Source organism: Klebsiella sp. CN_Kp106, from assembly GCF_040064575.1.
Lineage (GTDB): Bacteria > Pseudomonadota > Gammaproteobacteria > Enterobacterales > Enterobacteriaceae > Klebsiella > Klebsiella michiganensis.
On record NZ_JBEAIG010000048.1, the window covers coordinates 1 to 114240 of the forward strand.

The 114240-nt window shown below is 58.3% G+C and carries 111 protein-coding genes, 1 tRNA gene, 1 pseudogene and 1 riboswitch (1 of these 114 only partly in view); of the genes and pseudogenes, 69 read left to right on the forward strand and 44 right to left on the reverse strand.

What is annotated here, in order from left to right; all coding sequences use genetic code 11:
- Window positions 1-80: 80 nt before the first annotated feature.
- From ABLU96_RS14275 to pduA, 21 genes are all read right to left on the reverse strand, one after another.
- Window positions 81-947 (reverse strand): L-threonine kinase, encoded by an 867-nt coding sequence (locus tag ABLU96_RS14275; RefSeq protein ID WP_032751078.1) that lies wholly within the window; start codon window positions 945-947, stop codon window positions 81-83.
- A gap of 281 nt (window positions 948-1228) precedes the next feature.
- Window positions 1229-2443: an acetate/propionate family kinase gene (locus ABLU96_RS14280; RefSeq protein ID WP_014839416.1), complete on the reverse strand. Its 1215-nt coding sequence runs from the start codon at window positions 2441-2443 to the stop codon at window positions 1229-1231.
- A complete protein-coding gene (gene pduV, locus ABLU96_RS14285) occupies window positions 2428-2880 on the reverse strand; it encodes a propanediol utilization protein PduV (protein WP_004853831.1) in 453 nt (150 codons plus the stop codon). The genes ABLU96_RS14280 and pduV overlap by 16 nt, the downstream gene beginning before the upstream one ends.
- Before the next feature lie 4 nt (window positions 2881-2884).
- Entirely contained in the window at window positions 2885-3235 is a 351-nt protein-coding gene (gene pduU, locus ABLU96_RS14290; RefSeq protein WP_000441103.1) for a propanediol utilization microcompartment protein PduU, read from the reverse strand.
- Window positions 3235-3789 carry a propanediol utilization microcompartment protein PduT gene (pduT, locus tag ABLU96_RS14295; protein ID WP_014839414.1) on the reverse strand — a complete coding sequence of 185 codons (555 nt, stop codon included), beginning with the start codon at window positions 3787-3789 and terminating at the stop codon, window positions 3235-3237. The genes pduU and pduT overlap by 1 nt, the downstream gene beginning before the upstream one ends.
- 2 nt (window positions 3790-3791) lie before the next feature.
- Window positions 3792-5147: a cobalamin reductase PduS gene (gene pduS, locus ABLU96_RS14300; RefSeq protein ID WP_025107423.1), complete on the reverse strand. Its 1356-nt coding sequence runs from the start codon at window positions 5145-5147 to the stop codon at window positions 3792-3794.
- Window positions 5144-6256, reverse strand: coding sequence for a 1-propanol dehydrogenase PduQ (pduQ, locus tag ABLU96_RS14305; RefSeq protein WP_025107424.1), 1113 nt, complete (start codon window positions 6254-6256; stop codon window positions 5144-5146). Before pduQ ends, pduS begins: the two co-directional genes overlap by 4 nt.
- 11 nt (window positions 6257-6267) lie before the next feature.
- Window positions 6268-7659, reverse strand: coding sequence for a CoA-acylating propionaldehyde dehydrogenase PduP (gene pduP / locus ABLU96_RS14310; RefSeq protein ID WP_025107425.1), 1392 nt, complete (start codon window positions 7657-7659; stop codon window positions 6268-6270).
- Window positions 7656-8666: a two-domain cob(I)yrinic acid a,c-diamide adenosyltransferase PduO gene (gene pduO, locus ABLU96_RS14315; protein ID WP_064404163.1), complete on the reverse strand. Its 1011-nt coding sequence runs from the start codon at window positions 8664-8666 to the stop codon at window positions 7656-7658. Before pduO ends, pduP begins: the two co-directional genes overlap by 4 nt.
- Window positions 8667-8675: 9 nt before the next feature.
- Window positions 8676-8951, reverse strand: coding sequence for a propanediol utilization microcompartment protein PduN (gene pduN / locus ABLU96_RS14320; RefSeq protein WP_004133641.1), 276 nt, complete (start codon window positions 8949-8951; stop codon window positions 8676-8678).
- Window positions 8952-8954: 3 nt separating this feature from the next.
- A complete protein-coding gene (gene pduM / locus ABLU96_RS14325) occupies window positions 8955-9446 on the reverse strand; it encodes a microcompartment protein PduM (RefSeq protein ID WP_064404161.1) in 492 nt (163 codons plus the stop codon).
- Window positions 9443-10075, reverse strand: a complete 633-nt coding sequence (locus ABLU96_RS14330; RefSeq protein ID WP_064404158.1) for a phosphate propanoyltransferase — start codon at window positions 10073-10075, stop codon at window positions 9443-9445. The genes pduM and ABLU96_RS14330 overlap by 4 nt, the downstream gene beginning before the upstream one ends.
- A complete protein-coding gene (locus ABLU96_RS14335; protein WP_086073861.1) occupies window positions 10075-10557 on the reverse strand; it encodes a BMC domain-containing protein in 483 nt (160 codons plus the stop codon). The genes ABLU96_RS14330 and ABLU96_RS14335 overlap by 1 nt, the downstream gene beginning before the upstream one ends.
- Before the next feature lie 3 nt (window positions 10558-10560).
- Window positions 10561-10836 carry a propanediol utilization microcompartment protein PduJ gene (gene pduJ / locus ABLU96_RS14340; protein ID WP_004853788.1) on the reverse strand — a complete coding sequence of 92 codons (276 nt, stop codon included), beginning with the start codon at window positions 10834-10836 and terminating at the stop codon, window positions 10561-10563.
- Window positions 10829-11206 carry a propanediol dehydratase reactivase beta subunit PduH gene (gene pduH / locus ABLU96_RS14345; RefSeq protein WP_049072005.1) on the reverse strand — a complete coding sequence of 126 codons (378 nt, stop codon included), beginning with the start codon at window positions 11204-11206 and terminating at the stop codon, window positions 10829-10831. The genes pduJ and pduH overlap by 8 nt, the downstream gene beginning before the upstream one ends.
- On the reverse strand, window positions 11196-13028 hold the full coding sequence (pduG, locus tag ABLU96_RS14350; protein ID WP_049103253.1) for a propanediol dehydratase reactivase alpha subunit PduG: 1833 nt from the start codon (window positions 13026-13028) through the stop codon (window positions 11196-11198). The genes pduH and pduG overlap by 11 nt, the downstream gene beginning before the upstream one ends.
- A gap of 205 nt (window positions 13029-13233) precedes the next feature.
- On the reverse strand, window positions 13234-13755 hold the full coding sequence (gene pduE, locus ABLU96_RS14355) for a propanediol dehydratase small subunit PduE (RefSeq protein ID WP_004133648.1): 522 nt from the start codon (window positions 13753-13755) through the stop codon (window positions 13234-13236).
- Window positions 13756-13769: 14 nt separating this feature from the next.
- Window positions 13770-14444: a propanediol dehydratase medium subunit PduD gene (gene pduD, locus ABLU96_RS14360; RefSeq protein ID WP_004853784.1), complete on the reverse strand. Its 675-nt coding sequence runs from the start codon at window positions 14442-14444 to the stop codon at window positions 13770-13772.
- 10 nt (window positions 14445-14454) lie between these two features.
- Window positions 14455-16119: a propanediol dehydratase large subunit PduC gene (pduC, locus tag ABLU96_RS14365; protein ID WP_004105132.1), complete on the reverse strand. Its 1665-nt coding sequence runs from the start codon at window positions 16117-16119 to the stop codon at window positions 14455-14457.
- Between the two features lie 18 nt (window positions 16120-16137).
- Window positions 16138-16950, reverse strand: a complete 813-nt coding sequence (gene pduB / locus ABLU96_RS14370; protein WP_004205485.1) for a propanediol utilization microcompartment protein PduB — start codon at window positions 16948-16950, stop codon at window positions 16138-16140.
- Entirely contained in the window at window positions 16947-17231 is a 285-nt protein-coding gene (gene pduA, locus ABLU96_RS14375; protein WP_001183618.1) for a propanediol utilization microcompartment protein PduA, read from the reverse strand. Before pduA ends, pduB begins: the two co-directional genes overlap by 4 nt.
- 523 nt (window positions 17232-17754) lie before the next feature.
- Here pduA and pduF point away from each other — a divergent pair.
- The 21 genes from pduF (at window position 17755) to cobT (ending at window position 36002) form a co-directional block, all read left to right on the forward strand.
- Window positions 17755-18555, forward strand: a complete 801-nt coding sequence (pduF, locus tag ABLU96_RS14380) for a propanediol diffusion facilitator PduF (protein ID WP_004105118.1) — start codon at window positions 17755-17757, stop codon at window positions 18553-18555.
- 188 nt (window positions 18556-18743) lie between these two features.
- Window positions 18744-19655 carry a regulatory protein PocR gene (pocR, locus tag ABLU96_RS14385; protein WP_025107430.1) on the forward strand — a complete coding sequence of 304 codons (912 nt, stop codon included), beginning with the start codon at window positions 18744-18746 and terminating at the stop codon, window positions 19653-19655.
- 300 nt (window positions 19656-19955) lie between these two features.
- A riboswitch (cobalamin riboswitch) is annotated at window positions 19956-20124 on the forward strand.
- Between the two features lie 87 nt (window positions 20125-20211).
- Entirely contained in the window at window positions 20212-21591 is a 1380-nt protein-coding gene (locus ABLU96_RS14390) for a cobyrinate a,c-diamide synthase (RefSeq protein WP_348862569.1), read from the forward strand.
- Window positions 21588-22547 carry an adenosylcobinamide-phosphate synthase CbiB gene (gene cbiB / locus ABLU96_RS14395; protein ID WP_025107432.1) on the forward strand — a complete coding sequence of 320 codons (960 nt, stop codon included), beginning with the start codon at window positions 21588-21590 and terminating at the stop codon, window positions 22545-22547. Before ABLU96_RS14390 ends, cbiB begins: the two co-directional genes overlap by 4 nt.
- Window positions 22548-22557: 10 nt before the next feature.
- Complete coding sequence (locus ABLU96_RS14400) at window positions 22558-23190, forward strand: cobalt-precorrin-8 methylmutase (RefSeq protein WP_046876761.1); 633 nt, start codon at window positions 22558-22560, stop codon at window positions 23188-23190.
- Complete coding sequence (gene cbiD, locus ABLU96_RS14405) at window positions 23187-24326, forward strand: cobalt-precorrin-5B (C(1))-methyltransferase CbiD (protein ID WP_064404156.1); 1140 nt, start codon at window positions 23187-23189, stop codon at window positions 24324-24326. The genes ABLU96_RS14400 and cbiD overlap by 4 nt, the downstream gene beginning before the upstream one ends.
- Window positions 24320-24925, forward strand: coding sequence for a cobalt-precorrin-7 (C(5))-methyltransferase (locus ABLU96_RS14410; protein WP_025107434.1), 606 nt, complete (start codon window positions 24320-24322; stop codon window positions 24923-24925). Before cbiD ends, ABLU96_RS14410 begins: the two co-directional genes overlap by 7 nt.
- On the forward strand, window positions 24915-25484 hold the full coding sequence (locus tag ABLU96_RS14415; protein ID WP_014839401.1) for a decarboxylating cobalt-precorrin-6B (C(15))-methyltransferase: 570 nt from the start codon (window positions 24915-24917) through the stop codon (window positions 25482-25484). Before ABLU96_RS14410 ends, ABLU96_RS14415 begins: the two co-directional genes overlap by 11 nt.
- Complete coding sequence (locus ABLU96_RS14420) at window positions 25477-26250, forward strand: cobalt-precorrin-4 methyltransferase (RefSeq protein ID WP_014226631.1); 774 nt, start codon at window positions 25477-25479, stop codon at window positions 26248-26250. The genes ABLU96_RS14415 and ABLU96_RS14420 overlap by 8 nt, the downstream gene beginning before the upstream one ends.
- Window positions 26231-27286: a cobalt-precorrin 5A hydrolase gene (gene cbiG / locus ABLU96_RS14425; protein ID WP_014226630.1), complete on the forward strand. Its 1056-nt coding sequence runs from the start codon at window positions 26231-26233 to the stop codon at window positions 27284-27286. Before ABLU96_RS14420 ends, cbiG begins: the two co-directional genes overlap by 20 nt.
- Entirely contained in the window at window positions 27286-28011 is a 726-nt protein-coding gene (locus ABLU96_RS14430; protein WP_004105101.1) for a precorrin-3B C(17)-methyltransferase, read from the forward strand. The genes cbiG and ABLU96_RS14430 overlap by 1 nt, the downstream gene beginning before the upstream one ends.
- The gene (locus ABLU96_RS14435; RefSeq protein ID WP_064404154.1) at window positions 28008-28793 is read left to right on the forward strand and encodes a cobalt-precorrin-6A reductase; all 786 of its coding nucleotides are present in this window, start codon (window positions 28008-28010) and stop codon (window positions 28791-28793) included. Before ABLU96_RS14430 ends, ABLU96_RS14435 begins: the two co-directional genes overlap by 4 nt.
- 10 nt (window positions 28794-28803) lie before the next feature.
- Complete coding sequence (locus ABLU96_RS14440; protein ID WP_064404152.1) at window positions 28804-29598, forward strand: sirohydrochlorin cobaltochelatase; 795 nt, start codon at window positions 28804-28806, stop codon at window positions 29596-29598.
- Window positions 29595-30308: a cobalt-factor II C(20)-methyltransferase gene (locus ABLU96_RS14445; RefSeq protein WP_032751062.1), complete on the forward strand. Its 714-nt coding sequence runs from the start codon at window positions 29595-29597 to the stop codon at window positions 30306-30308. The genes ABLU96_RS14440 and ABLU96_RS14445 overlap by 4 nt, the downstream gene beginning before the upstream one ends.
- On the forward strand, window positions 30305-31042 hold the full coding sequence (gene cbiM / locus ABLU96_RS14450) for a cobalt ECF transporter S component CbiM (protein ID WP_046876765.1): 738 nt from the start codon (window positions 30305-30307) through the stop codon (window positions 31040-31042). The genes ABLU96_RS14445 and cbiM overlap by 4 nt, the downstream gene beginning before the upstream one ends.
- Window position 31043: 1 nt before the next feature.
- Entirely contained in the window at window positions 31044-31325 is a 282-nt protein-coding gene (locus ABLU96_RS14455) for an energy-coupling factor ABC transporter substrate-binding protein (RefSeq protein ID WP_004105092.1), read from the forward strand.
- Window positions 31312-31989: an energy-coupling factor ABC transporter transmembrane protein gene (locus ABLU96_RS14460; protein WP_064404151.1), complete on the forward strand. Its 678-nt coding sequence runs from the start codon at window positions 31312-31314 to the stop codon at window positions 31987-31989. The genes ABLU96_RS14455 and ABLU96_RS14460 overlap by 14 nt, the downstream gene beginning before the upstream one ends.
- Before the next feature lie 8 nt (window positions 31990-31997).
- Window positions 31998-32813 carry an energy-coupling factor ABC transporter ATP-binding protein gene (locus tag ABLU96_RS14465; RefSeq protein WP_025107439.1) on the forward strand — a complete coding sequence of 272 codons (816 nt, stop codon included), beginning with the start codon at window positions 31998-32000 and terminating at the stop codon, window positions 32811-32813.
- Complete coding sequence (locus ABLU96_RS14470) at window positions 32810-34333, forward strand: cobyric acid synthase (RefSeq protein ID WP_046876766.1); 1524 nt, start codon at window positions 32810-32812, stop codon at window positions 34331-34333. The genes ABLU96_RS14465 and ABLU96_RS14470 overlap by 4 nt, the downstream gene beginning before the upstream one ends.
- A complete protein-coding gene (gene cobU / locus ABLU96_RS14475) occupies window positions 34327-34872 on the forward strand; it encodes a bifunctional adenosylcobinamide kinase/adenosylcobinamide-phosphate guanylyltransferase (RefSeq protein WP_004853703.1) in 546 nt (181 codons plus the stop codon). The genes ABLU96_RS14470 and cobU overlap by 7 nt, the downstream gene beginning before the upstream one ends.
- A 74-nt stretch (window positions 34873-34946) precedes the next feature.
- The gene (gene cobT, locus ABLU96_RS14480; RefSeq protein ID WP_004853701.1) at window positions 34947-36002 is read left to right on the forward strand and encodes a nicotinate-nucleotide--dimethylbenzimidazole phosphoribosyltransferase; all 1056 of its coding nucleotides are present in this window, start codon (window positions 34947-34949) and stop codon (window positions 36000-36002) included.
- A 99-nt stretch (window positions 36003-36101) separates the two neighbouring features.
- Here the strand turns inward: cobT and ABLU96_RS14485 are convergent.
- Window positions 36102-36178: transfer RNA gene (locus ABLU96_RS14485), tRNA-Met, on the reverse strand.
- 211 nt (window positions 36179-36389) lie between these two features.
- On the opposite strand from ABLU96_RS14485, the gene mltA reads away from it, so the two are divergent.
- Window positions 36390-37487: a murein transglycosylase A gene (mltA, locus tag ABLU96_RS14490; RefSeq protein ID WP_064404150.1), complete on the forward strand. Its 1098-nt coding sequence runs from the start codon at window positions 36390-36392 to the stop codon at window positions 37485-37487.
- A 114-nt stretch (window positions 37488-37601) separates the two neighbouring features.
- Window positions 37602-38411, forward strand: coding sequence for a tRNA cyclic N6-threonylcarbamoyladenosine(37) synthase TcdA (gene tcdA, locus ABLU96_RS14495; protein ID WP_009651598.1), 810 nt, complete (start codon window positions 37602-37604; stop codon window positions 38409-38411).
- Between the two features lie 122 nt (window positions 38412-38533).
- Here tcdA and csdE read toward each other — a convergent pair whose 3' ends face one another.
- Both csdE and csdA read right to left on the reverse strand, forming a co-directional pair.
- Window positions 38534-38965 carry a cysteine desulfurase sulfur acceptor subunit CsdE gene (gene csdE, locus ABLU96_RS14500; RefSeq protein ID WP_064404147.1) on the reverse strand — a complete coding sequence of 144 codons (432 nt, stop codon included), beginning with the start codon at window positions 38963-38965 and terminating at the stop codon, window positions 38534-38536.
- Entirely contained in the window at window positions 38965-40170 is a 1206-nt protein-coding gene (gene csdA / locus ABLU96_RS14505) for a cysteine desulfurase CsdA (RefSeq protein ID WP_049071123.1), read from the reverse strand. Before csdA ends, csdE begins: the two co-directional genes overlap by 1 nt.
- Window positions 40171-40368: 198 nt before the next feature.
- Here csdA and ABLU96_RS14510 point away from each other — a divergent pair, with 198 nt between their 5' ends.
- The 4 genes from ABLU96_RS14510 (at window position 40369) to rlmM (ending at window position 43372) form a co-directional block, all read left to right on the forward strand.
- Complete coding sequence (locus ABLU96_RS14510) at window positions 40369-40593, forward strand: YgdI/YgdR family lipoprotein (protein WP_014226620.1); 225 nt, start codon at window positions 40369-40371, stop codon at window positions 40591-40593.
- 353 nt (window positions 40594-40946) lie between these two features.
- Window positions 40947-41864 carry a glycine cleavage system transcriptional regulator GcvA gene (gene gcvA / locus ABLU96_RS14515; protein ID WP_004114967.1) on the forward strand — a complete coding sequence of 306 codons (918 nt, stop codon included), beginning with the start codon at window positions 40947-40949 and terminating at the stop codon, window positions 41862-41864.
- 19 nt (window positions 41865-41883) lie between these two features.
- Window positions 41884-42279 (forward strand): DUF423 domain-containing protein, encoded by a 396-nt coding sequence (locus ABLU96_RS14520; protein ID WP_004853688.1) that lies wholly within the window; start codon window positions 41884-41886, stop codon window positions 42277-42279.
- The gene (rlmM, locus tag ABLU96_RS14525; RefSeq protein ID WP_014226619.1) at window positions 42272-43372 is read left to right on the forward strand and encodes a 23S rRNA (cytidine(2498)-2'-O)-methyltransferase RlmM; all 1101 of its coding nucleotides are present in this window, start codon (window positions 42272-42274) and stop codon (window positions 43370-43372) included. Before ABLU96_RS14520 ends, rlmM begins: the two co-directional genes overlap by 8 nt.
- A gap of 208 nt (window positions 43373-43580) precedes the next feature.
- Here rlmM and fucR read toward each other — a convergent pair whose 3' ends face one another.
- The 5 genes from fucR to fucP form a co-directional block, all read right to left on the reverse strand.
- On the reverse strand, window positions 43581-44291 hold the full coding sequence (fucR, locus tag ABLU96_RS14530; protein WP_025108018.1) for an L-fucose operon activator: 711 nt from the start codon (window positions 44289-44291) through the stop codon (window positions 43581-43583).
- 57 nt (window positions 44292-44348) lie between these two features.
- Window positions 44349-44771 (reverse strand): L-fucose mutarotase, encoded by a 423-nt coding sequence (fucU, locus tag ABLU96_RS14535; protein WP_046876658.1) that lies wholly within the window; start codon window positions 44769-44771, stop codon window positions 44349-44351.
- 1 nt (window position 44772) lies between these two features.
- Window positions 44773-46191: an L-fuculokinase gene (gene fucK / locus ABLU96_RS14540; protein WP_014839390.1), complete on the reverse strand. Its 1419-nt coding sequence runs from the start codon at window positions 46189-46191 to the stop codon at window positions 44773-44775.
- A 102-nt stretch (window positions 46192-46293) separates the two neighbouring features.
- Window positions 46294-48069: an L-fucose isomerase gene (gene fucI, locus ABLU96_RS14545; RefSeq protein WP_046876656.1), complete on the reverse strand. Its 1776-nt coding sequence runs from the start codon at window positions 48067-48069 to the stop codon at window positions 46294-46296.
- 31 nt (window positions 48070-48100) lie between these two features.
- Complete coding sequence (fucP, locus tag ABLU96_RS14550) at window positions 48101-49411, reverse strand: L-fucose:H+ symporter permease (protein ID WP_025108015.1); 1311 nt, start codon at window positions 49409-49411, stop codon at window positions 48101-48103.
- A gap of 560 nt (window positions 49412-49971) precedes the next feature.
- Between fucP and fucA the strand changes: the two genes are divergently transcribed.
- Entirely contained in the window at window positions 49972-50619 is a 648-nt protein-coding gene (fucA, locus tag ABLU96_RS14555; protein ID WP_004853673.1) for an L-fuculose-phosphate aldolase, read from the forward strand.
- A 467-nt stretch (window positions 50620-51086) separates the two neighbouring features.
- Here the strand turns inward: fucA and xni are convergent, their stop codons facing one another.
- Window positions 51087-51842 carry a flap endonuclease Xni gene (gene xni / locus ABLU96_RS14560; RefSeq protein ID WP_014226613.1) on the reverse strand — a complete coding sequence of 252 codons (756 nt, stop codon included), beginning with the start codon at window positions 51840-51842 and terminating at the stop codon, window positions 51087-51089.
- A gap of 109 nt (window positions 51843-51951) precedes the next feature.
- Window positions 51952-53895, reverse strand: coding sequence for a sigma-54-dependent Fis family transcriptional regulator (locus ABLU96_RS14565; protein WP_064374718.1), 1944 nt, complete (start codon window positions 53893-53895; stop codon window positions 51952-51954).
- A gap of 270 nt (window positions 53896-54165) precedes the next feature.
- Here ABLU96_RS14565 and ssuD point away from each other — a divergent pair, with 270 nt between their 5' ends.
- The 3 genes from ssuD to ABLU96_RS14580 all read left to right on the forward strand — a co-directional run bounded on the left by ssuD (window position 54166) and on the right by ABLU96_RS14580 (window position 58257).
- The gene (gene ssuD / locus ABLU96_RS14570) at window positions 54166-55338 is read left to right on the forward strand and encodes an FMNH2-dependent alkanesulfonate monooxygenase (RefSeq protein WP_014226611.1); all 1173 of its coding nucleotides are present in this window, start codon (window positions 54166-54168) and stop codon (window positions 55336-55338) included.
- Window positions 55339-55379: 41 nt separating this feature from the next.
- Entirely contained in the window at window positions 55380-56777 is a 1398-nt protein-coding gene (locus ABLU96_RS14575; RefSeq protein WP_049084461.1) for an FAD-dependent oxidoreductase, read from the forward strand.
- Between the two features lie 73 nt (window positions 56778-56850).
- Window positions 56851-58257 carry an LLM class flavin-dependent oxidoreductase gene (locus ABLU96_RS14580; protein ID WP_014226609.1) on the forward strand — a complete coding sequence of 469 codons (1407 nt, stop codon included), beginning with the start codon at window positions 56851-56853 and terminating at the stop codon, window positions 58255-58257.
- A gap of 152 nt (window positions 58258-58409) precedes the next feature.
- Here the strand turns inward: ABLU96_RS14580 and ABLU96_RS14585 are convergent, their stop codons facing one another.
- From ABLU96_RS14585 to queF, 5 genes are all read right to left on the reverse strand, one after another.
- On the reverse strand, window positions 58410-59351 hold the full coding sequence (locus tag ABLU96_RS14585) for an aliphatic sulfonate ABC transporter substrate-binding protein (RefSeq protein WP_042945985.1): 942 nt from the start codon (window positions 59349-59351) through the stop codon (window positions 58410-58412).
- Window positions 59352-59499: 148 nt separating this feature from the next.
- Complete coding sequence (locus ABLU96_RS14590) at window positions 59500-60867, reverse strand: L-serine ammonia-lyase (RefSeq protein ID WP_032751051.1); 1368 nt, start codon at window positions 60865-60867, stop codon at window positions 59500-59502.
- 50 nt (window positions 60868-60917) lie between these two features.
- On the reverse strand, window positions 60918-62207 hold the full coding sequence (locus tag ABLU96_RS14595; protein WP_004124376.1) for an HAAAP family serine/threonine permease: 1290 nt from the start codon (window positions 62205-62207) through the stop codon (window positions 60918-60920).
- A 544-nt stretch (window positions 62208-62751) separates the two neighbouring features.
- Window positions 62752-64119, reverse strand: a complete 1368-nt coding sequence (gene ppnN / locus ABLU96_RS14600) for a nucleotide 5'-monophosphate nucleosidase PpnN (protein ID WP_004853652.1) — start codon at window positions 64117-64119, stop codon at window positions 62752-62754.
- A 111-nt stretch (window positions 64120-64230) separates the two neighbouring features.
- Window positions 64231-65076, reverse strand: coding sequence for an NADPH-dependent 7-cyano-7-deazaguanine reductase QueF (gene queF, locus ABLU96_RS14605; protein WP_004853651.1), 846 nt, complete (start codon window positions 65074-65076; stop codon window positions 64231-64233).
- 69 nt (window positions 65077-65145) lie between these two features.
- Here queF and syd point away from each other — a divergent pair, with 69 nt between their 5' ends.
- The 8 genes from syd (at window position 65146) to ABLU96_RS14645 (ending at window position 73657) form a co-directional block, all read left to right on the forward strand.
- Window positions 65146-65703, forward strand: a complete 558-nt coding sequence (gene syd / locus ABLU96_RS14610; RefSeq protein WP_014226606.1) for a SecY-interacting protein — start codon at window positions 65146-65148, stop codon at window positions 65701-65703.
- A gap of 633 nt (window positions 65704-66336) precedes the next feature.
- The gene (locus tag ABLU96_RS14615) at window positions 66337-66666 is read left to right on the forward strand and encodes a YqcC family protein (protein WP_014226604.1); all 330 of its coding nucleotides are present in this window, start codon (window positions 66337-66339) and stop codon (window positions 66664-66666) included.
- Window positions 66666-67460, forward strand: a complete 795-nt coding sequence (gene truC, locus ABLU96_RS14620; RefSeq protein WP_014226603.1) for a tRNA pseudouridine(65) synthase TruC — start codon at window positions 66666-66668, stop codon at window positions 67458-67460. Before ABLU96_RS14615 ends, truC begins: the two co-directional genes overlap by 1 nt.
- Before the next feature lie 2 nt (window positions 67461-67462).
- Entirely contained in the window at window positions 67463-67906 is a 444-nt protein-coding gene (locus ABLU96_RS14625) for a flavodoxin (RefSeq protein WP_014226602.1), read from the forward strand.
- A 484-nt stretch (window positions 67907-68390) separates the two neighbouring features.
- Window positions 68391-69749, forward strand: coding sequence for a galactarate/glucarate/glycerate transporter GudP (gene gudP, locus ABLU96_RS14630; RefSeq protein ID WP_004124361.1), 1359 nt, complete (start codon window positions 68391-68393; stop codon window positions 69747-69749).
- Window positions 69746-71086 carry an enolase C-terminal domain-like protein gene (locus ABLU96_RS14635; protein ID WP_064404139.1) on the forward strand — a complete coding sequence of 447 codons (1341 nt, stop codon included), beginning with the start codon at window positions 69746-69748 and terminating at the stop codon, window positions 71084-71086. The genes gudP and ABLU96_RS14635 overlap by 4 nt, the downstream gene beginning before the upstream one ends.
- Before the next feature lie 19 nt (window positions 71087-71105).
- Window positions 71106-72446, forward strand: coding sequence for a glucarate dehydratase (gudD, locus tag ABLU96_RS14640; protein ID WP_014226600.1), 1341 nt, complete (start codon window positions 71106-71108; stop codon window positions 72444-72446).
- Between the two features lie 71 nt (window positions 72447-72517).
- Entirely contained in the window at window positions 72518-73657 is a 1140-nt protein-coding gene (locus tag ABLU96_RS14645) for a glycerate kinase (RefSeq protein ID WP_014226599.1), read from the forward strand.
- A gap of 49 nt (window positions 73658-73706) precedes the next feature.
- Here the strand turns inward: ABLU96_RS14645 and barA are convergent, their stop codons facing one another.
- Window positions 73707-76460, reverse strand: a complete 2754-nt coding sequence (gene barA / locus ABLU96_RS14650; RefSeq protein ID WP_048260293.1) for a two-component sensor histidine kinase BarA — start codon at window positions 76458-76460, stop codon at window positions 73707-73709.
- Between the two features lie 122 nt (window positions 76461-76582).
- Between barA and rlmD the strand changes: the two genes are divergently transcribed.
- The 5 genes from rlmD (at window position 76583) to eno (ending at window position 84365) form a co-directional block, all read left to right on the forward strand.
- A complete protein-coding gene (rlmD, locus tag ABLU96_RS14655) occupies window positions 76583-77926 on the forward strand; it encodes a 23S rRNA (uracil(1939)-C(5))-methyltransferase RlmD (protein ID WP_064404137.1) in 1344 nt (447 codons plus the stop codon).
- Window positions 77927-78023: 97 nt separating this feature from the next.
- Entirely contained in the window at window positions 78024-80261 is a 2238-nt protein-coding gene (gene relA / locus ABLU96_RS14660) for a GTP diphosphokinase (RefSeq protein WP_004853643.1), read from the forward strand.
- Between the two features lie 68 nt (window positions 80262-80329).
- On the forward strand, window positions 80330-81121 hold the full coding sequence (mazG, locus tag ABLU96_RS14665) for a nucleoside triphosphate pyrophosphohydrolase (protein ID WP_048260291.1): 792 nt from the start codon (window positions 80330-80332) through the stop codon (window positions 81119-81121).
- Between the two features lie 227 nt (window positions 81122-81348).
- The gene (gene pyrG / locus ABLU96_RS14670; protein WP_004105009.1) at window positions 81349-82986 is read left to right on the forward strand and encodes a glutamine hydrolyzing CTP synthase; all 1638 of its coding nucleotides are present in this window, start codon (window positions 81349-81351) and stop codon (window positions 82984-82986) included.
- Window positions 82987-83066: 80 nt separating this feature from the next.
- The gene (eno, locus tag ABLU96_RS14675; protein ID WP_004124327.1) at window positions 83067-84365 is read left to right on the forward strand and encodes a phosphopyruvate hydratase; all 1299 of its coding nucleotides are present in this window, start codon (window positions 83067-83069) and stop codon (window positions 84363-84365) included.
- Between the two features lie 66 nt (window positions 84366-84431).
- On the opposite strand, the gene ABLU96_RS14680 is transcribed toward eno, so the two are convergent.
- A complete protein-coding gene (locus tag ABLU96_RS14680) occupies window positions 84432-85541 on the reverse strand; it encodes an SDR family oxidoreductase (RefSeq protein WP_025106430.1) in 1110 nt (369 codons plus the stop codon).
- Between the two features lie 460 nt (window positions 85542-86001).
- Here ABLU96_RS14680 and queE point away from each other — a divergent pair, with 460 nt between their 5' ends.
- Window positions 86002-86673 carry a 7-carboxy-7-deazaguanine synthase QueE gene (gene queE, locus ABLU96_RS14685; protein WP_004124321.1) on the forward strand — a complete coding sequence of 224 codons (672 nt, stop codon included), beginning with the start codon at window positions 86002-86004 and terminating at the stop codon, window positions 86671-86673.
- A gap of 56 nt (window positions 86674-86729) precedes the next feature.
- On the opposite strand, the gene queD is transcribed toward queE, so the two are convergent.
- Complete coding sequence (gene queD / locus ABLU96_RS14690; protein WP_004853637.1) at window positions 86730-87092, reverse strand: 6-carboxytetrahydropterin synthase QueD; 363 nt, start codon at window positions 87090-87092, stop codon at window positions 86730-86732.
- Window positions 87093-87522: 430 nt separating this feature from the next.
- On the opposite strand from queD, the gene cysJ reads away from it, so the two are divergent.
- From cysJ to ABLU96_RS14720, 6 genes are all read left to right on the forward strand, one after another.
- Window positions 87523-89322, forward strand: a complete 1800-nt coding sequence (gene cysJ / locus ABLU96_RS14695; RefSeq protein WP_025106432.1) for an NADPH-dependent assimilatory sulfite reductase flavoprotein subunit — start codon at window positions 87523-87525, stop codon at window positions 89320-89322.
- The gene (gene cysI / locus ABLU96_RS14700) at window positions 89322-91034 is read left to right on the forward strand and encodes an assimilatory sulfite reductase (NADPH) hemoprotein subunit (protein ID WP_004853633.1); all 1713 of its coding nucleotides are present in this window, start codon (window positions 89322-89324) and stop codon (window positions 91032-91034) included. The genes cysJ and cysI overlap by 1 nt, the downstream gene beginning before the upstream one ends.
- 98 nt (window positions 91035-91132) lie before the next feature.
- Complete coding sequence (gene cysH / locus ABLU96_RS14705; RefSeq protein ID WP_014226592.1) at window positions 91133-91867, forward strand: phosphoadenosine phosphosulfate reductase; 735 nt, start codon at window positions 91133-91135, stop codon at window positions 91865-91867.
- A 617-nt stretch (window positions 91868-92484) separates the two neighbouring features.
- On the forward strand, window positions 92485-93327 hold the full coding sequence (locus ABLU96_RS14710; RefSeq protein ID WP_224226582.1) for a hypothetical protein: 843 nt from the start codon (window positions 92485-92487) through the stop codon (window positions 93325-93327).
- 18 nt (window positions 93328-93345) lie between these two features.
- Window positions 93346-94494, forward strand: coding sequence for a cysteine desulfurase family protein (locus tag ABLU96_RS14715; protein ID WP_348862577.1), 1149 nt, complete (start codon window positions 93346-93348; stop codon window positions 94492-94494).
- Window positions 94491-95408 (forward strand): DMT family transporter, encoded by a 918-nt coding sequence (locus tag ABLU96_RS14720; RefSeq protein WP_048260287.1) that lies wholly within the window; start codon window positions 94491-94493, stop codon window positions 95406-95408. Before ABLU96_RS14715 ends, ABLU96_RS14720 begins: the two co-directional genes overlap by 4 nt.
- Window positions 95409-95660: 252 nt before the next feature.
- Here the strand turns inward: ABLU96_RS14720 and ABLU96_RS14725 are convergent, their stop codons facing one another.
- Entirely contained in the window at window positions 95661-96716 is a 1056-nt protein-coding gene (locus ABLU96_RS14725; protein WP_025106436.1) for an aminopeptidase, read from the reverse strand.
- 246 nt (window positions 96717-96962) lie between these two features.
- Between ABLU96_RS14725 and cysG the strand changes: the two genes are divergently transcribed.
- The 13 genes from cysG to rpoS all read left to right on the forward strand — a co-directional run bounded on the left by cysG (window position 96963) and on the right by rpoS (window position 108180).
- A complete protein-coding gene (gene cysG / locus ABLU96_RS14730) occupies window positions 96963-98369 on the forward strand; it encodes a siroheme synthase CysG (protein ID WP_163520894.1) in 1407 nt (468 codons plus the stop codon).
- Window positions 98370-98378: 9 nt separating this feature from the next.
- On the forward strand, window positions 98379-99287 hold the full coding sequence (gene cysD / locus ABLU96_RS14735) for a sulfate adenylyltransferase subunit CysD (protein WP_004104981.1): 909 nt from the start codon (window positions 98379-98381) through the stop codon (window positions 99285-99287).
- A 9-nt stretch (window positions 99288-99296) separates the two neighbouring features.
- Entirely contained in the window at window positions 99297-100724 is a 1428-nt protein-coding gene (gene cysN, locus ABLU96_RS14740) for a sulfate adenylyltransferase subunit CysN (protein ID WP_348862579.1), read from the forward strand.
- Window positions 100724-101329: an adenylyl-sulfate kinase gene (gene cysC, locus ABLU96_RS14745; RefSeq protein WP_048260280.1), complete on the forward strand. Its 606-nt coding sequence runs from the start codon at window positions 100724-100726 to the stop codon at window positions 101327-101329. Before cysN ends, cysC begins: the two co-directional genes overlap by 1 nt.
- A 53-nt stretch (window positions 101330-101382) precedes the next feature.
- Window positions 101383-101709 (forward strand): DUF3561 family protein, encoded by a 327-nt coding sequence (locus tag ABLU96_RS14750; RefSeq protein WP_014839365.1) that lies wholly within the window; start codon window positions 101383-101385, stop codon window positions 101707-101709.
- A 140-nt stretch (window positions 101710-101849) separates the two neighbouring features.
- On the forward strand, window positions 101850-102167 hold the full coding sequence (gene ftsB / locus ABLU96_RS14755) for a cell division protein FtsB (protein WP_004104977.1): 318 nt from the start codon (window positions 101850-101852) through the stop codon (window positions 102165-102167).
- A 19-nt stretch (window positions 102168-102186) separates the two neighbouring features.
- Window positions 102187-102897: a 2-C-methyl-D-erythritol 4-phosphate cytidylyltransferase gene (gene ispD / locus ABLU96_RS14760; protein WP_025106439.1), complete on the forward strand. Its 711-nt coding sequence runs from the start codon at window positions 102187-102189 to the stop codon at window positions 102895-102897.
- On the forward strand, window positions 102897-103376 hold the full coding sequence (ispF, locus tag ABLU96_RS14765; RefSeq protein WP_004853615.1) for a 2-C-methyl-D-erythritol 2,4-cyclodiphosphate synthase: 480 nt from the start codon (window positions 102897-102899) through the stop codon (window positions 103374-103376). Before ispD ends, ispF begins: the two co-directional genes overlap by 1 nt.
- Window positions 103373-104422 (forward strand): tRNA pseudouridine(13) synthase TruD, encoded by a 1050-nt coding sequence (gene truD / locus ABLU96_RS14770; protein WP_064404130.1) that lies wholly within the window; start codon window positions 103373-103375, stop codon window positions 104420-104422. Before ispF ends, truD begins: the two co-directional genes overlap by 4 nt.
- The gene (gene surE, locus ABLU96_RS14775) at window positions 104403-105164 is read left to right on the forward strand and encodes a 5'/3'-nucleotidase SurE (protein ID WP_004124266.1); all 762 of its coding nucleotides are present in this window, start codon (window positions 104403-104405) and stop codon (window positions 105162-105164) included. Before truD ends, surE begins: the two co-directional genes overlap by 20 nt.
- Window positions 105158-105784: a protein-L-isoaspartate(D-aspartate) O-methyltransferase gene (locus ABLU96_RS14780; protein WP_064404129.1), complete on the forward strand. Its 627-nt coding sequence runs from the start codon at window positions 105158-105160 to the stop codon at window positions 105782-105784. Before surE ends, ABLU96_RS14780 begins: the two co-directional genes overlap by 7 nt.
- Before the next feature lie 182 nt (window positions 105785-105966).
- The gene (gene nlpD / locus ABLU96_RS14785; RefSeq protein WP_223852525.1) at window positions 105967-107028 is read left to right on the forward strand and encodes a murein hydrolase activator NlpD; all 1062 of its coding nucleotides are present in this window, start codon (window positions 105967-105969) and stop codon (window positions 107026-107028) included.
- A 159-nt stretch (window positions 107029-107187) separates the two neighbouring features.
- Window positions 107188-108180 (forward strand): RNA polymerase sigma factor RpoS, encoded by a 993-nt coding sequence (gene rpoS, locus ABLU96_RS14790; RefSeq protein ID WP_004104962.1) that lies wholly within the window; start codon window positions 107188-107190, stop codon window positions 108178-108180.
- 65 nt (window positions 108181-108245) lie between these two features.
- On the opposite strand, the gene ABLU96_RS14795 is transcribed toward rpoS, so the two are convergent.
- Together ABLU96_RS14795 and ABLU96_RS14800 are read right to left on the reverse strand one after the other, a co-directional pair.
- Window positions 108246-108623 (reverse strand): DUF4440 domain-containing protein, encoded by a 378-nt coding sequence (locus ABLU96_RS14795; protein WP_064404126.1) that lies wholly within the window; start codon window positions 108621-108623, stop codon window positions 108246-108248.
- Window positions 108620-109758 (reverse strand): annotated as a pseudogene (locus ABLU96_RS14800) (MFS transporter). Before ABLU96_RS14800 ends, ABLU96_RS14795 begins: the two are co-directional and overlap by 4 nt.
- A gap of 107 nt (window positions 109759-109865) precedes the next feature.
- On the opposite strand from ABLU96_RS14800, the gene ABLU96_RS14805 reads away from it, so the two are divergent.
- Entirely contained in the window at window positions 109866-110753 is an 888-nt protein-coding gene (locus ABLU96_RS14805; protein WP_049083773.1) for a LysR family transcriptional regulator, read from the forward strand.
- Here ABLU96_RS14805 and ABLU96_RS14810 read toward each other — a convergent pair.
- A complete protein-coding gene (locus ABLU96_RS14810) occupies window positions 110750-111166 on the reverse strand; it encodes a MarR family transcriptional regulator (protein ID WP_049078698.1) in 417 nt (138 codons plus the stop codon). The two genes, ABLU96_RS14805 and ABLU96_RS14810, sit on opposite strands and share 4 nt — an antisense overlap.
- 169 nt (window positions 111167-111335) lie before the next feature.
- Here ABLU96_RS14810 and ABLU96_RS14815 point away from each other — a divergent pair, with 169 nt between their 5' ends.
- From ABLU96_RS14815 to ABLU96_RS14830, 4 genes are all read left to right on the forward strand, one after another.
- On the forward strand, window positions 111336-111929 hold the full coding sequence (locus ABLU96_RS14815) for a non-oxidative hydroxyarylic acid decarboxylases subunit B (RefSeq protein WP_004104955.1): 594 nt from the start codon (window positions 111336-111338) through the stop codon (window positions 111927-111929).
- Window positions 111929-113356 (forward strand): non-oxidative hydroxyarylic acid decarboxylases subunit C, encoded by a 1428-nt coding sequence (locus ABLU96_RS14820; RefSeq protein WP_004853598.1) that lies wholly within the window; start codon window positions 111929-111931, stop codon window positions 113354-113356. The genes ABLU96_RS14815 and ABLU96_RS14820 overlap by 1 nt, the downstream gene beginning before the upstream one ends.
- A gap of 10 nt (window positions 113357-113366) precedes the next feature.
- Complete coding sequence (locus tag ABLU96_RS14825) at window positions 113367-113603, forward strand: non-oxidative hydroxyarylic acid decarboxylases subunit D (protein WP_004853596.1); 237 nt, start codon at window positions 113367-113369, stop codon at window positions 113601-113603.
- 337 nt (window positions 113604-113940) lie between these two features.
- Window positions 113941-114093 carry a Hok/Gef family protein gene (locus ABLU96_RS14830; protein WP_009651623.1) on the forward strand — a complete coding sequence of 51 codons (153 nt, stop codon included), beginning with the start codon at window positions 113941-113943 and terminating at the stop codon, window positions 114091-114093.
- Window positions 114094-114212: 119 nt separating this feature from the next.
- On the opposite strand, the gene mutS is transcribed toward ABLU96_RS14830, so the two are convergent.
- Window positions 114213-114240, reverse strand: the final stretch of a protein-coding gene (gene mutS, locus ABLU96_RS14835; protein WP_064404337.1) for a DNA mismatch repair protein MutS. The gene runs 2540 nt beyond the window's last position; only the last 28 of its 2568 coding nucleotides appear in the window; its start codon lies off the right edge, out of view; it ends in the stop codon at window positions 114213-114215.

The window sequence follows — 114240 nt, forward strand, 5'->3', positions numbered from 1 at the left end:
TACGGATTCATAGCCGTCTGCGGGTCGGTAGCCCGGGTAAGGCGCGCAGCGCCGCAACCCGGGGCATGGCTGCGGAAGCGTTAGCGCAGCTCGACGCCGCCCTGCACCATGCGCAGCAGGTGCTGCCGGGGCCAGAGCTCGCTAAGCCGCGTCTCTCCCAGCCGTCGCTGCAAATACTCAATATCGTGACGCTGGCGGTCGAGCATCAGGCCGACCACGCTGCCGCTGTGCGCCACGTTAATACCGTATAAATCGCACTCTTCCACCAGCCCCCGCAGCGTATCAAACCCCGGCTTCGGCAGCAGATGCTGGCTGGCGACGGCGCTGAGCGTCGCGGCCTCTCCCATCCGCCGCGGATTATCCGTCTCGCAGGCCAGCTGAACTTTCTCCCAGGCTAGTTGCAGAGACGCGGAGTGGGCGTGCAGCTTTTCAAGCCGGGGAAGGCGGTGGTAATCGGTGGTCAGCAGCGTGGCGGGGCTTTCCAGCACCAGCAGATCGAGCTGCGGCTGGCTGCCGCAGGCAATCTGCGTGGCGGCGGTGTTGTGGTCGAACAGGGTCAGTTGGCGGAACAGGGTGCTGTCGGTGGGCTCCAGGGAGACGCAGAGTCGGGCGAGGGTGGGCTCGTCCAGCGGATGGCCGAGATGATGCGCGGTGGCCACCGCCGTCGCGGCGATATCCGCGGTGCTGCTGGCCATCCCCTTGGCGACCGGAATCGTGGAGCAAATATCGATCCGAATCTCTTTGCCGAGCTCCGCCGGATAGCGCCAGTAGCTCAGCAGCCGGTCGACCATCGCCCGCGCCAGCGGACGTTCATCCGCGCGAGGCGAACCGTAGTCCACCTCGACGGTGCTGTACCAGTCAACGGGGCAGGAGACCAGCTTCTCGCTGCCGAGGATCCAGCCCTGGATGAGTTCACCGCAGGAGGCGGGGCATTGTGCTACGGCCACGTATTCACCTTTTTACCCGTTATACTTCAAGCTACAGGGGCGTTGGCTGCTCTCATTCACCCCAGTCACTTACTTATGTAAGCTCCTGGGGACTCACTCGTTTGCCGCGTTACTCGGCCTGCGGCCTCGCCCCTACGGGGCCAGCGCAAGCGCTGTTCAAAGCACAAGTGCTTTGTCCTGTAACTTGAATTATTTAGGGTAAAGTTTCAGAATTTTAAGCGCATAGTGTCATGCCGATCCCGCTATTACCATGATTCACCGCAACTTGCCGGGCGGCGAGCTCAGGCTGAAACGGTTAATGTCTGCGCTTCGGGAAGCGCCAGGCGCATCACATCGCGGGCAATCATCAGCTCTTCATTGGTATTGATGACCGCCACTTTAACCATCGCATTCTCGGCCTGGATAAAAGTGGCGTTGTGCTGGTTTTTCTCTTCATCGACCGACAGCCCGAGGAAATTCAGGTTATGGCAGATGGCGCTCCTGGCGCGGGCGGAGTTTTCGCCGATGCCGCCGGTAAAGATCAGCGCGTCCAGGCCGCCCATCTGCATAATATAGCTGCCGATGGTGGCGCGGATGCGCTCGGCAAACAGCGAGAGCGCCAGGGCCGCCCGACGATTGCCGCTGTCCGCCGCCTGCTCGACATCGCGATAATCGTGCGACACGCCGGAAACCCCCAGCAGGCCGGACTCGTTATTCAGCAACTGATTAAGCTGCTCCGGCGTTTGCCCCTTATGCAGCGCCAGCCACGGTAGAATCGACGGATCGATATCGCCGCTGCGGGTGCCCATCATCACGCCGGACTGCGGCGTAAAGCCCATTGAGGTATTAACCGAGCGCCCGCCTTTGATTGCGCATACGCTGCTGCCGTTGCCGAGATGGCAGCTCACCACGCGCAGGGCGCTCAGCGGCACGCCCAGCTTTTCCGCCAGCGTCGCGCTGACGTACTTATGGCTGGTGCCGTGGAAGCCGTAGCGGCGAATGCCCAGCTCGCTGTAGTAGCGCCACGGCAGCGGATAGATAAAGGCGCGCTCGTCCAGCGTCTGGTGAAAAGCGGTATCAAATACCGCCACCGACGGCGTTTCGGGCAGCAGCTGGCGGAAAACGTTAATGCCCAGCGCGTTGACCGGGTTGTGCAGCGGGGCCAGCTCCGCCAGGCGCTCGATTTCCGCTAAGGTATCATCGGTGACCGGCGTCGAATCTTTAAAGCGCTCTCCGCCGTGCGCCACGCGGTGGCCGACGCCGTCAATATCCTGCAAACTCTGGATAATCCGGTGGTCGAGGAGCTTTTCCAGCAGCAGGGTGACCGCTTCGCGATGATCGGCAATCGGCGCCGTCTCCTGCCATTTCTGCGCCGGCGTTTTGAGGGTCACCTGGGCGTTTGCCATGCCGATACGTTCAATCAATCCCTGGCAGAGCATATCTCCCTGAGGCATCTCCAGCAGCTGGAATTTTAACGATGAGCTGCCGGCATTAATGGCCATTATTTTGTAAGACATAGAGGTTCCTTCGAATTCAGAAAATCCAGCACGGCATCAAGACCCAGATTATTCAGCGCGCTGGTGACAAAAATCTGCTGCGCCCCAGCCTGCCTGAGCCACTCCTCAATGAGCGATAACCGCTGCGGGTCGGCCAGGTCGGCTTTGGTGACCAGGCCAATCGTCGGGCGGTTCATCGGGGCGGTAAAACCCGGAGAAAACGGCGACCACTGGGCGTCGGCGTTCAGCACCAGAGCGATAACGTCGGCCTCGCAGGCGCTGGTCAGCAGAGCGCTATAAAGGCAGCGGTTCTCCAGATATTCGCCCGGCGTGTCGATGGCCATCGGCGACCATTCAATCGCCTGGGTTTTCTTGTAATGGAGCGCTTCGCCGCGCAGGCCCTGGGTCAGCGAGGTTTTGCCGCACTGGCTGGGGCCGATAAACATCAGACGTTTCATCGCGCTACGTCCGGGTTATTGAGCAGGTAGTAAACTGCATCATCTCGCCCAGGGTGCGCGTCACCTGCTTGAGGGCGTACTCGACGGCGGAAACGTCGCCGGTCAGCACCACGGCGCCGGTAAAGCGGTCAAGAAAACCGATCTCCACCGCGCCGGATTTGGTGGCGATATCGCAGGCGATAATCGACGCCTCGCTGGGCGTAATGGTGAGGATGCCGATGGCGGAAACCGCATCCTGCAGGCCGAGCTTCTTAAAGAGATCTTTCCCGGGGTTGGCAATCAGGTGCGCGAGGGTCACCTGTTTCCCGGGAACGTATTCCTGAATCATACGATCCGTGGTCGGCTGTCTTTCCATTATCCCTCCACCATCTGTCGCCACATGGCTTCATGCGGGCGCGGGATCACCGAACGGTAGACCAGCAGCCCTTTTTCGCCCGCGCTTTCGCTGGCTACCGTAACCGCGTTGTTGACGTCGGAAACGTCGCCCGCCACCACCATGTAGCATTTACCGCCGATGCCGAAGGCCATATGCACCCGCACCAGCGTGACGTTGGAGGCTTTCACCGCCCGATCGGCGGCGCTGATGCAGGCCGCAACGCTCCAGGTTTCAACGATGCCGACCGCCTGGCGCTTGTCCACGCTGTTCAGGCCGCTGATGGCCGGAAGGACGCTGGGGTGAATATTCGCCAGCACCAGGCTGTCGACGAGCATTTCGCCGGCCTGCGAGGCACCGGTTTCAATAGCCTGCTGGATAGCGCCGATATCCCCGCCGAGCATCAGTAAAAACTTACCCGGGCAGATAGTCTTGCTGACCAGCAGATTGACGTTGGCGCTTTTCAGCATTGCATCGCCGAGTTCCATTCCTTTGGCAATGCTGGTGAGTTCTAAAATTCCTATAGCCTGAGACATGGTTAACCTCTTACCACCGTGATGGCCTGTTCGCTGATGGCCGCAACCACGCCGTCGATGCTGGCGTGAATCGGCGCGCCTAATGCGCCTGCCGGGATATCGGCAACGCATTGCCCGCGCGTAACGCGCTCTCCCACCGCAACGTTCGCTACCGCGCTGGCGCCGATATGCTGGCGCAGCGGCAACGTCACGGTTTCTACTGCCGGTTCGTCCTCCACCAGCGGCGCCTCCTGATACCAGGGGCTCAGCCCCAGTTTGGCGATCAGCCGCTTCACCGGCACGAGGCGATATTTCGCCATTTCGTCGGCCGGATAGAGCGGCCCTTCATAGCGCTGGTTTTGCGCCCGCAGCTCGCGTTTGAGCATGCGGTTGATGCGCATCGGCGAGATCCCCACCGGGCAGGCCACGCTTTCGCAGACGTTGCACTCCGAGCAGGTGAGGGCGCTCAGCAGCAGCTGCGGCGTAGCGGCCTGATGAAAGTTCACCGCCCGCACCAGCAGGTGCGGAGAGAGTTCGTGGCCGATCAGATGCCGCGGGCAGAGATCGGTACACAGTCGGCACTGCTCGCAGACGGTACGGGCCACGGAAAGCACCGTGCGCTCGTCCTGCATCCGCCGCTGGATAAGCGGATGGCTTTTCGGCAGCACCAGCAGGCCGCCGGTGGTTTTGGTTACCGGGCTATCGAGGGAGGTAATCAGGCCGCCCATCATCGGGCCGCCGTTAATAAAACCGGGGTCGTCGACCGTCGCGCCGCCCGCCAGCGCCAGCACTTCGCGCAGCGACATGCCGATGGGGACGGTGACGGTCAGCGGTCGTGCGACCGCGCCGTTAACGGTCAGCGTACGGCGGGTCACCGCAAACTGCTGCTCAACCGCGCGGGCAATATTGAGCACCGTTTGCACGTTATTCACCACGACCCCGACGCTGGCCGGCAGCGCGGCGGGCGCGACCCGGCGACCGGTAGCCAGCCAGATAGTCAGCACCTCATCGCCTGCGGGATAGACATCCGGCAGAATATGCAGGCGAATACCGGCAGGCAGCAGCGGGGTGAGCGCATCGATAGCCCGGCGGTACTTCTCTTTCAGGGCAATCACCCCTTCGCGCGCGCCGGTTGCCGTCATCGCGTACTGCACGCCGCGGACAAGACGCGCAGCCTGCTGCCACATCAGCTGCTGGTCGACCTTGAGCATCGGTTCGCACTCGGCGGCGTTCACCAGAAAAATCTCTACCTGCGCCTGCAGCTTCACGTGGGCGGGAAACCCCGCGCCCCCCGCGCCGACCACGCCCGCCGCGCGCACGCGCTCGCGGATCTCCTCGGCGCTCCAGGCCATTTCAGCAGCGTTGACGGCGGTACTCATAGCAGATCCTCCAGCAGTTCCTGAATCTCCCCGGCGCTGGCCGGGCGAGGATTGGTGCGTAGCGTCACGTCAGCCAGCGCGGCCTGCACCATTGCCGGAATACGCGCTGAGTACTGGGATCGTCCCTCTTTCAGCGCGACCGCCAGTGACGGCAGCGCGCAGCGCTGCTTGAGCCGTTCGATTTGCTGGATCAGCGCATTGATCGCCGTACTATCGCTGGCGTCTGCCGGACAAAAGCCGCAGGCTTTGGCCAGCCGGGCGTAGCGTTTTGCGGCGCGCGGATGACCGGCGTTAAAGCGGATAACCGCGGTTAACAGCAGCGCGTTGGCCAGCCCGTGCGGCAGATGAAACTGCCCGCCAAGCTGGTGGGCGATGGCGTGATTAAGCCCCAGCCCCGCCTGGCTGAACGCCATCCCGGCAAGCGTTGAGGCATTGTGCATTTTCCCGCGCGTCGCCACGCAGTCGCCTTTTTCCACCGCCGTGGGCAGATACTGAAACACCAGCCTGGCGGCTTTTTCCGCCAGCGCGTCGGTAAAGTCGCTGGCGTGCGGAGAGACCCACGCCTCCAGCGCGTGGGTCAGCACGTCCATGCCGGTGTTGGCCGTAATCTGCGGCGGCACGCTGACCACCAGATCCGGGTCAAGGATCGCCATATCGGGATAGAGCGCATTGTCGAACAGCGGATACTTGATGCCTTTATCCGGGTCGCTAATCACGCAGGCGCTGGTCACTTCCGAACCGGTACCGCTGGTGGTTGGTATCGCCACGCAGGTTTCGATATTGATGCCGCTCTGCTGGCTAAACCAGACGATGGCTTTCGCCGCGTCCATCGCCGAGCCGCCGCCGAAGCCGATGACCACCTGCGGCTGCAGGGCCTGCATTTGCGCAATGCCCTGCACCACGGTATGGATAGTGGGGTCCGGGGTTATCTCGCTAAAGACGCTGATGCGGTTATCTGCGGGCAACGCCTGACGCAGGGTTTCCAGCAGCGGCGAGCGCGCAAGAAAGCCATCGCAGATGATCCAGATGTGCTTGTGGGTAAAGCGCCTGAGCACCGCCAGGCTACCCTGACCGCTGTACAACCGCGTTTGTAGTGAGAAAGTCTTCATCGCGACCTCGGTTAGCGAATGGAAAAGCCGTTGGTCAGCACGCAGCGACGGGAGCGGGCAAAGGTGCGCGCCGAGGTTGTCCCTTCACCGGTCGGCGTGGCGATAGTAAAGGTGGTAAAGCCTTCGCCGCCGACGCCAATCCCGGCATAAGAGGGGCCGTTCTTGACGAATATCGAGGTTTGCAGAGTGCGGGCCGCGAGGTTCAGGCGCGACACGTTCTGCGAGTGCATAATGGCGGTATGATGCAGCCCCTCTTCAACCTTCAGCGCCAGCGCCAGCGCGCTATCGAAATCGCTGACTTTCACCACTGGCAGCATCGGCATCAGCTGCTCGCTGGTGACCCACGGATCGTCGGCGTTAACCAGCGCTATCAGCAGACGCGGCGCTTTCGCCGGAACGGCGATGCCGGCCGCTTCCAGCATGGCCGATGGGCTTTTGCCGACCAGTTTTTTATTCGCCTGGCCTTCAGGCAGGCAGGCGGCGCGGAGTTTATCGGTATCGGCAGGGCTCAGCAGCAGCGCGCCGAAGGTTTGCATTTGCTGCACCAGACGTTCGGCGACGCTCTCCACCACAATCAGGCTCTTCTCGGCAATGCAGGGCAGGTTGTAATCGAACGAGGCGCCGTTGATGATATCTTCCGCCGCTTTGACCAGATCCGCCGTTTCATCGACGATGCAGGGCGGATTGCCCGCGCCGGCGCCGATCACTTTCTTACCACTCTTCATGCCCATCGCCACAATGCCGGGGCCGCCGGTAATAGCGAGGACCGCAATGCGCGGATGGGCCATCATCTGCTGGGTGGCTTCAAACGTCGGTTCCGCCACGGTGACCACCAGATTGCGGATGCCGCAGCAGCGGAAGGCAATCTCTTCAATCATGCTAATCAGCTTCAGAGAGACCTTTTTTGCTCCCGGATGCGGGCTGAAATAGACGCTGTTGCCCGCAGCCAGCATGCTGATGCTGTTGTTGATGATGGTTTCCGTCGGGTTGGTGCTCGGCGCGACCGACCCGATAACGCCAAACGGCGAATACTCAAACAGCACCATGCCGCCGTCGCCGGTCAGCGCGGTGGTGGTGAGATCTTCCACGCCCGGCGTGTTGTCCAGCGCAGCCTTGTTTTTCAGTAGCTTATCTTCTTTGTTGCCCATCCCCGTTTCATTGGCGCTCTCTTCCGCCAGCGCGGCCAGCTGCGGCGTCAGCTCCTGACGCATTGCGCTGATGATGGCGCTGCGGGTTTTCAGCGGGCACTGCTGATAACGTAAGAACGCCTGGTGCGCGGCGTCGATAGCCTCGCTGACGGACTGAAAAATCCCTTTGCCCTGCGGCTGCTCCGGCGTTTGCCCCGGGGTTAACTGTTCGCTAAGAATGGTGCGAATAAGGGTTTCGAGTTCGGAAGTATTCATTGATGAGTTCCCACGTTAATGGCCGCGATGGCGGCCAGTGCTATGTCCATGTCCTGCTCAACGCTGCCGCCGCTGATGCCAAGACCCCCGATTAATAAGCCGTCGCGCCACAGGGTGTAACCGCCGCCAAAGGTGACCACTTTTCCCTGTAAGTGCGTTTCGAGGCCATAAAGCGCGGCGCCCGGCTGAACGGCGTCGCTCAGCTCATGGGTCGCCGTTTTCATCGCCACCGCGGTCCAGGCCTTTTTCGGCGCCAGCTCGCTGCTGACCAGCAGAGCGTCCGGCATCCGCCAGGTCACGGTTTCGGTGCCGTGCGCGTCAACGATGCTGATCACCACCGGCACCTTTAGCTGCTGCGCGCGCTCAACGGCGGCGCGGGTGAGCTGGTGCAGATCGTGGAATGAGAGGGCCACGGGCGTCGTCTCCTTGCTGCGGCTCGGCTGGCTGGCGGCCAGATAGCGCCGGCTCACTTCGCGGATGATGTTGTTCTGGTGAGCATCGCTATCTTCCGCGCGCGCCAGGGCGTACAGGCAGTCTGATAAGCGATTGATGTAGCGCATCAGCACCTGGCGCACGTTGACTTCCGCCGCCAGCTCAACCAGCCGGCGTTCGGCCCGGCGGGCCAGCGTGCGGGCAAAATGCAGGCGGCTCGCGGCTTCGCAGCGGCCGGGTAAAATAAAGCTGTGCAGCGGTTCGACGCGGGCCATGGCCCGATCGATAGCGGCTTCCAGAGCGGAAATCTCTTCGCTGCTGATGTAGCGCTGTTTCGGCGACGGCCGTTCGCTGTCGCTGGCCAGTTCTGCGCTAAACCAGAAAATTTGCTGCTGGATAGCTTCGAGCAGGGCGCGGTGGTGTTCATCCGCGGCGGCGCAGGCGCACAGGCTCAGCGCGGCGTTCAGCTCATCCAGCGTGCCGTAGGCTTCAACCCGCGGGTGGGTTTTGCTCACCCGCTGGCCGGTAAAGAGCGAGGTGGTGCCAGCGTCGCCCGTTCGGGTATAAATCGCCATAGTCGCTCCTTAACGTGAAAGCGTATCGACAATGCCGACAACGGCGAGGTCGATGGCCTCGTTTGGCCCGGAAAAAACGTGCCTGGCGCTGGAGCCGCCGCTGAGCAGCACCAGCTCGCCAACCCCCGCGCCGACGGAATCCACGGCGACTTCATCGCCGGAGGTCGGCGAGGCGGGGAGCTCGCCATCGGCGCTGACCCGCCGCACCAGCAGCAGCTTTTTGCCGACCAGGGAAGGCGATTTTTGCGTGGAGACAACCGCGCCCGTGACTCGTGCCAGATGCATGATTTACTCCTGCTTAATGAGTTCAATATTCCGCGCCTGCGCCGCGTCGCGCGCCAGCGCGGTCACGAGGCATTTGCGGTGGATAACCAGGCGCCCCTGGCCCAGCGGCGCGACGTCGCGATAGCTCAGCACCGAACCCGCGTGCAGGATCAGCGGCACTCCGCGCTCGTCGGTGAAGTACACCGGCAGGCGGGCCAGTTTTTTAACCGGGATAACCGGCAGCAGCTGGCGGTGCAGGGTGAGCTGTACGCGGAGGCCAAAAGCCAGCGCGTCGTGAATGTTGCGGGCCGCGGGATCGTCGGTTTCCGCCTCCGTCAGCTGGCCCAGCAGGGGCAGGTCGACGAGCAGAATGCGCAGCGACGCGTGCTGGCAGAACAGACTCCGGCAGTCGGCATCGCGCAATTGCGCCACGCTCAGCGTCGCCGTGCTATGGGCGCGACGCTGCAGCCGGGAGACAATCTCCTCCACGATGCGCTGCAGAACTTCGCCGTTCATCGCGGGCCTACCAGCCGGGCAAAGACCTGCGGGTTATCGGCGCCGGCGGCGTTGGCTTCATCGGTATCGATGTGCATTTCGAGGCGCATATCCGGCGAAACGCGAACCGCCACGTTGTTGAAGATCAGCCCGCGCGCGTCGCCTTCAATGGCCACCGAAACTCTGTCGCCGTGGGCGACCCGCAGGATCAGCGCATCGAGCGGCGACATATGAATATGCCGCTGCGCGACGATAACCCCTGACGCCAGCTCCAGCTCGCCAAAAGGGCTGACCAGGCGGATGCCCGGCGCCCCTTTCAGATCGCCGGACATCCTCAGCGGTGCCGCAACCCCCAGGGTTCGGGCATCGGTACGCGAGATTTCCACCTGGCTTACCGAGCGCAGCGGACCGAGCAGGCGCACATTTTTCAGCTGCCCCTTCGGCCCCACCAGGGTGACGGTTTGCTCCGCGGCGTACTGTCCCGGCTGCAGCAGCGCCTTTTTCTCGCTGATGGGATGGCCGGGGAACAGGCGTTCGTAATCTGGCGCCGACAGGTGGATATGACGATTTGAAACCCCCAGCGGGATGGGGCGTAGCCGCATCTCGTCGAGAACTTTGCTGACCGTTGATTCCAGAAGCTGTTTATCCATTACGCTTCACCTCGCTTGCCGGGATGAATGCAAAGCGAGCGCGGCTCACCCTTCTGGCGTGGACATTTTGGATCGAGGCACAGGTTGCAGCTGACCACGCCGTGTTGCTGGGGAAGCTCTTCTGCTGGCGCTGGCGAAACGACATCAGCCGTCCCTGACGCTTCAGGTTCAGGTTGCATGACGGAGGGCGGGGGAGCCTCCGCGCGCAGGATCCCTTCTCCGGGCCTGGCGATGACTTTGTGGGCCACCAGGCCGTTCCGCTGCTCGGCAAACTGTGCACCGGTGGTGATGGCCGCCTGCACGGAGGCCACATCACCGGTAATTTTAATCACCGTCCAGCCTGAACCATTGGTCTTTTCGAGGGCGACCAGCGTGATAGAAGCGGATTTCGCCATGATATCGGCGCAGCTGATAGCCAGTGCCAGACCACAAACTTCAAGTAATCCCAGTGATTGCTTCACGCGGTGCTCCTTATTCGCCATCAATCAGGCTGATTTCGGTAAAATGGCCTCAACGTCGCTGTGCGGACGCGGGATCACGTGGCAGGATTTCACCTCGCCCACCGCGCTCGCCGCCGCGCTGCCCGCGTCTACCGCCGCTTTGACCGCGCCGACGTCGCCGCGCACCATCACGGTGACGAGGCCCGAGCCAATTTTTTCGTAGCCGACCAGCTGCACGTTGGCGGATTTCACCATCGCATCGGCGGCCTCAATGGCGCCCACTAACCCTTTTGTTTCAACCAGTCCCAGTGCGTTATTCATCCTGCTGTTCTCCTGTTGCTTCGCTATTCAGATCCCGGAAAGGGATCCCTTTGACCAGCCGTGCCGCGTTATTACCGGTGTTACGTTGGGCCTGACTGTCCTGATGATGCATCAGCGTAAAAAGCGGCGCCGATGCGGGTAAATTCTTGTAGTGCACGACCAGCGTATGGCGGTCGCAGGCGATGCCCACCAGCAGCGGCGAGCTGCGCGCCGCCTGCCAGGCGCTGTCCACGACCTCTCCGGCCGGGTGATGCTGGAGCCGGAAAGGGATACCTTCCTCTTCGATACCCAGCAACACTTCGCGCCACATGCCGTCGCAGCCGTCGATGACGGCGATCGCGATGGCCGGGGCGCTGTGATTACCGTTCATGCGCAAACTCCTTATGCCAGGAGAGAATCAGGCCGGTGGCCACCGCGTTTCGGGGGCCCTCGCTGCCGCGAATATTTCCCCGTCCGGCAACCAGGCGGTAGTGCGCCAGCGCATCGGTGACCAGCTGCGGGACTTCGAAATCCAGCGACGAACCGCCGACCAGCACCACGAACGGAATATCGCGAATGTTGCCGGTGGGGCTGACCTGACGCAGCGCGCGCAGGGCGTTGGTGACAAAGACCCGCTCTTTGGCGCTGCGGCGAATGGCGCGCACTTTTTCCAGCGCTAAATCGCCGGGCAGCGGCACCAGTTCGTCCGCTTTCACCACGCAGACGCGGGCGAACACGGCGGGCGGCAGCGGCGTGGAGAAGAACTGCACGCTGCCGTCCTCGTGGCGTAAATGGAACAGGCTTTCCACCTTGGCCAGCGGGTACTTCTTGATCTCTTCCGCCAGATAGCGGTCTTCCAGCCCCAGCTCGCGGGCAATAATCATCGTCACCATGTCGCCTGCGCCGGCGAGGTGGGTGGCGATGATGTCGCCTTTGGGGTTGATGATGGAGGCATCGGTGGAGCCCGCGCCGAGGTCGAGGATCGCCAGCGGTCGGGTGGTGCCCGGCGTGGTCAGCGCCCCCAGGATGGCGGCTTCGGCCTCGGCGCCGCCAATCTGCACGTCGATATTGAGCTTCTGCTCGATTTCGCGGGCGATCATTGCCATCTGCAGGCGATCCGATTTCACCATCGAGGCGATGCCGACGGCCTGCTCCAGCGAGAACTCCCCGGCCAGACCGCCGGTAACGCTCACCGGTACCGAGGTATCAACGGCCAGCAGGTCCTGAATAAATATTTCGCTGCTGGGTTTGTTGGTCAGCTCGGCCATGGTCTGGCGCACGTGTTCCAGCATGCCGCCGATATTGGTGCCGGATTCGCCGGTGACGTTATCGAGCCTGCCGCAGCCGTCGACCGCTTTCATGATGGCCTCGGCGCCGGCGGCCACATCCACGCGCACGCTACGTCCCTGGGCCAGCAGCTCAAGATTACCGGCGGGTATCGCGCGCGCTTTGACGTCGCCGGATGGCGTTTTGACCACCACGGCGGAACGGTTGCCAATCAGCGCCCGGGCCATCGGGACGATGTTCTTCGTCTCCTCGGGGCTGAGGTTAAATACGGTGGCGATGCCGTAAGGGTTAGAGAGGGTTTCGATGACCTTCCCCGGCACGGCGACCTCAATCGCCGCCAGCATCCCCAGCGGAATGCGGTCGATGTACAGCACTTCGTCAACGATCGGCAGCGGTTTTTCCAGCCGGTTGCTGACCAGTACGCCATCGTCGCGCTGCAAAATGACGCCGGTAATCTGATACCCGGCGCGCAGGGAAGCGTTAATCACGCTGGCGATATCGGCAAAATCGAACGCCGACGACACCACCAGGATATAGGGCGCGTCCGCCGGGCGGGTTAGCAGCTCCTGCGGCGTAATGGTGATGCCTGTGCCAAGCCCCGCGCCGCCGGGCGTTTTCGGGTTATGGCCGATCATGGTCGATTCGGTGATGATGGTTTCGGTAATGGTTTCCATCGCCACATCGCCAATCACCGGCGTCGCTTCGTTGATGCGGATGAGCGAAATATCGCTGACGGCGATCCCGGCGCCTCTGGCGACGAGGGCGAGCGCCTCCTGAATCCCGAACACGTTACGCAACGTGCCTTTGATTCCGGTGGTTTCCGCCAGCGCGCTGTGGGTTATCGTCAGCGTGCCAGCCTCATCCAGGGTCGCCAGGGCGACTTCCGTCGATGAGTTGCCGATATCAATGCCAGCTATATATCGCATCACATGCCCCTTTTCTCGTCGTACTTCAAACTGCCTTTTTGTTGGCTGCGTTCTTTCACCCGAATCACTTACTACAGTAAGCTCATCGGGGTTATGAGGGACATCCCTGTCCCTCACTAAAGCCAGCCTATGGCTGTTCAAATTCGTTCCAGACGAATTTGTCACTCACTTGCCGCCTCAATGCATCTCGAATTACTTAGAGAAGTTAATCGTCGCCTTTGAGTTTTTTACGCTCGACGTACAGCGTGGCCGCTTCGCGAACGAAAGCGGCGCAAATCTTCGCCTGATAGCGGCTTTCGAGATCGTCGGCGATCGCCAGCAGCTCCTCTTTCGTCGAGCGATAGGGGCGGAGGGCGTTGTAGATTTCAAGAATGCGATCGTCCGGTACCGCGGTCAGCTCGGCGGCGCGCTCGAAGTTCATCGCCAGCCGGTCGCGGCCCGCGTCTTTGGCAATAGAGGCCTGTAAGCGCAGGGTTTCCGGGGTAATACGCATATCCTGGGCGGTGACTTTATTGCTCAGCACGTTTTCCAGCGTAAAGTCGTCCAGCGTTTTATTGGTGGCGGTTTTCACCCATTCCGGGTGCTTGTTCGCCAGCGGGTAGTCGCTGACCCTGGCGCTACGGGACGCGCCGCCAGCCGCCGGAGCCGCCGCAGGCGCCTCGCCCTGCAGGCTGTTCATGCGGCTCAAAACGTCGCGTACCATCGATTCAATTGCGTCGGTATTCATGGAGTTATCCTTTATCAAAGCGCCACGCGCAGTTCCTGCGGGTTTTTGCCCGTCACCACGTACTTGGTCTCTTTAATGTGCAAAATGGCCGATTTCGCCTGGTACTTCGGCCGCGCCATCTGGTCATTCAGCGTCGGGACCGGCTGCGGCGATTCTCGTTTCGCATAGCGGGCGGCGTTTTTGCCGATCTGGCGATAGGTTTCCAGGGTCAGCAGCGGCGCCTGCGGGAACAGCTCCAGGTTAGAGAGCGGCGGCAGCCCCTGCTGGTGGATCACCGTGGTGCCTTTCGACTGGATGCCGATAGAGATGCCGGAGCCGCTCAGGCGATTGCCTTCAACGGCGACGAAGGCCACGTCGGAGGATTTAAAGCAGCGAATCACGCGCGCCTTAATGCCTTCTTCTTCAATACCGGCAATGACTTCGCGCAAAATGCTCTTATGCGGGATGCCGACGATATTGACGGTCTGCGCCAGGCCGAAAGCCGGGCCGACGGCGATAATCACTTCGTCCTGCTGGGTGCCCTGACGCGCTTCGCCCACTTCCGTCAGGAAGCCGTCGCCGGCGGGCGGCGTGGCCTGGGGCGCCGCGGAGGCCGCCGGCGCATTAAACGAGACCGGTTTATCGCTGCCCTTCATCTCGCTGAGCACGTCTTCTATTATCTGGCGCAGCAATTTTTCATTAATTTCCATTTCTCACCCCTTAATCAATCTCGTTGGGATCAAGAGCGCCAGGGATGTTTTTAATCTCTTCCCAGCGTTCGCCCTGCAGGCGATAGCCCGTTGCCGGACCGGCATAGTCGTTGACGTCGTTGACGGCCGACAGCACCTGCCCGTCGCCGACGATAATCGCGGAGGTATGCAGGTAGTCCCCGGTCAGCTTGGCTTTCTGGATGTTGAGCATGTCCTGGGCCACGTCGGTGAATCCGCCCTGCGCCAGCGCTTTCACCACTTCCAGACCGTTGCGGTTTTTATTGATGATTTCCTGGGCGAACTTGATGTCTTCGACGATGTTGCGCTCCGGCATATCTTTCGAACCGTGGGCGTATGTCGCGGCTTCAACTTCTTCATCGGTAATCGGCGGCAGCCCCATTCCGGCAAACACGGCCTGCAGCGCGCGGGCGGCTTTGTTACGGATGGCGATGACGTCCTCTTCGCGAACCGGACGCAAACCGCCGTCCACCTTCAGGTCGCGCTGGATGACGTTGTAGTCGTCAAAGTCTTCGGCATCTTCGTTGGAGCCGGCGAACATGTTGTCGTAGTTCGGCACCGCGGAATAACCGGAGGAGATAAAGTCGGTGCCCGGCAGGAACTGCATCAGCAGGCGCGCGGTACGACGCATATCGGAGTGGGTGAAGGTCTGGTCGTTGCTGGAGGCGCACTCCAGATCCAGCGACGAACAGATCAGGTTTTCCGCCAGCACCGCGCGAATGCCGGAAGGCACCGCAGACGGCACGCCGATGCAGCTGACGGAACCGTTTTGCAGACCCTGTACGCCCGCGGCTTTGGTGATGTAGATGCAGCGCGCTTCCAGATAAAGCATGGATTTGCCTTCGGCGTAGCCCATCTGCACTTCCGAGCCGGAGCCGGAGGTAAAGCGCATTTTCAGCCCGCGAGAGGCGTAGGACGAGGCGAGGAAGCCCTTCGACCACGGCGTGTCGTCGCCGTCGGTAAAGACCGGCTCGGTGCCGTAGACGGAGATGGTTTCGGCGTAGCAGGTGTGGCCCAGCATGCCGAGCTTCAGCTCGGTGGCTTCTTCCAGCGAGCACTGCGTCAGCACGCCCGGACGGCCTACCTGCGAGCCCACCAGCAGCGCGATGGCGTTGAACGGCGCATAGCGCGCTACCGCAACGGTGGTTTCCTGTTCGTCAAATCCGCGCCATGCCCCTTCGGCGGCGTCGGCGGCAATCTGTACCGGGTTATCTTTGACGTTGGTGACGTGCGCCTGCTGGGACGGGGTGCGGCGGGCGCGCATTTTCTGCATCGCCATCATCATCTCGACGACGTTCATATGCGAAACCACTTCGACAATTTTCGCCGGCGTCATCGCGGTGGTCAGCGGGACGATTTCGCTGCGTTTAACGTTCGGATCGCACAGCATGTTGGCCAGCTTGACCGAATCCATCGCCATCACTTCTTCGGCGCGGTTCAGGTTGATACCGTAGCGGGCGATAAAGTGGTCGATCAGGTCAAAATCGCTTACCGGTTTCCCGTCCAGCTCGGTCACCGCGCCGTTAACGATTTTAATCGACGGTTTCGGGTCGTTCGGGCTTTCCATCGCGATAAAGCCTTCTTCGATCCACTCCTTAACGAAGCCGTCCTGATTCACAGGGCGTTTCGCCAGTGCTTCAAATCTTTTCGATCTCATGAATCAGCCTCGTGGGTATCAGATGTAGGACGGGCGATCGTTTTTCGGTTCAGCACCGAGGGTCGCAAGGACGGTTTTGCCGATTTCGCGCGCGGAGGTGACCGCCTGGCGGACCGCGCCGGAGTCGCCGGAAATCACCAGAATGGCTTCGTTACTGAAGCTGGTGCCGTGCGCCGGAGAGCTATAGGCCACGACTTCCACGTTGGCTGACTTCAGGGCGGTATCGGCCATCAGCACGCCCACGGAGGCCGGTGCGCCGACGATGATGCCGCAGGCCCGGCCAATCGGCGCGCCGAAGGCTTTTTCCAGCGCGTAGCTGGCGCGAGCGGTGTACTGCAGCTCGATATGCCCGGCTTCGTTGCCGTAAACATCGCCAAAGGTGCGGTCGAGCTCTTTCAGCGCGACTTCGATACCGCGCTTAACGTCGGAAACGTCGTTACCGCCCAAAATAATCAGCGAACCGTGGCCCGCTCCGCCTTTGGTATCGCGCGGCAGCTCAATGCTGACCACTTCGGTATTGGTGGCTTTCACCGCTTCGTCCGCCGCCATAATGTGCGGGCCAGCGCCGGTGCGGGCGCCGAGAATGCCGATGGAGCGATAGCGCTTTTCAAGCTTCATCGCATCCAGCAGGGCGGTATCGACGTTGGCGATAACCAGACCCAGGGTGTCGCCAATGGCGGTCCCGACAAATTCCGTTAAACTGCAGCTTTTTTCTGCCATAGCCGTCTCTCGTATTGGATGGTTTTCAGTAGGGATGGCCTGCTGTTCCGGCGTTGCCACGCGGGCAATCACCTGAGCCATGATCTGTTCCACCAGCTCATTGCTGCTCATTGGCTAATTCCCTTCGGTAAGATTTTTTCTACATCGGTGTGGGGGCGTGGGATGACGTGTACGGCTTTCACTTCACCCACGTTACGTGCGGCGGCGGCTCCCGCATCGGTGGCCGCTTTTACCGCGCCAACGTCGCCGCGTACGATGACGGTCACCAGTCCGGAGCCAATCTTTTCGTAGCCCACTAACATCACATTGGCTGACTTAACCATTGCATCAGCGGCCTCTATGGCTGCGGTTAAGCCTTTGGTTTCTACCATTCCTAGTGCTTCTTGTTGCATAAAGACCTCGCATGGAGTGTTCCGATAGTTGGGACTATAAGAAGATGCGAGGAAAAAGAATGGCTGACTTGAATTTGATGGTGAAAAAATAGTGGGTATTGAATAATATAAAATTGCCACATTTAAATTTAATCTATTGATTTTAAGTGTTATTTTTATTTGTTTTTATGTGATTATCTTGTTTTGTATATTCCATATTTACAAATTTGTTCATGACGAATTTAATTTTATCTGCTATGCGAGAAAAACTGATTTGTGATGTTTGTTGGAAAACGATGAGTTGGTTTTAGCAATATTTTTGCATGTCATGGCGATGGCGTAATTGCGAAATCCGCGCGTGAGCAATGCTATTCTGAGTTATTCAATGACAATAATTTGTTATTGATGCCCGAATTTTCCGGGGCCGCCGTCAGCAGGTTGCCAACAATTTGCGGAGCGGAGTTCATATAGTGGGCCCGTTGTACTCTACTGCCAGCAGGAGGTTGGCTGGTCAGGACACGAACTCTGCTAAGAAGGTGTCACCATGAATGATTCGTTAAAAGCGCAATGTACCGCCGAGTTTCTGGGCACCGGGCTGTTTTTGTTTTTCGGCATCGGCTGCCTGAGCGCGTTAAAGGTGGCGGGAGCCAGCCTCGGACTGTGGGAGATATGCATTATCTGGGGTCTGGGGATCTCGCTTGCCGTCTATCTGACGTCGGGAATATCCGGCGGCCATCTCAACCCGGCGGTGACCGTTGCGTTATGGCTATTTGCCTGTTTTCCTGGGCGCAAAGTCTTCCCCTATATTGTCTCCCAGGTCGCGGGCGCCTTCGGCGGCGCGGTGCTGGCCTATGTGCTGTACAGCACTATGTTTACCGAGTTTGAATCCGCCCACCATATCGCTCGCGGCAGCGTTGAGAGCCTGCAGCTGGCGAGTATTTTCAGCACCTACCCGGCGGCGTCGCTGAGCATCTGGCATGCGGCGCTGGTCGAAGTGGTGATCACCTCCATGCTGATGGGGATGATTATGGCGCTGACCGACGACGGCAACGGCGTGCCGAAAGGGCCGCTGGCCCCGCTGCTGATTGGCCTGCTGGTGGCGGTGATTGGCGCGTCAACCGGGCCGCTGACCGGCTTTGCGATGAATCCGGCGCGTGATTTTGGGCCGAAGCTGTTTACGTGGATGGCGGGCTGGGGCGATATCGCGATGACCGGCGGAAGGGATATTCCGTACTTTATTGTGCCGATTATTGCGCCGCTGATCGGCGCCTGCCTCGGCGCGGCCATCTATCGTTATCTGATAGGAAATAACTTACCGTGTAATACCTGTAAATTAGAGGATTAATGCATCCGCTGAAATAGCGAAAAATTTTCATGAACCGGTATCACGAACTGGCCAAAAACGTCTCCCACGGATGGGAGACTTTTGCTATCGTAATATTCTTTTATCGTTGGCGGTAAATGATGATGAAAGGAAGTGAATATTAAAGAAATGTTTTATTTATAACAAAAAATTAACTGAGAGGTTTTATCATGATTTCTGCGAGCACACTGAACTCAGAACTCATTAATAAAATCGCACAGGATTTTGCGCAGGCCACCAGTCTGGCGGTTGTGGTTGTCAATATTCACGGTGATGAAATATCTGAACTGTTTAACTTCACCCCTTTCTGCCAGCTGATGCGCCAGCACCCTCAGCACAGCACCCGCTGCCGGATGAGCGACCGCTGCGGCGGCCTCGAGGCGTCAAAAACCGATCAGCTCTGTATCTACCGCTGCCACGCCGGGTTAACTGATTTTTCCATTCCTCTGGTTATCGCCGGGCACCTTGTGGGCTTCGTGCTATGCGGGCAGGTGCGCTTAAGCAACGATGTAGAACTGGTGGATATCCTCAACGTGGACGACGGCTGGCAGGCGGACCCCGAGCTGCTCAACGCATTCCGCGACGTGCCGGAGATGGACTACTCCAGAGTGATTGCCTCCGCGGATTTACTGAAGCTGATCGTCGAGAACTGCCTGAAAAAGCAGCTCAACTTTGTGGTGATTAAAGATAATCCCCAGCAGCCGGAACCCACGCGCGCCAGCCGGGTCGCCAGCCCTCACGACAGCAAAATGAAGAAAGCGCTGCGCTACATTGACGCCCATTTATCCGATGAGCTTCGCCTGGAAGACGTCGCCGCCCACGTTTATCTCAGCCCCTATTACTTCAGTAAGCTATTTAAAAAATATCAGGGTATCGGTTTTAACGCGTGGGTGAACCATCAGCGGATGGTGAGCGCCAAAGAGCTGCTTTGCCACAGCGACTGGAGCATCGCCAGCATTGCGCGGAATTTAGGATTTTCGCAAACCAGCTATTTTTGCAAAGTTTTTCGCCAGGCTTATCAGGTCACTCCGCAGGCCTATCGCCAGCAAATTAACGCCAGATCACAAACTGAGTCATTTTAAATGACAATATTTTGTTATTGCCGATTTTTGATATGCCCTTGTATCTGGCTCATTCTAAAATGAAAATATCTCATTCAGAGCAATAAATTGTCATAGCGCAACAAAATAATAATGAGAGAACGATAAGCTGCACCAGTTTTTATTTATTTGATGGGATAGAGTGATATCTGAAATGGCTTTCAGCGCGCCATCGGCGTAATGAAACGGCCTTGGTAATTAAAAATTAAACACGACGGGAGCCATCCAGCTTCCGTAAGATATTCCGGAAATCATGCGAGCCGGGCAGTCCCGCTCGAATCATGACGGACTAAACCGACAGGCGCCAGGGAAGGGGGTGTGAATCCCCCGCAGCCCCCGCTGCTGTGATGCTGACGAACCCATATTTAGCCACTGATCTGCTTAGCGGATTGGGAAGGATGGGAGAGGACGACGCTAAGCCAGAAGACCTGCCTGTCGGTAACAATCAACAACTTCGGTGGGAAGTGGGTTGCTCAGATGCGTACAGTCGAAAGACTGGGAATGCACGCAGCCCTACCACCCGGCACAGGATCGGGGTATGGCAGCCAGGCAGCACGCATTTATTCTCGCAGGTACCGGCAGCGGTTGTGGTAAAACCACCGTTACGCTTGGTCTGCTCAGCCTGTTGAAGCAGCGCGGTATGCGGGTTCAGCCCTGCAAAGTCGGCCCGGACTACCTCGATACCGGCTGGCACACCGCCGTCAGCGGCGTCGCTTCCCGCAACCTCGACAGCTTTATGCTCCCGGAACCGGTGCTCAATGCGCTGTTTTGCGAACGGATGCAGCGGGCGGATATCGCGGTCATTGAGGGCGTGATGGGACTGTATGACGGCTTCGGTACCGACCCTGGCTACTGCAGCACCGCCGCGATGGCTAAACAGCTCGGCTGTCCGGTCATTTTGCTGGTAGATGGCAAAGCGGTTTCCACCTCTATCGCCGCCACGGTGATGGGATTTCAACACTTCGACCCCAGCCTGAATATCGCCGGCGTTATCGTCAATCGCGTCAACAGCGAATCCCATTATCAGCTTCTCAAAGGCGCCATTGAACGCTATTGCGGGCTGCCGGTGCTCGGCTACGTACCGCGAGTGGAAGGGGTGGCGTTACCTGAACGCCATCTGGGGCTGGTCACCGCCCGCGAGTCGCTGGTCAATCAGCAGCCGTGGCGCGATTTTGCCCAAACGCTGGCGCAAACGCTGGATATTGAACGGCTCCTGGCTCTTAGCCAGCTCACCGCCCTACCCGCCGGGGAGTGGCCCCCGCTGCCGTCGCCCGACGCCGGCACGGGCCTGACGCTGGCGCTGGCCGACGACGAAGCCTTCAACTTTTACTACCCGGATAACCTTACGCTGCTTGAACGCTGCGGGGTGAATATCGTGCGCTTCAGCCCGCTGCGCGATAGCGAGCTTCCGCCGTGCCAGATGATTTGGCTCGGCGGCGGCTATCCGGAAATTCATGCCGCCGGGCTGGCGGCCAATTCGTCGATGCTGGCGCAGCTGCGGGAGGTGCACCGGCGCGGCGTGGCGATTTACGCCGAGTGCGGCGGTTTGATGTATCTCGGCAGCACCCTTGAAGACGCCAGCGGCGACATCTATCCGATGGCCAATCTGATTCCCGGCCACAGCAAGATGGGCAAACGGCTTACCCGCTTTGGCTACTGCGAGGCGCGGGCGATGCGGCAAACGCTGCTGGCGGCGCCCGGCGAAACCCTGCGCGGGCATGAGTTTCACTACTCGGATTTTACCCCTGAGATCCCGGCGGTCCTGGCCTGCCGCAAAGTCCGCGACGGTATGACCCTTCAGCAGTGGTCGGGCGGCTGGCAGGTGGGCAACACGTTCGCCAGCTATCTGCACCTGCACTTTGCGCAGCGTCCCATCATGCTTAACCACTGGCTGGCTGCGGCAAGGAGCGCGCTATGACGCTGCTGGCATGGGGCGTTGCCTGGCTCCTCGATTTTATCATCGGCGATCCGCAGAGCTGGCCGCATCCGGTGCGCTGGATAGGCAACCTGATCGCCGCCGTTCAGCGCGACGTGCGCCGCTATTGCCGCAGCGATGTCGCCCTGCGCGTCGGCGGCGCCGTGATGTGGCTGGTGGTGGTCGGGCTAACGTGGAGCGTCTGCTGGGGCGTGCTGACGCTGGCGCGGACGATTCATCCGTGGCTTGGCTGGCTGGTTGAGGTATGGATGATTTTCACCGTGCTGGCCGGACGCTGCCTGGCACAGTCGGCGCGGGACGTCGAGCGCCCGCTGCGCGCGGGGGATCTGGCGGAGAGCCGTATCAAGCTGTCGTGGATCGTCGGGCGCGACACGTCGCAGCTTGCGCCGCAGCAGATTAATCGCGCGGTGGTGGAAACCGTCGCGGAGAACACCGTCGACGGCATTATTGCGCCGCTCTTCTTTCTGCTGCTGGGCGGCGCGCCGCTGGCGATGGCCTATAAAGCGGTCAACACCCTGGATTCGATGGTCGGCTATAAGCACGAAAAATATCGGGCCATCGGCATGGTCAGCGCCCGCCTCGATGATGTCGCCAACTTTATCCCCGCCCGCCTGAGCTGGCTGCTTATCAGCCTCGCCGCTCTCCTCTGCGGTGAAGCGGGCGGCCGCGCGCTGCGCATCGGCTGGCGCGACCGCTACAACCACAGCAGCCCGAACTGCGGCTGGTCGGAAGCGGCGGTCGCCGGGGCGCTCGGCATCCGGCTTGGCGGCCCTAACGATTACTTTGGACAGCGCGTGGAGAAGCCGTGGATCGGCGACGCGACGCGCGATATTTCCGTAGACGATATTTCCCGAACGATTCGACTGATGTGGGTGTCTTCGACCCTGGCGCTGGCGCTATTTATGGCGGTCCGGTACTGGCTGGTCGGCGCTGCCTGAGGACAAATGAATGCACTATATCCAGCAACCGCAGGCGATTGAGGCGAAAAGCTTCGACATTATTGGCGATATTATTGCGCAGACCCGCCCGGACTACCGCTTTGCCAGCCCGCTGCACGAAGCCATTATCAAGCGGGTGATCCACACCACCGCTGATTTTGACTGGCTGGATATCCTGTGGTTTTCGCCCGACGTGCTTCCGCGCTTGAGCGCCGCCCTGAGCCAGCCCTGCACGCTTTATACCGATACCACCATGGCCCTGTCCGGGATCAATAAAACCCTGCTGGCGAAATTCGGCGGCGAGTGCCGCTGCTATATCAGCGATCCGCGGGTGGTGGCGGAGGCCAAAGCGCAGGGGATGACCCGCTCGATGGCGGCGGTTGATATCGCGGTCGCCGAAGAGGGCGAGAAGGTGTTTGTTTTCGGCAATGCGCCCACCGCGCTGTTTCGTCTGCTGGAGCATGACGTCGCGGCCAACGGCGTGATTGGCGTGCCGGTCGGTTTCGTCGGCGCGGCGGAGTCGAAAGAGGCCCTGACGCAGAGCGGCCTGCCGGGCATCGCCGCGCTGGGTCGTAAAGGCGGCAGCAACGTCGCCGCCGCCATCGTCAACGCCATTTTGTACCACTTACAGGGGGCGCGATGAGCGAGCAATCCTTTGACGCCCCGGTATGGCACAACGGCAAGGCGCTGCGCAAAGGCTATACCACCGGATCCTGCGCCACGGCGGCAGCAAAGGTCGCGGCGCTGATGGTGATGCGTCAGCATCTGATTCATCAGGTCTCCATTGTCACCCCTTCCGGCGTCACTCTGTGCCTTAACGTCGAGTCGCCGCACGTTGAAGGGCAGCAGGCGATCGCCGCCATCCGTAAAGACGGCGGCGATGACGTTGACGCCACCCACGGGATGCTGATTTTCGCCCGCGTGACGCTCGACGATTCCGGCGAGATTACCCTGCGCGGCGGCGAAGGCGTCGGCACGGTCACCCGCAAAGGGATCGGCCTGCCCATCGGCAGCCCGGCGATTAACCGCACCCCGCGCCACACCATCGAGTCGGCGGTGCGCGAGGCGATTGGCCCGTCGCGCGGGGCGACGGTAGAGATTTTCGCCCCGGAAGGCGAGGCGCGGGCGCAGAAAACCTATAACTCGCGGCTGGGGATTCTGGGCGGCATCTCGATTATCGGCACCACCGGTATCGTGACGCCGATGTCGGAGGAGAGCTGGAAGCGTTCGCTGTCGCTGGAGCTGGAAATTAAGCGCGCGGCGGGGCTGGAGCGGGTAGTGCTGGTGCCGGGCAACCACGGCGAGCGCTTTGTACGCGAGCAGATGGGCATCGACTCGCAGGTGGTGGTCACCATGAGCAACTTCGTCGGCTACATGATTGAAGAGGCCGTGCGCCTGGGGTTCCGCCAGATCGTGCTGATTGGCCATCCCGGCAAGCTGATTAAAGTCGCCGCCGGGATCTTCCACACCCACAGCCATATCGCCGATGCGCGGATGGAAACCCTGGTCGCGCATCTGGCGCTGCTGGGCGCGCCGCTGGCGCTGCTGCAGCTGGTGAGCGAATGCGATACCACCGAAGCGGCGATGGAGCACATCGACGCGTACGGTTTTCAGCATATCTATCACCATCTTGCCGAACGCATCTGCCTGCGGGTGATGCAGATGCTGCGCTTTACCAAAACGCCGCCCGTCTGCGACGCCATCATGTTCTCCTTTGATAACAAGGTCCTCGGCAGCAATCGCCCGATCGCCGAGATTGCGCGGGAGATGTCATGTTAACGGTCGTCGGCATGGGCCCGTCAGGCCTGCATCTGATGACGCCGGCGGCGCGGGACGCGGTCGCCAGCGCGGACGCGCTGGTGGGCGGCAAGCGGCATTTACAGCAGTTCCCAGAGTTTGACGGCGAACGGTTTGCGCTGGGCGCCAATATTGCCGAACTGCTGGTATGGCTCGGCGAACGCGAAGCGCAGAAGGTGGTGGTGCTGGCCTCCGGCGACCCGCTGTTTTACGGCATCGGTACGCGGCTGATAGCCCACTTTGGCATCGAGCGCGTGCGCATTATCCCCGGCATCAGCGCGGTGCAGTATCTCTGCGCGAAGGCCGGTATCGATATGAACGATATCTGGCTGACCAGCAGCCACGGGCGGGACGTCTGTTTTGATGAGCTGGCTCGCCAGCGCAAGGTGGCGATGGTGACCGACGGGCGCTGCGGGCCGCGGGAAATCGCCGCCCAGCTGGCGGCGCGGGGTAAAGGGTATCGCTGGATGGTGATTGGCGAAAATCTGGCGATGGATAATGAGCGGATCCGCTGGCTACCGGTCAGTGAGGTCGACGGCGAATATGAGATGAACGCGGTGGTGATCCTCGATGAAAGATGAGCTTTTTCTGCGCGGCGAGAAGGTGCCGATGACCAAAGAGGCGGTTCGCGCGCTGGCGCTGGCCAAACTTGAGCTACACCGGGCAAGCCACCTGATTGATATCGGCGCCGGTACCGGCAGCGTGTCGATTGAGGCGGCGCTGCAGTACCCCTCGCTGCAGGTAACGGCGGTCGAACGCAATCCCGCGGCCCTGCAGCTGCTGGACGAAAACCGCCAGCATTTCGCCTGCGGCAACATTGAGATCCTGCCCGGCGAAGCGCCGATGGTGATCACCGAGCGGGCCGACGCCATTTTTATGGGCGGCAGCGGCGGCCGCCTCGACGAGCTCATTGACTGGTCGTGGCAGCAGCTCTACCCCGGCGGTCGCCTGGTGATGACCTTTATCCTGCAGGAGAACCTGAACGCCGCTCTCGACTATCTGCGGCTGAAGGGAATCGAACAGGTTGATTGCCTGCAGCTAAACGTTTCATCGCTGACCGCGCTGGGCAGCGGCCACTATTTCAAACCGAATAATCCCGTTTTTGTTATCGCCTGTCAGAAGGAAGAAAACCATGGCTGAGACATTTGACCCCCGTTGTGTGTGGTTCGTTGGCGCAGGGCCGGGCGACCGTGAGCTGATTACCCTCAAGGGCTACCGCTTGCTCCAGCAGGCCCAGGTGGTGATCTACGCCGGGTCGCTGATAAACACCGCGCTGCTGGAGTACTGTCCGCCCGGCGCCGAGTGTCACGACAGCGCCGAACTGCATCTGGCGCAAATTCTCGACCTGATGGAAGCCGGCGTTAAAGCCGGGAAAACGGTGGTGCGTTTACAGACCGGGGACGTGTCGCTGTACGGCTCGGTCCGCGAGCAGGGCGAAGAGCTGACCAAACGCGGCATCGACTGGCAGGTGGTGCCGGGCGTCAGCGCGTTTCTGGGCGCCGCGGCGGAGCTTGGCGTCGAATACACCGTCCCGGAAGTCTCCCAGAGCCTGATTATTACCCGCCTTGAAGGGCGCACGCCGGTACCCGAGCGCGAGCAGCTTGAGTCGTTTGCCAGCCACCAGACCTCGATGGCGATTTACCTTTCCGTACAGCGCATTCACCGGGTGGCGGAGCGCCTGATGGAAGGCGGCTACCCGGCAACCACGCCGGTGGCGGTGATCTACAAAGCGACCTGGCCGGAAAGCCAGACCGTACGCGGTACCCTGGCGGATATCGGCGACAAGGTGCGCGAGGCGGGGATCCGCAAAACGGCGCTCATTCTGGTCGGGAATTTCCTGGGCTCTGAGTATCACTACTCAAAACTCTACGCGGCGGACTTTAGCCATGAATACCGTAAAGCCTGAATCAATCGCGCTTTTCTGCCTGACCCCTGGCGGCGTGCGGCTGGCGAAACGGCTGGCGGCGATGCTGCCGTTAACCTGCTTTACCAGCGAGAAGCTGCTGGAAGAGGGGTTTCTCCCCTTTGAAAACGGTTTTGCCAGCGCCGCGCGCGAGGCCTTCAGCAGCTATTCGGCGCTGATTTTCATCGGCGCCACCGGGATCGCGGTACGCGTACTGGCCCCGCTGGTGAATGACAAGTTCAGCGACCCGGCGGTGGTGGTGATTGACGAGCGCGGCCAGCACGTTATTAGCCTGCTTTCCGGCCACGCGGGGGGCGCGAATGCCCTCAGCCGCTATCTGGCCGGGATGCTCGGCGCCGACCCGGTGATCACCACCGCCACCGACGTCAACGAGATGGCGGCGCTGGATACCCTGGCATTCCAGCTTAATGCCCGGATGAGCGACTTCCGCGCGGCGGTGAAAACCGTCAACCAGATGCTGGTCAGCCAGCAGCGCGTCGGCCTGTGGTGGGACGACGAACTGGATGAAGACGTCAGCCGCTGCGACCGGCGGGGATTTATCACCGTGACCGATCTGCACCAGCTTCCCGAGCTGGACGCGCTGGTCTGCGTCACGCTGCGCAACGAGCTGCCGGCCATCGCCGTGCCGCACTGGAAGCTGGTGCCGCAGCGGGTGGTCGCCGGAATTGGCTGCCGTCGCGATACGCCATTCCCGCTGTTAGCAGCGCTGCTGGCGCGCCAGCTTGAGGCGCAGCGCCTGGATCCGCTGGCGCTGAAAGCCATCGGCAGCGTGACGCTGAAGAAGCACGAGCAGGGGCTGATTCAGCTGGCCTCCTGCTGTCGCGTACCGTTCGAAACCTTTCCCGCTGATGCGCTGCGCGAGCATGAGCACCATTTTCCCGCCTCATCGTTCGTCAGAAAAACCGTCGGCGTGGGGAGCGTATCCGGCCCGGCGGCCTGGCTGCTGAGCCATGGGCAACTGTTGGGCGAAACCCTGCGCGAACAGGGCGTCACTATCACTTTGGGAGTTTCACACTGATGTTAAGCGTAATCGGAATCGGCCCTGGCTCGCAGTCCATGATGACCATGGAGGCCATTGAAGCGCTGCAGGCGGCGGAAATCGTCGTTGGCTATAAAACCTACACGCACCTGGTGAAAGCCTTTACCGGCGATAAGCAGGTGATCAAAACCGGCATGTGCAAAGAGATTGAGCGCTGCCAGGCGGCGATTGAGCTGGCGCAGGCCGGGCATAACGTGGCGCTGATCAGCAGCGGCGACGCCGGTATTTACGGCATGGCCGGACTGGTGCTTGAGCTGGTCAGCAAGCAGAAGCTGGATGTGGAAGTCCGCCTGATCCCGGGGATGACCGCCAGCATCGCCGCCGCCTCGCTGCTGGGCGCGCCGCTGATGCACGACTTCTGCCATATCAGCCTCAGCGACCTGCTGACACCGTGGCCGGTGATTGAAAAGCGTATTGTCGCCGCCGGGGAAGCCGACTTCGTGATCTGTTTTTACAATCCGCGCAGCCGCGGCCGCGAGGGCCATCTGGCGCGCGCCTTTGAGCTGCTGTCGGCCAGCAAAAGCGCGCAGACTCCGGTGGGGGTCGTGAAGTCCGCCGGACGTAAAAAACAGGAGAAATGGCTGACCACCCTGGGGGAGATGGATTTTGCACCGGTCGATATGACCAGCCTGGTGATCGTTGGCAACAAAGCGACGTATATCCAGGATGGCCTGATGATCACCCCACGAGGCTACGTGCTGTGAGCCACGGCGAGGTGCTGGTGATGGGCGGAACCAGCGACGCGCGGGCGCTGTGCCAGCAGCTTGACGCGGCGCAGGTTAAATACACCCTGTCGGTGGCGACGCCCACCGGCCAGCAGCTGGCGGGAGACATTCGCGGCCAGGTGCGCTGCGGGCGTCTCGAGCTGGAGGAGATGATCGCCTGGCTGAAGGTTAACCGGACCCGCTGGGTGATCGATGCTTCGCACCCCTACGCCGAAGCGGTGAGCCGCAATATCGTCCGGGCCTGCGAAACCGCCGGCGTGCTGCTGAGCCGCTATCAGCGCCCTGAACAGCTGAGCGGCCTGACGCATCCGCTGCTCTATACCGTGGAGAGCATTGAACAGGCCTGCGAGGTGGCGCGGCGCTTCGGCCAGCGCGTGCTGCTCACCACCGGAAGCAAAGATCTGGCGCGCTGGCGGGCGGGATTAGGCGAAAAAACGCTGCTGGCCCGGGTGTTGCCGGTCGCCGATGTCATCGCCCAGTGCGCCGGACTGGGGTTCGGCGTTGGCGAGATCTTCGCCCTGTGCGGGCCGTTCAGCGCCGAGTTCAACGCCGCTTTCTACCGCCAGTGCCGGGCCGATGTGGTGATCACTAAGGCCTCCGGCGCCGAAGGCGGCTATCAGGAAAAAGTACAACCCTGTCTGGATGCCGGTATCCCCTGCATCGTGATTACGCGCCCGGCACCGCTGGTGACCGGTGAAGAATTACTGGAAAGTCAGGCTGCCTTTGCCCGGCGCTTAGCGCGCTGGCTGGCCGCTGCTTAAGGAGTCCGAAATGAAAAAAGCGCTTCTGGTGGTCAGTTTTGGCACCAGCTATCCCGACACCTGTGAAAAGAATATCGTCGCCTGCGAGCGCGAGCTGGCGGCCAGCTGCCCGGACCGCGACACCTTTCGCGCCTTCACCTCCGGGATGATTATCCGCAAGCTCAAGCAGCGCGACGGTATCGAGATTGATACGCCGCTGCAGGCGTTGCAGAAGCTGGCCGAGCAGGGCTACCAGGATGTGGCGATTCAGTCGCTGCACATTATCAACGGCGATGAATATGAAAAGATCGTCCGTGAAGTGCAAAGCCTGCGCCCGCTGTTCCTCCGCCTGACGCTGGGGGCGCCGCTGCTGAGCAGCCATAATGATTATGTCCAGCTGATGCAGGCGCTGCGCCAGCAGATGCCGCCGATTGCCGCCGATGAAACGGTGGTCTTTATGGGCCACGGCGCCAGCCATCACGCTTTCGCCGCCTACGCCTGTCTGGACCATATGATGACGGCGAAGGGGTTTCCGGCGCGGGTCGGCGCGGTCGAGAGCTATCCGGAAGTCGATATTCTTATCGACAGCCTGCGCTGGCAGGGGGTGAAGGGCGTGCACCTGATGCCGCTGATGCTGGTGGCCGGCGATCACGCCATTAACGATATGGCCTCGGACGAAGAGGACTCCTGGAAAACGCTGTTCAACGCCGCCGGTATCACGGCGACGCCGTGGCTGAACGGGCTGGGAGAGAATCCGGCGGTGCGCGCAATGTTCGTCGCTCACCTGCAGCAGGCGCTGAGCCTGGCGATGGAGGAGGCGGCATGAGCGGCAAACTGTATGCCCTGAGTACCGGCCCTGGCGCCGCCGACCTGATCACCGTGCGCGCGGCGCGGGTGCTGGGCAAGCTGGACATTCTCTACGCGCCCGCCGGACGTAAAGGCGGCGACAGCCTCGCGCTCTCCATCGTGCGGGAGTATATCGGCGAACGGACCGAAGTGCGCTGCTGCCATTTCCCGATGAGCGCCGACAGCGCGGAAAAAGAGGCGGTATGGGATGAGGTCGCCGCCGCGCTGGTGCAGGAAGTGGAGGCGGGCAAGCAGGTCGGGTTTATTACCCTCGGCGACGCCATGCTGTTCAGCACCTGGGTGTTCTTACTCCAGCGTATCGGCAGCCCGGAGTGGCTGGAGATTGTTCCCGGCGTCACCTCTTTCGCCGCCATTGCCGCGCGTTCAAAAACGCCGCTGGCCATGGAGCAGCAGTCGCTGGCGGTGATCTCCTGCACCGCGCCGGAAACGGAAATCGAGCAGGCGCTGCGCCAGCATGAAAGCCTGGTGCTGATGAAAGTGTACGGGCGGTTTCCCCGCATCAAAGCGCTGCTGGCGAAAAACGGTCTGCTGGATGCCGCGCTGATGATGTCCGAAGCCACGCTGCCGGGCGAGCAGTGCTGGCGCCATCTCCGTGACGTCAGCGACGACCAGCCGCTGCCCTATTTCTCGACCATTCTGGTCAATAAACAGTGGGAGTATGCAGAATGAAACTTGAACAACAGCTAAAACAGCTGTCTTTCAGCGGGTTAGCTGCGGCGCTATTGCTGATAGTGGTACCCGAAAAGGCTTTCGCGATGCACATTATGGAGGGGTTTTTACCGCCGATGTGGGCCCTGGCATGGTGGCTGCTGTTTTTACCCTGCCTGTGGTACGGGCTGGTGCGCCTGCGCCGCATCGTGCAGGAAGATAACAACCAGAAGGTGCTGCTGGCGCTGTGCGGGGCGTTTATTTTTGTCCTCTCGGCGCTGAAAATTCCTTCCGTGACCGGTAGCTGTTCGCACCCGACCGGCGTCGGCCTGGCGGTGATTCTCTTCGGGCCTGGCGTGGTGGCGATCCTTGGCGCCATCGTGCTGCTGTTCCAGGCGCTGCTGCTAGCGCACGGCGGGCTGACGACGCTCGGCGCGAACGGGATGTCGATGGCGGTAATCGGGCCGGTGGTCGGCTATATGGTGTGGAAAATGGCCTGCCGCGCGGGCCTTCGCCGCGATGTCGGGGTGTTTCTCTGCGCGATGCTGGCGGATCTGGTGACCTACTTTGTCACCTCCGTACAGCTCGGCGTGGCCTTCCCGGATCCGACCGCCGGCGCGACCGGATCGATCGTCAAGTTTATGGGGATCTTCTGCCTGACCCAGATCCCGATCGCCATTGCTGAAGGACTGTTAACCGTCATGATCTACGACCAGTTGACCAAACGTCAGCTGATTACCGCACAGGGGCATTAACATGAAAAAGACGCTGATATTGTTCGCCATGGTGGTGGCGCTGGTGATCCTGCCGTTCTTTGTCGATCACGGCGGCGAGTTTGGCGGTTCGGACGGCGAGGCGGAGAGCCAGATTCAGGTGGTCGCACCGCATTATGAGCCGTGGTTCCAGCCGCTGTACGAACCGGCGAGTGGAGAAATTGAGAGCCTGCTGTTTACGCTCCAGGGCTCCCTCGGCGCGGCGGTGATTTTCTATATTCTGGGCTACAGCAAAGGCAGACAGCGCCGTGATGACCGGGTTTGACCGACTTAGCTATCAGAGCCGCTGGTTTCACGTCGCGCCGGAGCGCAAGTTCCTGTTCTGGCTGCTGCTGATGGTGCTGGCCTTTACCCTGCCTCCGCTGGGGCAGGGTATCGAAATGGCGCTGATTGCCGTCTTAACCTGCTGGCTGCTGCGGGTCTCGCCGTGGCGCTGGTGCCGCTGGATGGCGCTGCCGTTTGGCTTCCTGCTGATCGGCGTGCTGACCATTCTGTTTAGCGTCAGCCGCAATCCGCAGGATCTGCTGGTGAGCCTGCCGCTGGGCAGCGTATGGCTGGGCATTACGTCGGAGGGGCTGACGACCGCCAGTCAGACCTTCTGGCGCAGCCTGGTGGCGCTGGCGTCCACCTTCTGGCTGGTGCTGAATCTGCCGTTCCCGCAGCTTATTGTGCTGCTCAAGCGCGGGCGGGTGCCGCGGCTGCTGACCGAGCAAATCCTGCTGACCTGGCGCTTTATTTTTATTCTGTTAGACGAAGCGCTGGCGATTCATCGTGCGCAAACATTACGTTTTGGCTACCGTAGCGTGCCGAAGGGCTATCGTTCGCTGGCGATGCTGGTAGGGCTGCTGTTTACCCGGGTGATGATCCGCTACCAGCAGATGAGCACCACGCTGGATATCAAACTGTATCAGGGTGACTTTCACCTCTAAGGATAAGTATGCTTGCCACGACCGATCTCTGGTTTCGCTATCAGGACGAGCCGGTGCTGAAGGGGCTGACGCTGGATTTTTCCCGTCACGCGGTGACCGGACTGGTGGGGGCGAACGGCTGCGGAAAATCCACGCTGTTTATGAACCTGAGCGGTCTGCTGCGCCCGCAGAGCGGGGCGGTGCTGTGGCAGGGAAAACCGCTGGACTACAGCAAACGCGGCCTGCTGGCGCTGCGTCAGCAGGTGGCGACCGTTTTTCAGGACCCGGACCAGCAGATTTTCTATACCGATATCGACAGCGATATCGCCTTTAGCCTGCGTAACCTGGGGGTTGCGGAAGAGGAAATTGCCCGCCGGGTGGACGATGCCCTGACTCTCGTCGATGCCCAGGGGTTTCGTCACCAGCCGATTCAGTGCCTGAGCCACGGGCAGAAAAAGCGCGTGGCGATAGCCGGCGCGCTGGTGCTGCAGGCGCGCTATTTACTGCTCGACGAGCCGACGGCGGGGCTCGATCCCTCGGGGCGCGCGCAGATGATCGACATCATTAAGCGCATTGCCGATCGGGGCAACCACGTGGCGATCTCCAGCCACGACATCGATCTGATCTATGAAATCAGCGATGCGGTTTACGTGTTACGCCGCGGCGAAGTGCTGGCGCACGGCGAACCCGGGGAGGTGTTTGCCCGCAGCGAACTGATGGCCCAGGCCGGGCTAACCCAGCCGTGGCTGGTGAAACTGCACGCGCAGCTCGGGCTGCCGCTGTGTAAAACCGAAGAAGAATTTTTTACGCGGATGCGAAGCAACGCGATGAAGGAGGCGTCATGACGCTGGCAATTATGTTACAGGGCACCGCTTCCGACGTCGGCAAAAGCGTGCTGGTCGCGGGGCTGTGCCGCATCTTTTATCAGGACGGGCAGCGCACCGCGCCGTTTAAATCGCAGAATATGGCGCTTAATTCCGGTATCACGCCGGATGGCAAAGAGATGGGCCGCGCGCAGATTTTCCAGGCCGAAGCGGCGGGCATTACCCCGGATGTGCGCATGAACCCGGTGCTGCTTAAGCCAACCAGCGACCGTAAAGCGCAGGTGGTGCTGATGGGCAAAGTGGCGACCGATATGGACGCGGTGAGCTATCACGAATACAAGCCGCGCCTGCGGGAACAGATCCTCGCGGTTTATAACAGCCTGGCCGCCGAACATGATGTACTGGTGCTGGAAGGGGCGGGCAGTCCGGCGGAGATCAACCTGCGCGATCGCGACATCGTCAATATGGGCATGGCCGAGATGGCCCAGTGCCCGGTGATCCTCGTGGCGGATATCGATCGCGGCGGCGTATTCGCCTCCATCTACGGCACGCTCGCGCTGCTGCACGATCGCGAGCGCGCGCGGGTCAAAGGGGTGATTATCAATAAATTTCGCGGCGACGTGGCGCTGCTGTATTCCGGGATCGAGCAGATAGAAGCGCTCACCGGCGTCCCGGTGCTCGGCGTCATGCCGTGGCTGGAGGTCGATCTTGAAGATGAGGACGGCGTCGCGCTGCAAAAAGGGAAATATCTGCGTACCGACAGGCGCGATATTGAGATTGCCGTGATTCAGGTGCCGCACATTTCTAATTTTACCGATTTCAACGCGCTGGCGGCGCAGCCGGACGTCCGCGTTCGCTATGTTCGCCAGCCCCAGGAGCTGGCGGGCGTGGATATGATTATCCTGCCGGGCAGTAAAAATACGCTCGGCGACCTGGGCTGGCTGCGCGAGAGCGGCATGGCGCACGCGGTACTGCAGGCCCGGCGTCAGGGCGTACCGGTGCTGGGGATCTGCGGCGGCTACCAGATGCTCGGCGAAACCATCATCGATGAGGTGGAGTCGGGGCTTGGCACCCAGCCGGGGCTGGGGTTGCTCAATACCGTCACCCACTTTGCGCACAGCAAAACGACCACCCAGGTAACGGCGACTCTGGCTCCGGCGCTGCCGGCGTGGCTGGCGGCAACGGCGGGGCTGGCGGTAAGCGGCTACGAAATTCATATGGGCGAAACCGAGCTGCGCGACGGCTGCCGTTCTCTGATGCAATTACATAAAGGCGGCCTGAGCGTGGCGGACGGCGCGGTCAGCGATGACGGCCTGGCGTTTGGCACCTATCTGCACGGCCTGTTCGATAGCGATGCATTTACCCGCGCGCTGGTTAACGGCCTGCGCCAGCGTAAAGGGCTGGCGGCGCTGGATAGCGATTTCGAGTATGCGCAGTATAAATCTCGCCAGTTCGATCTGCTGGCGGACGCGATGCGTCAGCATATTGATATCGAAAAAATCTACGCCATCATGCGCCAACATCAGGAGCCCGTATGCTGACTTTAGTCACCGGCGGGGCGCGCAGCGGTAAAAGCCGCCATGCCGAAGCGCTGATCGCCCATGCGCCGCAGGTACTCTATATCGCCACCTCGCAGATCTTTGATGACGAGATGGCGGCGAGGATCCAGCACCACCGCGACGGCAGGCCCGCGCACTGGCGCACCGCCGAGCGCTGGCAGCAGCTTGATGAACTGATCACCCCGGATATCGCCCCGGAGGAGGCGATTTTGCTGGAATGCATCACCACCATGGTAACCAACCTGCTGTTTGCGCTGGGGGGCGACAGCGCGCCGGACGACTGGGATTATGCGGCGATGGAGCGGGCGATCGACGCCGAAATCGCGGTACTGATTGCCGCCTGCCAGCGCTGCCCGGCCCGCGTGGTGCTGGTGACCAACGAGGTGGGGATGGGGATTGTGCCGGAAAACCGTCTGGCCCGCCATTTCCGCGACATCGCCGGACGCGTTAACCAGCGCCTGGCGGCGGCGGCGGACGAGGTGTGGCTGGTGGTGTCGGGCATTGGCGTAAAAATCAAATAGGCCAGGCGCGCCGTACCGGGCGTTATTCTTCCTGCTGGCTCTGCCATGAGCCAGCCAACAAGACGAGAACCTCTATGCAAAGCTTAACCTCTCTACTGGGCGCGATCCCGGCGCCTGATGAAAGCGCGATGGCGCGCGCCCGGCTTCATATCGACGGCCTGCTGAAGCCGCCCGGAAGCCTTGGACGCCTTGAAGATCTTGCCGTACAGCTGGCGGGCATGCCCGGTCTTGACGGCGTGCCGCAGGTGAAAAAGAAGGCGCTGCTGGTGATGTGCGCCGACCACGGCGTGTGGGACGAAGGGGTCGCCATCTCGCCGAAAGCGGTGACCGCCATTCAGGCGGCGAATATGACGCTGGGTAAAACCGGCGTTTGCGTGCTGGCGGCGCAGGCGGGCGCGAAAATGCACGTGATTGATGTCGGGATCGATGCTGAGCTGATACCGGGCGTTATCAACATGCGCGTGGCGCGCGGCTGCGGCAATATCGCCGTCGGTCCGGCAATGCGCCGCGGCCAGGCGGAAGAGCTGCTGCTGGAGGTGATGCGCTATACCCGAGGGCTGGCGCAGGATGGCGTCACCCTGTTTGGCGTCGGGGAGCTCGGAATGGCCAATACCACCCCGGCGGCGGCGATTGTCAGCGTTCTGACCGGCAGCGATGCCCAGGAGGTGGTCGGGATTGGCGCTAATCTGCCGTTGGCGAAGGTCGCTAATAAAGTGGAAGTGGTGCGCCGGGCTATCGCCGTCAACCGGCCTGACCCGAACGATGGTCTCGACGTGCTGGCGAAAGTAGGTGGTTTTGATTTATTGGGGATGACGGGCGTGATGCTGGGCGCGGCCTCCTGCGGCCTGCCGGTGCTGCTCGATGGCTTCCTCTCCTACGCGGCGGCGCTGGCGGCGTGCCGAATTGCGCCGGAAGTGAAACCCTATCTGATCCCGTCCCACTATTCGGCGGAGAAGGGGGCGCGTACGGCGCTGATGCATCTCGAACTGGAGCCCTACCTGAACATGGGGATGCGCCTGGGCGAAGGCAGCGGCGCGGCGCTGGCGATGCCGATCGTGGAAGCGGCCTGCGCGATGTATCACGAGATGGGCATGCTGGCGGCGAGCAATATTGTGTTGCCGAAGGGCTGAAAAAGGGCCGGGGAGCGGCGCTGCGCCGTTCCCTGAATCAGGTATAAGATTTTGCGCAGCGCAGAAACAAAAAAACACCCTTGAGGGTGTTTATGATGTTGGTTGCGGGGGCCGGATTTGAACCGACGACCTTCGGGTTATGAGCCCGACGAGCTACCAGGCTGCTCCACCCCGCGTCCGTGGAAGCGCACTATACTCCGCTAACGTTTTGATGCAACCCTTTTTGGCAGAAATCATCAATTTTGTAAAAAATGGTGCATATAGAATCACTTCCAGCCTATTTTTTGCGCAAATCTGCCTTTGCGGTGCCGAAGCTCATTTCATTAGCCCTGGGGGTTTGTTATCTTCATCACGCACCCGGGCTTAGCAGCATAAAGAAGAGATACCATGAAAGGACGTTGGGCAAAATACGCAGTAACAGGCGCAATGCTGGCAATGCTGGCCGCCTGTTCCTCAAAACCGACCGATCGCGGTCAGCAGTATAATGAAGGTAAACTCACCCAGCCGTTTTCATTGGTTAACCAACCTGATGCGGTCGGCTCGCCGATCAACGCCGGCGATTTCTCCGAGCAGGTGAGACAGATTCGTAGCGCCTCTCCGCGCCTCTACACCAGCCAGAGCAACGTCTACAATGCGATTCAGGAGTGGCTGCGTTCCGGCGGCGACACCCGCACGCTGAGCCAGTTTGGTATCGACGCCTGGCAGATGCAGGGGACGGATAACTACGGTAACGTCCAGTTTACCGGCTACTACACGCCGGTGGTGCAGGCGCGCCATACTCGCCAGGGCGAGTTCCAGTACCCGATTTACCGGATGCCGCCGAAGCGCGGCAAGCTACCGTCCCGCGCCAGCATCTACGCCGGGACTCTGAGCGACAACTACATTCTGGCCTACAGCAACTCGCTGATGGATAACTTCATCATGGACGTGCAGGGCAGCGGCTACATTGACTTTGGCGACGGCTCGCCGCTGAACTTCTTCAGCTATGCCGGGAAAAACGGCTGGCCGTACTACAGCATCGGTAAAGTGCTGATCGACCGCGGCGAAGTGAAGCGCGAAGATATGTCGATGCAGGCGATCCGCGAATGGGGCGAAAAGCACAGCGAGGCGGAAGTGCGCGAGCTGCTGGAGCAGAACCCGTCGTTCGTCTTCTTTAAACCGCAGTCTTTTGCGCCGGTGAAAGGTGCCAGCGCGGTGCCGCTGATTGGCCGCGCATCGGTGGCTTCCGACCGTTCCATTGTTCCTGCCGGCACCACGCTGCTGGCGGAGGTGCCGCTGCTGGATAATAACGGCAAGTTTAACGGCCAGTACGAGCTGCGTTTAATGGTGGCTCTCGATGTTGGCGGGGCGATTAAAGGCCAGCACTTCGATATTTACCAGGGCATTGGCCCGGATGCCGGGCATCGTGCCGGTTGGTATAACCACTACGGCCGCGTATGGGTGCTGAAAAACGCTCCGGGTGCGGGCAACGTCTTTAGCGGCTAGTACGCCGGTTCTTTTCCCCGGTCGCGCTGCGCTTACCGGGGCTACGGCTGATTTTGTCGCCCGGGTAAGGCGCTTGCGCTGCGACCCGGGAATGTCCACTAATTCTGAGGTTTTATGTCTGTTGTAATCAGCGATGCCTGGCGCCAGCGTTTTGGCGGCACGGCGCGTTTATATGGTGAAAAGGCGCTGCAATGTTTTGCCGACGCGCACGTCTGCGTAGTCGGCATCGGCGGCGTAGGCTCATGGGCGGCGGAAGCGCTGGCGAGAACCGGAATTGGCGCGATTACCCTGATCGATATGGATGATGTCTGCGTGACCAACACCAATCGCCAGATCCACGCCCTTGGCGGCAACGTTGGCCTGGCGAAAGCCGAGGTGATGGCGGAGCGTATTCGCCTGATCAACCCCGAGTGCCGGGTCACGGTGGTGGACGATTTTGTTACCCCGGAAAACGTCGCCGAGTATCTTGGCGTTGGCTTTAGCTACGTGATTGACGCCATCGACAGCGTGCGCCCGAAAGCGGCGCTAATCGCTTACTGTCGTCGCCATAAGGTTCCGCTGGTGACCACCGGCGGCGCGGGCGGGCAAATTGATCCGACGCAAATTCAGGTCGCCGATCTGGCGAAAACCATCCAGGATCCGCTGGCGGCAAAGCTGCGTGAGCGTTTGAAGAGCCAGTTTGGGGTGGTGAAGAACAGCAAAGGTAAGCTCGGCGTGGATTGCGTGTTTTCCACCGAAGCGCTGGTTTATCCGCAGGCGGACGGCAGCGTTTGTGCGATGAAAAGCACCGCTGAGGGGCCGAAGCGAATGGACTGCGCATCCGGCTTTGGCGCCGCGACGATGGTGACCGCGACCTTTGGTTTTGTCGCCGTCTCCCACGCGCTGAAGAAAATGCTGGCGAAGGCGGAGCGGCAGACGGCGTAAATTCCCGGGTCGCGGCGCAGGCGCCTTACCCGGGCTACAAAACTGCGCACCTGTCCGGGCGACAAAACCGCACGAACCCGTAGCCCGGGCAAGGCGCGTCAAGCGCCGCCCCCGGGATGCGCTTAAACCTCGCGGGCGGCGGCGAGCACCGCTTCGCCCAGGGCGCTGAGCCCCTGACTGCGCGAGGCGCTCAGCTGGCCGCGCAGCCCCAGCGCATCAAATAGCGCCAGCGGATCCTGCGCCAGCAGCTCAGCGGCGCTTTTGCCTTCTATGGCGGTCAACAGCACCGCCAGCATGCCGCGCACGATGCGGCCTTCGCTATCGCCGAAGAAATGCAGCTTGCCCTCGGCGTCAACGACGTGCCCCAGCCAGACGCGGTTTTCACAACCGGCAATCTCTTTGGCTCGCGCTTTCAGGTCGTCCGGCAGCGCGGGAAGCTGCTTACCCAGTAAAATCAGCTGGCGGTATTTATCTTCCCACTGGCTGAGCGGGGTAAAGGTCTGCCGTAGAGATGCCTCGGTGATGCGGGTACCAAAAGGGTGAGAAGTCGTCATTAATCCACCAGTATTTCCAGAGCGCGGTCCACGGCGTGCACCAGCGCGTAGACATCGTCTTGCGTGTTATAAGGCGCGAAGGAGGCCCGTAGCGTGCCGCTGACGCCAAGCGCCGCCAGCAGCGGCTGGGCGCAGTGCTGACCGGCGCGCAGCGCGATCCCCGACTCCGCCAGCAGCGTCACCATATCGCTATGGTGAACGCCGTCAAAATCAAACGCCAGCAGGCTGGCGTCCTGGCAGCGGAAGGAGCGGAAGCCCGGACGTTTCGCCAGCTCGTCTTCCGCCAGCGTCGACAGGCCGCGGCTCCAGTTTTCCGCCTGCGCGATGTCCGTCTCCTCCAGCCACTCCAGCGCCGCGCTCAGGCCGATCACCCCGGCGATATTGGGCGTTCCCGCCTCGAAGCGCCAGGGGGCGGGCTGGGTTTTGAAGCCATCGAAGGTGACTTCGGTAATCATTTTTCCGCCGCCGAGCCACGGCGACATCTCCGCCAGCCGTTCGCTTTTGCCATACAGCGCGCCGATGCCGGTCGGCCCGTAGAGCTTATGGCCTGAAAAAGCATAAAAGTCGATATCCAGCGCCTGGACGTCCGCCGGGAAATGCACCGCCCCCTGCGCGCCGTCGACCATCACCACCATCCCGGCAGCGCGGGCCTGGCGTATTGCCAGCGCCAGATCCGGGCAGCCGCCGGTGACGTTGGACATCTGGCCAATCGCCAGCACCCGGCTGCGCGGCGTGATAAGCGCGCCAAGCGCCGCCACGTCCGGCAGGCGGTTGCCCGCCAGCGGCAGCTTCACCACCCGCGCGCCGGTTTGCCCGGCAACCATTAACCACGGCACCAGGTTGGCGTGATGCTCTGCTTCGCTGACGATAATCTCATCGCCGGGTTTCAGGCGCGGGCGCACGTAGCTCTGCGCCACCATATTAATGGCTTCGGTGGTGCCGCGCGTCCAGACGATATCCTGGCCGGAAGGGGCGTTGAGCAGCGTTGCCACCCGTTCGCGCGCGTTTTCATAGCGTTCGGTTAGCTGACGGGCGGTGGCGAACTGGCTGCGGTGGACGTTACCGGCGCTAAGGCGATAGAACTGGTCGCTGGCCTCAATGACCGCCAGCGGTTTGAGGGTTGTCGCGGCGCTATCAAGATAGACGCCGGCGTCGGCCAGCGCCGGGAACTGGGCGCGAAATTGGACGGGGTTGAATGCGTTCATGAGATTCCTCGTATCGATATCAGGATCGTCGCGCAAATCGGCGGGTGATACAAGGTTTCTGCTAACGACTGGAATTTTCTGAATATGACTTCGGGTGGGTAAAAGATAGTTATGCTGAATAGTGTTGGGTTTGCGTTTTAACCTGGTACAGAAAGAATCATAAACAGTATAAATAGTCGAAAGGAGAGAAAGATGAAAATGAATAAGACTGCCGCAATTATTTCTGCCTGTGTGCTGACCTTTGGCCTGAGCGCCTGCTCCTCCAACTACGTGATGCATACCAACGATGGGCGCACCATCGTGACCGACGGCAAACCGCAAACGGATAATGATACTGGCATGATTTCGTACAAAGATGCCTGGGGTAACAAGCAGCAGATCAACCGTTCTGACGTAAAACAGCTGGGCGAGCTGGATAAGTGATTTCGGTATAGCAGGCAAAAAAAAGCACCGCGCAGTGCGGTGCTACATTAAATCACTATGGACAGACAGGGTAAATGTACAGGAAGTGAAAAGGGGTAGCTGAGCTACCATGGTCCGCAAACCCGGACCAATTGCAAACACAACAACACAACATCACAACCGTAAGCCAAAAGCTTGTTGGAACACGCATTCCAAAAAAAGCTCTTCGTTCCGGCTCAGGAAGTGCCGCCACTATAGGTATTTGCTGGTAGAAGCTCAACGGACAAATTATAATAGCTCAGATAAAAAAAACTAATAGGTTAACTATTGTTTCCTATTTGTTAAATTGCCTTAACATCTAAGCCAGAATAACTATGTCCAAGCGTTTGCCACCTCTGAATGCATTACGTGTTTTTGATGCAGCCGCCCGCCATCTTAGCTTCACTCGCGCCGCCGATGAGCTTTTTGTGACGCAGGCCGCAGTCAGCCACCAAATCAAGTCCCTGGAGGATTTCCTCGGCCTCAAGCTGTTCCGTCGACGCAATCGTTCTCTTCTTTTGACGGAGGAGGGGCAGAGCTATTTTCAGGATATCAAAGAGATTTTTTCGCAGCTCACCGAAGCGACCCGCAAGCTTCAGGCCCGAAGCGCAAAAGGGGCCTTAACCGTCAGTATGCTCCCCAGTTTTGCCATTCAGTGGCTGGTGCCAAGGCTCACAAGCTTTAACTCAGCTTATCCGGGAATCGACGTCAGGATCCAGGCCGTGGACCGTCAGGAGGATAAGCTGGCCGACGATGTCGACGTGGCGATTTTTTACGGCCGCGGCAACTGGCCGGGGCTGCGGGTGGAAAAGCTGTACGCCGAATATCTGCTCCCGGTGTGCTCACCGCTGTTGCTCACCGGCGATAAAGCGTTGAAAACGCCTGCCGATCTGGCGCAACATACCCTGTTGCACGATGCTTCCCGCCGCGACTGGCAAACTTATACCCGCCAGTTAGGTCTAAACCATATTAATGTTCAACAGGGACCTATATTTAGCCACAGCGCAATGGTGCTGCAGGCGGCAATCCATGGACAGGGGGTCGCGCTGGCCAACAATGTAATGGCGCAGTCCGAGATTGAGGCGGGCCGTTTGGTCTGCCCGTTTAATGATGTTCTGGTCAGTAAGAATGCGTTTTATCTCGTTTGTCATGACAGTCAGGCAGAACTGGGTAAAATAGCCGCCTTCCGCCAGTGGATTCTGGCAAAAGCGGCTAATGAACAAGAAAAATTTCGCTTTCGTTATGAACAATAAATCATCGTAGGGTAAACACATGACCAGCCGTTTTATGCTGATTTTCGCCGCGATAAGCGGTTTTATCTTTGTGGCTTTGGGCGCTTTTGGCGCGCACGTTTTGAGTAAAACCATGGGCGTTGCGGAAATGGGCTGGATCCACACCGGCCTGCAGTATCAGGCATTCCATACGCTGGCTATTTTTGGCCTGGCGGTGGCGATGCAGCGCCGCATCAGCATCTGGTTTTACTGGAGCAGCGTCTTTATGGCGCTCGGTACCGTTCTTTTTAGCGGCAGCCTCTACTGTCTGGCGCTCTCGCATTTACGCCTGTGGGCGTTCGTTACGCCGGTTGGGGGCGTCTGCTTCCTTGCCGGTTGGATATTAATGTTAATTGGTGCAATTCGTCTGAAACGTAAGGGCGTTGTTCATGAATAAAGTTGTCCTCTATTGTCGCCCTGGGTTTGAGAAAGAGTGCGCAGCAGAAATTACCGATAAGGCCTCGCGCCTTGAGGTGTTTGGTTTTGCCCGGGTCAAAGACGACTCCGGCTATGTGATTTTTGAGTGCTACCAGGCCGAAGATGGCGAAAAGCTGGTGCGCGAACTGCCGTTCAGCTCGCTGGTGTTTGCCCGCCAGATGTTTGTGGTTGGCGAACTGCTGCGCGACCTGCCGCCGGAAGACCGGATTTCCCCGATCGTCGGTATGCTGCAGGGCGTGGTGGAGAAGGGCGGCGAGCTGCGCGTAGAGGTCGCCGATACCAACGAAAGCAAAGAGCTGATGAAGTTCTGCCGCAAGTTTACGGTACCGCTGCGCGCGGCGCTGCGAGAAGCGGGCGTGCTGACCAACTATGAAACGCCAAAGCGTCCGGTGGTCCACGTGTTCTTTATCGCCCCCGGCTGCTGCTATACCGGTTACTCGTTGTCTAACAACAACTCGCCGTTCTATATGGGCATTCCGCGCCTCAAGTTCCCGTCCGATGCGCCGAGCCGTTCGACCCTTAAGCTGGAGGAGGCGTTTCACGTCTTTATTCCGGCGGATGAGTGGGATGAGCGTCTGGCGAACGGTATGTACGCGGTGGATCTCGGCGCCTGTCCCGGCGGCTGGACCTATCAGTTGGTGAAACGCAATATGTGGGTCTCCTCGGTGGATAACGGTCCGATGGCGCAAAGCCTGATGGATACCGGCCAGGTGACCTGGCTGCGTGAAGATGGCTTCAAGTATCGCCCGACGCGCAACAACATTTCGTGGATGGTGTGCGATATGGTGGAGAAACCGGCGAAAGTGGCGGCGCTGATGGCCCAGTGGCTGGTGAACGGCTGGTGCCGGGAAACCATCTTTAACCTGAAGCTGCCGATGAAAAAACGCTACGAAGAGCTGTCGCGCAACCTGGCCTATATTCAGGAACAGCTGGACGAGCACGGCATCAACGCGCAAATCCAGGCGCGCCAGCTATATCACGATCGCGAAGAGGTGACGGTGCACGTTCGCCGCCTGTGGGCTGCCGTCGGCGGTCGCCGCGACGAACGCTAGTTTAGCCGCTTTTGTAGGCCGGATAGGGCACTAAGAGCCTATCCCATTAGGGCTATTTTGTTTGCCATTTTGAACCTGGGCAGTGCTCAGAATCCTCACGTACTACGTGTACGCTCCGGTTCTTCCGCGCTGTCCGTGTTCAAACTGACTGCACCAATAACGCCTATTGGGATAGGCTCTAAGCCGCTATCCGGCGCTGCCATAGCCGTTACGACTGCGACACGTCCGAAACGATATGCGTCACATCATCCAGATGGCCGATCCGCGCCTCCCCTGAACGATTAAATTTGCTCTTATCAATCAACAATAACGATTGCGACGCTCGCTTAAGCAGCAGCGATTTGAACTCGGCGTTCACCGTATTTGAGTCCCAGAGCGCGCCGTCGCTGTCGATGCCCTCGCAGGAAAAAATGAACAGGTCGATCTCCAGCGCTTTGAGTTGTGAGATAAGCGACGCGCTGACGTAGCAGCCGTATTTTCGCTGGAGCGTACCCCCGGAGCAGGTAAGCTGAATGTTCTCTCGCTTGCTGAGCTCCTGGCAAATCGGCTGGCTGTTGGTAAAGACGTGAAGGTTGATATCCGGCAGCTGGCGGGCCAGATACCAGCAGGTGGAACTGGCATCAAGGGCGATAACCATCCCCTCTTCTATCCACGCAAGCGCCTCGCGGGCGATGTCCGCTTTGTGCGCGTAGTGGCTTTTCAGACGGATATGAAAAGGGTCGCCGCTGTCACGGCTTTGCCGGTGAATGACTTTTGCCCGACCGTGGTTACGCAGCACTTTCCCCTGGGACTGGAGCTCGCTGAGATCGCGGCGAATGGTTTCTCTGCTGACGTTAAGCTGTAGCGATAAGGCTTCGGTGGTCAGGCTGTTATGGTTAATGAGCAGGTCTAGTATCGCTTGCTGTCGTGCCGCTTTCATTTTTCTCACCCTGGCGTTCGCTGAGCGCCCGCATCAGACGGGCGCTCCGGCATGAGATTACGGCGTTACTCCTTTTTTTAAAAGAATATTCCCGTACTTAGCGCGCTCACCTGTGATAACGATCGCAAAGGCTTTTTGCGCCCGCTCGTAGAAAGCAAAGCGGTCGATGCGGGCGATCTCCGGGCAGGGCGCGGGGCCGGAAAGCGCCTCGCGATAGCGCGTTTCTACCTGAGGGTCGAGGGCGTCGCCGTCCACGGCGGCCATCATCACCAGCGGCGGAGCGTAGCTGTCTAACTCAAACAGCGGAATAATCGCCTGCAGCAGGTCGCTCACCCGCAGGCCGTCGGCGCGAATGACCTGTGGCCCCATGCTGTGGGCCGGGAAGTGGGCATCGGAAAAAATAATCTCATCGCCATGCCCCATTTCCGCCAGCACTTTGAGGAGGTCCGGGGAAATCAACGGGGAAATCGTTTTTAGCATCTCATACTCCCTCAATCAGTTCGGGTTCGGTTTGCGGGTAAAAGTAACGATACCGGTAGCTCACCTGCGCTCTGGCCTGCTCCGGGCTGCTGAATTCACCGACGCCATACCAGCCAAACATGGCGGCGCCGGCGACGGTGGTTTCGGCGTCATCGAGTACTTTAATGGGGATCTCCAGCCTGTTGGCTTTGATCTGATTCCACAGCGCGTTGCGGCTGCCGCCGCCGACCAGCAGCAGCTCGCGGGCTTTGAAGTGGCCGATTTGCTGCAGCGTTTGCAGATTGTGCGCCAGCTGTTCGGCTAATCCTTCCAGCGCGGCGAGGTAGAAATGACCGCGGGTGGTATTCAGCGTTATGCCCTGCCAGCCTGCGGTTGGGCTGGATAGCAGGTCGCACTGCATCTTCACCTTCTGAGCGCCGCGGGGGAGGGCCCGGGCCTCTTCAATCAACGTTTGCCACGGCGTCTCAGGCGTCCACAGCAGCTGGCGTATCCATTCCAGCACGCCGGAGGCCAGCCACTGCATGCCGGGGTTATAGCGTCCCGGCTGACAATCCAGCTCGCAGGTGGAGCCCGCATAGTGGCTGAGCAGCGACGTGTCTACCTGGGCGCTGCGCACCATCAGAATTTCCCAGGTGCCGGACGACAGCACCGGTTCATCCTGCTCCGCGCCCGCGCCAAACAGCGCGAACTGGGTGTCGTGCCCGGCGGAGATAACCGGAATGCCGACGGCTAAACCCAGCATTTTCGCGGCATCGCTCCGCAGCGTGCCAATCTGCTGGCCCGCTTCAACGAGCCGGGGAAACAGGCGGCGCGGCAGCCCCGTGGCCTGCAGAATCTGCGCGCTGAAATCCCGCTGGTGGATATCCAGCATCTGGCTGGTGCCCGCCATGGTGATATCGGTCGTGAATTCCCCGGTCAGACGCTGGTTGAGAAGCGAGGAGATGAACAGCCAGGCGTGGGCCTGCTCCAGCAGCTGCGGGTGGTTCTCTTTCAGCCATATCAGCTTATACAGGGTGTTGAAACCAAATGCGCCGACGCCGGAGATCTGCTGGAGCTGCTGCGCGGGCATAAAGCGGCCGATATTGTCCATCACCGACGCGGTACGCGGACATTTCCAGCTGATGACCGGATAGAGCAGCTTGCCCTGTTCATCCACCAGCGCGCCGTCGACGCCGAAGGTGGTGACCGTGATGCCGCGAACCGTGCAGGATGAGAGCGGGTCGGCAATTTGCCGACAGCATTCGGCGAAGCGTTGCAGGATCGCCTCCAGCGACCACTGGTGCCAGGCGCTGTTCTCCACGGCGATATCGCTGGCGTTGGCCGTTGCGGCGCGGGCGATAATGTTCCCCTGGCGGTCAACGGCAATCGCCCGTACGTTAGTGGCGCCGCAGTCGAGGACCAGGATGACTTCATTCTTCATAATCTCTCCCGAGACGTTGCCGGATGGCGGCGTAAACGCCTTATCCGGCCTACGGGACGGTATCATCCGTAGGCCGGATAAGCGCAGCGCCATCAGGCATTTTTAACGTTTATACAGCGGGCCGTAGTTCTGGCAGGCGCGGTAATCCTGGCCTTCGCTATCCATCCCGTGCGCAGACCAGCTGGAGGGGCGGTAGATTTTCGCCTCTTCTACGTTATGCATGCACACCGGGATCCGCAGCATCGACGCCAGGGTGATAAAGTCGGCGCCAACGTGGCCGATGGTCAGCACGCCGTGGTTAGCGCCCCAGTTCGCCATCACCGAGTAGACGTCGGAGAACGGGCCTTTACCGGTCAGGCGCGGCGCAAACCAGGTGGTGGGCCAGGTGGAGTTGGTGCGGGCATCCAGCTGGTCATGCATCGCTTTCGGTAGCTCTACGCTCCAGCCTTCGGCAATCTGCAGTACCGGGCCGAGGCCTTTGATGATATTTACGCGGGTCATGGTGAACGGCACGCCGCCTTCGGTCAGGAATCGGGAGGAGAAGCCGCCACCGCGGAAATATTCATGAATCGCCGGGCACCATTCGGTGGCCGCGAGGCAGGCGTCGGCTTCCTGCTGGCTGATTTCCCAGTGCGGCTTCATGGTTGGCTTGCCTTCCGCATCGCGCTGTTTGCAGGCGCCGTCCAGCGCCGCTGAACCGGAGTTGATCAAGTGGATAATGCCATGTTCCGCCAGTCCGGTGAGCGGTTGGCCGGTGACGCGTTTAACCGCGTCCGGCGACCAGTAGGTGCGCACGTCGGCAAACACCTGGGCGGTGCCGGTCAGCTGGTGGCCCATCAGCATCGCCACGCCGTTGAGGCTGTCGTTTTCCGTGGCGACGACGAAGGGTTCGCGTACGCCGTTCCAGTCGAACGAGCTATTGAGCAGCGCCTCGGCGGTATCGCCGTTAGGGTATTGATCGGTCCAGTGGCGCTGGCCCTGGAAGCCCGCAGCGATGGCGTTGTAGCCCAGCGACTCTTCGACCAGCCCTTTTTCCGCCAGCTTCTTGTTGCCCTGCATCATGTCGCGGATGCACATCGCCATCAGCAGGCTCTCTTTCAGCACCGCGCGGCTCTGTTCGGCGTTGCGCTTATACTGCTGCGCGTTCTGGTCTTCGCCGTAGCGGAAGTTTTTATCCGCCCACGCCAGCGCCATTTCCAGCTCGCTTTCATCATAGATTTTCTGGTCGATGCGGCGGCGCAGTTCGGTCATGTCCACCGCCTGCACTTTCATACCGAGCCAGGACTCGAAGAAGTTGTGATCGACGATAGAACCGGCGATCCCCATCGACACGCCGCCGACGGAAAGATAGCTTTTGCCCTTCATGCTGGCCACCGCTAAGCCGGCGCGGGCAAAGCGCAGCAGTTTTTCTTCGACATCCGGCGGAATAGAGGTGTCGTCGGCGTCCTGCACGTCGTGACCATAAATGGAGAACGCCGGAAGACCCTTCTGACTGTGGGCCGCCAGCGCTGCCGCAAGGTAAACCGCGCCGGGGCGCTCGGTGCCGTTAAAGCCCCAGATGGCTTTTGGCCGCAGCGGGTCCATATCGATAGTTTCGCTGCCGTAGCACCAGCACGGAGTCACGGTAATGGTGACGCCGACGTTCTGGCTGCTGAATTTCTCCTCGCAGGCGGCGGATTCCGCCATGCCCGCAATGCAGCTGTCGGCGATGACGCACTCAATCTGCGCGCCGCAGGCGTGACGCAGTTTTTCCACGATCAGCGCGGCGGTGGCTTTCGCCATATTCATGGTTTGCTCTTCCAGCGACTCGCGCACCCCCATGCGGCGTCCATCAATCACCGGGCGGATGCCAATTTTCGGTAAGCTGATTTTTTTCATTCCAGATTCCTCACGTTATTCGGATAAATGTTTAGTTAGCTGCCGTTTGCGAACGGAAACGGGCAAAGATGAAGATGACGGCAAAGCACAGCGCCGGGACCAGCTCCGCGGTGGGGATGTTGCCGGCGGCGTCGCTGACAAAGCCCATCACCGGGGTGACAATCCCGCCGCCAATAATGGTCATGACGATAAAAGAGGAGCCGTATTTGGTGTCCTGCCCCAGGTTTTTGATGCCCAGCGAGAAGATGGTCGGATACTGAATCGACATAAAGGCGCTGCACAGCGTCAGGGCCAGCAGACCCACGTGGCCGCCGGTGAAAGCGGAAATCAGGCACAGGATCATCGAGAGCAGGGCATAGGCTGCCAGCACTTTATGCGGCGCGAAGCGGCTGATGAGCCAGGTACCGGAGAAGCGGCCGATAAAGAAGCACACCATCGTGCCGGTCAGATAGTTGGCGGCGAAACCGGGCGTCATGCCGGGGATCTCTTCGATAGCGTAGCGAATCAGATAGCTCCAGCAGGCGGTTTGCGCGCCGACGTAGCAGAACTGCGCCAGCACCGCCCAGCGCCAGTGGCGAACGCGGACCAGGCGAGCAAGGGAAGCGGAGAAGGAACTCTGGTTGGCGTCACTATGGTCGTCGCTCTGCAGGGCCGGGAATTTGGTCAACATAATCAACAGAGCGACCAGTAAGACAACCGCGACGATGATCATATACGGGGTTTGCACCGAGAGCACCAGGCTGTGTTTATAGGCGCTAAGCTGCTCCGGAGCCATTTTATCGAGCACATCCTGCGATTGATGCGGCACATTAGACAAAATGAGACTTTGCCCAAAAACCACCGCAATAATGGCGCCAAACGAGTTAAACGTTTGGGCAAGATTAAGCCGGAAGTGACTGCCGCTTTCTGGTCCTAAGACGGTAACAAACGGGTTTGCCGCGGTTTCTAAACACCCTAAGCCTGCAGCAATAATAAACAGGCCAATCAGGAATAAGGTGTAATTCATAACCTCAGCGGCGGGCCAGAATAGCGCGGCGCCAAAAGCATATAAGAACAGTCCGGTAATAATGCCGGCTTTATAACTTAACTTTTTCATCAAAATTCCGGCTGGAATGGGAATGACAAAATAGCCGAAATAAAAGGCGGATTGAATCAGTCCAGCCTGGAAGTTAGTTAAGGTAAAGGCTTGTTGAAATTGTGGTAATAAAATATCGTTGAGATTATTTGCGACCGCCCAAAGAAAAAACAGCGAGCACAGCAGGGCGAAGGGAATAATGTAGCGCTTGCTTTGCCCTGTCTCTACCGCACGAAAACTCTGCGTTTGTATTGTTGTGTTTCCCATAGCATCCTCATTGGTTCAGAAGCGTGTTCAGCAGCCGGCTTATGCCCACCAGACCGCAAAAATCAGGCGAGCTCTTGTGACGACATCAACAGTGAAATAAACATCACGGAGTGAACTCATGAATTCATTTTCAAATTAAAAAAGCCTTTTAATATGATAGCGGTCACACTTCGTATCCACTCGGTGGTTTTATGTGATTATCATCACTTTAATAATCAGAAAAACATGACCGTTTGAGAAAGTTAATTGTAAAACCCACAGGGCCGATGACCGATTTATTTTATTATGTGGAAAACGGGCAGTTGTTAAAACTATCAGTAAAATGCCCGTTTTTAAATCTATTAGTAAGAACGGGCATTTTTCAGAAAGCAAAAATCAATGAACGGTTGTTTTTATACTGAAATAAGTGAGAGGAATCACAGAACCGGCGGATGTAAATTCCTTTCTGCTTATTCGGGATGATGATGGTGAGTAATTATTTGAGCTATTCAACAGCGTCGGAGCGTCATCTCCGGCGAGCCGTCTGTTGTCGCATTGCGCATCATAAAGAGAGGTAAAGAATGGAACGAAATAGACTGGCCCGGCAGATTATTGATACCTGCCTGGAAATGACCCGCCTGGGGTTAAATCAGGGAACCGCCGGTAACGTGAGCGTGCGTTATCAAGGGGGGATGCTGATCACGCCAACGGGTATTCCTTACGAAAAGCTGACGGAAGCGCACATTGTGTATATCGATGCCGAAGGTCAGCATGAACAGGGTAAACTGCCGTCCAGCGAGTGGCGTTTTCATATGGCGGCTTATCAGACGCGGCCTGATGCTCACGCGGTGGTACATAATCATGCGGTTCACTCTACGGCGGTGTCGATCCTCAATCGTCCCATTCCCGCCATTCACTATATGATTGCGGCGGCGGGCGGTAACTCTATCCCCTGTGCGCCCTACGCCACGTTTGGTACCCGCGAGCTGTCTGAGCATGTGGCCGTGGCGCTGAAAAACCGCAAAGCGACGCTGCTGCAGCACCATGGCCTGATCGCTTGTGAAGAGAATCTGGAGAAGGCCCTGTGGCTGGCGCATGAAGTTGAGGTGCTGGCGCAGCTTTATCTCAGCACTCTGGCCATCACCGACCCGGTGCCGGTTCTTGGCGACGAGGCCATTGCTATCGTGCTGGAGAAATTCAAAACCTACGGATTGCGTATCGAAGAGTGATGCCGTAAGCGAAGGCTTCTGCCGGCTGCTTCCGGGAGATGTGCTGGGCTGATACCCCGGCGCTGTTATTCCCCGGCTTGCGCTGCGCTTAGCCGGGCTACGGGCTGCCCCTTTGTGCTTTGCTCCCTGGGACGGTGCAAGCGCCTGCCCGGGCTACGGGCTCACCGTCGTCTGCGGTAGCCCGGGTAAGGCGTAAGCCGCGACCCGGGGAATGCGCTCACCGTCTGCGGTCCGGTAGCCCGTACAGATGCGCAGCATCGCCTCCGGGGAAATGGTGCCACGCTGCGCTCTGCTCCCGGGGGCGGCGCTTGACGCGCCTTGCCCGGGCTACAGGTATTCAGCCGTCTGCGGTAGCCCGGGTAAGGCATAAGCCGCGACCCGGGGAATGCGCTCACCGTCTGCGGGCCGGTAGCCCGGACAGATGCGCAGCATCGCCTCCGGGAAGCCGCGCGCACCGCAGCCCGGCGCTATCGTGCCAGCCGCAGCTGCTGCAGGTTGCCGTCCAGCTGTAAATCGGTTTGCAGGCGCGCGATGTCCCGGCAGGTGAAGGCCATCTCTTTCTGTTCTTCCAGCTTCTTGCGCCACTTCTCCGGCACGTCCGCCAGCCGCGCGTAGATCCCTTCCAGATCCTGAAAATCGGTTAACAGCTGGGCGGCGCTTTTCGGCCCAATGCCCGCCACGCCGGGAACCTTTGAGCTGCTGATGCCCGCCAGCCCCCAGTAGTCAGGCAGCTGTTCCGGCGTCACGCCAAACTCTTTGGCGATAAACGGCGCATCAAGCCAGCGCTTCTGAAAATAGTCGCGGATGCGGATCGTTGGCGACAGCAGCTGGCAGTAGCCTTTGTCGGTTGAAACGATGGTTGCCTGATGGCCGGCCTGCGCCACTTTGACCGCCAGGGTCGCGGCAAGATCGTCGGCTTCGCTGCCGCTGAGCGCCCAGCAGCGAAACCCGCGCTGCTCAAACGCCGCCCGCAGCGCCGGCATTTCCGCTTCGAGGGTCTCCGGCATCGGCGCGCGCCCGGCTTTATAATCGGGCAGACGCTGATGTCGCCAGCCGTGGCCGCGGTCTTCATCATCAAATACCGCCACCACGTGGGTTGGCTGGCTATGGACCACCAGCTGTTCAAGCGCATGCAGGCAGGTGTCGACGCAGGGTGACCCCTGCACCGCGTGGATGCGGCGAATCAGATTAAGTGCGTCGACGATTAACAGATGAACGGCCACGGATATCCTCATAAATAGGCTCTTATTGCAGTGCCTTTCAGGGTAACATCGCCGCGCGGATGAGGCTATTGGCGCCAGGGAAATCAGGAAGATGACTCGCAGTTTCCGGCTAATCAACGTGCATCAGCAGGCCGAGATCGCTATTGGTGGCTTCGCCGTACCAGACCGCCTCGCGCACCGAAACCGGTTTGTGGATAAGCCCCAGGGCGTAAAAGCGATCGGCGATACTTTGTTGGGCGCGAATCACGTTGAGATCCATCGGCCGCGGACGATGGCTGCGGCGCGATAAGGCGCGCGTCAGTGAGGCGGCGTTAAGCCCCAGTTCGGCGGAGAGCAGTCCGGCGGCTTGCTCCCGGTGCCGGTCAATAAACTGGCCGGTCTGCGCCAGCTCGGCTAACAGGCGCTGCATGATATCGCTATTGCGGCTGGCGTAGTCGCGGCGCGACAGGTAGAACTGGTGGTTATTGACGCGCCCCTCGCCGCTGGCAACAACCCGTAATTCGCCGCTATATTCCGCGTCGCTGAGCAGCGGATCCCACATCATCCAGGCGTCCACCGCCAGGTAATCGCTGGCGGTCAGCGGATATTTCGGCGGAATATAGACCACTTTGACGTCGTTTAATGCCAGCCCCGCCTCTTCCAGGATATGCAGCAGCAGCCAGTGCACGTTAGAGCCCTTATTCAGCGCGATACGCTTGCCGCGCAGGTCGGCAATGGTGCGAATGTCGCTGTGCTGCGGGACGACCATCGCCACGCTTTGCGGAGCGGGCGGTTCCCAGGCGACGTAGACCAGCTCGCCGTTACTCGCCTGAGCGAAAACCGGCGGCGCTTCGCCGGTGGTGCCAAAATCGATCTCATCGCAGGCGAGAGCGTGCAGCAGCTGCGGCCCGGCGGGGAATTCGCTCCACAGCACGCTGACGCCGCGGCTGGCAAAGGCTTGCTCGAGACTTTGCCGCGCTTTCAGGATGCCAAGATTGCCGAAGCGCTGGAAGCCGATGCGCAGTTCCCGGTCGCGAGAGACGCTGTTGACCGCCGCGCCGAAGAGGGGCTCCTGACGGCGGCGGCTTTTAATGATGCCAAAATTGGCCAGCTGCGTGCGCAACGTGTGGCGGCTAATACCGAGCAGCGCCGCGGCCTGGCTTTGATTATCGTCACTGTGGGCCATCGCGCCGCGTATCAACGCCCCGGTGACCCTTTCCCACAGCGGCTCGCCCGGCAGGGAAAGCTGACGACGAATAAAATCGTCGAGCTCATTATCGCCCGCCGCCGAGGGCTCATTGTTCAGCGTCGTCAGCCGCAGCTGGGCGGGGCCGATCTCCTCTTCTTTACTCAGCAATACCGCGTTATGCAGAGTGTTTTCCAGCTCGCGAATATTGCCCGGCCAGGGGTACTCCATCAGCCTTGCCAGCGTCTCCGGGGCCAGACGACGAGCCGGGCGGCCCAGGCGGCGGGCGTAGAGCGAGAGAAAATGGTCCGCCAGTACGGGAATATCCTGGCGACGCTGGCGCAGCGGCGGCAGCGGGACGAGGGCGATATTCAGGCGATAGTAGAGGTCTTCGCGGAAACGACGCTCGCGGATGGCCTGCATCAGGTCCACGTGGGTGGCGGCGATCACCCGCACGTCCACCTTAATGGCCTTGCGCGAGCCGACGCGGGTGATTTCGCGCTCCTGCAGAACGCGCAGCAGTTTGACCTGAAGCGGCAGGCTAAGCTCGCCGATTTCATCGAGCAGCAGGGTGCCGCCCTCCGCCGCCTCGAACCAGCCGGGATGGCCTTGTACCGCGCCGGTAAACGCCCCTTTTTCATGGCCGAACAGCTCCGCTTCCGCCAGGCTTTCGCTGAGCGCGCCGCAGTTGACGGCCAGAAACGGCCGGTGGCGGCGCGGGCTATGGTGATGCAGGTAGCGGGCGACGACCTCCTTACCGGTGCCGGTTTCGCCGACAATCAGCACGGTCGCCTCGGTGGGGGCCAGTTTATCCAGCAGGCTCTGAAACGCTTTTGACGCCGGGTCGATCAGCGCGGGCGTAGAGGATGGAAATTCAGGATTCAGCATGGTGACCTCCGGTATTTGATGTCCTGAAGTTATCCTGTGCCGGGGACGGAAACCAGAGGGCTAACTCGCCGGTCTGTTGCAAATGCCGCAGTCCGGACGCATTGGCTGCGGCATTTGCAACAGCGGCGTAAGGTTCGGTTTTTTGTAACTTACTGAATTTATGTTGTTAATTTTGTATTCACCATTGGCACGATTATCGCTAACACTCATATAACCAAATTAAAACAACTCTTCGATAAATATCGGATATGGTTATATAGGAAATGGATAATGACGCAAAAAACCGACGATAAAATCAACGTGTTCTGGTTTCTGCCCACCCACGGCGATGGCCGCTACCTGGGCACCTCGGAGGGCGGACGCCCGGTTGATTTGCCTTACCTGCAGCAGGTGGCGCTGGCGGCCGATAGCCTCGGCTACTACGGCGTGCTGATCCCAACGGGGAAAAGCTGCGAAGACTCCTGGCTGGTGGCCTCGGCGCTGGCGCCGCTGACCCGCCGCCTGCGCTATCTGGTGGCCGTTCGTCCGGGCCTGCAGCCGCCGACGCTGGCGGCGAGGATGGCGACGACGCTCGACCGCCTGTCGGGCGGTCGGCTGCTGATTAACGTGGTGACCGGCGGCGATCCGGTGGAGAACAAAGGCGACGGTATTTTTCTCAGCCACGGCGAACGCTATCAGGTCACCCGCGAATTTCTCGACGTCTACTCGCGCCTGCTGAAAGGTGAAAAGGTGGATTATCACGGCGAGCATATCCACGTGGAAGGCGCGGAAGTGCTGTTTCCGCCGGTACAGGAAAACGGCCCGCCGCTGTTTTTTGGCGGCTCCTCTGAGGAAGCCATCGACGTCGCCGCCGATCAAATCGATACCTACCTGACCTGGGGGGAGCCGCCGGCGCTGGTGGCCGAAAAGCTGGCGATAGTGCGCGAGCGCGCCGCCGCGCGGGGCCGCACGTTGCAGTACGGGATTCGTCTGCATGTGATTGTTCGCGAAACCGAAGAGGAGGCGTGGGCCGCCGCCGATCGGCTGATTTCACACCTTGATGACGAAACTATCGCCCAGGCGCAGAAAATTTTTGCCCGTATGGACTCCACCGGCCAGGCGCGAATGAGTTCGCTGCATAAAGGATCGCGCGACAATCTGCGTATTGCGCCGAACCTGTGGGCGGGCGTGGGGCTGGTGCGCGGCGGGGCCGGGACGGCGCTGGTCGGCAATCCGCAGCAGGTGGCAGAACGCATTCGTGAATATCAGGCGCTCGGTATCACCAACTTTATCTTCTCCGGCTACCCGCATCTGGAAGAAGCCCATCGTTTCGCTGACCTGGTCATGCCGCTATTGCCGCTGGCAGGCCACGATCAGCCGAAGGCGCGTAGCGTCAATACCGGCCCGTTTGGCGAAACCATCGGCGGCGATAAGCGTCCGGTGAAACAGGTCAGCGCAAGCTGAGGAGGCGCGTATGTTACACCGATTTGTGAAGGCGGTGGGCTATGCAAACTGAACCGCACGTGGTGATTGTCGGCGGCGGATTTAGCGGTGCGGCGGTGGCGATTCATCTCCTGCGCCTGGCGCCGGTTGGCGTGCGGGTCACGCTGCTGGAGCCGCGCGAGGTGCCCGGCGCGGGCGTGGCCTACTCCACGACCGAACCGAGCCATCGGATTAACGTTCCTGCCGCGCGGATGCAGCTTGCCGGTGAAGAGGAGGGCGCGTTCGATCGCTGGTACCGCAGCCAGCCCGCCTTTGCGGATGACCCGCATGCCCTGCTGGCAGACGGCGCGGTCTATCCGCAGCGCGGTCAGTTTGGCCGCTATGTCGCCCAGCGTTTCGCCGAGGAGGCGCGCGCCAGCGGCGGGCGGCTGACGCATCTGCGCGAGCAGGCGCTGAGCGTTAATCATGGTGAAGTTGTCACCGACGGCGGGCGTCGGCTGCAGGCCGATCTGCTGGTGCTGGCCATCAGCCATCCGCCGCCGTCGCTGCCGTCGCTGGCGACGCCGTTCGCAACGCATCCGGCGCTCATCGCTAACCCCTGGCGAACGGGCGTGCTGGCAACTATCGCCCCGGAAGCGAGCGTCGCGGTCATGGGCACCGGCCTGACGATGGCGGACACCGTCGCGACCCTGACGCGTCTGGGCCATCGGGGGCCGATCGCGGCATTTTCACGCCGCGGGCTGCTGTCCCGCAGCAACCTCAGCGGCAGTAGTGAACCCTGGCCTGGCGAATACGATCGCGGAACGCTGCGCCAGCGGCTGCGGCAAATCCGTCTGGATATCGAGCGCGCGGCGGAGCAGGGACAGGCCTGGCAGGTGGTGCTGGACGCGGTTCGTAATCAGGGGCAGAGCATCTGGCAGGGGCTGACGGTGGCCGATCGCCAGCGCTTCCTGCGTCATTTGCGCAGCTACTGGGACGTTCACCGCTACCGTATCGCTCCGCAGGTCGCCGGGGTCCTTGAGCAGCGCCAGCGCGACGGCAGCCTGCGGGTGCTGGCGGCCAGGCTGACGGCGCTGGAAGGCGACGCGCAAAAGCTGGCGCTAACCCTGACGCCCCGGCGCGGTGAAACGCTGCGGGTGAGCGCTGACCACTTTATTTTAACCACCGGCCCGGCGCACGGCGGGTTGACCGACAGCCAGCCGCTGCTGCGTCAGCTGAGCCAGCGTGGGCTGATTCGCGCCGATGCGTTCGGCCTTGGCCTGGACGTCGATCGCCGCTCGCGGGCGATAGGCCGGGAAGGGCGGATTACGCCCAATCTGCTGGTTTCCGGACCCGCCGCGCGGGCGTATTTCGGAGAATTAATGGGGCTGCCGCAGGTGGCCGACCATGCCGCCGCCGTGGCCGACGAAGCGCTGCGGACCCTGGGCGTCAAACAATCCGCCCGATGTCCGGCGTTCTGAACGCCTTTTATCCCCTGATTCCTTTAATGATTATGCGCGCGTCCCGACAGCGGGGCGTGCCGTGGAGAGTGCTATGTCATCACAACGTGAAATTCGTCTGAACGCTTTTGATATGAACTGCGTCGGCCATCAGTCGCCGGGGCTGTGGGCCCATCCGCGCGACCGCTCCTGGCAGTATAAAGACCTCGAGTATTGGGTCGACCTGGCGCGTCTGCTGGAGCGGGGCAAGTTTGACGGGCTATTTATCGCTGATGTGCTGGGCGTCTATGACGTGCTGAACGGCAACGGCGATGCGGCGATCCGCCAGGCGGCGCAGGTGCCGGTCAACGATCCGCTGGCGCTGATTACGCCGATGGCGCTGGTGACGGAGCATCTGGGATTCGGCCTGACCGCTTCGCTCTCTTTTGAGCATCCCTATCCGTTCGCCCGCCGTCTTTCAACTCTCGACCATCTGACCAAGGGGCGAGTGGGCTGGAATATCGTGACCTCCTATCTTGAGAGCGGGGCGCGTAATATTGGCCAGAAAGCGCAGACCGACCACGACGCCCGCTACGACTATGCCGATGAATATCTGGAGGTGGTCTATAAGCTGCTGGAGGGGAGCTGGGAGGATGGCGCGGTGCTGCGCGACAGGGAACGTAAGATCTTCAGCGATCCGCGAAAAATTCACCCGATTAACCATCAGGGGAACTTCTTCTCGGTGCCGGGGATCCACCTCTGCGAGCCGTCGCCGCAGCGTACGCCGGTACTCTATCAGGCGGGCGCCTCCAGCCGCGGCAAGCAGTTCGCCGCCGGCCACGCGGAGTGCGTATTTGTCGGCGCGCCGTCGAAAGTGCTGCTGAAAAAGACGGTGGCGGATATTCGCCGTCGCGCCGAGGAGGCCGGGCGCGATCCGCGCAGCATCCTGATCTTCAATATGCAGACGGTCATCGTCGGCGAAACCGACCGTGAAGCTCAGGCTAAATGGCAGGAGTATAAACCGTACGTCAGCTACGAAGGGGCGCTGGCTCTGCTCTCCGGCTGGACCGGCATCGACCTTGGTCAGTATCAGCCGGATCAGGTGCTGGAGTATCTGCATACCAACGCGATTCAGTCGATGGTAGAGGCGTTTTCCACCGCCGATCCGAACAGCCAGTGGACCGTGCAGAAGCTGGCGGACTGGGCGGGGATCGGCGGCTTCGGGCCGCTGGTGGTCGGCAGCCCGCAGACGGTCGCCGATGAGCTGCAGTCCTGGGTCGAAGAGACCGACGTCGATGGGTTTAACCTCGCCTATGCGGTGACCCACGAAACCTTCCGCGACGTGGTGGATTTGCTGGTTCCGGAGCTGCAAAAGCGCGGCGTGTTTAAGCAGGAGTATCGCGAGGGAACCCTGCGCGAGAAGCTGTTTGGCGCCGGCCCGCGGCTGGCTGCGCCGCATCCGGGCGCAGGCTATCGCTACGGCGCGCAGGTCGCGGTCGGAAGTGAAGAGAAGGTGAGTTAATTTTGCCGGTCCCCCTCTCCTCGAAGGGTGAGGGGCTGAACTGTGGGGCGGGAGGTTTTTCCCGGAGGCGGCGCTCGGGCTACGGATCCACCGCCGTCTGCGGGCCGGTAGCCCGGGTAAGGCGCTTGCGCCGCGACCCGGGAAGGGAAGACTTACTGCTTATCCAGCGACCAGGTCGCGCTGCGAACATCGACTTTCACCGGCAGCAGGCCGATACGGGTGAAGGTATCCGCCAGCGCCTGCTGTTCGTTATAGACCGCAGGCGTCATACGCTCAGCACCATAAGGCAGACGCGCCAGCGTCTTCAGCCAGATAGCCTTATCCAGCCCGGTTGAGGTGGAGAGGATCCCGGCGGCATCCTCCTGATGACTGTTGGCCCATTCGCTCAGTTTACCCAGCTCATCCACCACCTGCTTTGCGGTATCCGGATAGGTGTCGGCAAATTTGCGGCTGGCCAGGTAGAAGGTGTAGTGCGGCACCAGCCCTTCGGCATTGCCAATCTGTCGCGCTTTGGCGTTCGTTTCCACTTCGGCGAGGAACGGATCCCAGATAACCCAGGCGTCAATAGCGCCGCGCTGGAAGGCGGCGCGGGCGTCAGCAGGCGGCAGATAGACCGGCGTGATATCTTTATAGCTCAGCCCGGCTTTCTCCAGCGCGGTCACCAGCAGGTAGTTTACGTCGGAGCCTTTATTGAGCCCCACGCGCTTGCCCTTAAGATCGGCCACGCTCTTAATTGCCGAGTTTTCCGCCACCACGATGGCCTCGGTTTTTGGGTTCGCCGGGGAGTGGGCTAAATAGACCAGATCCGCCTGCGCCGCCTGGGCAAAGGCCGGCGGCGCATCGCCGGTGGCGGCGAGGTCGATGCTGCCGACGTTCAGCCCTTCCAGCATCTGCGGCCCGGCGGGAAATTCAATCCAGCGGACGGCGATACCCTGCTTTTTGAAGCTTTCATCGAGGGTGCCGCGATATTTAAGCAGCGCGAAGATATTAGCTTTCTGATAACCGATATTCACGGTCTCCGGCGCTTTCGCCAGCGCGGAAGCGGATAAGCCTGCCAGCAGTAGCAGCAGCGCCGGGCGGGATAATCTGAGCATGATTTGTTCTCCTTGAGCGGTTTTTCCGTAAGGTAACAAATCGTCTTTATAACTAATAAATAACTAAATTATCATTTATATAACATAAATGAAGGAGGAGGGCAGGGAAAAGAAGCCCGGCATGCCGCAGCATACCGGGAGGGGGGCGTTAATCGCAGGCGACAATCTTCATTGCCAGGCCGCCGCGCGAGGTTTCACGATATTTGGCGTTCATATCTTTGCCCGTTTCGTACATGGTCTCGATGACTTTATCGAGGCACACCCGCGGCTCGCTGGTGCGGCGCAGGGCCATACGTGCGGCATTGACCGCTTTAACCGCCGCGATAGCGTTACGCTCGATGCAAGGCACCTGCACCTGGCCGGCAACCGGATCGCAGGTGAGACCGAGGTTGTGCTCCATACCAATTTCCGCCGCGATGCATACCTGACCCGGACTGCCGCCAAGCAGTTCAGCCAGACCGGCCGCCGCCATTGAACAGGCTACGCCGACTTCACCCTGGCAGCCCACTTCGGCGCCGGAAATCGAGGCGTTCATCTTATAGAGCGAGCCAATGGCGCTGGTGACCAGCATATAGCGCGCCAGCGAGTTGGCGTTCACTTTGCGGATGAACTTGTCGTAGTAGGCCAGCACCGCAGGTACGATACCGCAGGCGCCGTTGGTCGGCGCGGTCACGACGCGTCCGCCGGCGGCGTTCTCTTCGTTAACCGCCAGGGCGAACATGTTAATCCAGTCAACGACCGCCATCGGGTCGCTGTTGGTGTTGTCCTGGCTTACCAGCATCCGGCGCAGCGCGGCGGCGCGACGCGGCACCCGCAGCTTGCCCGGCAGAACCCCCTCGGTGGTGATGCCGCGCTCAATTCCGCTGCTCATCACTTCCCAGACCGCGGCAAAATGCTGCTCCAGCGCTTCTTTACTGTGCAGCGCCAGCTCGTTTTGCATCATCAGCCCGGAGAGCGATAGCCCGCTTTCGCGGCAGTGGCGCTGCAGATCGGCGGCGTTTTTATACGGATAAGGTACGGCGACCGGCGCCTCGCGGGTCACGCCGAAATGGTCTTCATCGACGATAAACCCGCCGCCGATGGAGTAATACGTCTGGCTGTAGAGAACCTTCTCGCCGCCGAGGGCGGTAATACGCATGCCGTTTTCATGCCGCGACAGGTTGTCGGCGTGGAAATTCATGCACTGATCGACCGGGAACGCCACTTCCTGCTGGCCGTTTGCCAGCATCAGGCGGCCATGGGTGTTGACGTCCTGGATAAAGCCGGGAATCGCGTCGATGTCGACGGTATCCGGCAGGTTGCCCGCCAGGCCCATAATAATCGCGATATCGGTATGGTGGCCTTTACCCGTCAGGGAAAGGGAGCCGTAGACATCGACGACGACTTTGGTTACCTCGGAAAGCAGTCCGCGCTCAATAAGATCGTCCGTGAATTGTTTGCCCGCTTTCATCGGTCCAACGGTGTGGGAGCTGGAAGGGCCAATGCCGATTTTAAAAATATCGAATACGCTGATCATGATGCATCCAGTGCTGTCGGGAGCGCCGCCGTCAGGCGGCGCGGGGGATATTAACTAAACAGAGAGTAGAAAATCGCGGAGATAGCAATCAGGCCCATAATCACCACGAAAACGTTGCTGACGTGGCCGCTGTATTTACGCATCGCCGGGACTTTCTGAATCGCGTACATCGGCATCAGGAACAGAATCATCGCGATAATCGGGCCGCCCAGGGTTTCGATCATCCCGAGGATGCTGGGGTTCAGCGTCGCCACAATCCAGGTGGTGACCAGCATGAACAGGGCGGTGATTTTGTTCAGTTTATTGATTTCGATGGACTTGCCTTTACCGCGCAGGGATTTAATCACCATGCCGTTAAAGCCTTCGCGAGCGCCCAGGTAGTGGCCAAGGAAGGATTTAGTGATGGCGATCATCGCAATGATCGGCGCCATCCAGGCGATGATCGGCGCGTTAAAGTGGTTCGCCAGGTAAGACAGAATCGAGATGTTCTGATCTTTCGCCGCCGCCAGATCCGCCGGGGAGAGGCTCAGTACGCAGCTGAAGACGAAGAACATGACGGTCAGCACCATCATGATGTGCGCGCGGGCCAGAATGCTGGAACATTTTTTCTCTGCGCCCTGGCCGTACTCTTCGCGTTTCGCGACGGCGAAGGAGGAGATGATCGGCGAGTGGTTAAAAGAAAACACCATCACCGGAATCGCCAGCCACAGGGTCATCCACAGGCCGTTGCCGGTCGCGGTCGCGCTGCTCAGGGAGAGGGTTTCCAGCGCCGCGCCGTTCCACTGCGGAATCAGATAAAAGGCCAGAATCATCAGCGCGACCACGAACGGGAACACCAGCACGCTCATCGCTTTCACAATCATCTGCTCGCCGAAGCGCACGATGGTCATCATGCCGACAATCAGAATCAGGGAAAGAATGGCGCGAGGCGGCGGCGTTATGTGCAGCTGGTGCAGCATAAAGCTTTCCACGGTGTTGGTGATCGCCACGCTGTAGACCAGCAGAATCGGGTAGATGGCGAAGAAGTAGAGCAGGGTAATCAGCTTACCTGCGCCAACGCCGAAATGCTCTTCGACCACTTCAGTGATGTCTTCGCCCGGATTCTTACCGGACAGCACGAAACGGGTCATCCCGCGGTGGGCGAAGAAGGTCATCGGGAAGGCCAGAATCGCCATGATGATCAGCGGGATCATGCCGCCGACGCCGGCGTTGATCGGCAGAAACAGGACGCCCGCGCCGATAGCCGTGCCGTACAGGCCCAGCATCCACATGGTGTCCGTCTTACGCCAACCGCTACGGGTAGCATCCGAAACGATGGTGCTGGTTTGAGTGGTTTCCATCTGTATCTCCTGGAGGAAGCAACAAAATCTATTGAATAAAAAAGACCAAATAATATGAAATTCGTTTGTTTACGGTTTTTTAGGCATTTTCTCCGTAACAATTGGTGCGGGAAGATACATTTATATGGTGAATGCATCAGTGATCGCGATCTCAAATGCAATAATCCACTTTAAATGTAAGCAATTTTAGTCCAACAGCCTGTTTCTGGTGGTCAGCCAGAGATTTGTGGCGCGGAGGCTATCATTTTCAGCATATGAGAGAATAGTGGCGCGACGTAATAACGAGGTTTTTACTGTAAAAATGCGAAGTTCTCGACGTTTTTACGTTAAAAGGCGTTTTTCCTGGTGATATTTATTGCAGTTTTTGGAAACGCAAACGATTGGCTTTTGTAAAGGCGATGCTAAAAATTCATAAAAGGAATGATTTATCTGGAAAGCATACGGGCGAATGCAGAAGCGAAAAAGCGGAGAAAGAGTGCCGCCCGGGCGGGGAGAAATAGCCCGGGGGCGTAAGCCGCCGCCCGGGAGAAGAGCAGAAGAGAACTCAGGAACAGATTTCGTAGCAGGGGATGTAAGCGGTGCCGCCCGGCAGCTTCATACGATGCTGCGCCACAAAGCCCTGCAGCAGATCGTCCATGCGGCGCATCATTGCCGGGTCGCCGTGAATCTTATACGGGCCGAATTTCTCGATAGCCTGGATACCCACCTCTTTAACGTTACCGGCGACGATACCGGAGAAGGCGCGGCGGAGATCCGCTGCCAGCACTTCCACCGGCTGGTCCGGATAGAGCTTAAGATTGGCCATATTCTCATGGGTCGGATCGAACGGCATCTGCAGGTCCGGCGCAATGCGCATCGACCAGTTGAAGCTGTAGGCGTCGCCGGTCTCGCGGCGATTCTCTTTCACCATCGGCATCGCTTTTTTCATCTGGCGGGCCACTTCCGCGGCATCGTCAACGATAATGCGATAGTGACGACGGGCGGCTTCACCCAGCGTATGGACGATAAACTCATCCAGCACGCGGAAATAATCGGCGCTCTCTTTTGGCCCGGTGAGAATCAGCGGCAGAACCTGCGACTTGTTCGACGGGTGCATCAAAATGCCCAGCAGATAGAGCAGTTCTTCCGCCGTGCCCACGCCGCCTGGGAAGATGATGATGCCGTGGGCGATGCGCACGAACGCCTCCAGGCGTTTTTCGATATCCGGCATGATGATCAGTTCGTTCACCAGCGGGTTCGGCGGCTCGGCGGCGATAATCGACGGCTCGGTCATACCGATAAAGCGGCTGTCTCTGTAACGCTGCTGCGCGTGGCCGACGGCGGCGCCTTTCATCGGCGCTTCCATCGCGCCCGGTCCACAGCCGGTACAGATATTCAGTTCGCGCAGGCCCAGCTGGGTGCCGACGCGGCGGGCGTACAGATATTCGTTTTCGTTAATCGAGTGGCCGCCCCAGCAGACAATCATGTTTGGCGCTTCGCCGACGTGCAGGGCGCGGGCGTTACGCAAAATGGAGAAAACCAGGTTGGTGATATGCACCGAGCTTTCAAGATCGAGATTCGGGAAGCGAACGGTATTGTGGATCTGGCCGTAGACGAACAGGATATCGCGCAGTACGGCAAACAGGTTGGCCTGCAGGGAACGGATAATACGCCCGTCAACGAAAGCGTCTTCCGGCGGGTTGATCAGTTCCAGCTTCACGCCGCGTTCGCGACGCAGCACGTTAATATCGAAGTTTTCAAAACGAGACAGAAGCTCCTTGCTGTTATCGGTCAGGCTCCCCGAGTTGAGCACAGCAAGCGAGCAGTTGCGAAAGAGTTGATACAGGTCACTGCTGGCGGTGCGTTTAAGCATATCCACTTCCAGCTGCGACAGCATATCCATTGAACCAAGCGGGCTAACATGTGTAATCAAGTGAACTCCTTACAGGACGATTATCGTCTTCCTGTGATTACAATAGCCCTGCTGATGGCGTTTTCACAACCTTGCGCGCGGGTTAACGTGCGCAAATTGTGAAAATGTTTACTATTGACGGGCGAGGCGACCGGTGGCCGGCACAAAATCGGTATTGCTGCGCCATGGGTTGATATCGAGACCGCCTCGTCGCGTGTAGCGCGCATAAACGGAAAGGGCTTCCGGCTGGCAGAAACGCTGAATGTCATTGAAGATGCGCTCTACGCACTGCTCGTGGAACTCGTTGTGGTGGCGGAATGACACCAGATAGCGCAGCAGCTTTTCGCGATCGATTTTCGCCCCGCGATACTGGATTTGCACCGACCCCCAGTCTGGCTGGTGGGTAATCAGGCAGTTGGACTTCAGCAGATGGCTGACCAGGGTCTCTTCGACCACTTTGCCGGCCGCGGCGTCCTGCAGGTAATCGGCGCTGAACTGGTAATTATCGATTTCAATATCCTGGTCGTCGATGCAGGTGCCGTGCAGATGAGCGACCGGCTGGCCTTCGAGCTCATCGAGGCGATACAGCGCTACCTTCACTTCTCCTTGCGCACAGGCGCTGAGATCGCGCGCCAGCGTCGCCTCGACCGCCTGCCAGTCGGCAAAGCGCGTCTGGTTGAAGCTGTTGAGATAGAGCTTAAAGCTTTTTGATTCCACCAGGTTTACGGTGGTATCGCTGAGCTCCACGTGGCCCACGGCGACCTGCGGCAGGCCTTTGGCGTTCAGCCAGGAGAGCTCATACAGCGTCCAGATATCGGCGCCGTGAAACGGCAGGTTATCGGCGTGCAGATCCAGCGGGTCGCGGTTCAGGCTGCGCGGGACGCCCTGAAGCAGGCTGGCGTCGTAGGTATCGCGGTAATCGGTTGATTTTCCGAGCGTCAGGCCGGCCAGCGCCTGATGATTATCGTAAGAAGACATGTTTCACCATAGTTAAAGCGGTTACACTATATGCCAAGTGTATCCTGTCTAACGTGAAGAGAGAAACCGGTGGACCAGCAAACCGCAGAAGCGCTACAAGCATTTACCCAACGTTATTGTGAGGCGTGGCAGCAGCAGCGCTCCAGCCTGCCGCGCAGCGAAGAGCTTTACGGTATCCCGTCGCCGTGCGTCAACGGCACGGATGATGACGGCGTTTTCTGGCAGCCGCAGCCGTTTTCATTAGCACAAAATATTGACGCGGTTGAACGGGCGCTGGAGATTGTGGTACAACAACCGCTTCATGCTTATTATACCACTCAGTTTGCCGGCGATATGCAGGCGCGTTTTGCCGATGAAACTGCCGATGAAACCATGACGCTGCTGCAAACCTGGAGCCCGGATGATTTCCAGCGGGTGCAGGAGAATCTGATTGGTCATCTGCTGGTGCAAAAGCGTTTGAAGCTGTCGCCCACGCTGTTTATCGCCACGCTGGACAGCGAACTGGAGGTCATTTCGGTCTGTAATATGAGCGGTGAAGTGATCAAAGAGACCCTCGGCACCCGAAAACGGACGACCCTTTCTCCCTCGCTTGCGAGTTTCCTTAATTCCCTTAAGCCAGTTCTGTAATCCACAGTACCCAAACTTTTGTGAGAGATCTCTTACAAGACCTGTAAGAGATCGTCATCATTTAAGCCGATCCTTCAGGGGGCGTATTTTAAGAAATATAATATTTTTCAAGTGATTAATGATTTTCTCATTAAGGATACTGACGATTAATCTTAAGATATTGTCTTAACAAGGGTTGTAAGACAGGGCGGAATCAGGGATTCTATACACATCGACAGGGAGTTGATAAACGAAGTGAACATCAGGATGATGACGCTTCTGCAGGACCCGCCAGGATGGCGTTGCAAGGACAGGCTTCAGGATGAAGCGCAGGATAACGCAGGATTGCGTAAAAGGACACCTCCAGGAAGGAGAACGAGAGCCGAGCGGGACGTTCGGTGGATCAGGAAGATCAGGACAGACTTAAGGATGAGTTATTTCGCATCGGGGTGGTGTGAAAGCAGGATGCAACTGTTTATGGATGAACATGGTCAGGAGACCTCAGGAAAAGTTTTCAAGGACGAGCAGGGAGCACCAATGTAGCTGGATTGCTGCAAAACGAACCGGGAGCACTGTTTTATACAGTGCTCCCTTTTTTTATTTCTCGTCTGAATTTGCTATTCTGCGCCGGTTTTTAACTCACCGAGGTTTCCCATGACTCTTGACCATCGCGTGCGCGAGCGCCTGCTCGCCATTGAAGCGCTGCTGCGCGAAACGGAACACTGGCAGGATAGTGCCCCCGATAGCCGCGCGTTTGCCAGCGAACAGCCGTTTTGCCTCGACACCATGGAGCCGCTTGAATGGCTGCAGTGGGTATTGATTCCGCGTATGCACCAGCTTCTGGAAAGCGGAACGCCGCTGCCGCAGAACTTCGCCGTTGCGCCCTATTATGAGATGGCTCTGGATAATGCTCACCCCGTGCGCGAGCGGGTGCTGGCCGAACTGGTCCTGCTGGATGCGCTGTTTGCCGGCGGCGAAGCCTGATGCTGGAGATTTTATATCAGGACCAGTGGCTGGTCGCGGTGAACAAGCCATCGGGCTGGCTGGTGCACCGCAGCTGGCTGGATCGTGATGAAAAAGTGGTGGTGATGCAGACCGTGCGCGACCAGATAGGCCAGCACGTGTTCACCGCCCATCGCCTCGACAGGCCGACGTCCGGCGTGCTGCTGATGGGGCTGTCGAGCGAAGCGGGAAGATTGCTGTCGCAGCAGTTCGAGCAGCATCAAATGCAGAAACGCTATCATGCGATCGCTCGCGGCTGGCTGAACGACGAAGCGGTGCTTGATTACCCGCTGGTTGAGGAACTGGATAAAATCGCCGATAAGTTTGCCCGCGAAAATAAAGACCCGCAGCCGGCGGTGACGCATTATCGCGGCCTGGCGACGGTAGAGATGCCGGTGGCGACCGGCCGTTACCCCACGACCCGCTATAGCCTGGTGGAGCTGGAACCGAAAACCGGACGTAAACACCAGCTACGTCGCCATCTTGCCCATCTTCGCCATCCGATTATCGGCGATAGCAAACACGGCGATTTGCGGCAGAATCGCAGCGCGGCGGCGCACTTTGGCTGCGATCGGCTGATGCTGCACGCCAGCCAGCTCTCGTTAACGCATCCCTTTACCGGCGAACCGTTGGTTATTCGCGCCGGTCTTGACGACGTCTGGATGCGCGCGCTGTCGCAGTTTGGCTGGCGCGGCCTTCTCCCGCTAAATGAAAGGGTTGAGTTTGCCGACGACTGCGGTCAGGATGAAGAGATACAGGTCAATTCAGGGAGATAGTCATGGCAGAAGTCGGAATTTTTGTCGGCACGATGTATGGAAATTCGCTCCTGGTCGCCGAAGAGGCGCAGGCTATTTTGAGCGGGCTGGGGCATCAGGCGAAAGTCTTTGAAGATCCCGAGGTCAAAGACTGGGAGTCGTATAGCGGTAGATATGTGCTGGTGGTGACATCGACCACCGGACAGGGCGATTTACCGGACAGTATCGTGCCCTTGTACGAAGGCATTAAAGATATGTATCAGCCGCATTTACGCTATGGGATTATCGCCCTGGGCGATAGCACCTACGCTAACTTCTGCGGCGGCGGCTTAAAGTTTGATGCGTTATTGCAGGAACAGGGCGGCACGCGCGTTGGCGAGATGCTGATGATTGACGCCAGCGAAGATCCGGAACCCGAAAGCGTCTCTAACCCATGGGTAACGCAGTGGGCGTCGCTGCTCGATTAAAAAGTTTCGCCCTCTCCCTACACTAGAGGGCGCTCCTTTTTTACTGATGTTCAATGCCAGAGCCAGATTAACGGTCAAAAAGATCGTACCAATTCTCCGCGTAGCTGGCTTCGGGCATTTGCCTTAAAACCTGTGTAATGCCAGGGCCTTTACCGGGCTATTTCACGGGGTCAAGAGAGTTGATTCACACTCCTGCCTTTTGCACCGCCGTTTCCGCCTCTGAACGCGCGCGGTTTTTCATTTCCGTGAACCATCCCCCATCTCATTAGGCATACGCCATAAATCACATTTACTCAGCCGGTGAAAGCTGTGTATTTGCACGGTGAGCCCGCCAGCCGCTCTTTTTATACTTTCCCTGCCAGTTCCCAATGCAGTGCCAGATATAACGAAAACAATGAAAAACACTAACACGTCATTCTGAGTACCCTACAGGTTGTGCTGTTCAGAATGAACGTAGCTAACGCTATGATTCAGGAGTGCAACAATGAGTTCATTAAGTCAGGCGGCGAGCGGCGCTGAAAAGCGCACCAATGCTCGCTACTGGATAGTGGTGATGCTGTTTATCGTCACATCCTTCAACTACGGCGACCGCGCCACCTTATCCATTGCCGGATCGGAGATGGCCAAAGATATTGGTCTTGACGCCGTTGGCATGGGGTATGTTTTCTCCGCGTTTTCATGGGCCTATGTGATCGGCCAAATCCCGGGCGGTTGGCTGCTTGACCGCTTCGGTTCAAAACGCGTCTACTTCTGGTCCATTTTTATCTGGTCCATGTTTACCCTGCTGCAGGGCTTCGTCGATATTTTCAGCGGCTTCGGCATTATCGTCGCGCTGTTTACCCTGCGTTTCCTTGTCGGCCTGGCCGAAGCGCCATCTTTCCCCGGAAACAGCCGTATCGTCGCGGCGTGGTTCCCGGCGCAGGAGAGGGGCACCGCGGTGGCTATCTTTAACTCCGCGCAATACTTTGCCACCGTTATTTTTGCGCCAATCATGGGTTGGCTGACCCATGAGGTGGGCTGGTCGCACGTGTTCTTCTTTATGGGCGGCCTCGGGATTATCATCAGCTTTGTCTGGCTGAAGGTCATTCATGAACCCAACCAGCATCCGGGCGTGAACCAAAAAGAGCTGGATTACATCGCCGCTGGCGGCGCGCTGATCAACATGGATCAGGCGGCGGCCAAAGCCAAGGTGCCGTTTAGCGTAAAATGGGGGCAAATTAAGCAGCTGCTGGGCTCCCGAATGATGATTGGCGTCTATATCGGACAGTACTGCATTAATGCTTTAACCTATTTCTTTATCACCTGGTTCCCGGTTTATCTGGTGCAGGCGCGCGGCATGTCCATTCTGAAAGCCGGTTTCGTCGCTTCGGTGCCGGCTATCTGCGGCTTCGCGGGCGGCGTGCTCGGCGGGATTATTTCCGACTGGCTGATGCGTCGTACCGGCTCGCTGAATATCGCGCGTAAAACGCCGATCGTGATGGGGATGCTGCTGTCGATGGTGATGGTGTTCTGTAACTACGTCAACGTGGAGTGGATGATCATCGGCTTTATGGCGCTGGCCTTCTTCGGTAAAGGCATCGGCGCGCTGGGCTGGGCGGTCATGGCGGATACGGCACCGAAAGAGATCAGCGGGCTGAGCGGCGGTCTGTTCAACATGTTCGGCAATATCTCCGGCATCGTGACGCCAATTGCGATTGGCTACATCGTTGGCACCACCGGTTCGTTTAACGGCGCGCTGATTTATGTGGGCGTCCATGCGCTGGTGGCGGTGCTGAGCTATCTGGTTCTGGTCGGCGATATTAAGCGTATTGAACTGAAACCTGTGGCAGGACAATCATCATGACAACGCAATCGAGCCCCGTTATCACGGACATGAAGGTTATCCCGGTGGCCGGGCAGGACAGTATGCTGCTCAATATCGGCGGTGCCCATAACGCGTACTTTACCCGTAATATCGTGGTGCTGACCGACAGCGCCGGCAATACCGGCGTCGGCGAAGCGCCCGGCGGCGAGGTGATTTATCAGACGCTGGTGGAGGCGATCCCGATGGTTTTGGGGCAGGAAATCGCCCGCCTGAATAAAGTGGTTCAGCAGGTGCATAAAGGCAACCAGGCCGCGGATTTTGACACTTTTGGTAAAGGCGCCTGGACGTTCGAACTGCGGGTGAACGCGGTGGCGGCGCTGGAGGCTGCGCTGCTGGATCTGCTGGGCAAGGCGCTCAACGTGCCGGTTTGCGAACTGCTGGGGCCGGGCAAGCAGCGCGATGCGGTGACCGTGCTGGGCTACCTGTTCTACGTGGGCGATCGTACGAAGACCGATCTGCCCTATCTGGAAAGCACGCCGGGCAGCCACGCGTGGTATCGCCTGCGTCATCAGGAAGCGCTGAACAGCGGGGCGGTGGTGCGGCTGGCGGAAGCCGCGCAGGATCGCTACGGCTTTAAAGATTTCAAACTCAAGGGCGGCGTGCTGCCCGGCGAGCAGGAGATCGAAACCGCCCGCGCGCTGAAGAAGCGTTTCCCGGATGCGCGCATTACGGTCGACCCTAACGGCGCCTGGCTGCTGGATGAAGCCATCGCCCTGTGCAAAGGGCTGAACGATGTGCTGACCTACGCCGAAGACCCCTGCGGCGCCGAGCAGGGCTTTTCCGGCCGCGAAGTGATGGCGGAATTCCGCCGCGCCACCGGTTTGCCGGTGGCAACTAACATGATCGCCACCAACTGGCGCGAAATGGGCCATGCGGTGATGCTGAACGCCGTGGATATTCCGCTGGCCGATCCGCACTTCTGGACCCTGTCCGGCGCGGTGCGCGTGGCGCAGCTGTGCGATGACTGGGGCCTGACCTGGGGCTGCCATTCCAATAACCACTTTGATATTTCACTGGCCATGTTCACCCACGTCGGCGCGGCGGCGCCGGGTAACCCCACGGCCATCGATACCCACTGGATTTGGCAGGAGGGAGATTGCCGTCTGACCAAAAATCCGCTGGAGATTAAGCACGGAAAAATTGCTGTTCCGGACGCGCCAGGACTTGGCGTTGAGCTGGACTGGGAGCAGGTACAGAAAGCGCATGAGGCGTATAAAAAGCTGCCCGGCGGCGCGCGTAATGACGCAGGCCCAATGCAGTACCTGATCCCCGGATGGACTTTTGACCGTAAACGCCCCGTTTTCGGCCGTCACTGATTTGAATAAGGACTAAATTATGAGCGCACAATTTTCGACCCCCGTTGTTTCTTCTATGCAGGTCATTCCGGTCGCGGGCCACGACAGCATGCTGATGAACCTGAGCGGCGCGCACGCCCCGTTCTTCACGCGCAATATTGTGGTGATCAAAGATAATTCCGGCCATACCGGCGTCGGTGAAATCCCCGGCGGAGAGAAAATCCGCACCACCCTGGAGGACGCGATCCCGCTGGTGGTCGGTAAGACGCTGGGTGAATATAAAAACGTGCTGACCGCCGTGCGCAATACTTTCGCCGACCGCGACGCCGGTGGACGCGGTTTGCAGACCTTCGATCTGCGTACCACAATTCACGTAGTGACCGGGATCGAAGCGGCGATGCTTGACCTGCTGGGCCAGCATCTGGGCGTGAACGTGGCGTCTCTGCTGGGCGATGGCCAACAGCGCAGCGAAGTGGAAATGCTCGGCTACCTGTTCTTCGTCGGCAACCGTAAAGCCACGCCGCTGCCGTATCAGAGCCAGCCCGATGACAAATGCGACTGGTATCGCCTGCGTCATGATGAAGCGATGACCCCGGATGCGGTGGTGCGCCTGGCGGAAGCGGCGTATGAGAAATATGGCTTTAATGACTTTAAACTGAAAGGCGGCGTACTGGCCGGGGAAGAGGAAGCGGAGTCCATCGTCGCGCTGGCGAAGCGCTTCCCGCAGGCGCGCGTGACCCTCGATCCGAACGGCGCGTGGTCGCTGGATGAAGCGATCAAAATTGGCAAATACCTGAAAGGCTCTCTGGCCTATGCGGAAGATCCGTGCGGCGCAGAACAGGGCTTCTCCGGACGCGAAGTGATGGCGGAGTTCCGCCGCGCCACCGGCCTGCCGACGGCGACCAATATGATCGCGACCGACTGGCGTCAGATGGGCCACACGCTGTCGCTGCAGTCCGTCGATATTCCGCTGGCGGATCCGCACTTCTGGACCATGCAGGGTTCCGTCCGCGTGGCGCAGATGTGCCACGAGTTTGGCCTGACCTGGGGCTCGCACTCTAACAACCACTTTGATATCTCGCTGGCGATGTTTACCCACGTGGCGGCGGCAGCGCCGGGTAAAATTACCGCCATCGACACCCACTGGATCTGGCAGGAGGGGAACCAGCGTCTGACCAAAGAGCCCTTTGAAATTAAAGGCGGGATGGTACAGGTACCGGCGAAACCGGGTCTGGGCGTGGAGCTCGATATGGATCGGGTGATGAAAGCCCATGAGCTGTACCAGAAACACGGCCTGGGCGCGCGCGATGACGCGATGGGCATGCAGTATTTGATCCCGAACTGGACGTTTGATAACAAGCGTCCATGCATGGTGCGCTAAAGAAATACCGGTCCCTTCGGGGACCGGTTTCCTGCACGGCGTCGGGTAATCGTTCATTTTAAGGACAGCATATGAAGATAGTGATCGCACCGGATTCATACAAGGAGAGCCTGAGTGCGCTGGATGTCGCAACCGCGATAGAACAAGGTTTTCGGGAAATTTACGCCGATGCGGAGTACGTCAAGCTGCCGGTTGCCGACGGTGGCGAAGGAACCGTTGAAGCCATGGTTGCCGCGACCCAGGGATGCCGGATTGCGGTCACCGTCACCGGTCCGCTCGGTGAACCCGTGGAGGCCTTCTATGGCCTGTCGGGCGACAGGCAGTGCGCGTTTATTGAAATGGCGGCGGCAAGCGGCCTGGAGAGCGTACCGCCGGCGCGGCGAAATCCTTTGCTGACCACTTCATGGGGGACCGGCGAGCTGATTCGCCATGCGCTGGATGCCGGAGTGAGGCAAATTATTATCGGCATCGGCGGCAGCGCGACGAACGACGGCGGCGCCGGGATGGTACAGGCGCTGGGGGCGAAACTGCTGACCAAAGATAACCAGCAGATTGCCGCCGGCGGACGCGCGCTGGAGAGCCTCGCGCGCATCGACGTTAGCGAACTTGATAAACGCCTGGCCGGCTGTCGTATTGACGTCGCTTGCGATGTTACCAACCCGCTGACGGGACCACAGGGCGCGACGGCGGTATTTGGGCCGCAGAAAGGGGCGACGGCGGAGATGATCCCCTGCCTGGACAACGCGCTGGCCCATTTTGCCGATATTATCCATCGCGATTTAGAACTTGATGTGCTGCATCTTGAAGGCGGCGGCGCGGCGGGGGGAATGGGCGCGGGCCTGTACGCCTTTTGCGGCGCAAAGCTGCGGCCGGGCATTGAGATTGTGACCGATGCGCTCCATCTTGCCGATATCGTGGCGGATGCGGACCTGGTGATCACCGGCGAAGGGCGTATCGATAGCCAGACGGTTCACGGCAAAGTGCCGGTTGGCGTGGCGAGGGTGGCAAAACGCTACAACCTGCCGGTCATCGGCATTGCCGGGAGCCTGACGGCTGACGTCGGCGTCGTGCATCAGCACGGCCTGGATGCGGTATTCAGCGTGATTTATTCAGTTTGCACCCTGGAGCAAGCACTGGAAAATGCCGCCGAAAACGTGCGTATGACGGCGAGAAACGTCGCCGCCGTGCTGAAAATGGGCCGGCTATTATAGGTTTTTCCCCGGTCGCGAAGCGCAGACCGGGGCTCGCGTTTTACATCCTCTAAATCCCCAACAGCTTACAGGCTTCGCGCGCGACGTTGTCCATTTCATCCAGCAGCTCCAGAAACTCCGGCTCCATCTCCTCGGCGGCGGTGCCCGCGCGTAGCTGGCTCTCAAGGGTGTGACACAGTTTTTTCAGCCGCGGCACGCCGCTATAGCTACAGCTGCCGTGAAGCTTATGAATGAGATCCAGCACGCCTTCCGGCTGCTCTCCCACCAGCTGTTCTTCTACCTTATTACGCACCTCCGGCATAAAGGCGAGCAGCATCTGCAGCATTTCCCGCGCCAGATCCGGTTTCATCGCCGCCTGACGCAGCGCCAGCTGCCAGTCGAGGGTGATGTCATGGTTAACGGGCGGCTCAACAGGCTCCGCGGCGACCTGCGGCGGTAGCGTCTTTCCCGGCTGGTAGCGCAGCAGCAGGCTGTAGAGCTTATCCTCCTCAATGGGTTTCGCCAGATAGTCGTTCATCCCCGCGCTGAGTAATTTCTCTCGCTGCCCTTCCAGGGCGTGGGCGGTCACGGCGATCACCGGCGTTTGCTGTTGATGAGGGAGCTGGTGAATCAGTTCGCAGGCGCGGATCCCATCCATCTCCGGCATCTGAATATCCATCAGAATCAGATCCTGCTGCGTTTCTCTGGCCCGCTCGACGGCGTGCTGGCCGCTGTCGCAGAGGATAACGTGCTGGACTAAATCCTCAAGCAGGGCGCCGATAAGCTTGAGATTCGCCGGATTGTCATCAACGGCCATGACCGTCATCGGAAGCTTCTTACTATCGGAACGCGGCGGCAGAACCGTCGGCTGCGTCTGGCAGGAGGCTGTCAGCGCCGGCAGTAAGCGCGTTGAGGTCAGTGGCTTAAGCAAACAGGCGGCAATGCCGTCCTGGCGCAGCGTTTCGGCGCTGACCTGGGCGTGGCACGGCAGGGCCAGCACCAGATGATCGGCAAGCTTGCTGGCTCTTTCCAGCTTATCGCGATGCTGGCTCAGGTCGCGTATTGATACGGGAATGCCGGCCAGCAGGATATCGTAGTGAGCATCCGGTAGGGCGGTCATCGTCGGACTGTAAACCACCTCCAGCGGCGTTGTCGCCAGTAGCTCCATCGTACACTGCGCCGCCGCCGCGTTGGCCTCGATATAGGCCAGCTTTTTACCCGCCAGGCACTGGGTTGGCACGCTGTCGGGAACCGCGTTGGGGTTGAGGTCGAGGCTGATATGGAACCAGAACGTCGAGCCGCGATTAGGCTGGCTATGGAAGGAGATATCGCCGCCCATCTCTTTCACCAGCCGCTGGGTGATGACCAGCCCAAGTCCGGTTCCGCCGTGGCGACGGGAGATGCTGGCGTCGGCCTGGCGGAACGCCTGGAACAGACGCGACTGATCGCGTTCAGGAATTCCGATACCGGTATCGTGGATCTGGACTTCGATTTGTACCCTTGAGTTGCTGATGGCGCGCTGTTCCACCAGCACGTCGATATTGCCGTGTTCGGTAAACTTGATGGCGTTGCCCATCAGATTGGTAATAATTTGCTGCAGGCGCAGCGGGTCGCCAATGACGTTATCCGGCACATCGTTTTTGATATTCAGCGTCAGCTCCAGCCCCTTATCGTGCGCCGAGTGCGCCAGCAGCGTGACCACCTCGTCCAGCGAAGTGCGCAGCAGGAACGGAATACTCTCCAGAATAAGCTTCCCGGCTTCGAGCTTAGAGAAGTCCAGAACATCGTTAATGATGGCCAGCAGATTATTCGCGGAACGCTCAATGGTCGTCAGGTGATCGCGCTGGGTGGTGTTTAAGTCGGTCTTCAGCGTCAGGCGGGTAAAGCCAATGACGCCGTTGAGCGGTGTGCGCAGTTCATGGGACATGTTGGCGAGGAATTCGGATTTGATTCGCGCCGCTTCCTGCGCGCGTTTTTTCGCCAGATCCAGCTCGACGTTCTGGATTTCCATCTGTTCAAGCGTTTCCCGCAGATCCGATGTCGCCTGATCGACGTTATGCTGCATCTCTTCGTGGTAGGCCGCCAGCGACATGGCCATGGAGTTGATGCCGTTTTTCAGCATATCCAGCTCGCCGAGCATAAAGCCTTCGACGCGGCTATCAAGCTGGCCCCGGCGGATGCGGTCAACGGTGTTCACCATATTGCGGATCGGCCCGGTCACGTCGCGCATCAGACGCCAGCCGAAGATCAGCGCAATACCGATACAGAACAGCATCATCACGCTGGAGATAAAGATCTCTTTGTACTGCTGTAGCCGCACCGATTTGAGATCCATCTCAAGCGCCACGTAGCCCAGCATATTGTCCGGCATCTTGGCATCGCTTCCCGGCGATTCATCCGGTGAATAGCTTTCCGAGATAATAGGGGTACGCAAAATCATCAAATCGCCGTGGCGCACCACGCTCAGGCGGCGGGGAAAGGGTTCCCCTTTTGGCAGCTGAAGTTCGCCGGGATCGAGCTGAAAGTTAGAGGTGACAAACAGCCTGTTGTGCGAGTCGTAGATGGAAATGGCGCGCACAATATCGGAGTGGCGGCGGTGCAGCACGCTGATGAGCTGCCCGATTGACTCGCGGTTTTGCAAATTCATGCCATATTCACTGGAGACCGCCAGCGGTTCGATAATACTGGCGCCGGCATCCTCCAGCTGGCGCTGTAGGTCGTTATAGCGGTGTGCGACGAAGAAAATACTGAGCAGCAGACCGATCAGAACGGTAGGCGCCAGAATAAGAATCATCATGCGGGCACGAAGGCTGTAGTTGGTCATGCGGTTCCATTATGGGAGAATATACACATCATCTTTCAGGAGGCTGGTGCGTTGTTACTCTGGCTCATCCTGACCGAACTCTTATCCAGAGTCAGTATATTTAATTGAGACAAATCTCTACGATGGCGCAATTCTACTCTGCAAAACGGCGTGTGACGACGCGCCAGATCATAACCGTTACAGTAAATGACCTTGACCCCTTCGGCCAGGGCGTTGCGCGTCATCAGGGTAAGGCGCTGTTTATCAGCGGTTTATTGCCACAGGAGCAGGCTGACGTTGTTGTGGTCGAAGATAAAAAACAGTACGCCCGCGCCCAGGTTAAACGCCGTCTTAGCGATAGCCCGCAGCGGCAGGCGCCGCGCTGCCCGCATTTTGGCATCTGCGGCGGGTGCCAGCAGCAGCACGCCAGCATTGAACTGCAGCAGCAGAGCAAACGCGCCGCGCTCGCGAGGCTGATGAAGCGCGACGTTGATGACATTATAGCCGCTTCGCCGTGGGGCTATCGCCGCCGGGCGCGTCTGAGCTTGAATTATCAGCCAAAGTCCCAACAATTACAGATGGGCTTCCGCAAGGCTAACGCCAGCGAGATCGTCGATGTGGTGCAGTGCCCCGTTTTGGTGCCCACTCTTGGTGCGCTATTGCCCGCGGTACGTGAATGTCTTAGCGAATTGAAATCGGTGCGTCAGCTTGGCCACGTTGAGCTGGTGCAGGCGGATAACGGCCCGCTGATGGTATTGCGCCATACGGCGGCGCTTCCCGCGGCAGATAAAGAAAAGCTGGAACGTTTTTCGCAATCTCACGGTCTTTCCCTGTACCTCGCCCCGCAAAGCGAGATACTGGAACATATTCGCGGGGAAGCCCCCTGGTATACCTCGGACGGTCTACGCTTAGTGTTCAGTCCGCGCGATTTTATCCAGGTGAACGATGGCGTAAACCAGCTGATGGTGCGTACGGCGCTGGAATGGCTGGATATCCAGCCTCAGGAACGCGTGCTGGACCTCTTTTGCGGCATGGGCAACTTTACCCTGCCGCTGGCGAAGCGTGCGGCGCAGGTGGTTGGCGTTGAAGGGGTTCCCGCGCTGGTGGCGAAGGGCCAGGAGAACGCGGCGTTGAACGGGTTGCATAATGTGACTTTCTTCCATGAGAACCTGGAAGAGGACGTCACCCGCCAGGCGTGGGCGAAGCACGGTTTTGATAAGGTCTTGCTCGACCCGGCGCGCGCCGGCGCGGCGGGCGTTATGTTACATATTATAAAATTAGCGCCGCGTCGGGTGGTGTATGTTTCATGTAACCCGGCGACCCTGGCGCGCGATAGCGACGTTTTATTGCAGGCGGGATATACCATTCAACGCCTGGCGATGCTCGATATGTTCCCGCATACCGGACATCTGGAATCAATGGTGTTGTTTGAGCACAAGAATCATTCAAATCGCAGTGAAGCGGCATCCTCAGAAGCAGGTGACTGAGATAAAAGACGAACGCCAGCGTTGACGCGGTTTGAAGGATGAAGTGTAAAAGTTGAGGCTTGCCGACTTCGGCAGGCGGTCCCTTAAGGAGAGGACAATGGTTGCGGTAAGAAGTGCACATTTAAATAAAGCTGGTGAATTTGACCCGAAGAAATGGATCGCGAGTCTGGGAATTTCCAGCCAGCAGTCGTGTGAACGCTTAGCCGAAACCTGGGATTATTGTCGAGAGAAAACGCAGGGGCATCCGCAGGCCGATCTCCTGCTATGGCGCGGCGTGGAGATGGTGGAAATTCTCTCCATGTTGAGCATGGATATCGATACGCTGCGCGCGGCGATGCTTTTCCCGCTGGCGGACGGTAACGTCGTCAGCGAAGAGATCATGCAGGAGAGCGTCGGGAAATCGGTCGTCACCCTGATCCACGGCGTGCGGGACATGGCCGCGATACGCCAGCTTAAAGCCACCCATACGGATTCGGTCTCCTCTGAACAGGTGGACAACATTCGCCGCATGCTGCTGGCGATGGTCGATGACTTCCGCTGCGTGGTGATTAAAATCGCCGAGCGCATCGCCCATCTGCGTGAAGTGAAAGATGCGCCGGAAGATGAGCGCGTACTGGCGGCAAAAGAGTGTACCAATATTTACGCGCCGCTGGCCAACCGCCTGGGGATCGGCCAGCTGAAGTGGGAGCTCGAAGATTACTGCTTCCGCTATCTGCATCCGGCGGAATATAAGCGAATCGCTAAGCTGTTACACGAGCGGCGCATCGATCGTGAACATTATATTGATGAATTCGTCAGCCATTTACGCACGGAAATGAAAACCGAGGGCGTCAAGGCTGAGGTCTACGGGCGTCCCAAGCATATCTACAGCATCTGGCGCAAAATGCAGAAAAAACATCTCGCCTTCGACGAGCTGTTTGACGTGCGGGCGGTGCGTATTGTCGCCGAGCGCCTGCAGGACTGCTATGCCGCGCTGGGGATCGTGCATACTCATTACCGCCATCTGCCGGATGAGTTCGATGATTACGTCGCCAATCCCAAGCCTAATGGCTACCAGTCAATTCATACCGTCGTGCTTGGCCCCGGCGGAAAAACCATTGAAATTCAGATCCGTACCCGCCAGATGCATGAAGATGCCGAGCTGGGCGTGGCCGCGCACTGGAAGTATAAAGAGGGCGCCAGCGCAGCGGCCAGCGGCGGGCGCGGCTATGAAGATCGCATTGCCTGGCTGCGTAAACTGATCGCCTGGCAGGAAGAGATGGCCGATTCCGGCGAGATGCTGGATGAGGTGCGTAGCCAGGTCTTTGATGACCGGGTTTATGTCTTTACACCGAAGGGCGACGTGGTGGATTTGCCTTCGGGTTCGACGCCGCTCGATTTTGCCTACCATATACACAGCGATGTCGGCCACCGCTGCATCGGGGCGAAAATCGGCGGGCGTATTGTGCCGTTCACCTATCAGCTGCAGATGGGCGACCAGATTGAAATCATCACCCAGAAGCAGCCCAACCCCAGCCGCGACTGGCTGAACCCGAACCTTGGCTACGTCACCACCAGCCGCGGGCGTTCCAAAATTCACGCCTGGTTCCGCAAGCAGGATCGCGACAAGAATATTCTTGCCGGGCGACAGATCCTTGATGATGAGCTCGAGCATCTCGGCATCAGCCTGAAGGACGCGGAAAAGCATCTGTTGCCGCGCTACAACTTTAACGAGCAGGACGAACTGCTGGCGGCGATTGGCGGGGGCGATATTCGCCTCAACCAGATGGTTAATTTCCTGCAGGCGCAGTTTAATAAACCCAGCGCGGCGGAGCAGGATGCGGCGGCGTTAAAGCAGCTGCAGCAGAAAACTCACGCTCCGCAGAATCGCAGCAAAGACAATGGTCGCGTGGTGGTGGAGGGTGTCGGCAATCTGATGCACCACATTGCGCGCTGCTGCCAGCCGATTCCCGGCGACGAGATCGTGGGCTTTATCACCCAGGGCCGCGGGATCTCGGTGCACCGCGCGGATTGCGATCAGCTCGCGGAGCTACAGTCTCATGCTCCCGAGCGCATCGTTGACGCGGTGTGGGGAGAGAGCTACTCGGCGGGCTACTCGCTGGTGGTGCGCGTCCAGGCCAACGATCGTAGCGGCCTGCTGCGCGACATCACCACCATTCTCGCCAATGAGAAGGTCAACGTGCTGGGCGTTGCCAGCCGCAGCGATACTAAACAGCAGATGGCGACGATCGATATGACCATTGAGATCTACAACCTGCAGGTGCTGGGGCGCGTACTGGCGAAGCTGAATCAGGTACCTGACGTCATCGACGCCCGTCGTCTGCACGGCGGATAAACTCCCACGCTTATGTCAGCCGGGTCAGGCGCTACCGCCACCCGGCATTTTTTTATCAGGACAGACTTATGACTCAAATCGAACGCCTGCTCGGCATTATGCGGCGTCTGCGCGATCCGGAAAACGGCTGCCCGTGGGACAAAGAGCAGACCTTTGCCACCATCGCGCCGTATACCCTTGAAGAAACCTATGAAGTGCTCGACGCTATCGCCCGCGAAGATTTTGACGATCTGCGCGGTGAGCTGGGCGACCTGTTGTTCCAGGTCGTCTTCTACGCTCAGATGGCGCAGGAAGAGGGGCGCTTTGATTTTAACGATATCTGCGCCGCCATCAGCGACAAGCTGGAGCGCCGTCATCCGCATATTTTCGGCGAGGCGAGCGCCGGTAGCAGCAGCGAAGTGCTGGCCCGCTGGGAACAGATCAAAAGCGCTGAGCGAGCGGAAAAGTCCCAGCACTCCGCGCTGGACGACATCCCGCATAGCCTTCCGGCGCTGATGCGCGCGCATAAAATCCAGAAACGCTGCTCGGCGGTAGGCTTTGACTGGACCTCTCTGGGGCCGGTGCTGGATAAAGTGCACGAAGAAATAGATGAAGTGATGCACGAAGCGCAGCAGGCCGTGGTGGATGAAGCTAAACTGGAGGAGGAAGTGGGCGACCTGCTGTTTGCGACGGTCAATTTATCCCGCCATTTAGGGGTAAAAGCCGAAGTTGCGCTGCAAAAAGCCAACCTGAAGTTTGAGCGCAGGTTCCGCGAAGTTGAGCGGATTGTCGCCGCGCGCGGCCTGGAAATGACCGGCGTTGACCTCGATACCATGGAGCTGGTGTGGCAGGAAGTAAAACGCCAGGAAACTGATCTCTAAAGAGTTTTCGTGATCAAGCGCTATTTGTGTGATTTTTTAAATAACAAGCGCTTGATTTACGTCAAAAACATTTCGCCAAAAGCGGCTATTTTCTCACTCCCTGCGTTTGTGTGGGCCTGATGAAAAGGAGGGATAATGAAAGTTTGTGGCGTCAGTCATGATCGGGTATACTGCTTTCCCGTCCTGGTTATTCCATCGTCTTTTAAACCTAACTTCTCAGGTTCAGCATGACAACGAACTATATTTTTGTGACCGGCGGGGTCGTATCCTCTCTGGGTAAAGGCATTGCCGCAGCTTCCCTCGCAGCCATTCTCGAAGCCCGCGGGCTTAATGTGACCATGATGAAACTGGATCCGTACATCAACGTCGATCCGGGCACCATGAGCCCAATCCAACACGGGGAAGTGTTCGTTACTGAAGACGGCGCTGAAACCGATCTGGACCTGGGTCACTACGAGCGTTTCATTCGCACCAAGATGACCCGTCGCAACAACTTCACCACGGGTCGTATTTACTCTGACGTCCTGCGCAAAGAGCGTCGCGGCGACTATCTGGGTGCCACCGTTCAGGTTATTCCGCACATCACCAACGCGATCAAAGAGCGCGTGCTGGCCGGCGGTGAAGGCCATGATGTGGTGCTGGTTGAAATCGGCGGCACCGTTGGCGATATTGAATCGCTGCCGTTCCTTGAAGCGATTCGCCAGCTGGCGGTGGATATCGGTCGTGAAAACGCGCTGTTTATGCACCTGACCCTGGTGCCGTACATGGCCGCCGCGGGTGAAGTCAAAACCAAGCCGACCCAGCACTCCGTTAAAGAACTGCTCTCCATCGGTATTCAGCCTGACATTCTGGTCTGCCGCTCCGATCGCGCTATTCCGGCGAACGAACGTGCCAAAATTGCATTGTTCTGCAATGTGCCGGAAAAAGCCGTTATTTCGATGAAAGATGTCGATTCCATTTATAAAATCCCGGGCCTGTTGAAATCTCAGGGTCTGGACGATTATATTTGTAAACGATTCAGCTTAAACTGTCCGGAAGCGAACCTGGCCGAATGGGAACAGGTTATCTACGAAGAAGCGAACCCGGCAGGTGAAGTCACCATTGGTATGGTCGGCAAGTACATTGAACTGCCGGACGCCTACAAATCGGTGATTGAAGCGCTGAAACACGGCGGTCTGAAAAATCGCGTCACCGTCAACATCAAGCTGATTGATTCGCAGGATGTGGAAACGCGCGGCGTCGAAATTCTGAAGAATTTAGACGCAATCCTGATTCCTGGTGGCTTCGGCTATCGCGGGGTTGAAGGTAAGATTGCCACCGCGCGCTACGCGCGTGAAAACAACATTCCATACCTGGGCATTTGCCTGGGGATGCAGGTCGCGCTGATTGAGTTCGCGCGCAACGTAGCGGGGATGGAAAACGCCAACTCAACGGAATTTGTGCCAGACTGTAAGTACCCGGTCGTGGCCCTGATTACCGAATGGCGTGATGAAGACGGTAATGTCGAAGTCCGCTCTGATAAGAGCGATCTCGGCGGCACGATGCGCCTCGGCGCGCAGCAGTGCCAGCTGGCTGAAGATAGCCTGGTGCGCCAGCTGTACGGCGAGCCAACCATTACCGAACGCCATCGTCACCGCTACGAAGTCAACAATATGTTGCTGAAGCCGATTGAAAATGCGGGCCTGCGTATTGCGGGCCGTTCCGGGGATGATCAGTTGGTCGAGATCATCGAGGTGCCTAACCATCCGTGGTTCGTCGCCTGTCAGTTCCATCCGGAGTTTACTTCGACGCCGCGTGATGGCCATCCGCTGTTTGCTGGCTTTGTGAAAGCCGCTGGCGAGTACCAGAAGCGTCAGGCGAAGTAAAAGAGTTAGAACGGCAATGCACCCATCCGGGTGCATTGTTTGTCTGGAGTTTTAGTTTAACTTGTACTGAGGAAAACCTAATGTCCAAAATCGTTAAAGTCATCGGTCGTGAAATCATCGACTCCCGTGGTAACCCGACTGTTGAAGCCGAAGTACACCTGGAAGGTGGTTTCGTCGGTATGGCAGCTGCTCCGTCAGGTGCTTCTACTGGCTCCCGCGAAGCGCTGGAACTGCGCGATGGCGACAAATCCCGTTTCATGGGTAAAGGCGTACTGAAAGCTGTTGGCGCGGTTAACGGCCCGATCGCTCAGGCAATCCTTGGCAAAGATGCCAAAGATCAGGCTGGCATCGACAAAATCATGATCGACCTGGACGGTACTGAAAACAAATCTAACTTCGGTGCGAACGCCATCCTGGCCGTCTCTCTGGCTAACGCCAAAGCTGCCGCTGCTTCTAAAGGTCAGCCGCTGTACGAGCACATCGCTGAGCTGAACGGCACCCCGGGCAAATACTCCATGCCGGTTCCGATGATGAACATCATCAACGGCGGCGAGCACGCTGACAACAACGTCGACATCCAGGAATTTATGATTCAGCCGGTTGGCGCTAAATCCCTGAAAGAAGCCGTACGTATGGGTTCTGAAGTGTTCCACAACCTGGCTAAAGTTCTGAAAGCTAAAGGTATGAACACTGCTGTTGGTGACGAAGGCGGCTACGCGCCGAACCTGGGCTCCAACGCTGAAGCGCTGGCTGTTATCGCTGAAGCGGTTAAAGCTGCTGGCTACGAGCTGGGCAAAGACATCACCCTGGCGATGGACTGCGCGGCTTCTGAATTCTACAAAGACGGTAAATACGTTCTGGCCGGCGAAGGCAACAAAGCGTTCACCTCTGAAGAATTCACCCACTTCCTGGAAGAGCTGACCAAACAGTACCCGATCGTCTCCATCGAAGATGGCCTGGACGAATCTGACTGGGACGGTTTCGCATACCAGACTAAAGTACTGGGCGACAAAATCCAGCTGGTTGGTGACGATCTGTTCGTAACCAACACCAAGATCCTGAAAGAAGGCATCGAGAAAGGCATCGTTAACTCCATCCTGATCAAATTCAACCAGATCGGTTCTCTGACCGAAACTCTGGCTGCGATCAAAATGGCGAAAGACGCTGGCTACACTGCCGTTATCTCTCACCGTTCTGGCGAAACTGAAGACGCGACCATCGCTGACCTGGCTGTGGGTACCGCTGCAGGCCAGATCAAAACTGGTTCTATGAGCCGTTCTGACCGCGTTGCTAAATACAACCAGCTGATTCGTATCGAAGAAGCGCTGGGCGAAAAAGCACCGTACAACGGTCGTAAAGAGATCAAAGGTCAGGCATAAGCCTGTCTTAATCTGATATGAAAAAGCCAGCCTTCGGGCTGGCTTTTTTTATACCTGCAAAAGCGGCTACTTAAAATCTACCGCCATTTGCTGCGGGATAGAAAGCCCGCGCGTGGTCTGTACGCAGCGGTCAATGTAATCGGTAAAGCGCGGCGGTTTTGGCATACCCATGCTGAGCAGCTTGTCGTTGCTGAATCGTACGTTAAGCGTGGCGAAGGCGCCGTACAGGCGCATGGCTTTTAGCATCAGCCGTTCGTTGCAGGGGCCAAAAATAGCCTTCAGCTCACGGCGCATTTTGACCAGCGTTTCATAGCTGACCTGCGCGTATTTATCGCCGACCGGCGCCTGCTCGAGGGCGGAGGCCATCGCGTTATCGATATCCGCAAACCTTACGCTGTTTTCCTCTCCCGCGGAAATATGCACCACCTCTCCGCGCGCCAGCGGGCTGGTAAGCAGCATCAGCAGCGCATCGGCGCAGTAATCGACGGGGATTACATCGATGCGGTCTTCCATCGAACACATAAATTTTTGCAGCATCAGCCCCATGCTGAACACCCAGAAGATGCTGCTGGAGGGCTGACAGCCGTGATGAGTGTGGCCAACAACAATAGAGGGACGGGCGATCGCCAGCGGTAGCGTTGGGCACTCCTGCCGCATGAGACGCTCAATTGTTGATTTAGAGTGGGTGTACTCGACCAGATGCTCGGCGCGTTCACGAAACGCCGTGCTTTCCGCTACCAGCGAATCGGGGTCTGGCGAGCAGGACATCGCGGTGCCCACGTGCAGAAAGCGCTCAAGGCCGCCGACCTGAGCCATCCGCCGGGCAAACTGCAGCGTGCCTTCGACGTTGACCTTCCAGATAAGCGGATTATTACCAAATGAGGCGACGGCGGCGCAGTTGAGCACGTGGGTAACCTGATTCAGGCGCGGGTCGTCGAGAAAGGGCTGCGGATTGGCCAGATCCCCCAGCAGAATGTTGCCGGGCGTCAGGGCCGTTAATCTCTCTTCGCTAATATTGAATTTTCGCAGGTTTTCCTTTACCCGTTCTACGGCAGCTACACTATTATCTGCACGAACTAACAGTAATAGATTAGGCGCATTCTTTTTATTCAGAATGCTTTCTAACACTGCTCCACCGAGAAAACCGGTCGCGCCAGTAATTAATAATGTATTCATGAATGCAGTCTCATTATGGTTGGTTGACTGGATTCTAGGCGCGGAAAATTAAACGGATATTAAATGGAAAATGAACATAAGGTGCGGTTTATTAAGGTTATTTTAAGATAATTTAGCGTCGTGGATCGAATTTGACCCTAAGCTATGACAATAAATTCATTATTTCGTGTATCCATTTGTACATCGTTGAAATTTATTATTTTTAAGTTTGTTATTTTATTTTTGGCTTTCAAAATTATACATGTTTTGTTACACCAAAAATTTTAGCCGTGCCGCTTAATAGTCGCCTGATGATTATCAGGCTAATTAAATCAGCCGGTGCGGGATAATGGAATCGGCCAGCTGCCGGAGGTTTATCATTAAGGTTTAGGTTCTACCCACCACGCGGCGCAGCGCGGGACAAGATCTGCGCGGGCAAATCTGCGATAATGCGCGCTCACAACCCTAAGCAGAGATGATTATGCAGTACCCGATTAACGAGATGTTCCAGACCTTGCAAGGCGAAGGTTACTTCACCGGCGTTCCCGCCATTTTTATTCGTTTACAGGGATGCCCGGTTGGTTGCGCCTGGTGCGATACCAAACATACCTGGGATAAGCTTGCCGATCGGGAAGTGTCGCTGTTCAGCATTCTGGCAAAAACCAAAGAGAGCGATAAATGGGGCCCGGCGAGCAGCGAAGATCTGCTGGCTATCATCGGGCGTCAGGGCTGGACGGCCCGCCACGTGGTCATTACCGGCGGCGAGCCCTGCATTCATGATTTAACGCCGTTAACCTCTTTACTGGAGCAAAACGGATTTAGCTGCCAGATTGAAACCAGCGGCACCCATGAAGTGCGCTGCACGCCGCATACCTGGGTGACGGTGTCGCCAAAGGTGAACATGCGCGGCGGCTATGACGTACTCTCTCAGGCGCTACAGCGGGCTGATGAAATTAAACATCCGGTTGGACGCGTGCGCGATATCGAAGCGCTGGATGAGCTGCTGGCAACGCTGGCCGATGAAAAGCCGCGTATTATCGCGCTTCAGCCGATTAGCCAGAAAGATGACGCGACGCGCCTGTGCATCGAAACCTGTATCGCCCGCAACTGGCGCTTATCGATGCAGACGCACAAGTACCTCAATATCGCGTGATATAAAAAACCCTGATAGCGCAGGGCTATCAGGGTCTTATTCAGCTAAAGGCACTATCACTCGCCGCGATAGACGCAGCCCGCGGTGCAGGTTTCTTTGATCATCACCGCGCTCAGCAGCGGTACCCGCGGTTTCATCTGCTCCCAGATCCATTTTGCCAGCACTTCGCTGGTCGGATTGGACAGCCCGGGAATATCGTTCAGGTAGTAATGGTCGAGGCGATCGTAGATGGGTTTAAACGCGGCCTTCAGCTCGGCAAAATCCATGATCCACCCGGTATGGGGATCGACTTCACCGGTAATCTCCAGGCGCACCATAAAAGAGTGGCCGTGCAGGCGACCGCACTTATGACCTTCCGGCACGTGCGGCAGGTGGTGAGCGGCTTCAAAGGTGAAATCTTTAAACAGCGTGGTGGACATCTTTTCTTCTCAATATGGCAAAAAACCGCCGTAGGGTACCGGAAAGCACATTTTTTCGCATTAACTAAAACGGCCCTGAGCGGAAAATAGCCACATTCATCCAGCCTGTTCAAATTAATTGCCTATATTTCATGGGCTTATTTAATCGATTTTGTTGTTAATAACTATAACTAAAACAGGTTAGTCCATTTGGTTATTTGTTATTTCCATCCTTTATTTAGTTGTTACTATTTGCACCGTTAACCTACTCACTCGTCATACTTCGAGCCGCATGTGCGTTGGCAATAACTCGGCCCAGCCTTGGGCTTTGCCCTGATGGGCGCTGTGTCGCTGCCTGCAACTCGAATTATTTAGAGTAAATACATTATCTTCTGTTTATCACGCTGACAGGGCGTGAATCACAGCTTTGCTTACTGGAACATAACAACGCATGACGACACAGGCCCCACCTTCCAATTTGCTACCGCTGAGTCCGGAGCAAATGGCGCGCCTTCAGGCGGCCACGACTGACTTCACGCCCACCCAGCTGGCCTGGGTTTCCGGCTATTTTTGGGGGGTGCTGAACCAGCAGCCCGGCGCGGCGGTTGTTGCGCCAGCCCAGGCGGCTGAAGTACCGTCCATTACCCTGATTTCGGCATCGCAAACCGGCAACGCCCGCCGCGTCGCTGAAGCGCTGCGCGACGATCTGCAGGCCGCGCAGCTGAACGTGAAGCTGGTCAACGCAGGCGACTATAAATTCAAACAAATTGCCTCCGAAAAGCTGCTGGTCGTGGTGACGTCAACGCAGGGTGAAGGTGAGCCGCCGGAAGAAGCCGTCGCGCTGCATAAATTCCTGTTTTCGAAGAAAGCGCCGAAGCTGACCGATACCGCATTTGCCGTGTTTGGCCTCGGCGATACCTCCTATGAATTCTTCTGCCAGTCCGGCAAAGATTTTGATAATAAGCTGGCCGAACTGGGCGGTGAACGCCTGCTCGACCGGGTTGATGCTGATGTAGAGTATCAGGCCGCCGCCGCCGAATGGCGCGCTCGGGTGGTTGAGGCGCTGAAAGCGCGCGCCCCTGCCGCCGTCCCGTCTCAGCTGATTGCCAGCGGATCGGTGAACGAGATCCACACCAGCCCCTATACCAAAGAAGCGCCGCTGACCGCGACGCTGGCGGTGAATCAAAAAATTACCGGTCGCGATTCTGAAAAAGATGTGCGCCATATTGAAATCGACCTCGGCGACTCCGGCCTGCGCTATCAACCGGGCGATGCGCTGGGCGTCTGGTACCAGAACGATCCGGCTCTGGTGAAAGAGCTGGTAGAGCTGCTGTGGCTGACGGGCGAGGAGCCGGTCACGGTTGACGGCAAAACGCTGCCGCTCGCCGAAGCGCTGGAGTGGCACTTCGAGCTGACGGTCAACACCGGTAACATCGTGGAAAATTATGCCACCTTAACCCGCAGCGAATCCCTGCTGCCGCTGGTGGGCGATAAGGCACAGCTCCAGCATTACGCCGCGACCACGCCGATTGTCGATATGGTGCGTTTCTCCCCGGCGCAGCTGGATGCACAGGCGCTGGTCGACCTGCTGCGCCCGCTGACCCCGCGACTGTACTCGATCGCTTCTTCGCAGGCGGAAGTGGAAAGCGAAGTCCACGTCACCGTTGGCGTGGTGCGATATGACATCGAAGGCCGCGCCCGGGCCGGTGGCGCTTCCAGCTTCCTGGCTGACCGCGTCGAAGAAGATGGCGAAGTGCGCATCTTCATCGAGCATAACGATAACTTCCGTCTGCCCGCTAACCCGCAGACGCCGGTGATCATGATTGGTCCCGGCACCGGCATCGCGCCGTTCCGCGCTTTTATGCAGCAGCGCGCGGCGGAAGGCGCGGAAGGGAAGAACTGGCTGTTCTTCGGCAACCCGCACTTTACCGAAGATTTCCTTTATCAGGTGGAGTGGCAAAGCTACGTCAAAGAAGGCGTGCTGAGCCGCATCGACCTGGCCTGGTCCCGCGATCAACAACAAAAAGTCTACGTTCAGGACAAGCTGCGCGAGCAGGGGGCCGAACTGTGGCGCTGGATTAACGACGGCGCCCATATTTATGTCTGCGGCGATGCCAATCGTATGGCAAAAGACGTTGAGCAGACGTTGCTGGAAGTGATTGCCGAATACGGCGCGATGGACGCCGAAGCGGCGGACGAATTTTTAAGTGAGCTGCGCGTTGAGCGCCGTTATCAGCGAGATGTCTACTAATGAGCGAAAAACATCCAGGCCCGCTGGTGGTCGAAGGTAAACTGACTGACGCCGAGCGCATGAAGCTCGAAAGCAACTACCTGCGCGGCACCATTGCGGAAGATTTGAACGACGGCCTGACCGGCGGTTTTAAAGGCGATAACTTTCTGCTGATCCGTTTTCACGGTATGTACCAGCAGGATGACCGCGATATCCGCGCCGAGCGCGCGGCGCAGAAGCTGGAGCCGCGTCACGCGATGCTGCTGCGCTGCCGCCTGCCGGGAGGGGTGATCACCACCAAACAGTGGCAGGCGATCGATAAATTCGCCGCCGATAACACCATCTACGGCAGTATCCGTCTGACCAACCGTCAGACCTTCCAGTTCCACGGCATTCTGAAGAAGAACGTCAAGCCGGTGCACCAGATGCTGCATTCGGTCGGGCTGGACGCGTTGGCCACCGCCAACGATATGAACCGTAACGTGCTGTGTACCTCTAACCCGTACGAGTCCCAGCTGCATACTGAAGCCTACGAATGGGCGAAGAAGATCTCCGAGCACCTGCTGCCGCGCACGCGCGCCTACGCTGAGATCTGGCTGGATCAGAAGAAAGTCGCCACCACCGATGAAGAGCCGATCCTCGGTCAGACCTATCTGCCGCGTAAGTTCAAAACGACCGTAGTGATCCCGCCGCAGAACGATATCGATCTGCACGCGAACGATATGAACTTCGTGGCCATCGCTGAAAACGGCAAGCTGGTCGGCTTCAACCTGCTGGTCGGCGGCGGTTTATCGATTGAGCACGGCAATAAGAAAACCTACGCCCGTACGGCGAGCGAGTTTGGCTATCTGCCGCTGGAGCACACTCTGGCGGTGGCGGAAGCGGTGGTCACGACCCAGCGCGACTGGGGTAACCGTACCGATCGTAAAAATGCGAAAACCAAATACACCCTCGAACGCGTTGGCGTTGAGACCTTTAAGGCGGAAGTGGAACGTCGGGCGGGCATCAAGTTTGAGCCGATCCGTCCGTACGAATTCACCGGCCGCGGCGATCGTATCGGCTGGGTGAAGGGTATCGACAATAACTGGCATCTGACGCTGTTTATTGAAAATGGTCGTATCCTTGATTATCCGGGTCGTCCGCTGAAAACCGGCCTGCTGAAGATTGCGAAGATCCACAAAGGCGAATTCCGCATTACGGCGAACCAGAACCTGATTATTGCCAGCGTACCGGAAGATCAGAAGGCGAAGATCGAGAAGCTGGCCCGCGATCACGGCCTGATGAACGCCGTCACGCCGCAGCGCGAAAACTCTATGGCCTGCGTGTCGTTCCCGACCTGCCCGCTGGCGATGGCGGAAGCCGAGCGTTTCCTCCCGTCGTTTATCGATAAAGTCGAGGCGGTGATGAGCAAACATGGCGTTGGCGACGAGCATATCGTTACCCGCGTTACCGGCTGCCCGAACGGCTGCGGCCGCGCGATGCTGGCGGAAGTGGGGCTGGTCGGTAAAGCGCCGGGCCGCTATAACCTGCACCTTGGCGGCAACCGCAGCGGGACGCGTATTCCGCGTATGTATCGGGAAAATATTACCGAGTCGGAAATTCTCGATTCGATCGACGAACTGGTAGGGCGCTGGGCGAAAGAGCGTGAAGCGGGTGAAGGCTTCGGCGACTTTACGGTGCGTGCGGGCATCATTCGCCCGGTGCTCGACCCAGCCCGTGATTTCTGGGAATAACATCCAGGTGCCCGGTGGCGAGCAGCGATCCGGGCCTGTGGGTTTTGTAGGCCGGGCAAACGCAGTACCGCCCGGCGAAACAGGCAAGCGAGGTTCTTATGTCCGTACTCGATCTAAACGCGCTGAACGCATTACCGAAGGTCGATCGTGTTTTGCAGCTGGCGGAAACCAATAGCCAGCTGGAAAAGCTGAGCGCGGAAGCGCGCGTCGCGTGGGCGCTGGAAAACCTGCCGGGCGAATATGTGCTCTCTTCGAGCTTTGGTATTCAGGCGGCGGTGAGCCTGCATCTGGTCAATCAGGTGCGCCCGGATATTCCGGTCATTCTGACCGATACCGGCTATCTGTTCCCGGAAACCTACCAGTTTATCGACGAGTTAACGGACAAACTCAATCTGAACCTGAAGATCTATCGGGCGAAGGAGAGCGCCGCCTGGCAGGAGGCGCGCTACGGTAAGCTGTGGGAGCAGGGCGTTGAGGGTATTGAAAAGTACAATGATATTAACAAGGTCGAGCCGATGAACCGGGCGCTGGAAGAGCTGAATGCGCAAACCTGGTTTGCGGGCCTGCGCCGCGAGCAGTCCGGCAGCCGCGCCCACCTGCCGGTGCTGGCGATCCAGCGCGGCGTGTTTAAGGTGCTGCCGATCATCGACTGGGATAATCGTACCGTCTATCAGTATCTGCAAAAGCACGGCCTGAAGTATCACCCGCTGTGGGATCAGGGCTATTTGTCGGTGGGGGATACCCACACCACCCGGAAATGGGAGCCGGGGATGGCGGAGGAAGAAACGCGCTTCTTTGGTCTGAAAAGAGAGTGCGGGCTGCACGAAGGCTAATGTAGCCCTGTGGGATTTCCACAACTTCCGGCTAAAACAGCAGAACCCTTTTTTGACCTGGTAAGCCATATTGGCGACGATTTTACAGTAAAAAGGGTATCTGCTATCTAATTCTTCCGGCTTCAGCACACTGTTGTCATGGTGAAGCCTGGCGCTATGGTTATCTACCAGAATATAACCGCTGACTTGTCGCCGGGCCTCGTCCTTGTCTGCGTGGAAGGCTGAAAGATGGGCTGCCGGGATTTGCCTCGATTTTCAGCCTCCCGGCGTCATGGATTTTTCTGCAACTACAAATCTGCTTTGACAAAATCTCCATCGATCATGAACTATTATTCCTGGTCTTTTAAACTATACCCATTAAGAATATAAGTGATTTATGTTTCATTACGATATTATCTCATAATTATCCGTTGTGATTGAGGTTCTCATTTGTACCTGGCTTGACACAGGCCACAAATTGTATTTATATTTTTGAGACAGGGCGAATGCAGAAAGAATATATTTCGGATTTTCTCTCATCATTCGAATACCACAATATTTTCTGAACGCCTCGATTTCCCCGTTTTTACTGGCTATTGCTGGGGAGTTTTTTCTTAAATAAAGCGCAAGGTAGCGTCATGTCATTAGAAAAGGAAATAGTACCTAAAGGTGATTATCATTCTTCCCTGGAAGTTATAATCGAAAATAGTTACGCCACAAGTACCGGTAAGCTCGTTGTCTACCTCGAAGGCGGTCATTTCAATCGGCAATTTGGCGCAGACGAGTTTGCGCTTAACACGCTATCTGATGCCGTTGCTTTCGGAAAAAAACTTATCAGTAAATATCAAAAAAATATCAAACTCGTTTACGGTATTCTGGTAGACGATCTCGGGATTGCCTGTTCTGAAGATAGCTGTACTCTCCCTCAACTCGAAAAGATATCAGAACCGCAAACGGCTGGAGAACTTCCTGAGGAAATTGAATTTTTTATCCAAAAAAATACTCTCATCAAACGCGATAAATTAATGGTTTTTTCCGAGCGAACCAGTAAAAATCGGTCCATCGAAAGTATAAAAAAGAAACTCAAGGACAATACGGAAGGATTATTGATTACTGAAAATGGATCTCATACTGAAATAAAGTTATCAGTCCCTGATGTCATTCCTTTTGTCTTAGCAAGAAAAAATGGTGACGTTTTTACTGCTAAATGTCCAGCTATCATTTTCCAACACTATAAAGATATACTTTTCAAACTTAAACAGCGATTTACAGAAGCCCGTGACTTTGTGATCATCGACTGGTCTGATTTTTCAGATCACAATAAGGTGGTACAAGGCCGCACCGCATTAACTGTTATGCAAAAACCGCAAAATCATAATCTCACCATCGCTAATATATTTTTTGGCGATGATGAAGGCCACATCGCTAAAATGGAATACAGTGCCGTATCGTCTATAAAAGCAGACCCTATGGTTGTCTAACAGGAAGTGGATATAAACATGATTTATCTGGATAATAACGCAACAACCAACATGGCTCCTGAAGTCCGCGCTACTGTTATACACTGCTTTGACGAATACTTCGCCAATGCATCTTCTGTCAGTCATTATGAAGGGATCAGAGCGCAAAATTATTTAGAAGAATGCAGGGCCATTGTGGCACAAATGATTGGGGCTAATGCGGAATTTATCACTTTCAATTCTAGTGCTTCTGAAGCAAATAACACGGTTATTCGAGCGGTGTCTGATTACTTCTTACACACCGGCAAGGTTCATATCATTACCAGTTCGATCGAGCACGAATGCCTGCTAAAAGTTTGTGAGTATGTCAGGCGACACGGTGTCGACATTACTTTTCTGCCTGTCGATCGTCTGGGACGCGTCTCCATTGAGGCTCTAAAAGAGGCTATCCGTCCAGAAACTCGACTAATTTCTGTCATGGCAGCGAATAATGAAACTGGTGTTCTACAGCCTCTGGATCAAATTGGAATTATAGCGCGCCAGCACGGTATATTATTCCATAGCGATGCCGCCCAGCTCGTGGGGAAACTCCCCTTCTCGGTGACACAGTCCAGCCCTGATTTTGTCAGTTTTTCAGCTCATAAATTCTATGGCCCCAAAGGCGTCGGCGCACTCTACAGCTCACGGCCTGACATCCTCCGGCACTCGCCACTCATTCATGGAGGAGGTCAGGAGTCAGGCATCCGTAGCGGCACAGTGAATCTTCCGGCTATTGCTGGAATGGCAAAGGCTGCTGAGCTGTTTATCTCCTCATATCCGCAGCGCATTGCGTTTCAAAAAGAGATGAAGAGTTATTTTATCGATCTCCTCGAATCAATAATGCCGGACGTTGTGATAAATGGCTGTAGGACGCAAAGCCTGCCTAATACCGTGAACTTCTCTTTGCCTGGCATTAAGTCCAGTATGCTTCTGAAAAAACTCAAAATGAAAGTTGCGCTCAGTAGTGCCTCAGCCTGTCATTCAACGGAACAAAAACCCAGCCATGTTTTAAGCGCTATGGGGCTGGATGATGCCTTGCTTCAAGGGGCAATTCGCATGAGCTTTAGCCATATGACGGAGCGTGAAGAACTTAAAACAGCAGTGGAGTTGCTTGCCGGTACAGCACAGCGCCTGGGGGGGATTAAATGAAGCCCAGAGTGCCAAAACGCTGGGTTGCCGAGCTATTGCTGGCCGTTGTCGCGGCGGGTTGGGGGATTGGTTTTCCGGTTATGAAAATGGTGGTCAATACCTATCCGGTAATGATGGTGTTAGGGCTACGCTTTCTGCTTTCGGCCTTCTTTTTGCTGCCGTTCAGCTTGAGAGGATTGGGAACATTATCGCGACAAACATTTCTGTCTGGTCTACTACTGGGTCTGCTATTGGGAACTTCATTTGTGTTCCTTATTTATGGTCTTCAGTTAACAACGGCCTCAAATACCGGTTTTCTTGCGGGGCTCAGTGTCATTTGGGTGTTATTGCTCACGGGACCATTGATGGGGAAACGCCCCTCTTTTGACGCGATATTAGCGACATTGTTTGGTCTTGCGGGTTTATATCTGATGGCCGATATCCAGGGATGGCAGCTCCATCTGGGAGATGGGTTGGTCGTTATTGGATCGTTGTTCACCGCCATACATATTATTGCGCTCGATCGTTTCTGCGCGCGTCATAATAATATGACACTAACGTTTTTACAGATCTCTACGATGGCCGTAATCTTTCTGGGACTACAGCACATCAGCGGAGGTGAGATTCTCCCTCGTAACTGGAGTAGCAAGCTTGTCATCGCGTTAGGGATAACGGCAGTCTTTTCTACTGTCATTGCTTTTTGGGTTCAGGCGCATTTCCAGCGGTATTCAACGCCAACGCGAGCCGTTCTGATTTACAATCTGGAGCCGGTGTTTTCCGCACTATTCGCACTCTGGTTATTGCATGAAACGTTTTCCGCCAATGTTATTTTCGGGGGAGGATTGATTCTGATAGGGATGTGCCTTCCGGGTATTCTGAAGATATTTTCGAAGCGCTCTAACGTAAATCCAACGGATCGGTTACGCGGATTGTAGCGGTGTGTTCAGACGGTGCTTGCGCCGTCCAGGCAACAGGACGGTGCCCAGCCAACGGTACAGGAAAACCCCTTTTCCCCGCAGGTTGGCCAGCAAGCTGAATGACTTCTGGCAGTGGAGACGGTGAGAGACATACCGCCTGCTGATTGAGCGAGGATTGTTAAAAAAGCACTCCCGGAGAAGTGCTAGCGGTATTAAAAAATGAAAACGCATCATGGCGACAGTCCTTGTTGCCGGATTTTTATCGTTAGTCTATTTTGAGGCGGGTCTCTTCTCCGCCTTCGCCAGCTCTTTCACCAGCGGCAGCATCACTTTCATCACATCGCGTCCGCGATGCTCAATACGCCCCGGCAGCGCTTTATCAATATACTGTAGGTTATCCAGCTGTACGTCATGCCAGCTCGTGCCCTGCGGGAAGCTGCGTGATTTGCTCCGCTGCTGATAACCGTCTTTCTTACCTAATGACCAGTTGGTCGCTTCCACCGACAGTACCGGGATCCCGGCGCTATCAAAAACGCTGGCGTCGTTGCAGCAGCCGGTGCCTTTCGGGAAGTCCCGGTTCATCCCAGGATTGGTGAAGGCCGCGATGCCGTGGCTACGGGCGATAGCCAGCGCCCGGTCGCGGGTGAGCTTGCGCACCGATGCTGGCGTGCTGCGGCCGCTATTAAAGTACAGCTTATCGCCCACGACCAGGTTATCGAGATTAATCACCAGCAGGGTGTTTTTCTTTTCCGCGTCGCTCATGCGCTTAAGCAGATTCTGCGCACCCAGCCGGCCTTCTTCTTCACCGCTGGTGGCGACGAAGCGAATACCGTAACGGGTAGGAACGTTCTTTAACTGTTCAGCAAGTTCCAGCATGACGCCGAGACCCATCGCGTTGTCGTCTATCCCCTGCAGGGTCAGGCCGCCGAGGTTGTTTTCAACATCTTTATCGCTCTGCGGCGCGTAGGTATCCAGGTGCGCCATGATAATAATCTGCTGGCGAGATTGGCCTTCATGAGCGGCGATCACCGTACTGCCGGTGGCGTTATGCCAGTTTTTACGCTGATTGCTATCGGTATAGACGTAACGGGTATTGAAGCTGCGCACATCGCTCTGGTAGCCCATCTGGGCGAACTGCTGGCGGAGATAATCGGCCGACAGCATCTCGGCCGGCGTGCCGGTCATTCTTCCGGGATAAAAGGTGGCGATATGACGAGCCTGGGCATTGGCAGTTTCGCCCGGGGCGCTGAATGCCGGGGCGGCGGAGAAGACAAAACCTGCGCCCAACGCCAGGGGGAGCAGGCGACGGCACAATGCGGAAAACATAGGGGGTCCTTTAGCACTTAAAACAATTTCACCCGCGTAGTATGAAACTGTGACCGGGGTTAAACAATTTCAATCGCTCTTAAATGGTGGAAAAACCGCGTGTTAAGCACTTTTTGATATTTGCTTTCCCAGGTCGTTATTCTTTTGAGTAACAACTCATTCCATTTCGTAATTTCATTTGCTCTAAACCGCACCCTATAGTCGCTCTATTGCTGATTGTAAGAGAGTTGTTGCGCAGTGGAATACTTGCCGATATTTGCCGAAGTGAAAGACAGACCCGTGCTGGTGATCGGCGGCGGCGAGATAGCCGCGCGTAAGATTACGTTTTTGCTGCGTGCTGAAGCGAAGGTGCAAATTGTCGCCGAAACGTTGATACCGGAACTTGCCGAAAAGGTCGAGCGCGAGGAAATTCAGTGGCGGGCAACCGTATTCGAAGAGCAGCAGCTTGACGACGTATTCCTGGTGATTGCCGCCACGGAAGATGACGAGCTGAACCAACGCGTTTATGTCGCGGCTAACGCGCGCTATCGGCTGGTCAACGTCGTGGATAATCAGGCGCTGTGCTCGTTTGTCTTTCCATCCATTGTCGATCGTTCTCCACTGCTGGTGGCTATCTCTTCCAGCGGAAAAGCGCCGGTGCTGTCGCGGATTTTGCGCGAAAAAATCGAAGCGCTGCTGCCCACCAACCTGGGTCGGCTGGCTGAAACGGCGAGCTACTGGCGTCACCATATTAAAACCCATCTGAAAACCACCGCCGAACGCCGCCGCTTTTGGGAGCGCGTGTTTACCGGTCGCTTTGCCAGCCTGATGCTGGCGGGCAATAAAGATGAAGCGGAAAAAGCGCTGGAAGATGAACTTCTTCAGCCGGAAAAACGCCCTGGTGAAATTATTCTCGTCGGGGCAGGGCCAGGCGATGCCGGATTGCTGACCCTGCGCGGCCTGCAGGCCCTTCAGCAGGCGGATGTGGTGTTTTACGACAACCTGGTCACCCCGGAAGTACGTGAACTGGTGCGCCGGGACGCGGAGACAATCTGCGTCGGCAAAAGCGCCGCCGGCGTATCTGTACCGCAGCAGGAGATCAACCGCCTGCTGCTGGAAGCGGCGAAAACGGGCAAAACGGTGATTCGCCTGAAGGGCGGCGACCCGTTTATTTTTGGCCGCGGCGGTGAAGAGCTGCAGGCCGCAGCCGCAGCGGGCATTCCGTTTCAGGTCGTCCCGGGCGTCACGGCGGCGGCGGGCGTAACGGCTTATGCCGGTATTCCGCTGACGCATCGTGATTATGCCCAGAGCGTAACCTTTATTACCGGGCACTTTGGCGCTGAAAATTCGCCGCTCGACTGGGCGCGGCTGGCGCAAAGCGGCCAGACCCTGGCCATTTATATGGGTAGCCTGAAAGCGGCGGAAATCAGCGCTCAGCTGATCGCCAACGGCCGCGGAGGCGATACCCCGGTGGCGGTAATCTCGCGCGGCACTCGCGCCGATCAGCAAACGAAGACCGGCACATTACAACAGCTTGAAAACCTGGCGAAAGACGCCCCGATGCCCGCGCTGCTGGTGGTGGGTGAAGTGGTGCAATTACATCAACAGCTCGCCTGGTTTCAACACACCTCATCCTCAGACGCCTTCAAGGCTTCTGTAGTAAATCTGGCTTAAGGAACGGTTATGGACCAAAAACGACTTACTCACCTGCGGCAACTGGAGGCGGAAAGCATCCATATCATTCGTGAGGTGGCCGCCGAATTCTCTAACCCGGTGATGATGTACTCCATCGGCAAAGACTCCAGCGTGATGCTGCATCTGGCGCGTAAAGCGTTTTATCCAGGCACCCTGCCGTTCCCGCTGCTGCACGTCGATACCGGCTGGAAATTCCGCGAAATGTACGAGTTCCGTGACCGTACCGCTAAAGCCTACGGCTGTGAGCTGCTGGTGCACAAAAACCCGGAAGGGGTGGCGATGGGGATTAACCCGTTCGTGCACGGCAGCGCCAAGCATACCGATATCATGAAAACCGAAGGCCTCAAGCAGGCGCTGAACAAATACGGCTTCGATGCCGCGTTCGGCGGCGCCCGTCGCGATGAAGAGAAATCCCGCGCTAAAGAGCGTATTTACTCCTTCCGCGACCGCTTCCACCGCTGGGATCCGAAAAACCAGCGCCCGGAGCTGTGGCACAACTATAACGGCCAGATTAACAAGGGCGAAAGTATCCGCGTGTTCCCGCTCTCCAACTGGACCGAGCTGGACATCTGGCAGTACATCTATCTGGAAAATATTGAAATTGTTCCGCTGTACCTGGCGGCGGAGCGTCCGGTGCTGGAGCGCGACGGGATGCTGATGATGATCGATGACGATCGCATCAATTTACAGCCCGGCGAGATGATCAAAAAACAGATGGTACGCTTCCGCACCCTCGGCTGCTGGCCGCTGACCGGCGCGGTGGAGTCCAATGCGCAAACGCTGCCGGAGATCATCGAAGAGATGCTGGTCTCGACCACCAGCGAACGACAGGGGCGCGTGATTGACCGCGACCAGGCAGGCTCCATGGAGCTGAAGAAACGTCAGGGTTATTTCTAAGGAGCCGCCATGAATACGACTATTGCACAACAAATTGCCAATGAAGGCGGCGTTGAAGCCTACCTGCATGCCCAGCAGCACAAAAGCCTGCTGCGCTTTTTGACCTGCGGCAGCGTCGACGACGGCAAAAGTACGCTGATTGGCCGCCTGCTGCACGATACCCGTCAGATTTACGAAGATCAGCTCTCTTCGCTGCATAACGACAGCAAACGTCACGGTACCCAGGGCGAAAAACTCGATCTGGCGCTGCTGGTGGACGGTCTGCAGGCCGAGCGTGAGCAGGGCATTACCATTGACGTCGCCTATCGTTACTTCTCAACCGAGAAGCGCAAATTTATTATCGCCGACACCCCGGGACACGAACAGTATACCCGCAACATGGCGACCGGCGCGTCAACCTGCGACCTGGCGATCCTGCTGATCGACGCGCGCAAAGGCGTGCTCGATCAAACCCGTCGTCACAGCTTTATCTCCACGCTGCTGGGGATCAAACACCTGGTGGTGGCGGTGAACAAAATGGACCTCGTCGATTTTAGCGAAGAGACCTTTAACACCATCCGTGAAGCGTATCTGACCTTTGCTGAACAGCTACCAGGCGATCTCGACATTCGCTTTGTCCCGCTTTCCGCGCTTGAAGGGGACAACGTCGCCAGCCAGAGCGATAAAATGCCGTGGTACAGCGGCCCGACGCTGCTGGAAGTGCTGGAAACCGTTGAGATTCAGCGCGTGGTGGAAAGCCAGCCGCTGCGCTTCCCGGTGCAGTACGTCAACCGCCCGAACCTCGACTTCCGCGGATTCTCCGGTACGGTTGCCGCCGGCCGCGTGAGCGTAGGACAGCGCCTGAAAGTGCTGCCGTCGGGGGGGGAATCCACCGTGGCGCGCATCGTCACCTTTGACGGCGATCTGCCGGAAGCGGCGGCCGGGGAAGCTATCACTCTCGTGCTGAAGGATGAAATTGATATCAGCCGCGGTGACCTGCTGGTGGACGCGACGGTCTCTCTGCCTGCGGTACAAAGCGCCAGCGTTGATGTGGTATGGATGGCGGAGCAGGCCCTAACGCCTGGCCAGAGCTATGACATTAAAATCGCCGGTAAGAAAACCCGCGCCCGCGTGGATGGCGTACGCTACCAGGTTGATATTAACAACCTGACCCAGCGCGAAGTGGAATCGCTGCCGCTCAACGGCATTGGGCTGGTGGATCTGACTTTCGACGAGCCGCTGGTGCTGGATAAATACCAGGATAACCCGGTCACCGGGGGCCTGATTTTTATCGATCGTTTGACCAACGTGACCGTTGGCGCAGGGATGGTACGCGAACCGAACGAGCAGGCTCAGGCAGGCGCTTCGCAATACAGCGCGTTTGAGCTTGAGCTGAACCAGTTTATTCGCAAGCACTTCCCGCACTGGGACGCCCGCGACCTGCTGGGAGGCAAGTAATGGCCCGACATGACGAAAACGTCGTCTGGCACGCGCATCCTGTCACGCAGGCGCAGCGCGAGCAGCATCATGGCCATCGCGGCGTGGTGCTGTGGTTCACCGGGCTTTCGGGCTCGGGGAAATCCACCGTTGCCGGCGCGCTGGAAGAGGCGCTGCATCGGCTCGGCGTGAACACCTATTTACTGGATGGCGATAACGTGCGTCACGGCCTGTGCAGCGATCTTGGCTTCAGCGACGACGACCGCAAAGAAAACATTCGCCGGGTGGGTGAAGTGGCGAAGCTGATGGTGGATGCCGGGCTGGTAGTATTGACTGCGTTTATATCACCGCATCGCGCAGAGCGGCAGATGGTGCGCGAACGTTTGGGCGAAGGGCGCTTTATTGAAGTCTTTGTCGATACGCCGCTGGCGATCTGCGAAGCGCGGGATCCGAAAGGGCTGTACAAGAAGGCACGGGCCGGGGAGCTGCGCAACTTTACCGGAATTGATTCAGTGTATGAATCCCCGGAGCGCGCCGAAATTCACCTCGACGGTGAACAATTGGTAACAAATTTGGTGCACCAATTATTAGACCTGCTACGACAGAGCGATATTATCAGATCCTGAAACGGCAGCGGCATCATCACAGGATGCCGATCGCCAGGTCAACAGGATTCGATATGCGCAATACCCAGAACATCAGTATTATTCGTTCAGAACCGCCGCCGGCAGTCAGCGACGAGACCACCTGGTCTCTGTCGGGCGCTGCCGTTGGCTTTATTTCATGGCTGCTGGCGCTGGGTATTCCCTTCCTGATCTATGGCAGTAACACGCTATTTGTCTTCCTCTACACCTGGCCGTTCTTCCTGGCATTAATGCCGGTTGCCGTCGTGGTTGGCATCGCGCTGCATTCGCTGATGGATGGCAAACTTCAGTACAGCGTCTGCGCGACGATTTTAACCGTCGGACTGATGTTCGGTCTGCTGTTCCTCTGGCTACTGGGGTAGTCCTTTCTACGAATGAATCTAGCCTGGGTATCAACGGTAAAAATGTGGTACAGTCCCCGCGTTACGCGGCGTCGTCCGCGCGCCAGAGTAGAGAACTCGGGCGAGTTATGGGATGATGATGCCGTTTTTCAGGGGGCAGGATGGGTAAACTAACGCTGCTGTTATTGGCTTTGCTGGTCTGGCTGCAGTACTCGCTATGGTTCGGCAAAAATGGTCTGCACGACTATAGCCGGGTTAACGACGATGTCTCCGCGCAGCAGGCAACGAACGCTAAATTAAAAGCACGCAACGATCAGCTGTTCGCCGAAATTGACGACCTCAACGGCGGTCAGGAAGCTATCGAAGAGCGCGCGCGCAATGAACTCAGTATGACCCGCCCGGGCGAAACGTTTTATCGTCTGGTGCCGGATGCGTCAAAACGCAACCAGGCCGCGGGGCAACAGCAGAATAATCGATAAACAGGCCCAGGATTACAACATGGCAGCCACTTTTCCGGGCGTTTGCGCCGTGGTGCCGGCAGCCGGTTTTGGCCGCCGCATGCAAACGGAATGCCCTAAACAATATCTCTCAATCGGTAACAAAACGATTCTCGAGCACGCGGTCGCCGCGCTGCTGGCAAACCCCCTTATACAGCGGGTGGTGATTGCCGTCAGCCCGGGCGACGTTCGCTTCAGCCAACTGCCGTTGGCGAACCACTCCCAAATCACCGTTGTTGATGGCGGCACGGAACGCGCGGACTCCGTTCTCGCTGGCCTGAAGGTTCTTGGCGAAGCCGACTGGGTGCTGGTGCACGATGCCGCGCGCCCCTGCCTGCACCAGGACGATCTCAGCCGCCTGCTTCAGCTATGCCAAACCAGCCGTACGGGCGGCATTCTGGCCGCTCCGGTTCGCGACACGATGAAGCGCGCGGAGCCGGGCAGGGCTGCCATCGCCCATACCGTTGAACGTAACGATTTATGGCACGCGCTGACGCCGCAATTTTTCCCTCGCGAACTGCTTGTTGATTGCCTGACGCGGGCGCTTAATGAAGGGGCGATCATCACCGACGAAGCCTCGGCGCTTGAGTACTGCGGCTTTCATCCTGAACTGGTCGCCGGACGAGCTGATAATATTAAAGTGACGCGCCCGGAAGACCTGGCGCTGGCCGAATTTTACCTTACCCGTTCCCGACACCAGGAGAAGGCTTAATGCGAATTGGACACGGTTTTGACGTACACGCTTTTGGCGGTGAAGGCCCAATCATCATCGGCGGCGTGCGCGTACCCTACGAGAAAGGGCTGCTGGCCCACTCCGACGGCGACGTCGCGCTGCACGCGCTGACCGATGCGCTGCTCGGCGCGGCGGCGCTGGGCGACATCGGCAAGCTGTTCCCGGATACCGACCCGGCCTTTAAGGGCGCCGACAGCCGCGAACTGCTGCGCGAAGCGTGGCGGCGGATTCAGGCGAAAGGCTATACCCTTGGCAACGTTGACGTCACCATTATCGCCCAGGCGCCAAAAATGCTGCCGCATATTCCCCAGATGCGCATCTTTATTGCCGAAGATCTCGGTTGCCATATGGACGATGTTAACGTCAAAGCCACCACCACGGAAAAGCTGGGCTTTACCGGTCGCGGCGAAGGCATTGCCTGTGAAGCGGTGGCGCTGCTGCGTAAGGCGGAGAAATGATCGCTTTTGACGAACTCACTTATCTGCATGGAAAACCGCTGAGCCAGGGGCTGCTAAAAGCCAACCCGGAGGACTTCGTGGTGGTTGAGGATCTGGGTTTTGCGCCTGACGGCGAAGGCGAGCATGTGCTGGTGCGTATTCTGAAAAACGGCTGCAATACCCGTTTTGTTGCTGACGCGCTGGCAAAATTCCTTAAAATTCATGCGCGTGAAGTGAGCTTTGCCGGGCAGAAGGACAAACACGCGGTCACTGAACAGTGGCTGTGCGCCCGAGTGCCGGGCAAAGAGATGCCCGACCTGAGCAAATTTCAGCTTGAAGGCTGTCAGGTACTGGAGTACGCGCGCCATAAGCGCAAGCTGCGCCTCGGGGCGCTGAAGGGGAACCAGTTTACGCTGGTGCTGCGCGAAATCAGCGATCGCGACGATGTCGAAACGCGTTTACAGGCGATTGCTGAGCATGGCGTACCCAACTATTTTGGCGCCCAGCGCTTCGGTATCGGCGGCAGTAACCTGCTGGGGGCGCTGCGCTGGGCCGAGAGCGGCGCGCCGGTGCGCGATCGCAATAAACGCAGTTTTTGGTTGTCGGCGGCCCGCAGCGCATTGTTTAATCAACAGGTTGGTATTAGATTAAAAAAACCGGAATTTAATCAGGTTGTTGATGGCGATGCGCTACAATTAGCGGGGCGCGGAAGCTGGTTCGTTGCGGCCTCTGATGAACTGACGGAACTCCAGGCGCGGGTAGATAACCGCGAGCTGATGATTACCGCTGCGCTTGTGGGCAGCGGCGACTGGGGAAGCCAACGGGATGCGCTGGCCGCCGAGCAGGCGGCAGTGGTCGAAGAGACGCAGCTACAGGCGCTGCTGGTGCGTGAAAAAGTAGAGGCCGCCCGCCGGGCGATGCTGCTTTATCCCCAGCAGATGAGCTGGAACTGGTGGGATGACGTTACCGTTGAACTGCGTTTCTGGCTGCCCGCGGGCAGCTTCGCCACCAGCGTAGTAAGGGAGCTTATCAATACAACGGGTGACTATGCGAATATTGCTGAGTAACGATGATGGGATTCATGCGCCGGGCATTCAGACCCTGGCAAAGGCCTTACGGGAATTCGCTGAGGTTCAGATAGTTGCACCCGATCGTAACCGCAGCGGAGCGTCGAACTCCCTGACGCTGGAATCTTCGCTTCGCACTTTCACTTTTGATAACGGCGATATCGCCGTACAGATGGGCACGCCGACGGACTGTGTTTATCTCGGGGTCAACGCCCTGATGCGGCCGCGTCCGGATATCGTGGTTTCCGGCATTAACGCCGGACCCAACCTCGGTGACGACGTCATCTATTCCGGCACCGTTGCCGCCGCGATGGAAGGCCGTCATCTGGGCTTTCCGGCGCTGGCCGTCTCGCTAAACGGCTATCAGCATTACGATACCGCCGCTGCGGTCACCTGCTCTATTCTGCGCGCTTTAAGCCGCGAGCCGCTGCGCACCGGGCGCATTCTCAATATCAACGTGCCGGATCTGCCTCTTGAGCAGATCAAAGGTATCCGCGTGACCCGCTGCGGCAGTCGTCATCCTTCCGACCAGGTGATCCCGCAAAAAGATCCGCGCGGCAATACGCTGTACTGGATCGGACCGCCGGGCGAAAAGTACGACGCCGGGCCGGATACCGACTTTGCCGCCGTGGATGAAGGCTATGTGTCGGTCACGCCGCTACACGTCGATTTAACCGCCCACGGCGCGCATGAGGTGGTTAGCGGCTGGCTGGATCGCGTTGGAGTTGATACGCAATGGTAAGTAAACGTGTTGAAAGTCTTCTCAATCAGCTCCGCACGCAGGGCATTATTGACGAGCGCGTGCTGAACGCGATCTCCATGGTGCCGCGAGAAAAGTTTGTTGATGAAGCCTTTGAACATAAGGCGTGGGAAAACACGGCGCTGCCGATTGGTCAGGGGCAAACCATCTCGCAACCCTACATGGTGGCGCGGATGACCGAGCTTCTGACGCTAACGCCGGAGTCCCGGGTGCTGGAAATCGGCACCGGCTCTGGCTATCAGACGGCGATTCTGGCGCATCTGGTGCATCACGTTTGCTCGGTTGAGCGAATTAAGAGTTTGCAGTGGCACGCGCGCCGTCGTCTTAAACAACTTGATTTACATAATGTTTCAACCCGTCACGGCGATGGATGGCAGGGTTGGCAGGCGCGTGCGCCGTTCGACGCGATTATCGTTACCGCCGCGCCGCCGGAAATTCCGGCCGCGCTGCTGGCGCAGCTGGACGATGGCGGCGTACTGGTGCTGCCGGTTGGCGAAGAGCATCAGTTCCTGAAGCGGATCCGTCGGCGCGGCAACGAGTTTGTCATTGATACTGTCGAAGCCGTGCGCTTTGTTCCCCTCGTGAAGGGGGAGTTAGCCTGAACCCGGATTATTCCAGGTTTTTTTGCCTGCATTTAGGCATAGGGTGGACGCATTTTTCGTGTCCTGGCCGGGCGCCGTCCGGTGAGCAAGATATTGGTAGTTAACATATTCCTGGGGGATAAATGAGCGCGGGAAGCCCAAATTTTACCTTAAGCCGCATTGCGGCTTTATCACTGGTGTCACTGTGGCTGGCAGGCTGCAGCAGCTCCAACAATCCGCCTGCGCCGGTCAGCTCGGCTGGCGGGACTTCGTCTTCCAGCACGAATTCCGGAATGCTGATCACGCCTCCATCCAATAACGTTCCGCAGGCGCGCCCGGTACAAACGCAGCCGGTGCAGACGCAGCCCGCTCAGGTTCAGCCGATGGCTCAGGAGCCGGTACAAACGGTGAACGGCAAAATTGTCTACAACCGTAAGTATGGGGATATTCCGAAAGGTAGCTATACCGGCGGCAGTACCTATACTGTTAAACGCGGCGACACGCTATTCTATATTGCGTGGGTCACCGGGAACGACTTCCGCGACCTGGCGCAGCGTAATAATATCCCGGCGCCGTACGGTCTGAACGTGGGTCAGACGCTGCAGGTTGGCAACGCGTCCGGTCAGCCAATCACCGGAGATAACCCTGTCGCCCAGGCCAGCGTGAAGGCCAGCAGCGGCGGGATGTTAACCGCAAATTCTGCACAAAAATCCACCGCGGTGGTTGCGTCCCAACCAACTATTACGTATTCTGAATCTTCAGGTGAACAGAGTGCTAATAAGATGTTGCCGAATAACAAGCCTGCGACGACGACGACAACCGTCGCGCCTGTTACGGCCCCGGCTGTCAGCACAACCCAATCGACTGCAAGCAGTACGTCAACCAGTTCGCCGATCTCTTCATGGCGCTGGCCGACTGATGGCAAGGTTATCGAGAACTTTAGTGGTGCCGAAGGTGGCAATAAAGGTATTGATATTGCAGGCAGTAAAGGACAGGCTATTGTCGCGACCGCAGATGGGCGCGTCGTCTATGCCGGTAACGCACTGCGCGGTTACGGTAATCTTATTATCATCAAACACAACGATGATTACCTGAGCGCCTACGCACATAACGATACGATGCTGGTAAAAGAGCAACAAGATATCAAGGCGGGGCAGAAAATCGCTACCATGGGTAGCACAGGTACAAGTTCTACACGTTTGCATTTTGAAATTCGTTACAAGGGGAAATCCGTCAACCCGCTGCAGTATTTACCGCAGCGATAATTTGGCAAAGTACGGATAAGCTCAGTATCGCTAAAAGAGGCGCCAGGGCGGCCAGAATGCCTGCTTTACCGGGGCAGAAAAGGTTCTCGTCCGGGCGTCTTTTAAGTGATGTTTAGCGGAAGGTGCTTTGCTCAGGGATCACGGGTAGGAGCCATCTTTATGAGTCAGAATACGCTGAAAGTTCATGATTTAAATGAAGACGCGGAATTTGATGAGAACGGAGTCGAGGTTTTTGATGAGAAAGCCTTAGTTGAAGAGGAACCCAGTGATAGCGATCTGGCTGAGGAAGAGCTTCTTTCGCAGGGAGCAACCCAACGGGTGCTCGATGCGACGCAGCTTTATCTTGGAGAGATTGGTTATTCCCCACTGCTGACGGCCGAAGAAGAGGTTTATTTTGCGCGTCGCGCGCTGCGTGGTGACGTTGCGTCACGCCGCCGGATGATCGAAAGTAACCTGCGTCTGGTCGTCAAGATAGCCCGCCGTTACGGCAATCGCGGTCTGGCTCTGCTGGATCTGATTGAAGAAGGTAACCTGGGGCTGATTCGCGCAGTTGAGAAGTTTGACCCGGAACGTGGGTTCCGTTTTTCGACTTACGCGACCTGGTGGATTCGCCAAACGATTGAACGGGCGATCATGAACCAAACCCGTACCATTCGTTTACCTATCCATATCGTCAAAGAGCTGAACGTTTATCTGCGTACCGCACGCGAGTTGTCCCATAAGCTGGACCACGAGCCAAGCGCGGAAGAGATAGCCGAACAGCTGGATAAGCCAGTTGATGACGTGAGCCGGATGCTGCGTCTGAACGAGCGCATTACCTCGGTGGATACACCGCTGGGCGGCGACTCGGAAAAAGCGCTGCTGGATATTCTGGCCGATGAAAAAGACAACGGCCCGGAAGACACCACGCAGGACGATGATATGAAACAAAGCATCGTCAAATGGCTGTTCGAACTGAACGCCAAGCAGCGTGAAGTGCTGGCTCGTCGCTTTGGTCTGCTCGGCTATGAAGCCGCGACGCTTGAGGATGTGGGCCGCGAAATTGGCCTGACCCGCGAACGCGTGCGTCAGATCCAGGTAGAAGGTCTCCGCCGTCTGCGGGAGATCCTGCAAAGCCAGGGGCTGAACATCGAAGCGCTGTTCCGCGAGTAAGACACCTTTCTTAAAAAAGGCTCAATCGTTTGATTGGGCCTTTTTCTTTTTTGGGCCTCCGTCGCTTACGCGATCGCCGTCTCGTGGAGGTGCCGCCAGATGATTTTCTCTTCCTGCAGACGGAAAAGAACCGTCGACCAGCGCGCGGTTTCCGCTTTGCCTGGGAGAGCGTGTGTTTCCCGGTAGCTCACCGCTGCGCCATCGCGCCATTCGGCAAGTATGGCGGCACTATCGACGACAATCTTTAAGCCCGGACGGCTGGCGCGAGCCCCGTGAAAAAAGGCGCTGACCGCCTGATGATCCATGCGCATACCGTTTATCGGGATCATGGTAAAGTCCGGGCTAAAGCGATGCATCAGCGCGTCGGCGCTCCCGTCCCCCTGATTCAGCCAGTTTTCTATAGCAACGTGGGCCGCAATAACTTCCGCAATATAGCGATTCATTTGTTCTCCATTTTACCGTGCAGGCGCATGATCATCGCCCGGTTATCGAAGGTAAGGCAGCCCAGCAGCGGCGCCAGGGTCAACGCGGCGGCGGCGATAAATACGCCACGCCACGCCTGCGGCGTTGGCCAGTAAAGCAAAAAGGCGCTCAGTAAGGCTGCCAGTAGCGCAGATCCCATCAGGAAACTGAGCTGGCGGTTAAGATTCCACAGCGCGCTGGCGTCCGGCATATCGCCGTTCGCCACATTCAGAAACGCGCTGCTCTGGGCCGTACTGCTGCACAGGCTGCCGCCTGCGCCCATGAATATAAATGCCGCGATTAGCATACTGCTGGCGGTATGCGCATTGACGCCAGCCAGGGTGACGATCCCGACAGCCTGGAGAAGGCAGCCGACCACGGAAGCATCAGGGCGCCGATGGCGGAGGGCGACATCCCCGTCACGCTTTGTAAATAAAACATCCCGACGACATTGATGCCAATAAAAGTCCCCGGCACGCAGAGATAGACCAGCATTGAAAAGCGCAGCAGCGGATCGCGCAGTAGCGAGAGACGCAGGAGTCCCCCCGGCCGCGCGACGCGTCTCTCATCCTTAATCCACAGCGCTGCCAGTCCGAACGTCAGCAGCGCGATCGGCAGGCTGGCAAAGAAAACCCAGCGCCAGCTGAGCGATTGCACCAGCACCCCGCCGATCGCCGGCGAGCACGCCGGCGCCAGCAGCCCGACCAGCATCACCGCGGCGGAAAGTTTCGCCCGCTCGTGAGGCCTGAACTGTTGCCAGGTTAGCGACTGGCCTAGCGGAATCAATAGTCCGCCGCCCATCCCCTGCAGGGCGCGCCACATGACAAGGCTGGTCAACGAGTCGGCCATTCCTGCAGCCAGAGCCCCAAAGCTAAATATGCTGAGCGAAAGCAGGAATACCCGCCGGGTACCAAACTGCTGGCTGAGCCAGGCGCTAAACGGCAGTACCAGCGTGAGCCCGGCAATATAGCCATTGCTGACCCACGCCAGTTCGCCCACCGACGCGTGCAGCGTCCGGCCCATCGCCGGAAAGGCGACGCTGGCGATGAACATATTGATTAAGTCGAGAAAGAAACCCAGCAGAAAAACGGTTGCGACCTTGCTGCGATACGTCATTGATTAAACCCCCCGTGAAGGCCGCTACTGTAAACCTCAGCGTCAGGGCGAATAAACACGACATTCGGAGATATACTGTCTGAAATTTTTTGACAATTGGCGGCGCGATGCTGAACCTGCAGCGGATGAACATGTTTGTAGCGGTGGTCGATAGCGGAAGTTTTACCGCGGCGGCGACGGCGCTGGGGCAGACCAAGGCGGTGGTGAGTTTCAACATTCGCCAGCTGGAGAGCGAGCTGGGGGTTACGCTGCTGTTGCGATCGACCCGTCGGCTGACGCTGACGGAAGCCGGTTCGCTCTTCTATCATCGCGGGGTCGCGCTGCTGAAAGCGGCGGAAAACCTGCAGGACGACGTCCGGGGCAGCCACGTGGGGTTGAGCGGTGAACTGCGGATCACAACGACGCCAGAATATGGCGCGCAGGTGATTATCCCGGCGCTGGCGGAGTTCAGCCAGCGGCATCCAGCGCTCCGCGTGCGCCATGTTTCTTCTTCTCACCACGCGGATTTAATCTCCGAACGGTTTGACGTGGCGATTCGCCTCGGGACGCTGGCGGATTCGCGCTACCGCGCGGCGCTGATATCGCGTTTTGCCATCGTCCCGGTTGCTGCCCCATCATGGCTGGCGCTGCATCCTGTAAAGACGCTTGAGGAGCTGGCCCACGCGGCGTGGATTATTCATGAACGTCTGACCGCACCGCTCCGCTGGCCGCTTACCGGGCCCGATGAGGAGAGCATCGCCTTCGAGATTAAACAGGCGCCGCGGCTGTCGGCAGATAGCGCCAGCGCGCTGATGGCCTTTGCGCTGGCGGGCAGCGGCATCGCGCTGCTGCCCGAATGGCTGGTGGCCGCTGCGCTGGCAGACAGCGCGCTGGTGAAGGTGATGCCGGCGTTTAGCTTTCCGCGCCAGGGGGTGTACGCGGTTTACCCGGACGCGCAGCACGTTCCCGTCAGGGTCCGGGCGTTTATTGATTTTCTCCGCGAGCGCCTGGGTTAATTGGGTTCTCGCGCTACCAGCTTGTGGATGATTTGCGAAAACAGCTGGCGCTCTTCATCGTTCAGCCGACCTAAAAATTCTTCATCAACGGCGTTACCCAGCGGCATTGAGCTTGCCAGTAGCGCTTCGCCTTCTGCGGTTAAATAGACAAACCGACGGCGTTTGTCCGCCGGATCGTGTTCGCGACGAACCAGACCGCGGCTCTCCATTCGGCTCAGCATCTCCGCCAGCGTCGCTTTTGTGCTGACCGCCGCTTCCGTTAGCGTCACCTGTTCAATGCCGGGATGTTCGGCAATGGAACGCATCACCGCATACTGCGGTTTGGTGAGGTCCGGCAGTTCAAGCTGCCAGCGGGCGGTGTGCTGCTGAAAAAGCTGGCGTAGCAGGTGAAACGCCTCGTTTTTTAACTCCATGACAACTCCGTAATCAACCCGTCGGCTCTATGATAGCCGTTCGGGAGGCGTTTTAGCATTTTTCCTGTTTTGATGAAAAATGCGGCCGTGTACGAACGCACTTGCACGAAAAGCTTATCAAGGGTAGTTTTAATAAAAACGTTCGTATACGAACAATTGTGAGGCGATGATGAAGCTAATCGTAGGGATGACCGGAGCGACGGGCGCTCCGCTGGGCGTGGCGCTGCTCAAAGCGCTTCGAGAGATGCCGGAAGTGGAAACGCATCTGGTGATGTCAAAGTGGGCCAAAACCACCATTGAGCTGGAAACGCCTTACAGCGCCCGTGAAGTGGCTGCGCTGGCCGATTTCTCGCACAGTCCGGCGGACCAGGCCGCCGTCATCTCATCGGGTTCATTTCGTACCGACGGCATGATCGTTATCCCCTGCAGTATGAAAACGCTGGCGGGTATCCGTGCCGGTTATGCCGAGGGGCTGGTGGGGCGGGCCGCGGACGTGGTGCTGAAAGAGGGGCGTAAGCTGGTGCTGGTGCCGCGTGAAATGCCGTTGAGCACGATCCATCTGGAAAACATGCTGGCCCTGTCACGCATGGGTGTGGCGATGGTGCCGCCCATGCCCGCTTATTACAACCATCCCAAAACCATTGAGGACGTCACTGACCACGTTGTCACGCGGGTGCTGGATCAGTTCGGTCTGGAGTATCACAAAGCGCGCCGCTGGAGCGGGTTGCGGGCGGTAGAGAATGTATCACAGGAGAATGAATAATGGCTTTTGATGATTTGCGCAGCTTTTTGCAGGCGCTGGACGACCAGGGGCAACTGCTGAAAATTAGCGAAGAAGTGAACGCGGAGCCGGATCTGGCCGCGGCGGCAAACGCGACCGGGCGCATCGGCGATGGCGCTCCCGCGCTGTGGTTTGACAATATTCGCGGTTTTACCGATGCGCGCGTGGCAATGAACACCATCGGTTCCTGGCAGAACCACGCTATCTCGCTGGGGCTGCCGCCGAATACGCCGGTGAAAAATCAGATCGACGAATTTATTCGTCGTTGGGATAAATTCCCGGTAACGCCGGAGCGGCGGGCAAACCCGGCGTGGGCGGAAAATACCGTCGACGGCGAGGCGATTAATCTGTTCGATATTCTGCCCCTGTTCCGTCTCAATGACGGCGACGGCGGCTTTTATCTCGACAAAGCCTGCGTGGTTTCTCGCGATCCTCTCGACCCGGACAATTTTGGCAAGCAAAACGTCGGCATTTACCGTATGGAGGTGAAGGGCAAACGTAAACTCGGCCTGCAGCCGGTACCTATGCACGATATCGCTCTGCATCTGCACAAAGCGGAAGAGCGCGGTGAAGACCTGCCGATTGCCATTACCCTGGGTAACGATCCGATTATCACCCTGATGGGCGCCACGCCGCTGAAATACGATCAGTCGGAATATGAGATGGCCGGCGCGCTGCGTGAAAGCCCGTACCCAATCGCCACCGCGCCGCTGACCGGCTTCGACGTACCGTGGGGGTCAGAGGTGATCCTCGAAGGGGTGATTGAAAGCCGCAAGCGCGAAATTGAAGGCCCGTTCGGCGAATTTACCGGCCACTACTCGGGCGGCCGTAATATGACGGTGGTGCGTATCGATAAGGTTTCTTACCGCAGCAAGCCGATTTTCGAGTCCCTCTATCTCGGTATGCCGTGGACCGAGATCGACTACCTGATGGGCCCGGCCACCTGCGTACCGCTGTATCAGCAGCTGAAGGCCGAGTTCCCGGAGGTGCAGGCCGTCAACGCGATGTACACCCACGGCCTGCTGGCGATTATCTCCACCAAAAAACGCTACGGCGGCTTTGCCCGCGCGGTGGGTCTGCGGGCGATGACCACGCCGCACGGTCTGGGCTACGTGAAGATGGTGATCATGGTTGATGAAGACGTCGACCCGTTCAACCTGCCGCAGGTGATGTGGGCGCTGTCGTCGAAGGTCAACCCGGCGGGTGACCTGGTGCAGCTGCCGAATATGTCGGTTCTGGAGCTTGATCCAGGCTCCAGCCCGGCAGGGATCACCGACAAACTGATTATCGACGCCACCACGCCGGTTGCGCCCGATCTGCGCGGCCACTACAGCCAGCCGGTACAGGATCTTCCTGAAACCAAAGCCTGGGCTGAAAAACTGACCGCCATGCTGGCCAACCGTAAATAAGGAGAAGAAGATGATTTGTCCACGCTGCGCCGATGAACATATTGAAGTGCTGGCAACATCGCCGGTAAAAGATGTCTGGACGGTATTCCAGTGCCAGCACTGTTTCTACACCTGGCGGAATACTGAACCGCTACGCCGCACCAGCCGGGAACATTATCCGGAAGCGTTCCGCATGACCCAAAAGGATATCGATGACGCGCCAATGGTGCCTCATATTCCGCCGCTGCTGGCGGAAGATAAACGCTAAAATCAACGGGCCCGCTTAGTCGGGCCTTTTTATATTTATTTAATCAATGCAAAATATTTATTAATTAAATTTTCAAATTGCATAAAAGGTTAATAGAGCAGATACGTTTGCGAGCCTTCTTCCAGTTTATAATAAAATCAACGGGTTTGATAAATTACCGATAAGTTTCGCGGCCGGGAAAATATAGAATAGCGGCGGGTGCTTGAGGCTATCTGGCTTTGAGCATTGACAAGGATTCAGATAGACGAAAGCCCCAGGAGATATTTCTATCAACTGAGGCTGACGAATGAACCTGAACAATTCAGATGTTAGTCTCTTCTTTGCAGGGAGGCAAGACATGCTAACAAAATATGCCCTTGTGGCAATCGTCGTACTGTGTATTACGGTACTGGGATTTACGCTTTTGGTGCGCAGCTCGCTGTGCGAACTCAGTATTAAAGAGCGTAGTATGGAGTTTAAAGCTGTTCTCGCTTACGAATCGAAGAAATAGCATCAGCGCGGGGGCAACCCCGCGTATTGGTTGTCAGGATGCATCCTCTCGCACCCAGTTTGCATTTGTTAAAACGGCAGCACCGCAGGGCGCTGCCGTTTTTTCACGTTAAACGAGAACTACACCAGGCTCTTCAGGCGATAGATC

Coding starts and splice junctions, on each gene's coding strand:
- ABLU96_RS14280 (WP_014839416.1), bottom strand. CDS start 2,443: ATGTCTTACAAAATAATGGCCATTAATGCCGGCAGCTCATCGTTAAAA.
- pduV (WP_004853831.1), bottom strand. CDS start 2,880: ATGAAACGTCTGATGTTTATCGGCCCCAGCCAGTGCGGCAAAACCTCG.
- pduU (WP_000441103.1), bottom strand. CDS start 3,235: ATGGAAAGACAGCCGACCACGGATCGTATGATTCAGGAATACGTTCCC.
- pduT (WP_014839414.1), bottom strand. CDS start 3,789: ATGTCTCAGGCTATAGGAATTTTAGAACTCACCAGCATTGCCAAAGGA.
- pduS (WP_025107423.1), bottom strand. CDS start 5,147: ATGAGTACCGCCGTCAACGCTGCTGAAATGGCCTGGAGCGCCGAGGAG.
- pduQ (WP_025107424.1), bottom strand. CDS start 6,256: ATGAAGACTTTCTCACTACAAACGCGGTTGTACAGCGGTCAGGGTAGC.
- pduP (WP_025107425.1), bottom strand. CDS start 7,659: ATGAATACTTCCGAACTCGAAACCCTTATTCGCACCATTCTTAGCGAA.
- pduO (WP_064404163.1), bottom strand. CDS start 8,666: ATGGCGATTTATACCCGAACGGGCGACGCTGGCACCACCTCGCTCTTT.
- pduN (WP_004133641.1), bottom strand. CDS start 8,951: ATGCATCTGGCACGAGTCACGGGCGCGGTTGTCTCCACGCAAAAATCG.
- pduM (WP_064404161.1), bottom strand. CDS start 9,446: ATGAACGGCGAAGTTCTGCAGCGCATCGTGGAGGAGATTGTCTCCCGG.
- ABLU96_RS14330 (WP_064404158.1), bottom strand. CDS start 10,075: ATGGATAAACAGCTTCTGGAATCAACGGTCAGCAAAGTTCTCGACGAG.
- ABLU96_RS14335 (WP_086073861.1), bottom strand. CDS start 10,557: ATGGCGAATAAGGAGCACCGCGTGAAGCAATCACTGGGATTACTTGAA.
- pduJ (WP_004853788.1), bottom strand. CDS start 10,836: ATGAATAACGCACTGGGACTGGTTGAAACAAAAGGGTTAGTGGGCGCC.
- pduH (WP_049072005.1), bottom strand. CDS start 11,206: ATGAACGGTAATCACAGCGCCCCGGCCATCGCGATCGCCGTCATCGAC.
- pduG (WP_049103253.1), bottom strand. CDS start 13,028: ATGCGATATATAGCTGGCATTGATATCGGCAACTCATCGACGGAAGTC.
- pduE (WP_004133648.1), bottom strand. CDS start 13,755: ATGAATACCGACGCAATTGAATCGATGGTACGCGACGTTTTGAGCCGC.
- pduD (WP_004853784.1), bottom strand. CDS start 14,444: ATGGAAATTAATGAAAAATTGCTGCGCCAGATAATAGAAGACGTGCTC.
- pduC (WP_004105132.1), bottom strand. CDS start 16,119: ATGAGATCGAAAAGATTTGAAGCACTGGCGAAACGCCCTGTGAATCAG.
- pduB (WP_004205485.1), bottom strand. CDS start 16,950: ATGAGCAGCAATGAGCTGGTGGAACAGATCATGGCTCAGGTGATTGCC.
- pduA (WP_001183618.1), bottom strand. CDS start 17,231: ATGCAACAAGAAGCACTAGGAATGGTAGAAACCAAAGGCTTAACCGCA.
- pduF (WP_004105118.1), top strand. CDS start 17,755: ATGAATGATTCGTTAAAAGCGCAATGTACCGCCGAGTTTCTGGGCACC.
- pocR (WP_025107430.1), top strand. CDS start 18,744: ATGATTTCTGCGAGCACACTGAACTCAGAACTCATTAATAAAATCGCA.
- ABLU96_RS14390 (WP_348862569.1), top strand. CDS start 20,212: ATGGCAGCCAGGCAGCACGCATTTATTCTCGCAGGTACCGGCAGCGGT.
- cbiB (WP_025107432.1), top strand. CDS start 21,588: ATGACGCTGCTGGCATGGGGCGTTGCCTGGCTCCTCGATTTTATCATC.
- ABLU96_RS14400 (WP_046876761.1), top strand. CDS start 22,558: ATGCACTATATCCAGCAACCGCAGGCGATTGAGGCGAAAAGCTTCGAC.
- cbiD (WP_064404156.1), top strand. CDS start 23,187: ATGAGCGAGCAATCCTTTGACGCCCCGGTATGGCACAACGGCAAGGCG.
- ABLU96_RS14410 (WP_025107434.1), top strand. CDS start 24,320: ATGTTAACGGTCGTCGGCATGGGCCCGTCAGGCCTGCATCTGATGACG.
- ABLU96_RS14415 (WP_014839401.1), top strand. CDS start 24,915: ATGAAAGATGAGCTTTTTCTGCGCGGCGAGAAGGTGCCGATGACCAAA.
- ABLU96_RS14420 (WP_014226631.1), top strand. CDS start 25,477: ATGGCTGAGACATTTGACCCCCGTTGTGTGTGGTTCGTTGGCGCAGGG.
- cbiG (WP_014226630.1), top strand. CDS start 26,231: ATGAATACCGTAAAGCCTGAATCAATCGCGCTTTTCTGCCTGACCCCT.
- ABLU96_RS14430 (WP_004105101.1), top strand. CDS start 27,286: ATGTTAAGCGTAATCGGAATCGGCCCTGGCTCGCAGTCCATGATGACC.
- ABLU96_RS14440 (WP_064404152.1), top strand. CDS start 28,804: ATGAAAAAAGCGCTTCTGGTGGTCAGTTTTGGCACCAGCTATCCCGAC.
- ABLU96_RS14445 (WP_032751062.1), top strand. CDS start 29,595: ATGAGCGGCAAACTGTATGCCCTGAGTACCGGCCCTGGCGCCGCCGAC.
- cbiM (WP_046876765.1), top strand. CDS start 30,305: ATGAAACTTGAACAACAGCTAAAACAGCTGTCTTTCAGCGGGTTAGCT.
- ABLU96_RS14455 (WP_004105092.1), top strand. CDS start 31,044: ATGAAAAAGACGCTGATATTGTTCGCCATGGTGGTGGCGCTGGTGATC.
- ABLU96_RS14460 (WP_064404151.1), top strand. CDS start 31,312: ATGACCGGGTTTGACCGACTTAGCTATCAGAGCCGCTGGTTTCACGTC.
- ABLU96_RS14465 (WP_025107439.1), top strand. CDS start 31,998: ATGCTTGCCACGACCGATCTCTGGTTTCGCTATCAGGACGAGCCGGTG.
- ABLU96_RS14470 (WP_046876766.1), top strand. CDS start 32,810: ATGACGCTGGCAATTATGTTACAGGGCACCGCTTCCGACGTCGGCAAA.
- cobU (WP_004853703.1), top strand. CDS start 34,327: ATGCTGACTTTAGTCACCGGCGGGGCGCGCAGCGGTAAAAGCCGCCAT.
- cobT (WP_004853701.1), top strand. CDS start 34,947: ATGCAAAGCTTAACCTCTCTACTGGGCGCGATCCCGGCGCCTGATGAA.
- mltA (WP_064404150.1), top strand. CDS start 36,390: ATGAAAGGACGTTGGGCAAAATACGCAGTAACAGGCGCAATGCTGGCA.
- tcdA (WP_009651598.1), top strand. CDS start 37,602: ATGTCTGTTGTAATCAGCGATGCCTGGCGCCAGCGTTTTGGCGGCACG.
- csdE (WP_064404147.1), bottom strand. CDS start 38,965: ATGACGACTTCTCACCCTTTTGGTACCCGCATCACCGAGGCATCTCTA.
- csdA (WP_049071123.1), bottom strand. CDS start 40,170: ATGAACGCATTCAACCCCGTCCAATTTCGCGCCCAGTTCCCGGCGCTG.
- ABLU96_RS14510 (WP_014226620.1), top strand. CDS start 40,369: ATGAATAAGACTGCCGCAATTATTTCTGCCTGTGTGCTGACCTTTGGC.
- gcvA (WP_004114967.1), top strand. CDS start 40,947: ATGTCCAAGCGTTTGCCACCTCTGAATGCATTACGTGTTTTTGATGCA.
- ABLU96_RS14520 (WP_004853688.1), top strand. CDS start 41,884: ATGACCAGCCGTTTTATGCTGATTTTCGCCGCGATAAGCGGTTTTATC.
- rlmM (WP_014226619.1), top strand. CDS start 42,272: ATGAATAAAGTTGTCCTCTATTGTCGCCCTGGGTTTGAGAAAGAGTGC.
- fucR (WP_025108018.1), bottom strand. CDS start 44,291: ATGAAAGCGGCACGACAGCAAGCGATACTAGACCTGCTCATTAACCAT.
- fucU (WP_046876658.1), bottom strand. CDS start 44,771: ATGCTAAAAACGATTTCCCCGTTGATTTCCCCGGACCTCCTCAAAGTG.
- fucK (WP_014839390.1), bottom strand. CDS start 46,191: ATGAAGAATGAAGTCATCCTGGTCCTCGACTGCGGCGCCACTAACGTA.
- fucI (WP_046876656.1), bottom strand. CDS start 48,069: ATGAAAAAAATCAGCTTACCGAAAATTGGCATCCGCCCGGTGATTGAT.
- fucP (WP_025108015.1), bottom strand. CDS start 49,411: ATGGGAAACACAACAATACAAACGCAGAGTTTTCGTGCGGTAGAGACA.
- fucA (WP_004853673.1), top strand. CDS start 49,972: ATGGAACGAAATAGACTGGCCCGGCAGATTATTGATACCTGCCTGGAA.
- ABLU96_RS14565 (WP_064374718.1), bottom strand. CDS start 53,895: ATGCTGAATCCTGAATTTCCATCCTCTACGCCCGCGCTGATCGACCCG.
- ssuD (WP_014226611.1), top strand. CDS start 54,166: ATGACGCAAAAAACCGACGATAAAATCAACGTGTTCTGGTTTCTGCCC.
- ABLU96_RS14575 (WP_049084461.1), top strand. CDS start 55,380: ATGCAAACTGAACCGCACGTGGTGATTGTCGGCGGCGGATTTAGCGGT.
- ABLU96_RS14580 (WP_014226609.1), top strand. CDS start 56,851: ATGTCATCACAACGTGAAATTCGTCTGAACGCTTTTGATATGAACTGC.
- ABLU96_RS14585 (WP_042945985.1), bottom strand. CDS start 59,351: ATGCTCAGATTATCCCGCCCGGCGCTGCTGCTACTGCTGGCAGGCTTA.
- ABLU96_RS14590 (WP_032751051.1), bottom strand. CDS start 60,867: ATGATCAGCGTATTCGATATTTTTAAAATCGGCATTGGCCCTTCCAGC.
- ABLU96_RS14595 (WP_004124376.1), bottom strand. CDS start 62,207: ATGGAAACCACTCAAACCAGCACCATCGTTTCGGATGCTACCCGTAGC.
- queF (WP_004853651.1), bottom strand. CDS start 65,076: ATGTCTTCTTACGATAATCATCAGGCGCTGGCCGGCCTGACGCTCGGA.
- ABLU96_RS14615 (WP_014226604.1), top strand. CDS start 66,337: ATGACTCTTGACCATCGCGTGCGCGAGCGCCTGCTCGCCATTGAAGCG.
- truC (WP_014226603.1), top strand. CDS start 66,666: ATGCTGGAGATTTTATATCAGGACCAGTGGCTGGTCGCGGTGAACAAG.
- ABLU96_RS14625 (WP_014226602.1), top strand. CDS start 67,463: ATGGCAGAAGTCGGAATTTTTGTCGGCACGATGTATGGAAATTCGCTC.
- gudP (WP_004124361.1), top strand. CDS start 68,391: ATGAGTTCATTAAGTCAGGCGGCGAGCGGCGCTGAAAAGCGCACCAAT.
- ABLU96_RS14635 (WP_064404139.1), top strand. CDS start 69,746: ATGACAACGCAATCGAGCCCCGTTATCACGGACATGAAGGTTATCCCG.
- gudD (WP_014226600.1), top strand. CDS start 71,106: ATGAGCGCACAATTTTCGACCCCCGTTGTTTCTTCTATGCAGGTCATT.
- ABLU96_RS14645 (WP_014226599.1), top strand. CDS start 72,518: ATGAAGATAGTGATCGCACCGGATTCATACAAGGAGAGCCTGAGTGCG.
- barA (WP_048260293.1), bottom strand. CDS start 76,460: ATGACCAACTACAGCCTTCGTGCCCGCATGATGATTCTTATTCTGGCG.
- rlmD (WP_064404137.1), top strand. CDS start 76,583: ATGGCGCAATTCTACTCTGCAAAACGGCGTGTGACGACGCGCCAGATC.
- relA (WP_004853643.1), top strand. CDS start 78,024: ATGGTTGCGGTAAGAAGTGCACATTTAAATAAAGCTGGTGAATTTGAC.
- mazG (WP_048260291.1), top strand. CDS start 80,330: ATGACTCAAATCGAACGCCTGCTCGGCATTATGCGGCGTCTGCGCGAT.
- pyrG (WP_004105009.1), top strand. CDS start 81,349: ATGACAACGAACTATATTTTTGTGACCGGCGGGGTCGTATCCTCTCTG.
- eno (WP_004124327.1), top strand. CDS start 83,067: ATGTCCAAAATCGTTAAAGTCATCGGTCGTGAAATCATCGACTCCCGT.
- ABLU96_RS14680 (WP_025106430.1), bottom strand. CDS start 85,541: ATGAATACATTATTAATTACTGGCGCGACCGGTTTTCTCGGTGGAGCA.
- queE (WP_004124321.1), top strand. CDS start 86,002: ATGCAGTACCCGATTAACGAGATGTTCCAGACCTTGCAAGGCGAAGGT.
- queD (WP_004853637.1), bottom strand. CDS start 87,092: ATGTCCACCACGCTGTTTAAAGATTTCACCTTTGAAGCCGCTCACCAC.
- cysJ (WP_025106432.1), top strand. CDS start 87,523: ATGACGACACAGGCCCCACCTTCCAATTTGCTACCGCTGAGTCCGGAG.
- cysI (WP_004853633.1), top strand. CDS start 89,322: ATGAGCGAAAAACATCCAGGCCCGCTGGTGGTCGAAGGTAAACTGACT.
- cysH (WP_014226592.1), top strand. CDS start 91,133: ATGTCCGTACTCGATCTAAACGCGCTGAACGCATTACCGAAGGTCGAT.
- ABLU96_RS14710 (WP_224226582.1), top strand. CDS start 92,485: ATGTCATTAGAAAAGGAAATAGTACCTAAAGGTGATTATCATTCTTCC.
- ABLU96_RS14715 (WP_348862577.1), top strand. CDS start 93,346: ATGATTTATCTGGATAATAACGCAACAACCAACATGGCTCCTGAAGTC.
- ABLU96_RS14720 (WP_048260287.1), top strand. CDS start 94,491: ATGAAGCCCAGAGTGCCAAAACGCTGGGTTGCCGAGCTATTGCTGGCC.
- ABLU96_RS14725 (WP_025106436.1), bottom strand. CDS start 96,716: ATGTTTTCCGCATTGTGCCGTCGCCTGCTCCCCCTGGCGTTGGGCGCA.
- cysD (WP_004104981.1), top strand. CDS start 98,379: ATGGACCAAAAACGACTTACTCACCTGCGGCAACTGGAGGCGGAAAGC.
- cysN (WP_348862579.1), top strand. CDS start 99,297: ATGAATACGACTATTGCACAACAAATTGCCAATGAAGGCGGCGTTGAA.
- cysC (WP_048260280.1), top strand. CDS start 100,724: ATGGCCCGACATGACGAAAACGTCGTCTGGCACGCGCATCCTGTCACG.
- ABLU96_RS14750 (WP_014839365.1), top strand. CDS start 101,383: ATGCGCAATACCCAGAACATCAGTATTATTCGTTCAGAACCGCCGCCG.
- ftsB (WP_004104977.1), top strand. CDS start 101,850: ATGGGTAAACTAACGCTGCTGTTATTGGCTTTGCTGGTCTGGCTGCAG.
- ispD (WP_025106439.1), top strand. CDS start 102,187: ATGGCAGCCACTTTTCCGGGCGTTTGCGCCGTGGTGCCGGCAGCCGGT.
- ispF (WP_004853615.1), top strand. CDS start 102,897: ATGCGAATTGGACACGGTTTTGACGTACACGCTTTTGGCGGTGAAGGC.
- truD (WP_064404130.1), top strand. CDS start 103,373: ATGATCGCTTTTGACGAACTCACTTATCTGCATGGAAAACCGCTGAGC.
- surE (WP_004124266.1), top strand. CDS start 104,403: ATGCGAATATTGCTGAGTAACGATGATGGGATTCATGCGCCGGGCATT.
- ABLU96_RS14780 (WP_064404129.1), top strand. CDS start 105,158: ATGGTAAGTAAACGTGTTGAAAGTCTTCTCAATCAGCTCCGCACGCAG.
- rpoS (WP_004104962.1), top strand. CDS start 107,188: ATGAGTCAGAATACGCTGAAAGTTCATGATTTAAATGAAGACGCGGAA.
- ABLU96_RS14795 (WP_064404126.1), bottom strand. CDS start 108,623: ATGAATCGCTATATTGCGGAAGTTATTGCGGCCCACGTTGCTATAGAA.
- ABLU96_RS14805 (WP_049083773.1), top strand. CDS start 109,866: ATGCTGAACCTGCAGCGGATGAACATGTTTGTAGCGGTGGTCGATAGC.
- ABLU96_RS14810 (WP_049078698.1), bottom strand. CDS start 111,166: ATGGAGTTAAAAAACGAGGCGTTTCACCTGCTACGCCAGCTTTTTCAG.
- ABLU96_RS14815 (WP_004104955.1), top strand. CDS start 111,336: ATGAAGCTAATCGTAGGGATGACCGGAGCGACGGGCGCTCCGCTGGGC.
- ABLU96_RS14820 (WP_004853598.1), top strand. CDS start 111,929: ATGGCTTTTGATGATTTGCGCAGCTTTTTGCAGGCGCTGGACGACCAG.
- ABLU96_RS14825 (WP_004853596.1), top strand. CDS start 113,367: ATGATTTGTCCACGCTGCGCCGATGAACATATTGAAGTGCTGGCAACA.
- ABLU96_RS14830 (WP_009651623.1), top strand. CDS start 113,941: ATGCTAACAAAATATGCCCTTGTGGCAATCGTCGTACTGTGTATTACG.